A 112,074-nucleotide genomic window follows, 5' to 3' on the forward strand; every position below is an offset into this window, starting at 1 on the left:
CTGGGAACTGGCCCGCTGGATCGGCGGCTCACTGCCTGACGTGTTCGAGGCGCGCGAGACGTACGACGCCGCGCACGGAACACGGTGACGCGCTGACGTTGCCCTCAACGACGATGCCCGCACGGGGAGCTTCCCGTGCGGGCATCGGTGCCGTCGTGCCGTCGTGCGGGCGTCAGCCGACGACCGTCCAGGTGTCCTGGCCGGCGAGCAGTGCGGCGAGGTCGCCCTTGCCTTTCTCCTCGACGGCGCGTTCCAGTTGGTCGGACATGTCGGCGTCGTAGACCGGGCGTTCGACGCTGCGCAGCACCCCGATGGGGGTGTGGTGCAGGGTGTCGGCGTCGGCGATACGGGACAGGGCGAACGCGGTGGTGGGCGACGCGGCGTGGGAGTCGTGGACGAGCACCCCTGCCGTCCCTTGCACGGTCACGTCGATCACCTTGAGTTCGCCGGTGGCCGCGTCCCTGATGACGCCCTTGGAGCCCAGTCCGTCCTCGGCCGGGGCTCCGAACCGGATCGGCTGACCGTGTTCGAGGCGGATCAGGGCGTCCTGGGCGGTCTGTTGGTCCTTGAGCGCGTCGAAGGCGCCGTCGTTGAAGATGTTGCAGTTCTGGTAGATCTCCACCAGTGCGGTGCCCGGGTGGGCGGCGGCCTCGCGCAGCACGGACTGCAGGTGCTTGCGGTCGGAGTCGATGGTGCGCGCCACGAAGCTCGCCTCGGCGCCGATGGCGAGCGAGACGGGGTTGAACGGTGCGTCCAGCGAGCCCATCGGGGTCGACTTGGTGATCTTGCCGACCTCGGAGGTGGGCGAGTACTGACCTTTCGTCAGGCCGTAGATCCGGTTGTTGAACAGCAGGATCTTGAGGTTGACGTTGCGGCGCAGCGCGTGGATGAGGTGGTTGCCCCCGATGGAGAGCGCGTCCCCGTCGCCGGTGACCACCCAGACGCTCAAGTCCCGCCGGGAGGAGGCGAGTCCGGTGGCGATGGCCGGGGCGCGGCCGTGGATGGAGTGCATTCCGTAGGTGTTCATGTAGTACGGGAAGCGCGACGAGCAGCCGATGCCCGAGACGAACACCACGTTCTCGCGTGCGATGCCCAACTCGGGCATGAAGGACTGGACGGCGGCCAGGACCGCGTAGTCACCGCATCCCGGGCACCAGCGCACCTCCTGGTCCGTCTTGAAGTCCTTCATCGACTGCTTGGTCTCGGACTTGGGGACCAATGACAGCGCCGGAAGCCCCGGCGTGGGGTGGTCGGTGATGGTTGCCTCAGACATCTGCGCCCTCCTCCATGATGGCGTGAGCGAGCTGTTCGGCCTTGAACGGCAGACCGGTGACCTGGTTGTACGAGCGGGCGTCCACCAGGTACTTCGCCCGCAGCAGGTGGGCGAGCTGTCCGAGGTTCATCTCGGGGACCACCACCTTGTCGTAACGCCGCAGAACCTCTCCGAGATTCCTCGGGAACGGGTTGAGGTGGCGCAGATGGGCCTGCGCGACCCGGCCGCCGCCGGCCCGGATCCGCCGTACCGCGGCGGCGATCGGGCCGTACGTCGAGCCCCAGCCGATGACGAGGGTGCGGGCGTGCGGCTCTCCGTCGACGACGCTCGGGTCGTCGACCTCCAGGTCCGGTACGTCGATCCCGTCGATCTTGGCCTGGCGGGTGCGGACCATGAGGTCGTGGTTGGCCGGGTCGTAGGAGATGTGGCCCGTGCCGTCCTGCTTCTCGATGCCGCCGATGCGGTGTTCGAGACCGGGTGTGCCGGGTACCGCCCAGGGGCGGGCCAGCGTCTGCGGATCGCGCTTGTACGGCCAGAACACCTCGTCGCCGTTGTCCAGCGTGTGGTTCGGCCCGGTGGCGAACTGCACCCGCAGGTCGGGGAGTTCGTCGATCTCGGGGATCCGCCACGGCTCGCTGCCGTTGGCCAGGTAGCCGTCGGACAGCAGAAACACCGGGGTCCGGTAGGCCAAAGCGATCCGGGCCGCCTCGATCGCGGCGTCGAAGCAGTCGGCGGCGGTGGCCGGCGCCACGATCGGTACCGGCGCCTCACCGTTGCGCCCGTACATCGCCTGCAGCAGGTCCGCCTGCTCGGTCTTGGTCGGCAGGCCCGTCGACGGGCCACCGCGCTGAATCGCCACCACCAGCAGCGGCAACTCCAACGACACCGCCAGCCCGATCGTCTCCGACTTCAACGCCACACCCGGCCCCGACGTCGTCGTCACCGCCAGCGCCCCACCGAACGCCGCACCCAGAGCGGCCCCGATCGCCGCGATCTCATCCTCGGCCTGGAACGTGCGCACACCGAAGTTCTTGTGCCGGCTCAGTTCATGCAGGATGTCGGAGGCCGGCGTGATCGGGTACGAGCCCAGGTACAGCGGCAGATCGGCCTGCCGGCTCGCGGCGACCAGACCGTACGACAACGCCAGATTCCCCGAGATGTTGCGGTACGTGCCCGCCCGGAAAGCGGCGGACGCCGGGGCGATCTCATAGGAGACCGCGAAGTCCTCGGTGGTCTCCCCGAAGTTCCACCCCGCCCGAAAGGCCGTGATGTTCGCCTCGGCGATGTCCGGCTTCTTCGCGAACTTCGTGCGCAGGAACTTCTCGGTGCCCTCGGTCGGCCGGTGGTACATCCACGACAGCAGGCCCAGCGCGAACATGTTCTTCGCCCGCTCCGCGTCCTTGCGCGCCAGCCCCGAGTCCTTCAAGGCCTCCACCGTCAAGCTCGTCAGCGGCACCGGATGGACCGCGTACGCCTCCAGCGACCCGTCCTCCAGCGGGCTGGCCGCGTAACCGACCTTCGTCATCGCCCGCTTGGTGAACTCGTCCGTATTGACGATGACCTCCGCACCGCGCGGCAGATCGGCGATATTCGCCTTCAGCGCGGCCGGGTTCATCGCGACGAGCACGTTAGGGGCGTCACCCGGAGTGAGGATGTCGTGGTCGGCGAAGTGCAGCTGAAAACTCGACACCCCCGGCAGGGTCCCCGCGGGCGCCCGGATCTCGGCCGGGAAATTCGGCAACGTCGAGAGGTCGTTGCCGAACGACGCCGTCTCCGAAGTGAAGCGGTCCCCGGTGAGCTGCATACCGTCACCCGAGTCCCCGGCGAACCGGATGATCACCCGGTCCAGCCGTTGCACCTCTTTGGCCGGTCTGCGCTGCTCACCGAGCAGCGGCGGTTGTCCTAGGGCTGGGCTGCTGACCTGGCTGGTCACTGAATCGGACCTCCTTCGAGGCGGCGGCTCACGGACACGGTCATGACCGTTGATCCCACGTACATCGTACGGAGGCAAGGGTCACGTTCCCGGGGTTTGGGCGCATCCTGAACGTCGCGCTGAGCTTCCTGTTTGCCGTGTTTCATCACGGTTCAATCGCCCCCCGAAGCCCTCACTCGTATGACGCTGTCGTGTGGTATCTCAGTTCTACGACCGCGCGCATGAGTGGGACTCAATGCCAGTGCGTGCTGCTCCGTATCGGTGTGTGGTGCGTCCTGCCGGTGTGTGGTGCGCCAGGTCGCGTAGGTGGGGGGTCCCGCGTGATGCGTGGTGCGTTCGCAACCTCCAATGACACACTGTCAGAGGATTACGAGTTCAGGTAGGTGAGCACGGCCAGCACCCGGCGGTGGTCCCCGCCGCTCGGCGCCAGCCCGAGCTTCAGGAAGATGTTGCTCACGTGCTTCTCCACCGCGCCGTCGCTCACCACGAGCTGGGCGGCGACCGCGGAGTTCGTCCTGCCCTCGGCCATCAGGCCCAGTACCTCGCGCTCGCGCGGAGTGAGCCCCGCCAGGACGTCCTGCTTCCGGCTCCGGCCCAGCAGCTGCGCCACGACCTCGGGGTCCAGGGCCGTACCGCCCTGGGCCACCCGGACCACGGCGTCCACGAACTCGCGGACCTCCGCCACCCGGTCCTTGAGCAGATAGCCGACCCCGCGGCTACTGCCCGCCAGCAGTTCCGTCGCGTACTGCTCCTCGACGTACTGCGACAGCACCAGGACGCCGACCCCCGGATGCTCCCGGCGCAGCTGAACGGCGGCCCGGACGCCTTCGTCCGTATGGGTGGGCGGCATCCTGACGTCCGCCACCACCACGTCGGGGAGTTCGCCCTCGTCCGCCATCTCCTTGATGACCTTGATCAACGCGACCGCGTCGCCCACTCCCGCGACGACGTCATGGCCCCGGTCGGTCAGCAACCGGGTCAGGCCCTCCCGAAGCAGTACCGAATCCTCGGCGATGACGACCCGCACCCTGTCTCCCACGTTTTCCAGCCCCCCACGTTCGATGTGACACCCCAGCATTCCAGCAACCGGACCCGGGATGGGGAGCCGACCGCACCCAATCGCCGGACCGACCCGATTTTCGGGCCGGTCCGGCGATCGGGTGCGTGGGTGGTCGCTGGTTGTCAGAGGGGTGGGTGCGGCTCACACCCGCCAGGGCAGTTCGGCCGTGATGCGGGTCGGCCCGCCGGCCGGGGAGTCGACGGCCAGCACCCCGTCGACGGCGTCGAGCCGCTCCATCAGCCCCGCCAGCCCGGAGCCGGCCGTGGTGTCGACACCGCCGACGCCGTTGTCGAAGACGTAGAGCATCATCCGGTCCGCGGAGCGCCAGATGTCGACCTGGGCCTTGGACGCCCCGCTGTGCTTGCTGATGTTCTGCAGCAGCTCGGAGACGGTGAAGTACGCGATGCCCTCGATCGCGGGCACCGGGCGGGCCGGTAGGTCCACGGTCACGCTCACCGGCACCGTGCAGCGCGCGGCCACCGCCGACAGGGCCGGGCCGAGACCGCGGTCGGTGAGGATCGCGGGGTGGATGCCGCGGGCCAGGTCGCGCAGCTCCTGCAGCGCGATCTTCACCTCGCCGTGCGCCTCGCCCACCATGACCGCCGCGGCCTGCGGGTCCTCCAGCAGCTTCTCCTTGGCCAGGCCGAGGTCCATCGCCAGGGCGACGAGCCGGGCCTGCGCCCCGTCGTGCAGATCGCGTTCGATGCGCCGCAGGTCGGCGGCCGCATGGTCCACGACCACCCCGCGGTCGGACTCCAGCTCGGTGACGCGGGTCGCCAGCTTCGACGGGCCGAGCAGCCCCGACACCAGCGCACGGTCGACGTGCGCCATGCCGCGGATCGCCCAGGGGGTGACGATGACGAAGACCAGGCCGACGGAGGAGGCGAGCACCATGTCGCCCGCGGTGTGCAGGTACCAGCCGCCGCCGTGCTCGTCGCCGTACAGCTGCAGTCCCGACTGGCCGAGGTAGGCGGGGAAGATCCAGCGCCACAGCGGATAGGTCAGGAAGCCCCAGCCGTAGAAGAAGAACGTCAACGCGATGGAGAAGCTGAAGACCGCCCAGGGGAAGTGCAGGAAGCAGTAGAGGGCGTGCCGCCAGGCGACACCGCTCTTGAGCTGGGCGCCGAGCCACGGCATGAAGCCCTTCTTGGCGGCCCGGACGGGACCCGGCTCCGGCACGTCGTGACGCAGCAGCCCGCGGGCCCGTGCGCGCTCGATGACACCGATGCCCCGGCAGCCCGCCAGACCCGCCGCGAGTACCGGCAGGCCGAGGAAGGTGATGAGGAGGCCGGCACCCAGGGACAGCATGGTCACCACGTAGGTGAAGGCGAGGATGCCCATGGGCAGGTTCAGCAACAGGTAGCCGAACTCACGCCAGGTCCTCGCCTCGAACGGCGCGCGCAGCACCGCTGGGAAACGGTGTTCGCGCGTTGCCGGCGAAAAATCGTAGGCCATGATTCCGTCCGTCCTCTGGTTTTTGCTCCCTTATGACATACAGCCTGGTCGAACGGCGCTCCCCCGCCCATGGTGCGGATCGGCGTGTTCGGGAGGGGGATATCCCTACCTCGCGAGGGGGCTCTACCTTGCGAGGGGTTGTCTCGCGAGGGGGCTCTACCTCGTGAGGTGGGCCCTGGCGGGGGTTCCCGGACCGCGGTGGCGCCTGTTCGCGGTCGCGCCAGGGGAGTTCGGCGGTGATGGTCGTCGGGCCGCCCTCGGGGGAGTCCACGACGAGCAGGCCGTCGACGGAGTCGAGGCGCTCGGTGAGCCCGGCCAGCCCCGTACCGCCCGAGGTACCGGCGCCGCCGTTCCCGTCGTCCCTGACCTGGATCATCAGCCGCTCCTGCGAACGCCACAGGTCGACACTGGCGGTGCGCGCCCCGCTGTGCTTGCTGATGTTCTGCAGCAGCTCGGAGACGGTGAAGTAGGCGATGCCCTCGATCGCCGCCGCGGGCCGGGCCGTCAGGTCGACACCGACCTGGACCGGCACCGTGCAGCGCGCGGCGACCGACGACAGCGCGGCGTTCAGGCCGCGGTCGGTGAGGATCGCGGGATGGATGCCGCGGGCGAGATCACGCAGCTCCTGCAGCGCGATCTTCACCTCACCGTGCGCCTCGCCCACCATCTTGGCCGCCGCCTCCGGGTCCTCCAGCAGCTTCTCCTTGGCCAGGCCGAGGTCCATCGCCAGGGCGACGAGCCGGGCTTGCGCCCCGTCGTGCAGATCGCGTTCGATGCGTCGCAGGTCGGCCGCCGCGTGGTCCACGACGACCCCGCGGTCGGACTCCAGCTCGGCGATCCGCCGCTCCAGCTCGTCCGAGGGCTGCAGCAGCCCCCGCACCATCAGCCGGTCCACGGTGCTGAGCCCGCGCGCGATGTAGCCGAGCGCGGGCCAGGCGACGAAGAGCGAGACGAGGGTGAGGGTGAAGGTGAGGATGCCCCAGGGCAGCCGGATGGCGAAGTACAGCGCGTGCCGCCAGGCGACCGGGTCCTTCAGCGTCGCCCACAGCCACGGCAGGAAGCCGAAGGTGCTCGGCCGCATCGGCCGGGGGTCGTCGATCACCACACCCAGCAGCTCCCGGGCGCGCGCCCGCTCGAGCCTGCCGAGCAGCCGGCAGCCGACGAGGCCGCCCGCGAGCAGCGGCAGTCCGATCACTGTGACCGACAGCCCGAGGCCGATCGCCAGCATCGTGACGACGAACACGAAGCCGATGATCACGATCGGCAGATTCAGCAGCAGATACCCGACTTCCTTCCAGGTCGCAGCGCCGTACGCGAGCCGCGGTGGCGGCAGCGGGGCGGGTTCGGCGGAGGTCGGGACGGCAGGACTCGGGCTCATGGTCCCAGCCTGCCGGTACGGGCGGCCGGAGCGCCATGGGGTTCGTGGGGCAGGACAAGGTGGGGTTAACCCCCCTGACGAGTGCACGCCCGCTTCCCAGGCTCAAGCCAGGGCCTAGACTCCCTCCGTATAGATCAGTTAAAGATCCACAGATCCGCTGGGATAGCTGGACTACGAGGGAACGAGGGGCGGACAGACGTGGACTACTTCCACGGCTACTCGGTCGTCGGCCTGGTCGCGGTGGTCGGGGTGCTCTTCGTGGCCGTGGCCTTCGGCGCCGGGCGGCTTTTGCGGCCGGTCGTGCCGACGCAGGAAAAAATGCTCACGTACGAATGCGGGGTCGACCCCGTCGGCGAGGGCTGGGCGCACACCCAGATCCGTTACTACGTGTACTCGTTCCTTTATGTGATCTTCGCGGTGGACGCGATCTTCCTGTTCCCGTGGGCGACCGTCTTCGCCGCACCCGGGTTCGGCGCCGCCACGCTGGTGGAGATGTTCGTCTTCATCGGCTTCCTGGCCGTCGGCCTGCTCTACGCCTGGAAGAAGGGCGTCCTCGAATGGACGTGACCCCTGCGGTGCCCGCTGCGAATGCCCCGGACGTTTCCGGGCCGGACGGGAGCGAGGTCCAGTACCTGCCGGAGCCACGCCGGCTGGGCACGCTCGCCCGGCTCGCGCCGGAGCCGATGAAGGTGATCCTGAACTGGGGCCGCCGCTACAGCCTGTGGGTCTTCAACTTCGGGCTCGCGTGCTGCGCGATCGAGTTCATCGCCGCGTCGATGGCCCGGCACGACTTCATCCGGCTCGGCGTCATCCCGTTCGCGCCCGGCCCCCGGCAGGCGGACCTGATGATCGTCTCCGGCACCGTCACGGACAAGATGGCCCCGGCCGTCCGGCGGCTCTACGAGCAGATGCCCGAGCCGAAGTACGTCATCTCCTTCGGCGCCTGCTCCAACTGCGGGGGCCCGTACTGGGACTCGTACTCCGTCACCAAGGGCGTCGACCAGATCATTCCCGTCGACGTCTACGTCCCCGGTTGCCCGCCGCGGCCCGAGGCGCTGCTCCAGGGGATCCTCAAGCTCCAGGAGAAGATCGCCCGCGAGTCGCTCGCCGACCGCTACGCCACCGGTTCCGCGGCCCGCCCGAGTGCGGCGGCCCTGAGCAGCAAACTGATCGCCGCGCCGCCGACGCCGGGGGAGGACCCGCGATGACGACTCCGGAACCGGATGGGGAGCCGGGCGCGGACGCCGGCGCTGGGCCGAACGCCGTCGAGCCGGGCCCCGTCGCCGCCGAGCCGGCCGTCGGGTGGCTGCCGGCTGCCGCGTCGGAGGTCTTCGGGGCCGAGGCGACGGCGACGGAGGCCTTCGGCCTGCTGACCGTGGACGTTCCGGTCGGGTCGTGGATCGCCGCGCTGGAGATCGCCAGGGACAAGCTCGGCTGCACCTACTTCGACTGGCTGAGCGCCGTCGACGAGGCCGCCGCCGGCTTCCGGGTGTGCGCGCACCTCGTGTCGCTGCCCGGCGCCGCGGCCGACGGCCGTGGGGTGCGGCGCCTGCTCGTACGCACCACCGTCCCGCACGCGGCCGCCGCGCTGCCCACCGCCACGGACGTCTTCGCGGGCGCCGGCTGGCACGAGCGCGAGACCCACGAAATGTTCGGCATCGACTTCACCGGCCACCCGCATCTGGTGCCGCTACTGCTCCCCGACGAGTTCGAGGGCCACCCGCTGCGCAAGGACTTCGTCCTCGCCGCCCGCGTCGCCAAGGCGTGGCCCGGCGCCAAGGAGCCGGGCGAGTCGGAGCACGGCGGCCCCAAGCGCCGGACGATGCTCCCGCCGGGCGTCCCGGACCCGAACGAATGGGGCCCCCTCAAGGGCCAACTCCCCCCGGCCCCGGTCCGTGCGGCCCGCACCCCCCGCCCGGCGGGTGCCGCGGGCGCTGCGCGCGGTGCGGGTGCCGGGGCGGCCGCGGGTGCCGGGGCGGCCGCCGAGCGCCCCGCCCGCCGCGCCCGCCCGACAACCGGCCGGCCCGACGCTCCCTGGCAGCAGCCAGAAGCAACGGGCGCCCCGGCGGTGGAGCGGGCGCCCGCGGAACCCGCGCCTCCCGCGGAAGCGACGGAACCCGCTGGACCGGTTGAACCCACGGAACCCGCGCCTCCCGTGGCAGCGACGGAACCCGCTGAACCGGTTGAACCCACGGAACCCGCGCCTCCCGTGGCAGCGACGGAACCGGCTGAACCCACGGAACCTGCTGAACCCGCGGAACCGGCTGAACCCGCTGAACCGGTTGAACCCACGGAACCCGCGCCTCCCGTGGCAGCGACGGAACCGGCTGAACCCGCGGAACCGGCTGAACCCGCTGAACCCGCGGAACCCGCTGAACCCGCGGAACCGGCTGAACCGGCTGAACCCGCTGAACCGGCTGAACCCGCGGAACCGGCTGAACCCGCGGAACCCGCCCCGAAGAACCCCGAGAACCCCGACCCCGAGGGAGGCCAGACCCGGTGAACGACATCCTCGATGTCGCGCTGCGGCTCGTCGCCGTTCTCGTCGTCTTCCTTACTTTTCCGCTGATCATCGGGCAGGCCGAGCACAAGGTGATGGCCCACATGCAGGGCCGTCTCGGGCCGATGTACGCGGGCGGCTTCCACGGGTGGGCCCAGTTGGTCGCCGACGGGGTGAAGTTCGCGCAGAAGGAGGACATCGTCCCGGCCGACGCCGACCGGCGGATCTTCCAGTTGGCGCCCGCGGTCGCGCTGCTGCCGTACCTCCTGGTGCTGATCGCCATCCCGGTCGGCCCGAACGGCTTCGTGGGACAGGCCGTCGACGCGGGCCTGTTCTTCGTGCTCGCGGTGATGGGCGTCGGGGTCCTGGGGTCGCTGATGGCCGGCTGGGCGTCGGCCAACAAGTTCTCGCTGCTCGGCGGGTTGCGTACCGCCGCCCAGCTGATGGCCTACGAACTGCCGATGCTGCTGGCCGCGGCCTCCGTCGCGATGGCGGCGGGCACGCTCTCGCTGCCCGGGATCGTCGACGCGTACCAGTGGTGGTGGACGCCGTGGCAGATCGTCGGCGCGCTCGTCTTCTTCATCGCGGGGCTGGCCGAACTGCAGCGTCCACCGTTCGACATGCCGGTCGCCGACTCGGAGATCATCTTCGGCGCGTACACCGAGTACACGGGCCTGCGCTTCGCGCTCTTCCTGCTCGCGGAGTACGCCGGCATCGTCGTCCTGTGCGGGCTCACCACCGTGCTGTTCCTCGGCGGCTGGCACGGTCCGTGGGCCGACAGCGTCGGCTGGGTGTGGACGCTGCTCAAGACCGCGGTGCTCGCCTTCGTCGTCATCTGGCTCCGGGTCACCTACCCGCGCCTGCGCGAGGACCAGCTGCAGAAACTCGCCTGGACTGTCCTCATTCCGCTCGCCTTGGCGCAGATCGCGCTCACCGGCGTCGTCAAGGTGGTGATCTCCTAGTGGCCCGCCCGTCTCCCACCCCCGCCCCTCCCACGCCTCCCTCCGGGAGCACCTCTCGATTTCCCGGGCACGGCCTGGCCAAGGGCCTCGCCGTCACCCTCAAGGCGATGACGCGCCGTTCCGTCACCGCGCAGTACCCCGACGTGCAGCCCGACCTGCCGCCGCGCAGCCGCGGCGTCATCGCGCTGTTCGAGGAGAACTGCACGGTCTGCATGCTGTGCGCGCGCGAATGCCCCGACTGGTGCATCTACATCGACTCCCACAAGGAGACGACTCCCGCCGCCACGCCCGGCGGGCGCGAGCGCAGCCGCAACGTGCTGGACCGCTTCGCCATCGACTTCTCGCTCTGCATGTACTGCGGGATCTGCATCGAGGTGTGTCCCTTCGACGCGCTCTTCTGGACGCCGGAGTTCGAGTACGCCGAGACCGACATCCTCGAACTGACCCATGAGCGCGACAAGCTCCGCGACTGGATGTGGACGGTGCCGGCCCCGCCCGCGCTGGACCCCGGCGCCGAGGAGCCCAAGGAGATCGCCGCCGCCCGCAAGGCGGCGGACAAGCTCATCGCCGCGCAGCAGGCCGAGCAGTCACCCCCGGAGAGCAGCGCATGAGCCTCGCAGCCGCCGCCGCGGCCCCTTCCGGGTTCCTCTCCCCGACCGGGGTCGAGATCGCCTTCGTTCTCGTCGGGATCGCCACCCTCGGCGCCGCCCTGGTCTCCGTCATCACCAAGCAGCTGGTGCACGCCGCGCTGTGGCTGGTGGTCGCGCTCGGCGGGATCGCCGTCGAGTACCTGCTGCTGACGGCGGAGTTCATCGCGTGGGTGCAGGTGCTGATCTACGTCGGTTCCGTCGTCGTCCTGATCCTGTTCGGGCTGATGCTGACCCGCGCTCCCATCGGCCGCTCGCCGGACGCGGATTCCGACAACCGCTGGGTGGCCGTCATCGTGGCGGCCGCCTCGGCGATCACCCTGGTCTGGGTGGTGGTCGACGCCTTCCGCACCACGTGGATCAATCTGGACGGGCCGGTCCAGGGTTCCACGAAGGTCACCGGGCAGACCCTCTTCCAGCACTGGGTGCTGCCGTTCGAGGCGCTCTCGGTGCTGCTGCTCGCCGCTCTGGTCGGTGCCATCGTGCTGTCGCGCAAGAACCAGGACCGCGACGAGACCCCAGAGCAGGACCAGGGCCGGACCCAGAGCCAGGGCCGGACCCAGAGCCAGAGCCGGAGCCAGAACCAGAACCAGTACAGCCCGGACAAGGAGAGCTGATGCACCTCGCTTATCCCGCTGTGCTCGCGGTCCTCCTCTTCTCCATCGGGCTGTACGGGGTGCTGGCCCGCCGCAACGCGATCCTCGTCCTGATGTCCGTCGAGCTGATGCTGAACGCGGTGAACCTCAACCTCGTCGCGTTCGACGTCTGGCTCCGCGACACCCTGCACGCCGGCCAGGCGCTGACGCTCTTCACGATCACCATCGCCGCCGCCGAGATCGGCATCGGCCTGGCGATCGTGCTGCTCGTCTACCGCAACCGCGGCAGTTCCGACGTCGACAAGCTCACCGACCTCGCCGAGACCGGACCCGCCGGACCCGGCCCGGCCGGCACGCCGGACGCGGCGGCAGACGAGAAGGCAGAGGCCACCGCGTGACCCTCACGACCCTTGCCGCGCTGGTCCCGCTGCTGCCGTTCCTCGGCGCCGCCGCCGGACTGCTGCTGGGCCGGCGCGCCCCCGGATTCGTCCGGCCGCTCGCCGTGCTGCCGACCGCCGCGGCCTTCGCGCTGGCCGCGATCGTCGCCGTGCGGCAGGGCAGCGGCGCGCCCACCGACGCGGCGACCCGGCTCACCCCGACCGGCTCGGTCCCCATCGACCTCGCCCTGCACCTGGACGGCTTCGCCGTCCTGATCGCGGTCCTCGTCGGCCTCGTCGCGACCTGCGTCCAGCTCTACTCGACGGCGTACCTGCGTGACGATCCCCGTTACCCCTCCTACGCCGCCCTGGTCTCCCTCTTCACCGCCGCCATGTTCCTGGTCGTCTACTCCGGCGACCTCATGGTGCTGCTGGTGGGCTGGGAGATCATGGGCATCTGCTCGTACTTCCTGGTCGGCCACTACTGGGAGACCGAGGTCGCCCGCGCCGCGTCCATGAAGGCGTTCCTCGTCACCAAGCTCGGCGACGTCCCCTTCATCATCGGCGTCTTCGCCCTCGCCACCGACGCGGGCACCTTCCGCATCAACGGGATCCTCACCGCCGCCACCCACGGCCAGCTGCAGCACCCGACGCTCATCGCCCTGCTGCTTCTGGCCGGAGTCGCGGGCAAGTCCGCCCAGTTCCCGCTGCACACCTGGCTGCCCGACGCGATGGCCGGCCCGACGCCGGTCTCCGCGCTGATCCATGCCGCGACCATGGTCGCGGCCGGCATCTACCTCGTCGCCCGGCTGCTGCCCGTCTTCACCGCCAGCGCGGCCGCGCTCACGGTCCTGGCGGTGATGGCCGCCGTCACCATGATCGGCTCGGGTCTCGCGGCCCTCGCCCAGGACGACATCAAGCGGGTGCTGGCCTACTCGACCATCGGTCAGCTCGGCTACATGGCCGGCGCGCTCGCCGTAGGCGACCGCAGCGCCGCCGTCTTCCACCTCCTGTCCCACGGCGCCTTCAAGGCGCTGCTCTTCCTCGGCGCGGGCGTGGTCATCCACGCCGCCGGCACCAACTCGCTGTCGGCGATGTCCCGCATGGGCGACCTCGGCAAGCGCGCCCCTGACGCCATGTGGACCATGGGCATCGCCCTGGCGGCGCTCGCCGCCCTGCCCCCCTTCTCCGGTTTCTTCTCCAAGGAATCGGTGCTGCGCGCCGCCGAGCACGCCTCCGGCGGCCACGCCGACGGCGTGCCGTCGGCGGTCGGCTGGACGGTGCTGGCCGCCGGTCTGATCACCGCCGTGCTCACCGCCGGCTATGCCACCCGGCTCTTCCTGCTCGCCTTCCGCGGCCGCGGCCCCCGAGCCGCCGACCACGGGCGCGAGCCCGTGATCATGAACGCCGTCCTGTGGGTGCTCGCCGTCCCCAGCGTCGCGTTCGGCATGGTCTCCCTCGTTCCGACGGTCTTCGACCTCCCGCAGTGGCTCGACGGCAACGAGCTGAAACCGACCCTCCTCACCTCCGTCCTCGGCATCGGCCTGGCCCTCGTCGGCGTCCTCGTCACCTACGGCGCCTGGACGGCCGGTGCCGCCCGCCGGTCCGCCGCCCCGATCGGCGCGATCGGGGCCGACGCGGACGCGGAGCCGGCCGAGGCGGAGGCGACGGCCATCGCCGCCCACACCGCCGTCTACGGCGACATCGCCGCGTCCGACGACCCGGCCGACCCGGGCAGGCTGCTCCTCGGCCGCCTGCACCGCCACGCCGCGCGCGGCTTCCACCTCGACGCCGTCTACACGGCGCTCTTCGTCCGACCGGTGCTGGCCGCCGCCACCCTCGTCCGCTTCCTCGACCGCGAGGTCGTCGAGACGTACGTACGGGGAGCGGGCGCGGTGCCGCGCCTGCTCGGCGCGGCCGTCCGGCGCGCCCAGACCGGAAATGTCCAGACCTATCTCAGCGCGCTGCTGGCCGGTGCCGTCGTACTCGCCGTCCTCGTCGCCGTCGGAGCGTGAGCCGTGAACGACACCGCCCTCCAGTACGTGCTCGCAGGCATCGTCGTCCTGCCCCTGCTCGGCGCCGTGGGAGCCCTGCTCCCGCCGCCGCCCGGCCTCAAGGGGCGCGACCCGGACCAGGCCGTGCTCCGCCACGGCGTCACGGTCACCGGCGCCGTACTGATCCTCGCGATCGTCCTCGCGGCCGGCTTCGACCACGACCACCCGGCGACGATGCAGGCCACCACCGACCTCAGCTGGATCCCCGCCCTCAACATCCACATCCATCTCGGCGTCGACGGCATCTCGCTCCCCCTGCTCGTCCTGACCGCGCTGCTGACCTTCCTCTGCGCGCTCTACAGCTACTTCAAGTTGCCCGCCGGCCCTTCTCCCAAGGCCTTCGTCGGTCTCCTCCTGCTCCTCGAGGCGGGCACGCTCAGCACCTTCGCCGTGCTGGACCTGATGCTCTTCTTCCTGGCCTTCGAGACCGTCCTCATCCCGATGTACTTCCTCATCGCCCGCTGGGGCGGCGCCGGCCGCGAGGCCGCCTCGCTGCGCTTCATCGTCTACACCCTCCTCGGTTCCGTGATCATGCTGCTGGGCCTGCTGCTCATCGGGGTGAAAGCGGGCACATTCGACATGGTGGCACTCGCCACTGACAACGGGTCATCGCTCGGTCACACCACGCAGTTGCTCGCGGTCCTCGCCATCGGCATCGGCTTCGCGATCAAGGCTCCGATGTGGCCGCTCCACAGCTGGCTCCCGGACGCCCATACCGCCGCCCCCACCGTCGGCTCCGTGCTGCTGGCCGGAGTCATGCTCAAGATGGGCACCTACGGGTTCGTCCGCATCGCGCTGCCCGCCGCCCCGGGCGGCATGCACACCTTCGCGCCCTACCTGGCCGCGTTCGCCGTCGTCGGCATCGTCTACGGGTCCCTCGCCTGCCTCGCACTGGCCCGCAAGGGAGCGGGCGGCGACCTCAAGCGCCTCATCGCCTACTCCTCCGTCGGCCACATGGGCTTCGTGCTGCTCGGCATCGCGTCCCTCACCCCGACCGGCGTGAACGGCGCGCTCTTCGCCAACGTCGCCCACGGCCTCATCACCGGCCTGCTCTTCTTCCTGGTGGGCGCCATCAAGGACCGCTACGGGACGAGCGACCTCGACCGCCTCACCGGGGAGAACGGCGCGGCCCTGTACGGCAGGGCGCCCCGCCTCGGCGGGCTGCTGGCCTTCGCCGCCGTCGCCTCGCTCGGCCTGCCGGGGCTGGCCGGCTTCTGGGGCGAGATGCTCGCCATGTTCGGCGCCTTCAAACCCGCCGACGGGCTCAGCCGCCCCACCTACCTGGTGTTCACGGCGGTCGCCGCGTTCGGCACGCTGCTCACCGCCGCGTACCTGCTGACCGTCGTGCGCCGCGTCTGCATGGGGGACAAGAGCACCGCCGAGTCCGGCCAGCCGGTCCTGTCCGACGTCCACGGCTACGAGTTCGCCGCCTGGACCCCGCTCGCCGCCCTCACCGTCCTCGCCGGCCTCTGGCCCGCGGCCCTCCTCGGCCTCACCGACCCGGCCGTGCGCTCGCTCCTCGGAGGCAGCTGATGAGCATCCCCGTCATTGCCTTCCCCGCGACCGGCACCCACGCGGCGGACAGTCTCGCCGCCGACCCCGTCACCTCCCTCGTGCAGTCCGTGGACTGGGTCGCCATCGCCCCTGCGGCGATCCCCGCGGCCGTCGCGCTCGTCATCCTGGTCGCCGACCTGTTCCTTCCCAAGGAGCGGAAAGCGCTGCTGGGCTGGGTCGCCGTCGTCGGCCTCACCCTGGCCGCGCTCGCCCTCGGCCCGCTGCGGGCCGGCCACCGCAGAACGTTCTGCCTCACCGTCGACGCCGGTGAGTGCTCCTACGTGGCCGACCACTTCACGGTCGTCGTCCAGCTCCTCGTCATCGGCGGCGCGCTGCTGACGGCGCTGCTCTCCCTGCACGACATGGAGAAGTACCCGGCCGGCGAGTACTGGTTCCTGCTGCTGTCCTCGGCCGCCGGAGCAGCCCTGCTGCCCGCCTCCCGGGATCTCGCGACCCTGGTCGTCGCCCTCGAGGTCACGACGCTGCCCGCCTTCGCGCTCGTCGGCATCAAACGCGGCGACCGGCTGTCCTCCGAGGCCGCGCTCAAGTTCTTCCTCTCCTCCGTGGCGGCGACCGCCGTCACGCTGCTCGGCGTCAGCTTCGTGTACGCCGCCACCGGCACCCTCCATCTGGCGTCCATCGCGGACGGCCTGGGCGACGTACAGCCGCAGCTCGCGACGCTCGCGAAGGTCGGCGCGATCCTCACCCTCGTGGGCTTCGCCTTCAAGCTCGCCGCCGCGCCCTTCCACTTCTGGGTCCCCGACACCTACGTGGGCGCGCCGCTGCCGATCGCCGCGTACCTGTCCGTCGTCGGGAAGGCCGCCGGATTCTCCGGCCTCATCCTCGTCACCGTGATCGCGTTCGAACCGTACGCCGACGTCTGGGGCCCGGTCGTCGCCGTACTGGCCGCCCTGACGATGACGGTCGGCAACGTGGCCGCCCTGCGCCAGCGGGCCGGGTACGCGCACAGCGCGGTGCGGCTGCTGGCCTGGTCCTCCATCGGCCAGGCGGGCTACCTGCTGGTGCCGATCGCGGCCGCCGCGTACTCCGACGACCCGGAGCACCAGATCGGCACCACCGTCGCGTACGCCCTGATGTACGCGGCCGTGAACCTCGGTGCCTTCGCCGTGGCCGCCGTGGTCGCCGGAACGGCCCCCGCCAACCGCCTGACCGACTACCGGGGGCTGTACGCCCGCCGCCCGCTGACGGCTCTCGCGCTGGCGTTCTTCCTGCTCTGCCTGGCCGGGCTGCCGCCCGGCGTCATCGGGCTCTTCGCCAAGGTCGCCGTCTTCTCGTCGATCGTCGGCACGGGACCGGCCTGGCTGGCCGTCGTCATGGCCGTCAACGTGGTCATCGCGCTCGTCTACTACCTGCGCTGGACCGCGATCCTGTTCGCGAAGCCGGAACCGGCGGCGGAGCCGGGGTCGGAGACGGGGCCGAGGGCGGCCCCCGCCACCCGGACGCCCGCCCCGCTCATCGCGGCGATCGCCCTCACCGCGATCCTCGGCGTCGTGCTCTCCGGCGTCCCCCAGCTGGTCCTGCGCTACGCCTCGGGGGCGCTGCTCTGACCCCGCCCGGGGCTTGTGCACAAGGGAACCAGCGGTCCTCCGGTGGCGTTGACCAGTACAGGAGGTTCTCCTAAGAGGGGAGAAGGTTCCCCTGCCGCACACCTTGGAGGGCGCACCGTGCACCGCCGGCACAATGGGCTGAAGACCGCCGTACTCCTCGGCGGCCTGTCCGCACTCATCCTCGTCATCGGCAGTTTCTTCGGCCGTACGGGGCTCATTGTCGCGCTCGTCATCGCGATCGGCACGAACGCCTACGCGTACTGGAACAGCGACAAGCTGGCTCTACGCGCGATGCGCGCCCGGCCCGTCAGCGAGTTCGAGGCGCCCGCGCTCTACCGCATGGTCCGCGAGCTCTCCACCGCCGCGCGACAGCCCATGCCGCGGCTGTACATCTCGCCCACCGAAGCGCCCAACGCCTTCGCCACCGGACGCAATCCGCGCAATGCGGCGGTCTGCTGCACCGACGGAATCCTGCGGATCCTGGACGAGCGCGAGCTGCGCGGCGTGATCGGCCACGAGCTGAGCCATGTCTACAACCGCGACATCCTCATCTCGTCCGTCGCCGGCGCGCTCGCCTCCGTCGTCATGTTCCTCGTCAACTTCGCCTGGCTGATCCCGGTCGGCCGGTCCAACGACGACGACGGCCCCGGCATCCTCGGCATGCTGCTGCTGATGATCCTCGGCCCGCTGGCCGCCTCCGTCATCCAGCTCGCCGTCAGCCGCTCCCGCGAGTACGAGGCCGACGCCTCCGGCGCCCGCCTCACCGGCGACCCGCTCGCCCTGGCCAGCGCGCTGCGCAAGCTGGACGCGGGCACCAAGCAGCTGCCGCTGCCGCCTGAGCCGCGCCTCGAGACCGCCAGCCATATGATGATCGCGAACCCGTTCCGGCCCGGCACCACGTCGAAACTGTTCTCCACCCACCCCCCGATGGCCGAGCGCATCGCGCGCCTCGAACAGATGGCAGGACACCGCCCATGAAGACGATCCTGAACATCATCTGGCTGGTGCTCTGCGGCGTCTGGATGGCGCTCGCCTACGCCGTCGCGGGCGTGATCTGCTGCATCCTGATCATCACGTTCCCGTGGGGCGTGGCGTCCTTCCGCATCGCCAACTACGCCCTGTGGCCCTTCGGCCGCACCACCGTGGAGCGCCGCGACGCGGGAGCGGGCTCGCTCCTCGGCAACATCGTCTGGATCGTGTTCGCCGGCTGGTGGCTGGCGCTGGGCCACATCGTGACCGGGATCGCCCTGTGCCTGACGATTATCGGCATCCCGTTCGGCATCGCGAACTTCAAGATGATCCCGCTCTCGCTGCTCCCGCTGGGCCGGGAGATCGTCCCGACGGACCGGCCGTTCGCGACGCGCTGAGCCGCACCGGGCGGCGGCTCAGCGCGTGACGAACCGCGTCGGACACCGCGTGACGAACCGCGTGACGGACACCGCGTGACGGGCTAACCCGCGGCGTCGACGAGCCGCTCGAAGAGGAACTCGTGCTGCAGGAACGACGTGTCGTACTCGTGCCCGGGATACGGCGGGATCAGCTGCGCCGCCTGGATCAGCCGCCAGCCGTCGCACAGCGCGGCCACCCCCGTCTCGTACGGCGGCTCGTCGCTGTCCCCGGTGGTCGGCGACGTGGCCCCGGTCCCGTCGTAGGCGGACCACCCCACCACCCGGGAGTCCAGCGCCGAGGTGGCCAGGTACAGCACGAGGACCCGCTGCCGCAGTGTGCTCATCTCGCTCATGCTCCGTTCTTCACGTGCTGGGGGACGACGCGCCGCGGCCGGTTGGCGACCCGCGTCATCCAGTGGTCCATGTCGTACGCGTTGTCGCCGGTCAGCGCCCGCCACAGCTTGATCCGGTTGTGGAACTCCAGCCGCGCGGCGGCCGCTTCGTACCAGGGGAAGTGCGTGCCGAGCTCGGCGGCGACCGCCGGGTCGGCGAGGTCGCCGGTGTCCCACAGCCGCAGCTGCCGCACCGTCGGGTTGAACCGGATCTTGAACATGTAGCGCGCGACGTCACTGTCGTTGCGCCGTCCGCCGTGCCAGATGCCGTGGTGCAGGAAGACCACGGTCCCGGCCGGGCACACCAGCCGCGTCTGCCCGCGCAGGTTCTGGTAGCGGCCGGTGTCGCTCTCGTTCGTGCGCCGCAGATGGCTGCCCGGCACGCTCAGCGTGCCGCCCATCTCCAGCGTCACCGCCTGCGGGTAGTACATGAGCTGCACGTCGAACGCGTCGGGCCGTACGTCGATGATCGCGTCGGCGTGCAGCGGCTGCGCGTGCCCGTCCCGGGGCTGCCGGATGTGCACCGCGTGATGGTCGACGGTCGGCCCGGGGCCCACGAGGCTGCGCAACGCGCCCGCCACCGCCGGAAGTTCGACGAGGTCGCGGGCGAACGACCCCCGCTCGTACGCCTCCGCAAGCGGTGTCCCGTACGGCACGTCCGGTACCCCGGCGGACAGGACGTCCATGGCCCGCGCGTTCATCTCCTCGGGCACCACAGCGTCCATGCGCAGCGAGCCGTGCGCCACGAAGTGCGCCATCTGAGGGGAGCTCAACAGGTGACTGGTTTCCGTGCTGGTTTCCGTGCTGGTTTCCATGCGCCAACGGTAGGGAGAAGAACCCAGTCGGCGCGTGGGTAGCATTCCCCACTACTGGTACGTTTTCACCATGGACGCCGTCGCCCTCCACCTCGACGAGCCGCCCCGGGTGGTGAACCTCGGGGTCGGCGTCCACGGCCCCGCCGGCCACACCGACGTCTTCCGGCTCCCCGACCTGTGGCAGCTGCACCTCTACCGGTACACGGCGGACCTCACCGTCGACGGCACCCCGCACGCCATCCGGCCCGGCCGCGTCAGCCTCGTACCGCCCGGCGCGACCGTCAGGTACCGCTACCGGGGCCGCTCAGAACACCTCTACGCCCATCTGCGCATCGCGGACGCGGGCGAGCCCCTCAGCGTCCCCGTCGTCCAGGACGCGGGCGCGCAACTACCCATGCTCTCCGCGCTGATGCTGCAGGCCGTGGCCGCCCAGCCCGGCCCCGCCCGCGCGGACGGCGGCCGAGATATGGGCCGTCCTGTGGCGCGTGGCCCACCTCACGGCCCCGCCCGCGTCCGACGGCCCGCACCCCGCCGTGGCCGCCGCCATCGCGCACATCGAGTCGCACCTCGCCGACCCGCTGACCGTCCCCGGCATCGCCCGCGCGGCCGGCGTCTCGCACAACCACCTCACGCGGCTCTTCCGCGCCGCGACCGGGGACACCGTCGTCGCCCACATCCGGCGCCGCCGCCTGGAACGGGCCCGGCACCTGCTGGTCGAGTCCACGCTCTCCATCGCGGCCGTCGCCGCCTCGGTCGGTATCGCGGACCTCCAGGCCTTCAACAAGGCCTGCCGCCGGGAACTGGGCGCCTCCCCGCGCGCCGTCCGGGAACGCCCCCGAACGCGGTGAGGGCGGCAACTGGGGATTTCCCCAATTGCCGCCCTCATCCACCCCACCGCTTCCCCCGACGGGTCAGCGGTAGTTCACGTACTGCAGCGCGAAGTCGAAGTCCTTGCCCTTCAGCAGCGCCTGTACGGCCTGCAGATCGTCCCGGCTCTTCGAGCTGACCCGCAGCTCGTCGCCCTGGACCTGCGCCTTGATGCCCTTCGGGCCCTCATCGCGGATGATCTTCGCGACCTTCTTGGCGTTGTCCTGCGAAATCCCCTCCTCGATCGAGGCGAAGATCTTGTACTCCTTGCCGGAGAGCTGCGGCTCACCGGCGTCCAGCGACTTGAGCGAGATCCCGCGCTTGACCAGCTTGGTCTCGAAAACGTCGAGAATCGCCTTGACGCGCTCCTCCGAGTTCGCCTGCATCAGGATCTTCTCGCCCGACCAGTCGATCGAGGCCCCGACGTTCTTGAAGTCGTAGCGCTGCGAGATTTCCTTCGCGGCCTGGTTGAGGGCGTTGTCGACCTCCTGCCGCTCGACCTTCGAGACGATGTCGAAACTGGAGTCGGCCATCTTCAGTTGGCTCCTTGGCTGTGATCCGTCAGTACCGCGACCCGTCCCCGGACCGCCCTCCCAGCCTAGCCACCGCACCCGCCCCGGACACCGATCAATGAGGTGGCGAACCACCCCCGCGCATCGGGTATCGTTTACGTCGTTGCCACAGACCACGATCAAAAGTGAGCTGCGGCGGCTTCCCTGGCGGTGTGCCCGAGTGGCCAAAGGGAGCAGACTGTAAATCTGCCGGCTCAGCCTACCCAGGTTCGAACCCTGGCGCCGCCACGGTATTGGAACGGCCCCTGATCTGCGGAAACGCGGATCAGGGGCCGTTTTTTTGCGTTGTTCTCGCGTGACCGCTCCGTGGGGCTCGCATGTGACGCACGGCCTGTTCACAGCACCGCGTCCGCATGCGCTGGGGTGGTGCTTAGCTGTCCACCCAGACCGGTGAGCCGGCCGGCCGCCTCAGTCGCCCGAGACGCCGAAGACACCCAGGTGGGTGGGCACGCCCTCGGTGTGGAGGACGACATAGCAGCCCGTCCAGCGCTCTTCGCACTCGCCGAGCAGGCTCTGCTCGTAGGCCTGGTGGCTCATCGCGTCGTTGGCGGCGGCGACGAGCTCCGCGTACCGCTGGACCGTCGGGAGGTCCGTGCCGAAGTGGTGGGTGACGCGGTCCGCTGCCAGGGGGCGCAGGGCGCCGTCCTGGTCGGCGTCGGCGGTGAGAACGGTCCTGGGGATGTCGAGCACCGTGTGCGTGCCCTCCGTTCCCATGAACTCCTCGTCCTCATACAGCTCCGCCAGGCTCCCGTAGCTGTCGCCGTCGCCGTACTCCTCCTCGAACACCCTGGCCTTCAAGGCGACTACCGCCGCCTTGACGTCCCCGTCGTACGCGGTGACGTAGTTCCATCCGCTGGCACCCATGACGCCGTTCCCTCCCAGAAGATCCGTGAACGGCGTCACGCTAGCGGTGGGGTCCGACAACGCCCGGGGGTCAGTTGCCGGCGATGTCCTTCACCGCGACGGGGATCGGGGTGGGTCCGGTGACGGCTTCCAGGGTGAGGCCGGCCGTGGACGGGGTGTCCAGGAGTTCGGCGAGGACGGCTGCCACGTCGTCGCGGGGGATGGGGCCCCGACCGGTCTTCGCCGCCAGCCGGACGCGGCCGGTGCCGGGGTCGTCGGTGAGGGCCCCGGGGCGCAGGATCGTCCAGTCGAGGCCCTGGCGGGCACTCACATCGGCGTCGGCCGCCGTCTTGGCGCGCAGGTACTCGGCGAAGACGGGGTCGGTGCCGGGGGCCGGGTCGGCTCCCGCTCCCATCGACGAGACGATGACGTAGCGACGGCACCCGGCCCGCTCGGCCGCGTCCGCGAAGAGCACGGCCGCGGCGTGGTCGACGGAGTTCTTGCGCTCCGGGCCGCTGCCCGGCCCCGCGCCCGCCGCGAAGACGGCCGCGTCCGCGCCGCGCAGGGCCGCCGCGACGTCGTCGACGGAGGCCGACTCCAGGTCGCAGACGATCGGCTCGGCGCCCGCGGCCCGCAGGTCGTCAGCCTGCTCGGGTTTGCGGATGATGCCCGCCACGTCGTCTCCGCGCGCGGCGAGCAGTCGCTCCAGCCGCAACGCGATCTGTCCATGTCCACCTGCGATCACAATGCGCATGGTGGCGACGCTACGCCCGCTGGGCATCTCGCGCGCGGGACCGGCGCGAACGGATCACCATCGGGTGACTTCCCGGCCGGTCGCCCGGAGGGGACACAGTGGCGGACACGCCGTCAGGGGGCTTCAGGCCAGCCCGTCGTCGCTGCGCGACTGGCGGGGCAGGTCGAGGGCGGCGGTGGTCGCCGAGTCGCAGTACTCGCGGACGGCGCTGGTGCGGGAGACCACCCGGCCGCGGTGGATGACGATGCGGCTGTAGGCGAGGGAGAGCACTCCTTCGATGCGCTCCCCGCGCACGGCGAGCAGTTCGGCGGGAAAGCCCGCCTCCACCCGGACCTCGGGCAGCCCCAGGACCGCCCGCGCCTGGCCGCTGACCGCGTCGTAGGCGTCCGCCGCACCGCATTCGCCGTAGGAGGTGAGGAGGAAGGCGGCCTCCAGGGGGTCGCCGCGTCCCACGGGGTTGGCCAGGTCGCGCAGCGACCCGCTGCCCGCCGCCACGCGCACGCCGGCCGCGCGCAGTTCGCGCACCGGGGTGAGCAGGCCCGAGGCGCCGCGCCGGGAGGACTCCAGCGCTCCGCAGCCGCCCTGCGGCAGGCAGACGACGCTGACGCCGGCCGCGGAGAGCTGGCTCGCGGCACGGGTGGCGGCAGCCTGCGGGAGGCGGGCGAGGCCGTTGCAGGGGCCGATGACGACGCCGGGGCGCAGTCCGCCGGCCATGGCGGTGAGCCGGGCCAGCCGGGCCGGATCGTCGCCTTGCGTGTGCAGGTCCACGGGGAGGCCGAACTCGGCCGCGACGGCGAGGACGGCCTCGGCGTAGCCGCTCGGGTCAGGGTCGAGGTCCGGGCAGCCGCCGACGACGCCGGCGCCCATCTTGAGCGCGTCGCGCAGCGCGGCGAGCCCGTCCGCGCCGGCCACGCCGGTGAGCAGCCGCGGGACGGCGACGGCGTGCAGATCGACGAGCCCGCGCAGCGCGCGGCGGGCCTGGAGCACGGCGGCGAGGGTGCCGAGGCCCTGGATGTCACCGATCCTGACGTGGGTGCGGACGGCCGTGGCGCCGTGCCCGAGTTGGAGCAGCGCGGCCTCGGTGACGCGCCGTTGCACGTCCTCGGGCTCGTACGAGGGCGGCCCCGAGGCGACGCTCGCGTCGGCCGTGAGCGCGGCGTCGAGGTGTGCGTGCGGTTCGGCGGGCGCGGGGAGCAGGAGGTAGCCGCGCAGGTCGATGCGGGCCCCGTCGGAGTCTTTGAGCTCGGTGGCGGCGGTGAGGCTGCCCGCGGTGCCGACGGCCTCGATACGGGCCCCGCTCAGCCGCACGTCGACCGTGCGGCCGTCGGTGAGATGGGCACCGCACAGCAGCAGCGTGGTGGTCTCGGCGGCGGTGCCGCGCTGGTTCTCGGTCATCGCGCTCCTCCGGTACTGCGGCTCTCGGGCGGGAGGCAAGATCACGCAGGGACGGAACGAGCCTATGGGGCAGCTCACGCAGGGTCCGGGAGGAGGTCAATAGTCGTACTGGCGTGGTCGATCGGGGGTGTGCCGAGGGGTGCTCACGAGGTGTCGCCGTCCGTGTGGAGGGCTGCGGAACGTCGGCTCGCGGGACCTCGGAACGTCGGCTCACCGGGCCCCGGAACGGGCTCCTGGAGGGCCCCGGAACGGGCTCCCGACGGGGTCCGAACGGGCTACGGAAGCGCCCGAAGTGTGTCGTGAGATATGGATTTCACCTTCGGCTGCGGACCGTGTAATGTCTTCCTCGCTCGCCCCAATAGCTCAGTCGGTAGAGCGTCTCCATGGTAAGGAGAAGGTCTGCGGTTCGATTCCGCATTGGGGCTCTGATGGATCGACCACCCACCGCTTGGTGGGGGTCAGTTCATCGCAGCGGTGTAGCTCAGTTGGTAGAGCAAGCGGCTCATAATCGCTGTGTCACCGGTTCAAGTCCGGTCACCGCTACCCTGCGTAGTCGTAGTCGATTGTGGGTTTAGACCTTCAATCGGCTACTCTCGTTGTGTTCATATACCCATCCGTTCGTCAAGGAGCACTCACGTGGCCGCCACCGACGTCCGCCCGAAGATCACGCTGGCCTGCGTGGAGTGCAAGGAGCGGAACTACATCACCAAGAAGAACCGGCGTAACGACCCGGACCGTCTTGAGATGAAGAAGCACTGCCCGCGCTGCAACGCGCACACCGCGCACCGCGAAACGCGCTGACAACAGGCCGTAATACACTGCGAGGCCGTCCCCATTCTTGGGGGCGGCCTCGTGGCGTTGCGCCGCCCTTTCGCCGGAAGCGGCATGATCAACTCGAACGTCACCCCGAACGCCAGCGTCAACACGGCGACCGGCATCATGATGACCATCGCGATGTCCACCATTCCGATGGCCACCGTCCTGATCAGCATCCCGTAGCCGGAGGTACCGATGGCACTGGACCAGTCCTTCGTCGGGCGGAGCTATCCGCCCACCGCCCCCTATGAGGTGGGCCGGGAGAAGATCCGCGAGTTCGCCGAGGCGGTGGGCGATCTCAATCCCGCGTACACCGATCCCGACGCCGCCAGGGCGCTCGGGCATCCGGATGTGATCGCGCCGCCGACGTTCGCGTTCTCGATCACGTTCAAGGCCGCCGGCATGGTCGTCCAGGACCCCGAGTTGGGCCTGGACTACAGCCGGGTTGTCCACGGTGACCAGCGCTTCGTCCACTCGCGCCCGGTGCGCGCGGGGGACCGGCTCACCGTCGTCTCGCACATCGACTCGATCAAGTCCCTCGCGGGGAACGACGTCCTGTCGGTCCGCGGCGAGGTGCACGACGAGAACGGCGAGCACGTGGTGACGGCGTACACGATGCTCGTGGCCCGCGCCCAGGAAGGGGTGTGACCGGGATGACGGCGAAGGTCTCCTACGACGAGGTCGAGGTCGGCACCGAGCTTCCGGCGCAGACGTTTCCTGTGAGTCGCGCCACGCTCGTGCGCTACGCGGGTGCGTCCGGTGACTTCAACCCGATCCACTGGAACGAGCGGTTCGCGAAGGAGGTCGGGCTGCCCGACGTCATCGCGCACGGCATGTTCACGATGGCCTCCGCGATCCGCGTGGTCACCGACTGGGTCGGCGACCCGGGCGCGGTCGCCGAGTACGGCGTGCGGTTCACGAAGCCCGTCGTCGTCCCGGACGACGACAAGGGCGCGGTGATCGAGGTCTCGGCCAAGGTCGCCGCCAAGCTGGACGACGAGGCGCGCACGGTCCGGGTGGACCTGGTGGCCACCTCGGCCGGCCAGAAGGTGCTGGGCCTGTCCCGCGCCGTGGTCCGGCTGGCCTGAGGGCGCACATGCTGAGCGCGGCCCGCTGAGCGCGACCTGTGTTGCACAGAGCCCGCTGAACGGTGGGGGAAGGACTTCTCCGGAAGTCCTTCCCCACTGCTTGACGAAGTTAGTTAGTAGTCACTACCTTAAGGACATGGCGAAGACGAGCATGCGGATGAGTGCGGAGGACCGGCGCGAGAGCGTCATCCGTGCCGCGGTGACCGAGTTCGCCAAAGGTGGCTACTTCGGGACGTCCACGGAAGCGATCGCCCGCCGCGTCGGGGTCTCGCAGCCGTATCTGTTCCGACTGTTCCCCACCAAGGTGGACCTCTTCAAGGCGGCCGCGAACCGCTGTTTCGACCGTACCCTCGCCACCTTCGAGCAGGCCGCGGAGGGCCTGGAGGGGGAGGCCGCGCTGGCGGCCATGGGGCAGTCCTACGGCGAGATGATCGAGGAGGACCGCGATGTCCTTCTCCTGCAGATGCAGGTCTACGTCGCCGCCGCGGCGTCGGGTGACGGCGAGGTGGCCGAGCTGGTCCGCGGCCGATGGCTCGCGATGTGGGACATGGTGCGCGCCCGCACCGGTCTCGACGACGAGTGGATGAACAAGTTCTTCTCGACCGGGATGCTGATCAACACGCTGGTGTCGCTGGGGATCCCCTCGGACGACCGCTGCTGGCTGGGCTTCCCGTTCGAAGAGCCGACCGCCTGACGTACCGGACCTGACGTACCAAACGTGACGTACCGAACGTGACGTACCGAACGTGACGCGCCAAACCTGACGCACCGGACCTGACGCACCGGAACGGCCCTGGGGCCGGGCTCGATAGAGGATCGGCACGCATTCGTGTATCCGCAGAAATTAGTGACTGATAACTAATCCCCGGGAGGGGTCATGCAGGAGCACCAGCAGCAGGAGACAGGACAGGAGACGGGCGTCCGACGCGGCACCGCCGTGTGGGCCCTGATCATCACCAGCCTCGCCGGGTTCATGGCGAGCCTGGACAACCTCGTCGTCACCACCGCACTGCCCTCCATCCGCAAGGACCTCGGCGGAGCGCTCGAGGACCTCGAATGGACGGTGAGCGCCTACACCCTCACGTTCGCGGTCCTCCTGATGTTCGGCGCGGCGCTCGGCGACCGGTTCGGCCGCCGCAGGCTCTTCACCGTCGGCCTCGGCCTGTTCACCGCGGCCTCCGCCGCCGCCGCGCTCGCCCCCGGCATGGGCGAGCTGATCGCCGCGCGCGCCGCCCAGGGCGTCGGCGCCGCGATCATGATGCCGCTGACCCTCACCCTGCTCTCCGCCACCGTCGCTCCGGAGCGCCGCGGCATGGCGTTCGGCATCTGGAGCGCGGTCAACGGTCTCGCGGTGGCCACGGGGCCGCTCATCGGCGGCACCCTCACCGAGCACTTCTCCTGGCAGTGGATCTTCTGGCTGAACGTGCCGATCGGACTGCTCCTGCTGCCCCTCGCCCGGCTCCGCCTGAACGAGAGCCATGGCCCGAACTCCCGCCTCGACGTCCCCGGCACCGCGCTCGCCAGCGCCGGTCTCTTCGGTATCGTCTACGCCCTCATCCGTGGCAACGCCGACGGCTGGACCAGCCCCTCCGTCCTGACCGGGATGATCGCCGGCGCCGCGCTCATCGTGGCCTTCGTCGCCTACGAGAACCGTGCCGCGCACCCCATCCTGCCGATGCGGCTCTTCCGCAACCGCGCCTTCAGCGCGGTGAACGCGGCCAGCCTGCTGATGTTCCTGGGTATGTTCGGCTCGATCTTCCTGCTCAGCCAGTTCCTGCAGAACGTGTCCGGCTACTCGCCCATGGAAGCCGGCGTCCGGATGCTCCCCTGGACGGCCATGCCGATGATCGTCTCGCCCATCGCGGGCATCCTCTCCGACCGCATCGGCGGCCGCCCGATCATCGCCGCCGGGCTGGCGCTCCAGGCCGTGGGCCTCGCGCTCTTCGCCCTCGTCGTCACGACGGACGTCTCCTACTCGGCCCAGCTGCCCGCGCTGATCGTCAGCGGCATCGGGATGGCGATGTACTTCGGGCCCACCGCCAACGTCGTGATGTCCAGCGTGCGTCCCGAGGAACAGGGCATAGCCTCCGGCGCCAACAACGCGTTCCGTGAGCTCGGCGGCGCCCTCGGCGTCGCGATCCTCGCCTCCGTCTTCTCCTCCCAGGGCGGCTACGAGTCCGCCACCCGCTACGTCGACGGCCTGGTGCCCGCACTGTGGGTCGGCGCGGTCGCCGTCGGCGCCGCGGCGGTCGCCGCGGTGCTCATCCCGAGGCGGCGCAAGGCGACGGCCGCGGCCGACGCCGAGCCGCAGCGGATCCTGGAGCCGGTCGCCTGACCGGCGACGGACGTACGCCGAGGGGGGACCGGTCCGCCGGTCCCCCCTCGGCGTCCCCGTAGGGTGGACGGCGTGCACGTTACCCACGACACCCCCCTCGCCCCCCTGACGACCTTCCGGCTCGGCGGCCCCGCCGCCCGCCTCGTGACGGCCACCACCGACGCGGAGGTCGTCGAGGCGGTCCGCGAGGCCGACCGCGCCGGCACGCCGCTCCTGGTGATCGGCGGCGGCAGCAACCTCGTCATCGGCGACGCCGGATTCGACGGCACCGCGCTGCGCATCGCCACCACCGGCTTCACCCTCGACGGCACCGCGCTGGAACTGGCGGCCGGCGAGGTGTGGAGCGACGCGGTGGCCAGGACCGTCGAGGCGGGCCTGGCCGGCGTCGAGTGCCTGGCGGGCATCCCCGGATCCGCGGGGGCGACGCCGATCCAGAACGTCGGGGCGTACGGGCAGGACGTGTCGGCGACGGTCACCGAGGTCGTCGCCTACGACCGGCGCGAGGACGAGACGGTGACCATCGCCGCCGCCGACTGCGGCTTCGCCTACCGCGACAGCCGCTTCAAGGCCGACCCCGAGCGGTACGTCGTGCTGCGGGTGCGGTTCGGTCTCGAGGACGCGGGCGGTCTGTCGGCGCCGGTGAAGTACGCGGAGGTGGCCCGCGCCCTGGGCGTGGAGGCGGGGGACCGGGTTCCGGTGGCCACCGCCAGGAAGACGGTGCTGGAGCTGCGCGCCGGCAAGGGGATGGTGCTGGACCCGGCCGACCACGACACCTGGTCAGCGGGTTCGTTCTTCACCAACCCGATCCTGACGGAACAGGAGTTCGCGGCGTTCGTCAGCCGAGTGCACGACCGGCTCGGCGCCGACACCGAACCGCCCGCCTACCCGGCGGGCGACGGGCTGCGGAAGACGTCGGCGGCCTGGCTGATCGACCGCGCAGGCTTCGCCAAGGGGTACGGGGACGGCCCGGCCCGCATCTCCGGCAAGCACACCCTGGCGCTGACCAACCGGGGTCAGGCGAAGACGGACGATCTACTGGCCCTCGCCCGCGAGGTCCGCGACGGAGTGCGGTCCGCCTTCGGCGTCACGCTCGTCAACGAACCGGTGATGGTCGGCGCCCGCCTGTGAGACCGGGCGGTGCCGTCGGAAAGACCATCGCTACAGGGAGCCGGCCCGCCGCACCCGCTCCCACTCGACGGTGTTCAGCGTGGCTATGAGCAGCGCGAGCAGCCCCAGCGCCCCCACCGCGGGCAGTCTCGCCGCGAGTGGGGGAGCAGGGCGAGGACGACGGCGGAGGCCGCCAGCCGGGTCGTCGACCACAGGCGGAACATCCGCCACCGGGTGTAGCCGAAGACGGCCAGGAAGAGTGCGCAGCCCCCGAAGAGCAGCCCGGCCACTCCCGTTCCGAGCCGGGCCGCCGGGTGCGCGACCGCGTCGTGCATGCCGACCGCCACCGCGATCACCCCGCCGAGGAAGCCGAGGTGGGCGTAGGACAGCACCTCGCGGATGGTGTCGACCTGCCGGTCGGAGGTGGCCAGCGCGTGCTGGATGGCGCTCGCCGCGAACGCGAAGTACACCCACCACAGGCCGGCCGCCAGGGCGAAGGCCGCGGCGACGGCGGTGAGCTCGGCCGCGTCCAGGTGCGCGGCGGCGGACGCCGGGGCGCCGATCGCCACGATCGACTCGCCGAGCGCGATGATCAGGAACAGTCCGAAGCGCTCCGGCAGGTGTCCGGCGTGGAACCGCACCCGGGAGAGCCGGTGGCGCAGCAGGAACGGCATCGACAGGTCGATCAGCGCCGCCGACCCCCACAGCGCGGTGCGGGCCGGGCCGTCGAGGAAGCCGCCCGCCAGCAGCATCGGGCCGGTCAGGCAGGCACCGACGGCGAAGGCGCTGAACCGTACGTCCTGCCAGCGCAGCACCAGCAGGTGGAGCACCACCCGGGCGGCCCAGTACGAGGCCCCGTAGAGCACCCCGCGCCCGTCGTACGCCAGCGGCAGCGCCAGCCCCATGAACAGGGCGCTGAGTCCGACGGCGAAGATCCCGATCCGGTCCACCGGATTGTCGACGTCCTGCCGGTTGGCGTGCAGGGACATCCCCACCCACGCCCAGTAGGGCGGCACGAACGCGATGAGCGCCCGGCCGACCCCCGCCCACGAGTGGTCCTCGTGCAGCAGCGCGCTCACCTGCGTGATCGCGAACACGAACACCAGGTCGAAGAACAACTCCGCCCAGGTGACCCGCTTTTCGTCCTCGGCCATCCCCGCCCCCGTACCCCCGGAGCTCCCACGGCTCCAACGGCGGCCGACTGTACTGCGGCGGCCCGAGCGCCGGAGCAGCGGTCAGGCCGGCAGAGCCAGCCAGTCCTCGATGCCGGCCAGCAGCCGATCCCGCACGTCCGCGGGGGCCGCCGAGCCGCGTACCGACTGCCGGGCCAGCTCCGCCAGCTCCTCGTCGGTGAAGGCGTGCGCGTCACGGGCGATGTCGTACTGCGCGGCGAGGCGGGAGCCGAAGAGCAGCGGGTCGTCGGCGCCCAGCGCCATCGGTACGCCCGCGTCGAAGAGCGTGCGCAGCGGCACGTCCTCCGGCTTCTCGTAGACGCCCAGCGCGACATTGGACGCCGGGCAGACCTCGCAGGTGATCTGCCGCTCTGCGAGCTTCCTCAGCAGCCGCGGGTCCTCCGCGGCCCGGACGCCGTGCCCCACACGGCCGGCGTGCAGGTCGTCCAGGCAGTCGCGGACGCTGCTGGGCCCGGCGAGCTCACCGCCGTGCGGCGCCGCGAGGAGGCCGCCGTCGCGGGCGATGGCGAAGGCGCGGTCGAAGTCGCGGGCGAACCCGCGGCGCTCGTCGTTGGACAGGCCGAAGCCGACGACGCCCCGGTCGGCGTAGCGCACCGCGAGCCGGGCCAGGGTGCGGGCGTCGAGCGGGTGCTTCATGCGGTTGGCGGCGACGATGACGGCCATGCCGACGCCGGTGTCCCTGGAGGCGGTGTGCACCGCGTCCAGGATGACCTCCATGGTCGGGATGAGGCCGCCGAGCCGGGGCGCGTACGACGTCGGGTCGACCTGGATCTCCAGCCATCCGGAGCCGTCCCGGGCGTCCTCCTCGGCGGCCTCGCGGACCAGCCGCTGGATGTCCTCGGCGGTGCGCAGGCATGAGCGCGCGCTGTCGTAGAGCCGCTGGAAGCGGAACCAGCCCCGCTCGTCGGTGGCCCGTAGCTTCGGCGGCTCGCCCGAGGTGAGCGCGTCGGGGAGGTGCACACCGTGCAGATCCGCGAGCTCCAGCAGGGTCTCGGACCGCATGGAGCCGGTGAAGTGCAGATGGAGATGGGCCTTGGGGAGCAGACGGACATCACGTGCCATCCCAAGATCCTGCCGTACGGGTGACGCTGTCCGGTACCGCTTTCACCGAACGGGGGCTTGCCCGAACGCGGGAACGGGCCCCCGGCAGCAGCCGGGGGCCCGTCTCAGGAGAGCGATCGGAGAGCGGTCAGTCGCGGGCCTCGCCGAACAGCTTCTGGATCCGGGAGACGCCCTCGACGAGGTCCTCGTCGCCCAGGGCGTAGGAAAGCCGCAGGTAGCCGGGGGTACCGAAGGCCTCACCCGGAACGACGGCGACCTCGACCTCGTCCAGGACGAGGGCCGCCAGCTCGACCGAGGTCTGCGGGCGCTTGCCGCGGATCTCCTTGCCGAGCAGCTGCTTCACCGACGGGTAGACGTAGAACGCGCCCTCGGGAGTGGGGCACACCACACCGTCGATCTCGTTCAGCATCCGCACGATGGTCTGCCGCCGCCGGTCGAAGGCGGTGCGCATCTCGGCGACCGCGTCCAGGTTCCCGGAGACCGCGGCCAGCGCGGCCGCCTGGGCGACGTTGCTGACGTTGGAGGTGGCGTGCGACTGCAGGTTCGTCGCGGCCTTGATGACGTCCTTGGGGGCGATCATCCACCCGACGCGCCAGCCGGTCATGGCGTACGTCTTGGCGACGCCGTTGACGACGATGCACTTGTCGCGCAGCTCGGGGAGGATCGCCGGCAGCGAGGTGAACGCCGCGTCGCCGTACACGAGGTGCTCGTAGATCTCGTCGGTGAGCACCCACAGGCCGTGCTCGACGGCCCAGCGGCCGATCGCCTCGGCGTCGGCCTCGTTGTAGACGGCGCCCGTCGGGTTGGACGGCGAGACGAAGAGGACGACCTTGGTGCGCGCGGTACGGGCCGCCTCCAGCTGCTCGACCGAGACCCGGTAGCCGGTCGTCTCGTCCGCGACGACGTCGACGGGCACGCCGCCCGCGAGCCGGATCGACTCCGGGTACGTGGTCCAGTACGGCGCCGGGACGATGACCTCGTCGCCCGGGTCGAGGATCGCGGCGAAGGCCTCGTAGATGGCCTGCTTGCCGCCGTTGGTGACCAGCACCTGGGAGGCGTCGACCTCGTAGCCCGAGTCGCGCAGCGTCTTGGCGGCGATGGCGGCCTTGAGCTCCGGCAGCCCGCCGGCCGGGGTGTAGCGGTGGAACTTGGGGTTGCGGCACGCCTCCACCGCGGCCTCGACGATGTAGTCGGGGGTCGGGAAGTCCGGCTCGCCGGCACCGAAGCCGATGACCGGACGCCCGGCGGCCTTGAGGGCCTTCGCCTTGGCGTCCACGGCGAGTGTCGCGGACTCGGAGATCGACCCGACGCGGGCCGACACCCGACGGTCGGAGGGGGACTGTTCGGGGGGAGTGGCAGCGGTCATGACTGCATGCTCCCAGACGGCGTACCGGCCCGGCACCGCGGTTTGCGGAGTGGACACCCCGGTGTTCGCGCAGTGGACGGCGGGGCCGCGGCGGAGGCGTTCGACGCCCGGCCTGTGAACACGTACACTCATCCGTCGATGGCCCTCTCGCGAACTGCGGTACGTTGAGGGGCGTCTTCAAAGGGTCGTAGCTCAATTGGTAGAGCACTGGTCTCCAAAACCAGCGGTTGGGGGTTCAAGTCCCTCCGGCCCTGCTACACGCGTCCTCACCAGGATGCGGGCAGGTAATTGCACTCGCCGTACCGCGCGACGGGCGCGGTATGGCCACGACCCGGAGTCAGGTGAAGACGAGTGACTGAAATCACGGACTCCATCGAGGTCCCTGAGCCTGACGCATCCCAGGACAAGAAGGCCCGCCGTGGCGGTAAGCGCGGCAAGAAGGGCCCCCTGGCCCGTCTCGGCCTCTTCTACCGGCAGATCGTCGCCGAGCTCCGCAAGGTCGTCTGGCCTTCGCGTGGAGACCTCACGACGTACACGAGCGTCGTAATTGTCTTCGTTGTCGTCGTCATCGGGCTGGTGTCCGTGATTGACTTTGGCTTCGCGAAGCTCGTCTCGTACGTCTTCGGATGATCCTGCGGGAGACGCCCCCCGGGCGCCTTTCCGCATGTTCCACCCCTTGAAGTCAGGAAGAAGCAGTCACCGTGTCTGACCCGAACGTGTACGACGCCGACGAGTCCGTCGAGGGCGACGACACTGCGCTCGACATCGTCGAGGCAGCCGACGGCGACATCGACCAGGCCGAAGCTGCCGATGAAGCCGCGGGCGAAGCCGCCGAGCAGGCCGCCGTCCACGCCATCGACGAGACCGATGACGCGGTCGCCGAGGACGCCGAGGGCGAGCCCGAAGCAGACGCCCCCGTCGACGAAGAGGCCGACGCCGTACTCGCCGAGGCCGACGCCGAGCTGGCCGAGGACGACGCCGCCGACGCCGAGCCCGCCGAGGAGCCCGAGCCGGTCGACCCCGTCGCCGCCTTCCGCGAGGAACTCCGCACCCTGCCGGGCGAGTGGTACGTCATCCACACGTACGCCGGCTACGAGAACCGCGTGAAGTCCAACCTGGAGCAGCGCGCCGTCTCGCTCAACGTCGAGGACTACATCTACCAGGCAGAAGTGCCGCAGGAAGAAGTAGCCCAGATCAAGAACGGCGAGCGCAAGACGGTGAAGCAGAACAAGCTTCCCGGCTACGTCCTCGTCCGGATGGACCTGACGAACGAGTCGTGGGGCGTCGTCCGCAACACGCCCGGCGTCACGGGCTTCGTGGGCAACGCGTACGACCCGTACCCGCTGACGCTGGACGAGATCCTCAAGATGCTCGCTCCCGAGGTCGAGGCGGCCGCCGAGGCCGCCGCCGCCGCGGACGGCACGGGTCCGGCCCGCAAGATCGAGGTCCAGGTGCTGGACTTCGAGGTCGGCGACTCGGTCACCGTCACCGACGGCCCGTTCGCGACGCTGCAGGCGACGATCAACGAGATCAACCCGGATTCGAAGAAGATCAAGGGCCTCGTCGAGATCTTCGGCCGCGAGACTCCGGTCGAGCTCAGCTTCGACCAGATCCAGAAGAACTGAGTTTTTTACACGTCCGACCAGGTCAGACCGGCTTTTTCAGCTGGTCTGACCTGTTTGGTTTCAGGCCGGGCCCCGATACCCGTTATCGTGGTGCGGTATGCCTGTTAGCAGGCGAAACAACTCTCACTAGGACCCGGAGAGAGCAATGCCTCCCAAGAAGAAGAAGATCACGGGGCTTATCAAGCTCCAGATCAACGCGGGCGCGGCCAACCCCGCCCCGCCCGTCGGCCCCGCACTGGGCCAGCACGGCGTCAACATCATGGAGTTCTGCAAGGCCTACAACGCCGCGACCGAGTCGCAGCGTGGCATGGTCGTGCCGGTGGAGATCACGGTCTACGACGACCGCTCCTTCACCTTCATCACCAAGACTCCGCCGGCCGCGAAGCTGATCCTCAAGGCCGCGGGTGTGGAGAAGGGCTCCGGCGAGCCCCACACCAAGAAGGTCGCGAAGCTCACCGCCGCCCAGGTGCGTGACATCGCCACCCTCAAGATGCCGGACCTGAACGCCAACGACCTGGACGCCGCGTCGAAGATCATCGCCGGCACCGCCCGTTCCATGGGCATCACGGTCGAGGGCTGACACCCACCCCGAAGCACGTCTGTGGAAGGACCGCGCGCGGTCCGCACCACGACTCCACTCACCATTGAGGAGCAGCAGTGAAGCGCAGCAAGACTCTCCGCGCTGCGGACGCGAAGATCGACCGGGAGAAGCTCTACGCCCCGCTCGAGGCCGTCCGTCTCGCCAAGGACACCGCAGCGACGAAGTTCGACTCGACCGTCGAGGTCGCCATGCGTCTGGGTGTCGACCCGCGCAAGGCCGACCAGATGGTCCGCGGCACCGTCAACCTTCCGCACGGCACCGGCAAGACCGCCCGGGTCCTGGTCTTCGCGACCGGTGACCGTGCAGCGGCCGCGGAAGCCGCGGGCGCCGACATCGTCGGCTCCGACGAACTCATCGAAGAGGTGGCCAAGGGCCGCCTGGACTTCGACGCCGTCGTCGCCACCCCGGACCTCATGGGCAAGGTCGGCCGCCTCGGCCGCGTGCTCGGTCCCCGTGGCCTGATGCCGAACCCGAAGACCGGCACCGTGACCCCGGACGTGGCCAAGGCCGTGACCGAGATCAAGGGCGGCAAGATCGAGTTCCGCGTCGACAAGCACTCGAACCTGCACTTCATCATCGGCAAGGTGTCGTTCGATGACGCGCAGCTGGTCGAGAACTACGGCGCGGCCCTGGACGAGATCCTCCGTCTGAAGCCGTCGGCCGCCAAGGGCCGGTACATCCGGAAGGCCGCCATCAGCACCACGATGGGCCCGGGCATCCTGGTGGACCAGAACCGCACCCGCAACCTCCTCGTCGAGGAGGACCCGGCCGCCGTCTGATCCTGACGACGACGCCGCGTACGCGACTCGGGCCGGGGGCCCCGCTCCCTCTGGGGAGTGGGGCCCGGCCTGTCGGCTCTCCCGGCCCCTGGAGGGGCGCTGAGCAGCCCGTTGAGGCGATTTGCCGGATCGCGACCCGTTCGCGTACGCTATCGAAGAAGCCAAAGACCGCTGGTCGCTGCTGTGCCCTCGTTGAGGAGCGCGGCGGCCGAAGGATCCGCTAGCTGCGGACGTCCCGCTCAGGTTGCTGTGGAAGAACTCCTGGAATTCATTCTGGTTGAGTAACGCCCCGTGCGCCTGCGCCGGGGCGTTCGTGTTGCCCAGCCCCTTCCGTGCGGTCCGAATCACCCGGAAGGAGGCCGAGACTCATGGCGAGGCCCGATAAGGCTGCTGCGGTTGCCGAGCTGACGGACAAGTTCCGCAGCTCCAATGCCGCAATGCTGACCGAGTACCGCGGTCTCACCGTGGCGCAGCTCAAGACGCTGCGCCGTTCGCTCGGTGAGAACGCCCAGTACGCCGTGGTGAAGAACACGCTGACCAAGATCGCGGCCAACGAGGCCGGGATCAGCACGCTGGACGACCTGTTCGCAGGTCCGACGGCGGTTGCCTTCGTCACCGGTGACCCGGTGGAGTCGGCGAAGAGTCTGCGTGACTTCGCCAAGGACAACCCCAACCTCATCATCAAGGGCGGTGTCCTTGACGGTAAGGCGCTGTCCGCAGATGAGATCAAGAAGCTCGCGGACCTCGAGTCCCGCGAGGTTCTGCTCGCCAAGGTGGCCGGTGGCATCAAGGCGTCGATGGCCAAGGCCGCGGCGACTTTCCAGGCCCCGCTCACGGAGTTCGTCCGCACCGCGGACGCGCTTCGCGCCAAGGTCGAGCAGGGCGGTGCCGGTACGCCGGCTCCCGCCGAGGCCGAGGTGGCGGAGTAACCCTCCGCCTCTGGTCGCAGCGGGCGCCTCACGCCCGCCTTCATGTACACCCGGCACCTGCCGAATAGTGGAAGGACGCCATCATGGCGAAGCTGTCCCAGGAAGAGCTGCTCGCGCAGTTCGAGACCCTGACCCTCATCGAGCTCTCCGAGTTCGTCAAGGCGTTCGAAGAGAAGTTCGACGTCAAGGCTGCCGCCCCGGTCGCCGTCGCGGGCCCCGCCGCCGCTGCCGCTGAGGCTCCCGAGGAGCAGGACGAGTTCGACGTCGTCCTCACCGGCGCCGGCGAGAAGAAGATCCAGGTCATCAAGGTTGTGCGTGAGCTCACCTCGCTGGGTCTGAAGGAGGCCAAGGACCTCGTCGACGGCGCTCCGAAGCCGGTCCTCGAGAAGGTCGCCAAGGAGGCCGCCGAGAAGGCTGCCGAGTCCCTCAAGGCCGCTGGCGCGTCCGTCGAGGTCAAGTAGTTCCCGGCCCCTCCAGTAGGGGCTGAACAGCCGCAGGGCGGCCACCCGTAAGGGTGGCCGCCCTCGGTCGTTCCCGGGGTCCTCCAGGGGCCTTCCAGTCGCTCGGGGGTATGGTGATCGTCCCCGTCGAGCGGGGGGCGCCGTACGGATCTCCGGGGGGCTGAGGCCTTGACGAACCGCACGCGGCGCGCAATTCTCAGGACGCGTCGTAAGTTCGATCCGGGGTCCGAGGCATGGATCGAGCGCGATGCGGGAATGCCTAGCGTCAAGCACAGATCCGGTGCCGAGACCGGGTCGACAACAGTGGCGAGGGGGCAATGATTCGGTACTCCGAATCTCTGCCTGGACATCAGTGTGCCGAGTGGCTACACTGACCCTTTGCGCTGCCTGTTAGCTGTAGCCTGGCCCGTCACCAGGGACAGCCCCAAGCCTGAGCACGGAATGAAGAGATGTCCCCTCTGTGGACATCCCCGTGTGCTCGGGGGCGGACACCGGTATGCGCGTAGTGAGTCCGAGCCCTCGGAAGGACCCCCTCTTGGCCGCCTCGCGCAACGCCTCGACTGCCAATACGAACAACGGTGCCAGCACCTCACCGCTGCGCATCTCTTTTGCGAAGATCAAGGAACCCCTCGAGGTACCGAACCTCCTCGCGCTGCAGACCGAGAGCTTTGACTGGCTGCTCGGCAACGCCGCGTGGAAGGCTCGTGTCGAGGCGGCTCTGGAAAGTGGCCAGGACGTCCCCAGGAAGTCGGGTCTGGAAGAGATCTTCGAGGAGATCTCTCCGATCGAAGACTTCTCCGGGTCGATGTCGCTCACCTTCCGCGACCACCGTTTTGAGCCTCCGAAGAACTCGATCGACGAGTGCAAGGAGCGCGACTTCACGTACGGCGCTCCGCTCTTCGTCACCGCCGAGTTCACCAACAACGAGACCGGCGAGATCAAGTCGCAGACGGTCTTCATGGGCGACTTCCCGCTCATGACCAACAAGGGCACCTTCTGCATCAACGGCACCGAGCGTGTCGTCGTGTCGCAGCTGGTCCGCTCGCCCGGCGTCTACTTCGACTCCTCGATCGACAAGACGTCCGACAAGGACATCTTCTCGGCGAAGGTCATCCCGTCCCGCGGTGCCTGGCTCGAGCTCGAGATCGACAAGCGCGACATGGTCGGTGTCCGCATCGACCGCAAGCGCAAGCAGTCGGTCACCGTGCTCCTCAAGGCCCTCGGTTGGACGACCGAGCAGATCCTCGAGGAGTTCGGCGAGTACGAGTCGATGCGCGCCACCCTGGAGAAGGACCACACCCAGGGCCAGGACGACGCGCTGCTCGACATCTACCGCAAGCTGCGTCCGGGCGAACCGCCGACCCGCGAGGCCGCGCAGACGCTGCTCGAGAACCTCTACTTCAACCCGAAGCGCTACGACCTCGCGAAGGTCGGCCGCTACAAGGTGAACAAGAAGCTCGGCAGCGACAAGCCGCTCGACGCCGGCGTGCTGACCACGGCCGACGTTCTCGCGACCATCAAGTACCTGGTCAAGCTGCACGCCGGTGAGACCGAGACCGTGGGCGAGGACGGCCGCAACATCGTCGTCGAGACCGACGACATCGACCACTTCGGCAACCGTCGTCTGCGCAACGTCGGCGAGCTCATCCAGAACCAGGTCCGTACCGGCCTGGCTCGTATGGAGCGCGTCGTCCGCGAGCGGATGACCACCCAGGACGTCGAGGCGATCACGCCGCAGACCCTGATCAACATCCGGCCGGTCGTCGCCTCCATCAAGGAGTTCTTCGGCACCAGCCAGCTGTCCCAGTTCATGGACCAGACGAACCCGCTGTCGGGCCTGACCCACAAGCGCCGTCTGTCCGCGCTGGGCCCGGGTGGTCTGTCCCGTGAGCGCGCCGGCTTCGAGGTCCGTGACGTTCACCCGTCGCACTACGGCCGCATGTGTCCGATCGAGACCCCCGAAGGCCCGAACATCGGCCTGATCGGCTCGCTCGCCTCCTACGGCCGGGTCAACGCCTTCGGCTTCGTGGAGACCCCGTACCGCAAGGTCGTCGAGGGCATCGTCACCGATGACGTCGACTACCTGACGGCCGACGAGGAGGACCGCTTCGTCATCGCGCAGGCCAACGCGCCGCTGACGGACGACAACCACTTCGAAGAGGCCCGTGTCCTGGTCCGCCGCCGTGGCGGCGAGATCGACTACATCCCCGGCGCCGACGTCGACTACATGGACGTCTCGCCGCGCCAGATGGTGTCGGTCGCGACCGCGATGATCCCGTTCCTCGAGCACGACGACGCCAACCGCGCGCTCATGGGCTCGAACATGATGCGCCAGGCGGTGCCGCTCATCAAGAGCGAGGCCCCGCTGGTCGGCACCGGCATGGAGTACCGCTGCGCGGTCGACGCCGGTGACGTCATCAAGGCCGAGAAGGACGGTGTGGTCCAGGAGGTATCCGCGGACTACGTCACGGTCGCCAACGACGACGGCACCTACACCACGTACCGCGTGGCGAAGTTCAGCCGCTCGAACCAGGGCACGTCCTTCAACCAGAAGGTCGTCGTCGACGAGGGCGCTCGCGTCGTCGCCAACCAGGTCCTGGCCGACGGCCCCTCCACCGACGAGGGCGAGATGGCCCTCGGCAAGAACCTCCTCGTGGCATTCATGCCGTGGGAGGGCCACAACTACGAAGACGCGATCATCCTCAGCCAGCGGCTGGTCCAGGACGACGTCCTCTCCTCGATCCACATCGAGGAGCACGAGGTCGACGCCCGTGACACCAAGCTCGGCCCCGAGGAGATCACCCGGGACATCCCGAACGTCTCCGAGGAGGTCCTCGCGGACCTCGACGAGCGCGGGATCATCCGCATCGGTGCCGACGTCGTCGCCGGCGACATCCTGGTCGGAAAGGTCACGCCCAAGGGCGAGACCGAGCTGACCCCGGAGGAGCGCCTGCTCCGCGCGATCTTCGGCGAGAAGGCGCGCGAAGTGCGCGACACCTCGCTGAAGGTGCCGCACGGCGAGACCGGCAAGGTCATCGGCGTCCGCGTCTTCGACCGCGAAGAGGGCGACGAGCTGCCGCCGGGCGTGAACCAGCTGGTCCGCGTCTACGTCGCGCAGAAGCGCAAGATCAACAACGGTGACAAGCTTGCCGGCCGTCACGGCAACAAGGGCGTCATCTCGAAGATCCTGCCGGTCGAGGACATGCCGTTCCTGGAGGACGGCACCCCGGTCGACATCATCCTCAACCCGCTGGGTGTCCCGTCCCGAATGAACCCGGGACAGGTCCTGGAGATCCACCTCGGCTGGCTCGCCCAGCAGGGTTGGGACACCTCCGGGATCAGCACCGAGTGGGCCCGCCGGCTGGAGTCCATCGGCGCCGACAAGGTGCCGGCCGGCTCCAACGTCGCCACCCCGGTGTTCGACGGTGCGCGCGAGGACGAGATCACCGGCCTCTTCGAGGCCACGATCCCGAACCGCGACGGCGACCGGATGGTGCTGCCCTCGGGTAAGGCCCGGATGTTCGACGGCCGCTCCGGCGAGCCGTTCCCGGACCCGATCTCGGTCGGCTACATGTACATCCTGAAGCTCCACCACCTGGTGGACGACAAGCTCCACGCCCGCTCCACCGGTCCGTACTCCATGATCACGCAGCAGCCGCTGGGTGGTAAGGCGCAGTTCGGTGGCCAGCGATTCGGCGAAATGGAGGTGTGGGCCCTTGAGGCATACGGTGCCGCCTACGCCCTCCAGGAGCTGCTGACGATCAAGTCCGACGACGTGCTCGGCCGCGTGAAGGTCTACGAGGCCATCGTCAAGGGCGAGAACATCCCCGAACCCGGCATTCCCGAGTCCTTCAAGGTGCTCATCAAGGAAATGCAGTCGCTGTGTCTCAACGTGGAGGTGCTGTCCTCGGACGGTATGTCCATCGAGATGCGCGACACGGACGAGGACGTCTTCCGTGCCGCGGAAGAGCTCGGAATCGACCTGTCCCGGCGTGAGCCGAGCAGCGTCGAAGAGGTCTGACGGGCCGGCCGGGAAGTCGCACTCGCGGCTTCCCGGCCGCTCCGGGCGTCGGTAACACGGCCCCGGAGTGACCCCACGGACTGTTCAGACCATGTTTGACACTCGACCCCGGCAGTGTCACTAGTCGGGTAAAACCCGAAGGCGGGATTGACGACAAGTGCTCGACGTCAACTTCTTCGACGAGCTGCGGATCGGCCTTGCCACCGCGGACGACATTCGTACCTGGTCGCACGGCGAAGTGAAGAAGCCGGAGACCATCAACTACCGCACCCTCAAGCCGGAAAAGGACGGGCTCTTCTGCGAGAAGATCTTCGGCCCTACCCGGGACTGGGAGTGCTACTGCGGTAAGTACAAGCGTGTCCGCTTCAAGGGCATCATCTGCGAGCGCTGCGGCGTCGAGGTAACTCGCGCCAAGGTGCGTCGTGAGCGGATGGGCCACATCGAGCTGGCCGCTCCCGTGACCCACATCTGGTACTTCAAGGGCGTTCCGTCGCGGCTGGGCTACCTGCTCGACCTCGCCCCGAAGGACCTCGAGAAGGTCATCTACTTCGCCGCCTACATGATCACGTGGGTCGACGACGAGCGCCGTACGCGTGATCTGCCCTCCCTCGAGGCGCAGGTCTCCGTCGAACGCCAGCAGGTCGAGAACCGTCGGGACTCCGATGTCGAGAACCGGCAGAAGAAGCTCGAAGCGGACCTCGGCGAGCTGGAGGCCGAAGGCGCCAAGGCCGACGTGCGCCGCAAGGTGCGCGAAGGTGCCGAGCGTGAGATGAAGCAGCTCCGTGACCGCGCCCAGCGCGAGATCGACCGCCTCGACGAGGTGTGGGCCCGCTTCAAGAACCTCAAGGTCCAGGACCTCGAGGGCGACGAGCTGCTCTACCGCGAGCTGCGCGAGCGCTTCGGTACGTACTTCTCGGGCTCGATGGGTGCCGCGGCGCTGCAGAAGCGCCTGGAGACCTTCGACCTCGAAGAAGAGGCCGAGCGTCTGCGCGAGATCATCCGTACCGGCAAGGGCCAGAAGAAGACCCGTGCGCTCAAGCGCCTCAAGGTCGTCTCGGCGTTCCTGCAGACCACCAACAAGCCCAACGGCATGGTGCTGGACTGCGTCCCGGTCATCCCGCCGGACCTGCGTCCGATGGTGCAGCTGGACGGTGGCCGCTTCGCGACCTCCGACCTGAACGACCTGTACCGCCGTGTGATCAACCGCAACAACCGCCTCAAGCGTCTCCTTGACCTCGGTGCCCCCGAGATCATCGTGAACAACGAGAAGCGGATGCTGCAGGAGGCCGTCGACGCGCTGTTCGACAACGGCCGCCGTGGTCGCCCGGTCACCGGTCCCGGCAACCGCCCGCTGAAGTCCCTGAGCGACATGCTCAAGGGCAAGCAGGGTCGTTTCCGTCAGAACCTGCTCGGCAAGCGAGTCGACTACTCGGCCCGTTCGGTCATCGTCGTCGGCCCGCAGCTCAAGCTGCACCAGTGCGGTCTGCCGAAGGCCATGGCGCTGGAGCTCTTCAAGCCGTTCGTGATGAAGCGCCTGGTGGACCTGAACCACGCGCAGAACATCAAGTCGGCCAAGCGCATGGTCGAGCGCGGCCGCACCGTGGTCTACGACGTCCTCGAAGAGGTCATCGCGGAGCACCCGGTGCTGCTGAACCGTGCGCCGACCCTGCACCGCCTCGGCATCCAGGCCTTCGAGCCCCAGCTGGTCGAGGGCAAGGCCATCCAGATCCACCCGCTCGTCTGCACCGCGTTCAACGCGGACTTCGACGGTGACCAGATGGCCGTGCACCTGCCGCTGTCGGCAGAGGCGCAGGCCGAGGCCCGCATCCTGATGCTGTCCTCGAACAACATCCTGAAGCCGGCCGACGGTCGTCCCGTCACCATGCCGACCCAGGACATGGTGCTGGGTCTGTTCTTCCTCACCACCGAGCCGGAAGAGCGCGTGCTCATCGGCGAGGGCCGGGCGTTCGGTTCCACCGCCGAAGCGATCATGGCGTTCGACAACCGCGAGCTCTCGCTGCAGTCGAAGGTCGACATCCGCTTCCCGGTCGGCACCGTCCCGCCGCGCGGCTGGACCCCGCCCGCCGAGGAAGAGGGCGAGCAGGGCTACCAGGTCGGCGACACGTTCCGGCTGCGGACGTCCCTGGGACGCGCGCTCTTCAACGAGCTGCTGCCCGAGGACTACCCGTTCGTGGACTACGCGGTCGGCAAGAAGCAGCTCTCCGAGATCGTCAACGACCTCGCCGAGCGGTACCCGAAGGTCATCGTGGCGGCGACGCTCGACAACCTGAAGGCGGCCGGCTTCCACTGGGCCACCCGTTCCGGTGTCACCGTGGCCGTCACGGACATCGTCGTCCCCGAGGCCAAGAAGGCCATCGTCAAGGGGTACGAGGACCAGGACGAGAAGGTCCAGAAGCAGTACGAGCGCGGCCTGATCACCAAGGACGAGCGCACGCAGGAGCTCATCGCGATCTGGACCAAGGCGACCAACGAGGTTGCCGAGGCGATGAACGCGAACTTCCCCAAGACGAACCCCATCTTCATGATGGTTGACTCGGGTGCCCGAGGAAACATGATGCAGATGCGTCAGATCGCCGGTATGCGTGGTCTGGTGTCGAACGCGAAGAACGAGACCATCCCGCGTCCCATCAAGGCCTCGTTCCGTGAGGGCCTGTCCGTGCTGGAGTACTTCATCTCCACCCACGGTGCCCGTAAGGGTCTCGCGGACACCGCCCTGCGTACCGCCGACTCGGGTTACCTCACCCGTCGTCTGGTGGACGTCTCGCAGGACGTCATCATCCGCGAGGAGGACTGCGGTACCGAGCGCGGCCTCAAGCTGCAGATCGGTGCGCGCGGCGAGGACGGCGTCCTTCGTAAGACGGACGACGTCGAGACCAGCGTCTACGCCCGCATGCTCGCCGAGGACGTCGTCATCGACGGCAAGGTGATCGCGCCGGCCAACGTGGACCTGGGCGACGTGCTCATCGACCAGCTGATCCAGCACGGTGTCGAGCAGGTCAAGACCCGCTCGATCCTCACCTGCGAGTCCACGGTCGGCACCTGTGCCTTCTGCTACGGACGCTCGCTGGCCACCGGCAAGCTGGTGGACATCGGTGAGGCCGTCGGTATCATCGCGGCCCAGTCGATCGGTGAGCCCGGTACCCAGCTGACGATGCGTACCTTCCACACCGGTGGTGTGGCGGGTGACGACATCACGCAGGGTCTGCCGCGTGTCGTCGAGCTCTTCGAGGCCCGTGTCCCCAAGGGTGTCGCCCCGATCTCCGAGGCTGTCGGTCGGGTCCGCATCGAGGAGACCGAGAAGACGAAGAAGCTCGTCGTCACCCCGGACGACGGCAGCGAGGAGATCGCTTACCCGATCTCCAAGCGGTCCCGTCTGCTGGTGGGCGAGGGCGACCACGTCGAGGTCGGCCAGAAGCTGACCGTGGGTGCCACCAACCCGCACGACGTGCTGCGCATCCTCGGCCAGCGCCAGGTTCAGATCCACCTGGTGGCCGAAGTGCAGAAGGTCTACAACAACCAGGGCGTGTCGATCCACGACAAGCACATCGAGATCATCATCCGGCAGATGCTCCGCCGGGTGACGATCATCGAGTCCGGCGACGCCGAGCTGCTGCCCGGCGAGCTGGTCGAGCGCGGCCGCTTCGAGACCGAGAACCGTCGTGTGGTCTCCGAGGGCGGTCACCCCGCCTCCGGTCGTCCGCAGCTGATGGGTATCACCAAGGCCTCGCTGGCGACGGAGTCCTGGCTGTCGGCCGCCTCCTTCCAGGAGACGACCCGAGTGCTGACCGACGCGGCGATCCACGCCAAGTCGGACTCGCTGCTCGGCCTGAAGGAGAACGTCATCATCGGCAAGCTCATCCCGGCCGGTACGGGCCTCGCCCGCTACCGCAACATCCGGGTGGAGCCCACCGAGGAGGCGAAGGCAGCGATGTACTCGGCCGTCGGTTACGACGACATCGACTACTCGCCCTTCGGCACCGGCTCCGGCCAGGCCGTTCCCCTGGAGGACTACGACTACGGCCCCTACAACGGCTGAGTCGTGTCCCGCAGAGTCTGATCCGCAAGGCGGCCGTCCCCTCCCGGGATGGCCGCCTTGCGGCTTTTCGCGGAACTTCGCACGGTCGCCGTGCGTCCGTCAGTATGGAGAGACGAGTCCTAGGCGGGGGAGGTGTCGCACGTGTCGCTCGATCCGTGGGGCAACGGGCGGCTGCCACAGTCCGGCCAGGTGCCCGGCATGCTGGCGGCCGACGCCGACCGTGAGCGCACGGTGGACGTGCTGAAGGCCGCGTTCGCGGAGGGCCGCCTGCAGCAGCAGGAGTACGAGCACCGGATGTCCACCGCCTACCAGGCGCGTACCTACGGTGAGTTGCAGCTGCTGGTGCGCGACCTCCCACAGGGGCCCTCACCGATGTCCGTGCAGTCGTCCCAGCCGATGGGCTACGTGCCGCGGACATTCCTGCCGGCCCCGCCGCGCACCAACACCTCCGCCGTCGCCGCGTTCGTCTGCGGGCTGGCGGGCACCTTCACCCTCGTGACGGCGATCCCCGCGGTGATCCTGGGCCACAAGGCCCGCAAGGAGATCAGCAGAACGGGCGAGGGCGGCGACGGCTTCGCGGTCGCCGGACTGGTGCTGGGCTGGATCGTCTCCGGTTTCCTGGGGCTGTTCCTGCTCTTCGTGATGCTCGCCGCGGTCGCCGGAAGCGGCGGATAGCGCGTCCCGGGCGGGCGGCGTGTCCTGCGCTGATGCATTTGTTTTGACCGGAGCCGATGCGATAGGTACGATCTGACCTTGTGCCTGGGGTGTGCCCGGGTCCTTGCGCGTGCCCCCAGTCTCGACTGGGAGGTTACCGATATCGCACGGGGACACCGAGGCCGCGGCACCCGACATACGTGTGTTCTCTGCTCCACGAGGACGTGCGGGGTCCGCGACACACCCGACCGCGTGGGTCGGTACCCCAGGTTAGTTTTATCGAGATCGGCACACAGAAACCGGAGAAACGGTGCCTACGATCCAGCAGCTGGTCCGGAACGGCCGGCAGGACAAGGTCAAGAAGAATATGACACCCGCGCTGAAGGGTTCCCCTCAGCGTCGCGGTGTTTGCACGCGTGTGTACACGACCACCCCGAAGAAGCCGAACTCGGCGCTTCGCAAGGTGGCCCGTGTGCGTCTGACCAGTGGGATTGAGGTCACCGCCTACATTCCGGGCGAGGGCCACAACCTCCAGGAGCACTCCATCGTGCTCGTGCGTGGCGGTCGTGTGAAGGACCTGCCGGGTGTTCGCTACAAGATCATCCGCGGCTCCCTGGACACCCAGGGCGTCAAGAACCGCAAGCAGGCCCGCAGCCGCTACGGCGCCAAGAAGGAGAAGTAAGCATGCCTCGTAAGGGTCCTGCCCCGAAGCGCCCGGTCATCATCGACCCGGTCTACGGATCTCCTCTGGTGACCTCGCTGGTCAACAAGATCCTCCTGCACGGCAAGCGTTCCACCGCCGAGCGGATCGTTTACGGCGCTCTCGAGGGCCTCAAGGAGAAGACCGGTACCGACCCGGTCATCACCCTGAAGCGCGCTCTGGAGAACATCAAGCCGACTCTGGAGGTCAAGTCCCGCCGCGTCGGCGGTGCGACCTACCAGGTGCCGGTCGAGGTTCGCCCCGCCCGTGCCTCCACGCTCGCGCTGCGCTGGCTCGTGGGTTACTCCCGCGCCCGCCGTGAGAAGACCATGACCGAGCGCCTGATGAACGAGCTGCTGGACGCCAGCAACGGTCTCGGTGCCTCGGTCAAGCGTCGCGAAGACACGCACAAGATGGCCGAGTCGAACAAGGCCTTCGCGCACTACCGCTGGTAGTCACCACCCACATCGAAACCGAGAGAAGACTGAGCCTAATGGCCACCACTTCGCTTGACCTGGCCAAGGTCCGCAACATTGGGATCATGGCCCACATCGACGCGGGCAAGACGACGACCACCGAGCGGATCCTGTTCTACACCGGCGTCTCGTACAAGATCGGTGAAGTCCACGATGGCGCAGCCACCATGGACTGGATGGAGCAGGAGCAGGAGCGCGGCATCACGATCACGTCGGCCGCGACGACCTGCCACTGGCCGCTGAACGATGTCGATCACACGATCAACATCATCGACACCCCGGGGCACGTCGACTTCACGGTCGAGGTGGAGCGTTCGCTCCGCGTCCTCGACGGTGCCGTCACGGTGTTCGACGGTGTTGCCGGTGTTGAGCCGCAGTCCGAGACCGTTTGGCGTCAGGCGGACCGCTACGGCGTCCCGCGCATCTGCTTCGTCAACAAGCTCGACCGGACCGGTGCCGAGTTCCACCGCTGCGTCGACATGATCGTGGACCGCCTCGGTGCGGTTCCGCTCGTCATGCAGCTGCCCATCGGCACCGAGATGGACTTCAAGGGCGTTGTCGACCTCGTCGCCATGAAGGCCCTCGTGTGGTCCGCCGAGGCCACCAAGGGCGAGATGTACGACACCGTCGACATCCCCGCCACTCACGTCGAAGCCGCCCAGGAATGGCGTGGCAAGCTCCTCGAGACCATCGCGGAGCACGACGACGAGATGATGGAGCTGTTCCTCGAGGGCGAAGAGCCCTCCGAGGAGGCCCTGATGGCCGCGATCCGTCGCGCCACCATCGCCTCGACCGACTCCGAGCACCAGGGCAAGCCGACCTTCACGCCCGTGTTCTGTGGTTCCGCGTTCAAGAACAAGGGCGTTCAGCCCCTGCTCGACGCCGTGGTCCGCTACCTGCCGTCGCCCCTGGACATCGAGGCCATCGAAGGCCACGACGTCAAGGACCCGTCGGTGGTCGTGAAGCGTCAGCCGTCCGAGGACGAGCCGTTCTCCGGTCTTGCGTTCAAGATCATGAGCGACCCGCACCTCGGCAAGCTCACCTTCGTCCGGGTCTACTCGGGCCGCCTCGAGACCGGCACCTCGGTGCTGAACTCGGTCAAGGGCAAGAAGGAGCGCATCGGCAAGATCTACCGCATGCACGCGAACAAGCGTGAGGAGATCGCGGCGGTGGGCGCCGGCGACATCATCGCCGTCATGGGCCTGAAGCAGACCACCACCGGTGAGACGCTGTGCGACGAGAAGAACCCGGTCATCCTGGAGTCCATGGACTTCCCGGCCCCGGTCATTCAGGTCGCGATCGAGCCCAAGTCCAAGGGTGACCAGGAGCGTCTGGGCGTCGCCATTCAGCGTCTCGCTGAAGAGGACCCCTCGTTCCAGGTCCACTCCGACGAGGAGACCGGCCAGACCATCATCGGTGGTATGGGCGAGCTTCACCTCGAGGTGCTGGTCGACCGCATGAAGCGCGAGTTCCGCGTCGAGGCGAACGTCGGCAAGCCCCAGGTCGCATACCGCGAGACGATCCGCAAGACTGTCGACCGGATCGACTACACGCACAAGAAGCAGACTGGTGGCACCGGCCAGTTCGCGAAGGTACAGATCTCGATGGAGCCCATCGAGGGCGGCGACGCCTCGTACGAATTCGTGAACAAGGTCACCGGTGGCCGCATCCCCCGTGAGTACATCCCCTCGGTGGACGCGGGCGCGCAGGAAGCCATGAAGTTCGGCATCCTGGCCGGTTACGAGATGGTGGGTGTTCGCATCACCCTTCTCGACGGTGGTTACCACGAGGTTGACTCCTCCGAGCTCGCCTTCAAGATCGCCGGTTCGCAGGCGTTCAAGGAGGGTGCCCGTAGGGCGAGCCCCGTACTGCTCGAGCCGATGATGGCCGTTGAGGTCACCACGCCCGAGGACTACATGGGCGACGTCATCGGCGACCTGAACTCCCGCCGTGGCCAGATTCAGGCCATGGAGGAGCGCAGCGGCGCCCGTGTCGTCAAGGGTCTCGTGCCCCTGTCGGAGATGTTCGGCTACGTCGGAGACCTCCGTAGCAAGACTTCGGGTCGCGCAAGCTACTCGATGCAGTTCGACTCCTACGCCGAGGTTCCGCGGAACGTCGCTGAGGAGATCATCGCGAAGGCCAAGGGCGAGTAGCGCTCAATTCGCAGTGTTGCCCAACCCTTAGGCTTGACAGCAGGCATCGGGGCATTCGACACAATCCACAGGGGCTTCGGCCCTGAGAAGCGTGGCGGATGCCCCGGCAGCCCGCATTCCAGCAAAGATCACCTGGCGCCGATGAAGCAAGGCGTACAGAACCACTCCCAGGAGGACCCCAGTGGCGAAGGCGAAGTTCGAGCGGACTAAGCCGCACGTCAACATCGGCACCATCGGTCACATCGACCACGGTAAGACGACGCTGACCGCGGCGATTACCAAGGTGCTGCATGACGCGTACCCGGACCTGAACGAGGCCTCGGCCTTCGACCAGATCGACAAGGCTCCTGAGGAGCGCCAGCGCGGTATCACGATCTCGATCGCGCACGTCGAGTACCAGACGGAGTCGCGTCACTACGCGCACGTCGACTGCCCCGGTCACGCGGACTACATCAAGAACATGATCACGGGTGCGGCGCAGATGGACGGCGCCATCCTCGTTGTCGCCGCGACCGACGGCCCGATGCCGCAGACCAAGGAGCACGTGCTCCTGGCCCGCCAGGTCGGCGTTCCGTACATCGTCGTCGCCCTGAACAAGGCCGACATGGTGGACGACGAGGAGATCCTGGAGCTCGTTGAGCTCGAGGTCCGTGAGCTCCTCTCCGAGTACGAGTTCCCGGGCGACGACCTTCCGGTCGTGCGCGTCTCGGCGCTCAAGGCCCTCGAGGGCGACAAGGAGTGGGGCGAGAAGCTCCTCGGCCTCATGGAGGCCGTGGACACCGCGATCCCGACTCCGGCTCGTGACGTCGAGAAGCCGTTCCTGATGCCGATCGAGGACGTCTTCACGATCACCGGTCGTGGCACCGTCGTCACCGGTCGTATCGAGCGCGGTGTGCTCAAGGTCAACGAGACTGTCGACATCATCGGCATCAAGGAGACCAAGACCACCACCACGGTCACCGGCATCGAGATGTTCCGCAAGCTGCTTGACGAGGGTCAGGCGGGCGAGAACGTCGGTCTGCTCCTCCGTGGCATCAAGCGCGAGGACGTCGAGCGCGGCCAGGTCATCATCAAGCCGGGTACGGTCACGCCGCACACCGAGTTTGAGGCCCAGGCCTACATCCTGTCGAAGGACGAGGGTGGCCGTCACACCCCCTTCTTCAACAACTACCGTCCGCAGTTCTACTTCCGGACGACCGACGTGACCGGCGTCGTCACCCTCCCCGAGGGCACCGAGATGGTCATGCCGGGCGACAACACCGCCATGACGGTCGCGCTGATCCAGCCGATCGCCATGGAAGAGGGCCTGAAGTTCGCCATCCGCGAGGGTGGCCGTACCGTGGGCGCCGGCCAGGTCGTCAAGATCACCAAGTGATCTGATTCTGGCAAGCAACACACCGAGGGCCCTGTCCCCACCGTTCGCGGTGGGGGCAGGGCCCTCGGCTTGTTGGGGGGGGTCCGGTTGTTCGGGGGGCGATCCGGCCGGCCTACGCCGTGGACTGCGTCTCCGGCCGCCATACCCAGGGGGTCGCGGCGAAGTCCAGGCCGACCACGTACGGCCGCCCGTCGGGGCCCTGCAGCAGCGTGGGCGTGCCGACCGGGAGCGCGAACGGCGGCCGCTCGAGCGGCCGTCCCGGCCGCGCGGTGTCCACGAGCTGGACGGTGCCGTCCAGTGCCTTGCCGAGCAGCAGCAGGCCGCCGCGCCCGCTGTGGGCCGGGGCCGCGCCCACCGCGACGTCGGCGTAGCCGCCGTAGCCGCTCAGCTGTGCGGGCGTCAGCGCGCCGTTCCGGGACGAGGTGCCGTCGACCGTCCGCAGGACCAGCTCCCCGGTGACCGGCCGCCGGTAGGCCACCGTGAGGGAGCCGTCGGGGGCGAGTGCCGCGGAGGGCGGCTCGCCCGGCTGCGGCAGGCCGCGCACGGGCTGGAAGGCCATCGGCTGCCCGGGGGAGGGTTGCGTCCAGTGGTGCACGGTGTCGCGGCCGGCGGCGAAGACGTGGATCCGCGCCCGGCCGTCGAGCACCACCGCCAGGCCGTCCTGCACCTCGTCCCCGCCGAGGTCCCGCCAGTCGCCCCACGTTCCGCCGGGCTCCCTGACCCTGGTCCAGACGCCCTTGGCGGCGCTGCGGACGAAGAGGTGGACCCGCCCGTCCGGAGTGGACACCGCGGCCGGGCACCCTATCCGGCGGCCGTGGTCCTCGGTCCGCTCCGGGTTGCCCAGGCCGGTCCAAGCGCGGAACGGGCCCTCGGAGGAGCTCTGCTCCAGCAGGACGATCTCGCGGGCGTTGTGCCCGCCCTGGCCCTGCAGGGAGGAGAACCGCAGGGCGAACAGCAGCCGACGGCCCGTGGAGTCCTTCACCGCGGCCAGCGCGGGGGCCAGCGGCCCGCCGCCGAGGTCCTGCGGATCGCTCCACTGACCGCTGCCGGGCGCGCTCTCCTGCCAGCGCACGGCCCGGGTGCCGAGCACGCTGAACGCCTCCAGCCGGCCGTCCTGCCCGGCGAACGTCGCGGGCCGGGCGCCGGGGTAGCGGTAGTGGGTGGAGCGGACCCAGCCCTTCGGGTTGGTCAGCGGGGTGTTCTGGCCGACCCCGTAGTCGCCGCAGCCCGCGGCGTTGCCGCAGTCCCACTCCGGATCCCCGCCGTAGGGGAGGAGGTACTGGTTCTTCTCGCGGACCACGGACTGCGGGAGATTGCGGGGCCAGCGCTGGTTGTAGTAGCCGCGGTACGCGGTGGTGACGAACCGCGGCACGTCGCCGTCCCCCTCGGCGCTCTCGGCGACCCACTGGGCGAGCGCCTTCCAGGCGAAGAGCGCGGCGGGCGTGTGGTCGCGGTGGTCGGAGTACCCGTTCTGGTCGCTGTTCTGGTGGTGGGCCGCGTCGTGCACCTGGATGTCGGGATCGGGGTCCAGGGTCTGCACCAGCGTCGGCTGGTAGCGCTCCAGCAGCGCGGCCAGCGAGTCCACCAGGGTCTGGTGACCGACCTTGCTGGACTTCCGCACGGGGGAGCCGGTGGCCACCACGGTGTCCAGGGTGATGCCGGGGACCGCCCACAGGTGGGGGAGGCCCACCATGTTCCGGTTCCCCTCGCCCATCGACAGGTTGACGAAGACCAGATCGGCGCGGCGCTCGCCGTTCGCCAGCTGGTCCAGCTCCACGGTGAGGCCGCCGGTCAGCCGCAGCGCGGAATGGCGCCACGGGGTGAACTTGTCGAGGCCGAGCATGGTCGCGTAGGCCTGGCGCAGCCCCTGGTGGCGGGCGGAGGAGTACGCCTGCCGGTCGGCCTTGGGCTTGGGGGTGCGCGGCGCGTGGTTCACGCCCACGGACTCGCCGGCCGTCACGTAGACCGAGACCACCGGCACGCCGCCGCGCACGGCGTGCAGGGTGTCGGGGTTCATGAAGTACAGGTCGTCGTCCGGGTGCGCGAGGACCTGCAGGAGCAGCGGTTTCGCACCGGCCCGGTACGCCTGGACGGCGCTCGGCCCGGAACCGGCGGACGGTTTCGCGGCGGACCGTGTGCTGGTGCAGCCGACGGCGACGGCCGTCGTGGTCATGGCGGTGGCGACAAGGAGTTCCCTGCGGGACAACCTTCGCCTCGTAGAGACGCTCACAACAGGTAGGAGCGAGAAGTCGGCCCCGAGGTTGCGTGCGGGAACCTGTACAGCGACTGTCCTAGGGTGGTCCGGCGGGTAGCCGGGGCGTGAAGGGAACGATGCGTGTATCTGTCCGAGACCCGGACGGGCGACAAGGCCCGGCCCGAGGCCGAACGGCCGGGCCGGCGCCGGGGCCTGCGCGGCCTGGTGTCGGCGAACGTGGTCGCACTGGGGATGACGAGCCTGATCACCGACATCTCCTCGGAGATGGTCACCGCGGTCCTCCCGGTGTATCTCGTCACCGGACTCGGCCTGAGCATGCTGCAGTTCGGCTTCCTGGACGGCGTGTACTCGGGGTCGACGGCCCTGCTGCGGATCGTGGGCGGCTACCTCGCCGACAAGTTCACCGCACGCAAGGCCGTGGCGGGCTCCGGCTACCTCGTGTCGGCGGTGACGAAGCTGGGATTCCCCCTGGTGGGCGCCTCGGTGCCGGGCATCGGGATGATGATGGCCGTCGATCGGGCGGGCAAGGGGATCAGGACCGCCCCGCGGGACGCGCTGATCTCGCTCTCCACCCCGGCGGAGTCGCAGGGCCGGGCGTTCGGGGTGCACCGGGCGATGGACACCGTGGGCGCCTTCATCGGCCCGGTCATCGCCTTCGCCCTGATGTCGATGATGAGCACCTCGCTCGGCACCGCGTACGACGCCGTGTTCGTGGTGAGCTTCTGCATCGGCGCGGTCGGCGTGGTGGCCCTCGCGCTGTTCGTACGGGACCCGTTCACGCGGAAGAAGACGGCCAGGGTCGCGGTCTCGCTGCGCGCGGGCCTGGGGATGCTCCGCAACGCGGCGTTCCGGCGGGCCTGCGTGGGGGCCTGCCTGCTGGGCCTGGCGACGGTGTCCGACGCTTTCGTCTACCTGGCGCTGCAGGACCGCACCGACCTGGCGATCTCCTGGTTCCCGCTGCTGCCGCTGGGCACGACCGGCGTGTACCTGCTGGCGGCGGTGCCGCTGGGCGGGCTGGCGGACCGGATCGGCCGCTGGAAGATCTTTCTGGCCGGGCACGCCTGCCTGATCGGCGCCTACCTGCTGGTCGGCGGTGTCCTGGACCTGCGGGGCACGGCCCTGATCCTCGTCGTCCTGGCCCTGCACGGGCTGTTCTACGCGGCGACCGACGGCGTCCTGATGGCGCACGCCGGGCCGTTGATCCCCGAGGAGCTGCGCACCAGCGGGCTGTCCGTGCTGCAGACCACCCAGACCCTGGGGCGTGCGGTCTCCTCGGTGGCGTTCGGCGCCGCCTGGATGCGCTGGGGTCCGGCGCACACCGTCCAGGGATTCACCGTCGCCCTGACGGCCGCCGTGCTGCTCTGCATGGTGATGCTGCGGCCGGGTGCCGCCCACGGTCCCGAGGTGGCCGGCGTATGAGGAACCGGATCATGGTCTTCGTAGTGTGCGTGGCCGTGCTGGCCTCGGTCGCCGTCGGGTACACCGTGTACGCCCTGCAGCGCGACAAGGCCCGCGCCGCGGGCGGCGAGGGCGTGCGCCCGGTCGCCGGCGCGGTCGACCTCGCCCCGGGCAGCGGCGCCCGGCTGATCTTCCGCGACACCGCCAAGGGCCCCGGCTTCGGCCGGCTGGCCCAGGTGCGGGTGGGCGAGCCCCGGAGTGAACGGAAGGTCGACACGCAGGCCTGCGAGCGCGGCTACGCGGCGGCCGGGCGGCTGCTCTGCCTGGCCGGCGTGAGCGGTCTGGTCGTGCACCACTACGCCGAGTTGCGCGACAGCCGGATGAAGCTGCTCAAGCGGATCCAGCTGCCGGGGCTGCCCAGCCGGGCCCGGCTCTCCGCCGACGGCCGGATGGCGGCCTGGACGGCGTTCGTCTACGGGGACTCGTACACCTCGGCGGGGTTCTCCACCCGCACCGGCATCTACGACTCGCGCACCGGCACCGTGGTGCCGACCCTGGAGACGTTCGACGTCCGGCGGGACGACAGGGACTTCAGGCCGCCGGACCGCAACTTCTGGGGGGTGTCGTTCCTGAAGGACGACAACACCTTCTACGCGACGCTGGGCAGCGCCTCCCGCGGCGGCACCTTCCTGGTCCGCGGCGACTTCGGGGCCCGCACGATGACCGTGCTGCGGCAGAACGTGGAATGCCCGTCGCTCTCCCCGGACGGCACCCGGCTGGTCTTCAAGAAGAAGGTCTCCGACGACCCGTCCAAGCCCTGGCGGCTGTATGTGCTGGACCTGGCCTCCATGCGGGAGACGGCGCTCGCCGAGACCCGCAGCGTGGACGACCAGGGCGACTGGCTGGACGACCGCACCATCGCGTACTCCCTGCCGACCGGCGGCAGCGCCTTCGACGTGTGGCGGCAGCCCGCGGACGGCTCGGGCAAGCCGCAGTTGATGGTCTCGGGCGCGTACGGACCCAGCGTGGTGCGCTGAGCGGCACGCATCAGTGCGCGAACGACATCCTGCTGGGCGGGGAGACGTACCGCGCGTAGTTGTCCCGCGCCGGGTACGTACGGCCCGCCGGGCCGGCGGCGAAGGCCCGCAGGACGTTCTCGGAGACCTGGCGGGCGAACTCCCCGGAGGTTTCGGGCACCCGCTGCTCGCCCGACCGGCCCCGGCAGCCGGTGTTGCCGTAGACGCTGCAGGCCCAGCTCATGGTGCCGGTGGCGAAGACCCCGGCGCCCGAAGGCACCGTGTAGTAGGCCGCGTTGGCCCGCGTCCCGGTGCCGCGACAGGTCAGCGGGGAGTCCCCGACGACCTGGATCGGGCGCGGCACCGGGACACCCGCCATCAGCCGGTCCGACTCCACGCCGACCAGCCCGACGTACTTGCTGCCGGCCTTGGCGCCGGTGCCGCGGAACATCCACGCGTCCGGTTCGGTGACGACGAACGGCGCGTAGACCGGGTTGCACTCGTACAGCACGCCGGTCAGGACGCTCTCCGGGCGCGGGTCGGGCGGCAGCCGCCACTGCTGGGTGGCCTGGCTGGGGTCCTTGAGGATCATCGGGTCCTCCGAAGGGTCCTTGTAGACCACCACCACGCGGTCCTTCCCCAGCGCGCTGGGCTCCAGCCGTATGTGCCGGTAGGCGGCGTTGGAGGAGAAGAAGGCGAGGTTCACCCCCGCGTCGCGGATCGCGAGCGTGTTGTCGCGCATGCCCGCCGACCAGTACTCGTCGTGCCCGGGGAAGATCACCGAGCGCGCGCCGCGGAACAGCTCGGCCGAGCCGTCGAGGTCGGTGTCGGTCTCATAGGCGAGCGGGAGGCCCATCCGCTCCGCGATGCCCAACATCGGCAGCTCGTACCAGTCGAAGGGCGAGCCCTCGCCGTCGTAGGGCCGGTCGAAGCTCGCCTTGCGCGAGCGCTTGGCGTAGCCGGGGCCCGTGGTGCCGCGCGCGTCACCGTAGACATTGGTGCCGCCGCCCCACTTGTTGTACGCGGCCCAGGTGGTGACCGCGTTGACGAAGACGGTGCGGCCGACGGTGGACGTCGAGCGGATCGATCGTCAGCGGCACCCAGCGGTCGTGGCCCGCGCTGGAGACGAGCTTGAGCAGGTAGCTGCCCTGCGGCCAGTCCCTGGTGCTCACCGTCAGGGACGGCTTCCAGGGCGCGCTGACCAGGTATATGCCGGGCACCGTCGTTGCAGCGGCCTGCCGCTGACCGTGCTGGGCGATCGACGACCAGATCTTGCGGCCCTGCTTCCCCTGGTACCAGCCCATCCGGAACGCCTCGACGTGGAAGCTCCTGGCGGTGGTGGAGACGAACAGGCGAAACGATTCTCCTGAGGTGACGCCGACCTGGTCGGCGAAGCCCTCGATCGCGTTAGACGGTCCCGGGTCGCGCAGCCGCCAGGCGGTGGTGCCCGGCCGCTCGTTCTCCCGCGCCACCGACCAGCTGTCCATGTCGAGCGGCGGGGCGGCCTTGGGGGTCCTGGCGGGCGGTGTCACCGGGCCGCCGTCGGGGGCGCCGCAGGCGCCGGCGAACAGCGCGAGGACGGCTGTGAGCAGTACCAGACGGCGCAGCCTCTTCAACGGGACCCCGCTCTCGTCCGACGTGTCCCCGTCGGGTCGGGGCGTCCGTTGAGGAGGACGGGCCGGCGAGGCCTTTGGTTGCCCCGCCCGCCCCAGGTGGTTCCGTTCGTTCCAGGTGGTACTGTCGCCGGCTCGATTGGCGTGGAGTGTGCCCCATATGGCACACTAGCCAAGTTGCTCGGTCGAGCGCCGATGCTGCGCGCCTCCCGTCGGGAGGACCGGAAGCGAGTCCCACAGTACTCGTCGTCATGATCCACCTCGGTGGCATGGCGGACGTACGGGAATCTTCCGGGAAGCGTTAGTGCGGTTCCGGCCAGGCACCCGGTGGGAGTCTTCCCCACATCCTGCGGTCAGAGCGCCGCGCTTCCTTCTCCGAGGGATTTCCGCTTGCGGAAATTTATGAGAAGGGGTGCGACACACCCGACCGCGTGGGTCGGCGAAGAGGCGGTACCGACCGGGTTCCAGAGCGTTACGAGACAAAGGACTACGGAGTAGCCATGGCGGGACAGAAGATCCGCATCCGGCTCAAGGCGTACGACCACGAGGTCATCGACTCCTCGGCGAAGAAGATCGTCGAGACGGTGACGCGTACTGGTGCGCACGTCGCAGGCCCGGTGCCGCTGCCCACTGAGAAGAACGTGTACTGCGTCATCAAGTCGCCGCACAAGTACAAGGATGCGCGCGAGCACTTCGAGATGCGCACCCACAAGCGGCTCATCGACATTCTCGACCCCACGCCGAAGACGGTTGACTCGCTGATGCGTCTCGACCTCCCGGCTGGCGTCGACATCGAGATCAAGCTCTGAGGTGACGCGCGAGATGGCTAAGAGCATTAAGGGCGTCCTGGGCGAGAAGCTCGGCATGACGCAGGTCTGGGACGAGAACAACCGCATTGTGCCGGTGACCGTCATCAAGGCCGGCCCGTGTGTCGTGACCCAGGTCCGCACCAACGACGTCGACGGCTACGAGTCGGTTCAGATCGCCTTCGGCGAGATTGACCCGCGCAAGGTGAACAAGCCCCTCAAGGGTCACTTCGCCAAGGCCGACGTAACCCCGCGCCGCCACCTGGTGGAGCTTCGTACCCCTGACGCCGGCGAGTACACGCTGGGCCAGGAGATCACCGCTGCGACCTTCGAGTCCGGTGTCAAGGTCGATGTGACCGGCACCAGCAAGGGCAAGGGTTTCGCCGGTGTCATGAAGCGTCACAACTTCAAGGGTCTCGGCGCCGGTCACGGCGTTCAGCGCAAGCACCGTTCCCCCGGCTCCATCGGTGGCTGTGCCACCCCGGGTCGTGTCTTCAAGGGCATGAAGATGGCCGGCCGGATGGGTGGAGAGCGTGTGACCACACAGAATCTGACCGTCCACGCCGTTGACGCGGAGAAGGGCCTGCTCCTCATCAAGGGAGCGGTACCTGGTCCGAACGGCGGCCTCATCCTGGTCCGTACCGCGGCCAAGGGGGCTTGAGGATATGAGCACCATTGACATCCTGTCGCCCGCGGGCGACAAGACCGGCAGCCTCGAGCTTCCCGCCGAGATCTTCGACGCCAAGGTCAGCATTCCGCTGATCCACCAGGTCGTCGTGGCGCAGCTCGCTGCCGCCCGCCAGGGCACGCACAAGACCAAGACCCGCGCCGAGGTCCGCGGTGGTGGGCGCAAGCCTTACCGCCAGAAGGGCACCGGCCGCGCCCGTCAGGGTTCGACCCGCGCTCCGCAGTTCGCAGGCGGTGGCGTCGTCCACGGCCCGCAGCCGCGTGACTACTCCCAGCGGACCCCGAAGAAGATGATCCGGGCCGCCCTCCGTGGCGCCCTGACCGACCGGGCGCGTCACGACCGCATTCACGTCGTCTCCGGCGTGATCGACGGCGCGACGCCTTCCACCAAGGCCGCCAAGGCACTGCTGGGCAAGATCAGCGAGCGACGTCACGTGCTCCTGGTCGTCGAGCGTGCCGACGAGGCCGCGTGGCTGTCCGCCCGCAACCTGCCCCAGGTCCACATCCTGGAAGCGGGTCAGCTGAACACCTACGACGTGCTCGTCTCCGACGACGTGGTCTTCACGCAGGACGCCTTCGAGCGTTTCGTGGCGGGTCCCGCCGCGTCCGCCAAGGCCGTTGCCTCCGAGGATGAGCTCGAAGGGAACGACGCCTGATGAGTGAGACCAAGACCGCCGCGGTCGTCACCAGCAAGACCTTCACGGACCCCCGTGACATCCTGGTCAAGCCGGTGGTTTCCGAGAAGAGCTACGCGCTCCTGGACGAGAACAAGTACACGTTCATCGTCGCGCCGGGCAGCAACAAGACCCAGATCAAGCAGGCCGTCGAGGCGGTCTTCTCGGTCAAGGTCACCGGGGTCAACACGATCAACCGGCAGGGTAAGCGCAAGCGCACCAAGACCGGTTTCGGCAAGCGCAAGGACACCAAGCGCGCCATCGTGACCCTCGCTGAGGGCGACCGAATCGACATCTTCGGCGGCCCGGTCTCCTAACGGAGTCCGTGTCGTCCGATATCGGACGAGGACTGAGAAATGGGTATCCGCAAGTACAAGCCGACGACGCCGGGCCGTCGTGGCTCCAGCGTCGCCGACTTCGTCGAGATCACGCGGTCCACGCCGGAGAAGTCGCTGGTCCGCCCCTTGCACAGCAAGGGTGGACGTAACAGCTCGGGTCGCATCACTGTCCGCCACCAGGGTGGCGGTCACAAGCGTGCTTACCGAGTCATCGACTTCCGTCGTCATGACAAGGACGGCGTTCCGGCGAAGGTCGCTCACATCGAGTACGACCCGAACCGCACCGCACGCATCGCGCTGCTGCACTACGCAGACGGCGAGAAGCGCTACATCATTGCCCCGGCCAAGCTGAGCCAGGGCGACCGGGTTGAGAACGGCCCCACGGCCGACATCAAGCCGGGCAACAACCTCCCGCTGCGCAACATCCCGGTGGGTACGACCATCCACGCCATCGAGCTGCGTCCCGGCGGCGGCGCGAAGATCTCCCGTTCCGCGGGTGCTTCGGTCCAGCTGCTGGCGAAGGAGGGCTCTATGGCCACCCTTCGTATGCCGTCCGGTGAAGTCCGCCTGGTCGACGTCCGCTGCCGCGCCACTGTTGGCGAGGTCGGCAACGCCGAGCAGTCGAACATCAACTGGGGCAAGGCCGGCCGTATGCGCTGGAAGGGCGTCCGCCCGACCGTCCGCGGTGTCGCGATGAACCCCGTCGACCACCCGCACGGTGGTGGTGAGGGTAAGACCTCCGGTGGTCGCCACCCGGTCTCCCCGTGGGGTCAGAAGGAGGGTCGTACTCGCTCGCCGAAGAAGGCAAGCAGCAAGTACATCGTCCGCCGCCGCAAGACGAACAAGAAGCGCTAGGAGCAGGTTTAGATGCCGCGCAGTCTCAAGAAGGGGCCCTTCGTCGACGACCACCTCATCAAGAAGGTGGACGTACAGAACGAAGCAGGCACCCACAACGTCATCAAGACCTGGTCCCGCCGCTCCATGATCATTCCGGCGATGCTGGGCCACACGATCGCGGTTCACAACGGCAAGATCCACGTCCCGGTGTTCGTCACCGAGTCCATGGTCGGCCACAAGCTCGGCGAGTTCTCGCCGACCCGCACGTTCCGCGGCCACGTCAAGGACGACCGCAAGACGAAGCGTCGCTGATCGGCGGAGTGCGAAGACTATGACTGACACCGAAGGGACAACCATGGAAGCCAGGGCCCAGGCGCGGTACATCCGCGTCACGCCCATGAAGGCCCGCCGCGTGGTGGACCTCATCCGTGGCATGAATGCCACGGAGGCTCAGGCGGTCCTGCGTTTCGCCCCGCAGGCCGCGAGCGTGCCGGTGGGCAAGGTGCTCGACAGCGCCATTGCCAACGCCGCGCACAACTACGACCACTCCGATGCCGAGTCTCTCGTCATCACTGAGGCGTATGTCGACGAAGGCCCGACCCTGAAGCGGTTCCGTCCGCGTGCCCAGGGCCGTGCCTACCGGATCCGCAAGCGGACCAGCCACATCACCGTGGTCGTCAGCAGCAAGGAAGGGACCCGGTAATGGGCCAGAAGGTTAACCCGTACGGGTTCCGGCTCGGAATTACCACGGACTTCAAGTCTCGTTGGTACGCCGACAAGCTGTACAAGGACTACGTCAAGGAAGACGTCGCCATCCGCAAGATGATGACGCAGGGCATGGAGCGCGCCGGCATCTCGAAGGTGGAGATCGAGCGCACCCGTGACCGTGTGCGTGTGGACATCCACACCGCGCGTCCCGGCATCGTCATCGGCCGTCGTGGTGCCGAGGCCGACCGCATCCGCGGCGACCTGGAGAAGCTGACCGGCAAGCAGGTGCAGCTGAACATCCTCGAGGTCAAGAACCCCGAGATGGACGCTCAGCTGGTGGCCCAGGCCGTCGCCGAGCAGCTCTCCTCGCGTGTCTCCTTCCGTCGCGCCATGCGTAAGAGCATGCAGGGCACGATGAAGGCCGGCGCCAAGGGCATCAAGATCCAGTGTGGCGGTCGTCTCGGCGGCGCCGAGATGTCCCGCTCCGAGTTCTACCGCGAAGGCCGTGTGCCGCTGCACACCCTGCGCGCCAATGTGGACTACGGCTTCTTCGAGGCCAAGACCACCTTCGGCCGCATCGGTGTGAAGGTGTGGATCTACAAGGGCAACGTCAAGAACATCGCAGAGGTTCGCGCCGACAACGCCGCGGCCCGTGCGGGCAACCGCCCGTCGCGTGGTCCCGGCGCCGGTGGAACCGACCGTCCGCAGCGCCGCGGTGGCGAGCGCGGCGGCCGTGGCCGTAAGCCTCAGACGGACGGCGGTTCGGCCCCCAAGGCCGAAGCCCCCGCCGCTGTAGAGGCGCCGGCTGCGGACACTCCCGGAACGGAGGCCTGACCCAATGCTGATCCCCCGCAGGGTCAAGCACCGCAAGCAGCACCACCCGAAGCGCTCGGGCATGGCCAAGGGCGGCACCGAACTCGCGTTCGGTGAGTACGGCCTGCAGGCCGTCACCCCGGCCTATGTGACGAACCGGCAGATCGAGTCCGCTCGTATCTCCATCACCCGTCACATCAAGCGCGGCGGCAAGGTCTGGATCAACATCTACCCGGACCGTCCGCTGACCAAGAAGCCTGCCGAGACCCGCATGGGTTCCGGTAAGGGTTCGCCGGAGTGGTGGATCGCGAACGTCAAGCCCGGTCGGGTGATGTTCGAGCTGTCCTTCCCGAACGAGAAGGTTGCCAAGGAGGCGCTCACCCGCGCCGCCCACAAGCTTCCGATGAAGTGCCGCATTGTGCGGCGCGAGGCAGGTGAATCGTGATGGCGGCCGGCACCACTAAGGCCACCGAGCTGCGCACGCTGGGCGACGAGGAACTCCTCGCCAAGCTGAGCGAAGCCAAGGAGGAGCTGTTCAACCTCCGCTTCCAAGCGGCCACGGGACAGCTCGAGAACAACAACCGGCTCAAGGTCGTCCGCAAGGACATCGCCCGGATCTACACCTTGATGCGCGAGCGCGAGCTGGGCATCGAGACGGTGGAGAGCGCCTGATGAGCGAGAAGAATGTGACTGAGACCTCCGAGCAGCGCGGCTTCCGCAAGACCCGTGAGGGCCTTGTGGTCAGCGACAAGATGGACAAGACCGTAGTGGTCGCCGTCGAGGACCGTGTGAAGCACGCCCTGTACGGCAAGGTCATCCGGCGCACCAACAAGCTCAAGGCGCACGACGAGCAGAACGCTGCCGGCATCGGCGACCGTGTCCTCCTCATGGAGACCCGGCCGACCTCTGCCACCAAGCGTTGGCGCGTCGTGGAGATCCTCGAGAAGGCCAAGTAATCCCTGAGGGCCCTCAAAAAATATGGGGCCCTCAGGACCGTTCCGTCAGGCTCGGTAGGGGCGGGGCAACCCGCCCCCACCGGGAACCGACGCGACAACCCAGGAGATAGACGTGATCCAGCAGGAGTCGCGGCTTCGGATCGCCGACAACACGCGGTGCGAAGGAAATCCTTTGCATCCGTGTTCTCGGTGGCTCGGGCCGCCGCTACGCGGGAATCGGTGACGTCATCGTCGCCACCGTCAAGGATGCAATCCCCGGTGGCAACGTGAAGAAGGGCGAGGTCGTCAAGGCGGTCATCGTCCGGACCGTCAAGGAGCGCCGTCGTCCCGACGGCTCGTACATCCGGTTCGACGAGAACGCCGCCGTCATTCTGAAGAACGATGGCGACCCCCGCGGCACCCGTATCTTCGGCCCGGTGGGTCGTGAGCTGCGCGAGAAGAAGTTCATGAAGATCGTTTCTCTCGCGCCGGAGGTGCTGTAACCGATGAAGATCAAGAAGGGCGACCTGGTCCAGGTCATCACCGGTAAGGACCGCGGCAAGCAGGGCAAGGTCATTGTGGCCTACCCCACTGAGAGCCGTGTCCTCGTCGAGGGTGTCAACCGGGTCAAGAAGCACACCAAGGCCGGCCAGTCCGACCGCGGTAGCAAGACCGGCGGGATCATCACGACCGAGGCCCCGATCCACATCAGCAACGTTCAGCTGATCGTGGAGAAGGACGGCAAGAAGGTCGTTACCCGCGTCGGTTACCGCTTCGACGACGAAGGCAACAAGATCCGCGTTGCCAAGCGGACGGGTGAGGACATCTGATGACTGCCACCACCACGCCGCGTCTGAAGACGCGCTACCGCGAGGAAATCTCGGGCAAGCTGCATGAGGAGTTCTCCTTCGAGAACGTCATGCAGATCCCGGGTCTGACCAAGATCGTGGTCAACATGGGTGTGGGCGACGCCGCCCGCGACTCCAAGCTGATCGAGGGCGCGATTCGCGACCTCGCCACGATCACCGGCCAGAAGCCGCAGGTCACCAAGGCCCGCAAGTCCATCGCGCAGTTCAAGCTGCGTGAGGGCCAGCCGATCGGCGCCCACGTCACCCTCCGCGGTGACCGCATGTGGGAGTTCCTGGACCGCGTGCTGTCACTCGCACTGCCGCGCATCCGTGACTTCCGCGGCCTGTCGCCGAAGCAGTTCGACGGCCGGGGCAACTACACCTTCGGTCTCACGGAGCAGGTCATGTTCCACGAGATCGACCAGGACAAGATCGACCGGGTCCGGGGCATGGACATCACCGTGGTTACCACGGCGACCAACGACGACGAGGGTCGTGCCCTGCTTCGTCACCTCGGCTTCCCGTTCAAGGAGATGTGACCGTGGCGAAGAAGGCTCTGATCGCTAAGGCCGCTCGCAAGCCCAAGTTCGCTGTGCGCGGCTACAACCGCTGCCAGCGCTGTGGCCGGCCGCACTCTGTCTACCGCAAGTTCGGCCTCTGCCGCGTGTGCCTTCGTGAGATGGCTCACCGTGGCGAGCTGCCGGGCGTGACCAAGAGCTCCTGGTAGATCCGGTTCCCTTCGGGGAATCCGGTGACCAGGAACTCTCGGTAAGCATCAGGACGGCGGGACGCCCTCCTCTTCTGCCGTAAGGTAGAGGGGTTGGGCGCCTCGCCGCCCATGACCGACTTACTACGCCGTAGGTCCCCGCGCCGCACCCGTCCCGACTTCGTTCGGGGAGAAGGATGGCGCAATGGAAACCCCGGCGAGAGAGGCCTAGGGCCAACTCATGACCATGACCGACCCCATCGCAGACATGCTGACCCGTCTGCGTAATGCGAACTCGGCGTATCACGACGACGTCGTGATGCCGTTCAGCAAGATCAAGTCGCACATCGCGGAGATCCTCCAGCAGGAGGGTTACATCACCGGCTGGAAGGTCGAGGATGCCGAGGTTGGCAAGAACCTCATCCTCGAGCTGAAGTTCGGTCCGAGCCGTGAGCGCTCGATCGCCGGCATCAAGCGCATCAGCAAGCCGGGCCTTCGGGTCTACGCAAAGTCCACCAATCTGCCCAAGGTGCTCGGCGGCCTGGGCGTGGCGATCATCTCCACGTCCCGCGGTCTCCTCACCGGCCAGCAGGCCAGCAAGAAGGGCGTAGGTGGGGAAGTCCTCGCCTACGTCTGGTAATCGGGAACAGGAGGCATTGCAATGTCGCGCATCGGCAAGCTGCCCATCCCGGTTCCCGCCGGCGTGGACGTCACCATCGACGGCCGTACGGTCTCGGTGAAGGGCCCCAAGGGCTCCCTCACCCACACCGTCGCCGCTCCGATCGATGTCGCCAAGGACGAGACCGGCACGCTCATCGTGTCGCGTCCTAACGACGAGCGTGTTTCGAAGGCCCTGCACGGCCTGTCCCGCACGCTGGTGGCGAACATGATCACTGGCGTGACCGCGGGTTACAGCAAGGCGCTCGAGATCAACGGCGTCGGCTACCGCGTCCAGGCGAAGGGCTCCAATCTGGAGTTCGCCCTGGGCTTCAGCCACCCCGTCGTGATCGAGCCGCCGGAGGGCATCTCGTTCAAGGTGGAGTCACCGACCAAGCTGAGTGTCGAGGGAATCGACAAGCAGAAGGTCGGCGAGGTAGCCGCGAACATCCGCAAGCTGCGGAAGCCCGACCCGTACAAGGGCAAGGGTGTCAAGTACGCGGGCGAAGTCATCCGCCGCAAGGTCGGAAAGGCTGGTAAGTAGCCATGGCATACGGTGTGAAGATCGCCAAGGGCAAGGCTTACAAGGGCGCGGCTCTCAAGCGTCGCCACATCCGCGTCCGCAAGCGGATCTCGGGCACGGAGGCGCGTCCGCGTCTCGTCGTGACCAGGTCCAACCGCGGCATCGTGGCGCAGGTCATCGACGACCTCGCGGGGCACACCCTCGCGTCGGCCTCGACCCTCGACCCGTCCATCCGTGGCGGCGAAGGCGACAAGTCCTCCAAGGCGAAGCAGGTCGGCCAGCTCGTGGCCGAGCGTGCCAAGGCCGCGGGTATTGAGACTGTCGTATTCGACCGTGGCGGCAATCAGTACGCAGGGCGCATCGCCGCCCTCGCGGACGCCGCCCGCGAAGCCGGACTCGAGTTCTGAGTTCGTCCCGCAGCTAGCGGATCAACGAAGAGAGGTAATTCCAATGGCTGGACCCCAGCGCCGCGGCAGCGGTGCCGGTGGCGGCGAGCGGCGTGACCGTAAGTCTGGGCGGGACGGCCAGCAGGCCGAGAAGACCGCCTACGTCGAGCGTGTTGTCGCGATCAACCGTGTCGCCAAGGTAGTCAAGGGTGGTCGTCGCTTCAGCTTCACCGCGCTGGTCGTGGTGGGCGATGGTGACGGCACCGTCGGTGTCGGTTATGGCAAGGCCAAGGAAGTTCCGGCCGCCATCGCCAAGGGTGTCGAGGAAGCGAAGAAGAACTTCTTCAAGGTTCCCCGCATCCAGGGCACCATTCCGCACCCGATCCAGGGCGAGAAGGCCGCAGGCGTCGTTCTGCTCAAGCCTGCTTCCCCCGGTACCGGTGTTATCGCCGGTGGCCCGGTGCGCGCGGTTCTCGAGTGCGCCGGTATCCACGACGTTCTGTCCAAGAGCCTCGGCTCGGACAACGCGATCAACATCGTGCACGCCACGGTGGCAGCGCTTCAGGGCCTTCAGCGCCCCGAGGAGATCGCCGCCCGTCGTGGCCTGCCGCTGGAGGACGTCGCGCCCGCAGCTCTGCTGCGTGCACGTGCCGGGGTGGGTGCCTGATGGCTCGCCTCAAGGTCACGCAGATCAAGTCCTACATCGGTAGCAAGCAGAACCACCGTGACACCCTGCGTTCGCTCGGGCTCAAGCGCCTGAACGACGTGGTGGTCAAGGAGGACCGTCCGGAGATTCGCGGAATGGTCCAGACCGTCCGCCACCTCGTCACGGTCGAGGAGGTTGACTGACATGGGTGCTGAGAACCCGCTGAACCCCCTGAAGGTCCACAACCTGCGTCCCGCCCCGGGTGCCAAGACCGCCAAGACCCGCGTGGGTCGTGGCGAGGCGTCCAAGGGTAAGACCGCTGGTCGTGGTACCAAGGGCACCAAGGCCCGTTACCAGGTTCCGGCGCGCTTCGAGGGTGGGCAGATGCCCCTCCACATGCGTCTGCCGAAGCTCAAGGGCTTCAAGAACCCGTTCCGCGTCGAGTTCCAGGTCGTGAACCTGGACAAGCTCACCGCCCTCTACCCCGAGGGTGGAGAGGTCACGGTGGCCGATCTGGTCGCCAAGGGCGCGGTCCGTAAGAACCAGCTCGTCAAGGTGCTCGGCACCGGCGAGATCACCGTGGCAGTGCAGGTTTCGGTTGACGCCGTCTCCGGCTCCGCCAAGGAGAAGATCGCCGCTGCCGGCGGCACCGTCACCGAGCTCATCTGAGTCTCGGCGACTGCTGCTGACAGCGTCTGAATCGGGCCCGTTCCTCCTCGGAGGGACGGGCCCGATTCGGTATGCGCACCCAGGGACAAATCTCGCAAGTACGACTCTGTCGTGTCTCCACCGGCCGGCGAACGCCAACTGGGGGAGACACGTGCTTCATACGGACGGCCACGCGCTGTTAGAGTCCGTTGGGTCGACTGGCGAAACTGCCCGCAGACTGTCCTCGCGCCCCATCCCGGCCGGTGATCCGCCGTCCGTGACAGACCATCTCGACCGACCCTTCCGCCCTGCTGCGCGGAAGGTGCAGGAGGCACCGTGCTCACCGCGTTCGCCCAGGCGTTCAAAACGCCTGACCTGCGCAAGAAGCTGCTGTTCACGCTGGGCATCGTGGTGCTGTTCCGGCTCGGGGCGCACGTCCCGGTGCCAGGGGTGGACTACAAGGTCGTCAACGCGTGCATCAAGGACGCCGGCGGCGGGCAGGGCCTCTTCAGCCTCGTCAACCTCTTCAGCGGTGGTGCTCTGCTCCAGCTGACCATCTTCGCGCTCGGGATCATGCCGTACATCACGGCGAGCATCATCCTGCAGCTGCTGACCGTGGTGATCCCACGCCTCGAAGCCCTCAAGAAGGAGGGCCAGGCGGGCACCGCGAAGATCACGCAGTACACCCGGTACCTGACCGTGGCGCTGGCGATCCTGCAGGGCACCGGCCTGGTGGCCACCGCCCGCGGCGGCAGCCTCTTCTCCAGCTGCACCCAGCGCTACGACATCATCTCCAGCAAGTCGATCTTCACCACCGTCACGATGGTCATCACCATGACCGCCGGCACCGTGATGATCATGTGGCTCGGTGAGCTGATCACCGACCGCGGCATCGGCAACGGCATGTCGATCCTGATGTTCGTCTCCATCGCGGCCGGCTTCCCGGGCGCCCTGTGGTCGATCAAGAGCTCCGGCAAGATCATGGGCGGCTGGTTCGAGTTCTTCATCGTCATTCTGATCGGCCTGGTGATGGTGGCCCTGGTGGTCTTCGTCGAACAGGCACAACGCCGGATCCCCGTGCAGTACGCGAAGCGGATGATCGGCCGGCGCTCCTACGGCGGAACGTCCACGTATATCCCGCTCAAGGTGAACCAGGCGGGTGTGATTCCCGTCATCTTCGCCTCTTCGCTGCTCTACATTCCGGCCCTCGTGGTTCAGTTCAGTGGGTCGACGGCACCGTGGGCCCAGTGGGTCAGCGTCAACCTGACCAAGGGCGATCACCCCGCCTACCTGGCCGCTTACTTCCTGCTGATCGTCTTCTTCGCCTTCTTCTACGTCGCGATCTCGTTCAACCCCGAGGAAGTCGCCGACAATATGAAGAAGTATGGTGGCTTCATCCCGGGCATCCGGGCCGGTCGACCTACTGCTGAATACCTGAGCTACGTGTTGAACAGGATCACGTGGCCGGGATCGCTGTATCTGGGGCTTATCGCACTCGTTCCCACCGTTGCCATCGCATTGTTCAACGGCAGCACCAACTTCCCGTTCGGCGGGACCAGCATCCTGATCATCGTGGGTGTCGGCCTGGAGACCGTGAAGCAGATCGAGAGCCAGCTCCAGCAGCGCAACTACGAAGGGTTCCTCCGCTGATGCGAATCGTCCTCGTCGGGCCGCCTGGGGCCGGCAAGGGTACGCAGGCTGCGTTCCTCGCCAAGAACCTGTCGATCCCGCACATCTCGACGGGTGACCTCTTCCGCGCGAACATCAGCCAGGGCACAGCCCTGGGCAAGCAGGCGAAGTCCTACATGGACGCCGGCAACCTGGTGCCCGACGAGGTCACCATCGGGATGGCGAAGGACCGGCTGGACGAGCCGGACACCGAGGGCGGCTTCCTGCTCGACGGTTTCCCGCGCAACGTCCACCAGGCCGAGGCGCTCGACGCCTTCCTGGTCGAGCGCGGCATCGCGCTCGACGGGGTCCTGGACCTGGAGGTCCCGGAGGACGAGGTCGTCAAGCGCATCGCCGGCCGGCGCACCTGCCGGAAGGACACCGCGCACACGTTCCACATCACGTACAAGAAGCCCGCGGTCGAGGGCGTGTGCGACGAGTGCGGCGGCGAGCTCTACCAGCGGGACGACGACTCCGAGGCGACCGTGCGCAACCGCCTCGCCGTCTACCACCGCGAGACCGAGCCGATCATCGACTACTACCGGCAGCAGGACCTGGTGGCGACGATCTCGGCGCTCGGTCCGGTCGCGGACGTCACCCAGCGGGCGATGGACGCACTGAAGAGCAACAAGAGCGCGTAGTACCCACCCCACGTACACAGGTCGGCCGCGGTGCCCTGATGGCACCGCGGCCGTACTGTTTGAATGACGACTTTTCCAGAGAGGGCCACAGGCATGGTCGAGATCAAGACCCCTGAGCAGATCGCCAAGATGCGCGAGGCGGGGTTGGTCGTCGCGGCCATCCACCGGGCGTGCGGTGAGGCCGCGGTACCGGGCGTGAGCACCAAGGAGCTCGACGAGATCGCCGCGAAGGTGATCGCCGAGCACGGCGCCAAGCCGAACTTCCTCGGGTACGGCGGATTCACCGGCAACATCTGCACGTCGGTCAACGACGTCGTGGTGCACGGCATCCCGGACCGGGAGACCGTCCTGAAGGACGGCGACCTCATCTCCATCGACGCGGGCGCCATCATCGACGGCTGGCACGGTGACGCGGCCTTCACGGCCTTCGTGGGCACCGGTCACGCCCCGGAGCTCATCGAGCTGAGCCGGGTGACCGAGGAGTCCATGTGGGCCGGTATCGCGGCCATGAAGAAGGGCAACCGGCTCTCCGACGTCTCGGCCGCGATCGAGGGGTACATCCGCCGCCAGCCGCGGCCGGCCTCCGGCAAGTACGGCATCGTCGAGGAGTACGGCGGCCACGGCATCGGCTCCGAGATGCACATGGACCCGCACCTGCTGAACTACGTCAACAAGAAGCGCGGCCGGGGCATCAAGCTGGTGCCGGGCGTCTGCCTGGCGATCGAGCCGATGGTGACCCTCGGCACCCCGCGCACCCACGTCCTCGAGGACGACTGGACGGTCAAGAGCGACGACGGGTCCTGGTCCAGCCACTGGGAGCACTCGATCGCGCTGACCGAGCAGGGCCCGCTGGTGCTCACGGCCGTCGACGGCGGCAAGGCGAAGCTGGCCGAGTACGGCATCACGGCGGCGCCCGACCCGCTGGGCTGAGCCCGACGGGGCCCGCCGACGCCGCAGGACCGGGTGGAGTAACGATCACCCATCGTGGGCATCTACCCCGGATTCGTCATTCCGGGGTGCCTGCCGTAGACTGACACGTCGGCTCATGTATACCCGCATGTCTGCGTGGTGTACGCGAGCCGATCAAGGTAGCCGATTCGAAGGGCGAAGCGTGGCCAAGAAGCAAGGTGCCATCGAAATCGAGGGCACCGTGATCGAGTCTCTCCCGAACGCGATGTTCCGGGTGGAGCTCCAGAACGGTCACAAGGTCCTCGCGCACATCAGTGGCAAGATGCGTATGCACTACATCCGCATCCTGCCCGATGACAGGGTCGTTGTGGAGTTGTCTCCCTACGACCTGACGCGCGGACGGATCGTCTACCGCTACAAGTAGATCTCGCTGCTGCCCCGCTCCCGTGGGGCGATGGCACGACCCGGAGAACCTGACATCACATGAAGGTCAAGCCGAGCGTCAAGAAGATCTGCGACAAGTGCAAGGTGATCCGCCGTCACGGTCGGGTCATGGTCATCTGCGACAACCTGCGCCACAAGCAGCGCCAGGGCTGACGCACGACCCGCAACTCGCAGTTCTTCGAGCGACGCACACACGTAATTACGCAGTCACCCGTCCCGGCATGCCGGGACGACACCTTCGGCGGGGGCCGAGGACCCGGAACGTACCTTGTACGGCGGCCGGGAACGGTACTGCGGAAGACCTCCGAATCAACAGGAGCCATGAATGGCACGCCTTTCCGGCGTTGACCTCCCGCGTGAGAAGCGCGTGGAGATCGCCCTCACCTACGTCTTCGGCATCGGTCGCACCCGTGCCCAGGAGACCCTGAAGAACACCGGTGTGAACCCCGACACCCGCGTTCGCGACCTTGCCGAGGAAGACCTCGTCAAGCTCCGCGACTACGTGGATGCCAACTTCAAGACCGAGGGTGACCTCCGTCGCGAGGTGCAGGCCGACATCCGCCGCAAGGTCGAGATCGGCTGCTACCAGGGTCTGCGTCACCGTCGTGGCCTTCCGGTCCACGGTCAGCGCACCCACACCAACGCTCGTACCCGCAAGGGTCCGCGTCGCGCCATCGCCGGTAAGAAGAAGCCGGGCAAGAAGTAGTCCTAGCGGACGCCACTGCGGTGCGCCGGGTTCGCCCCCGGATCTCCGCAGAAGTAAGCGGTTCGCTCAGGACCGACCACCTCCACGGGAGTAATACATGCCTCCGAAGGGCCGTCAGGGCGCAGTCAAGAAGGTGCGCCGCAAGGAAAAGAAGAACGTCGCTCATGGGCACGCCCACATCAAGAGCACGTTCAACAACACGATCGTCTCGATCACGGACCCCTCGGGCAACGTGATCGCTTGGGCCTCTGCCGGCCATGTCGGCTTCAAGGGCTCGCGCAAGTCGACTCCGTTCGCCGCGCAGATGGCCGCCGAATCGGCTGCCCGTCGCGCGCAGGAGCACGGCATGCGCAAGGTCGACGTCTTCGTCAAGGGTCCCGGCTCCGGCCGTGAGACCGCGATCCGCTCCCTCCAGGCCACTGGCCTCGAGGTCGGCTCGATTCAAGACGTCACCCCCACTCCGCACAACGGATGCCGCCCGCCCAAGCGCCGCCGCGTCTGACCACCTGAAGTAGGAGACAAGACAATATGGCGCGTTACACCGGGGCCGACTGCAAGCGATGCCGTCGGGAGAAGCAGAAGCTGTTCCTCAAGGGCAGCAAGTGCGAGAGCGCAAAGTGCCCGATCGAGATCCGTCCTTACCCCCCGGGTGAGCACGGCCGCGGGCGCACCAAGGACAGCGAGTACCTCCTTCAGCTCCGCGAGAAGCAGAAGTGTGCCCGTATCTACGGTGTACTCGAGAAGCAGTTCGTGAACTACTACAAGGAAGCGAACCAGAAGTCCGGCAAGACCGGTGAGAACCTTCTGCGCATCCTTGAGATCCGTCTCGACAACGTGGTCTACCGGGCCGGCTTCGCCAAGTCCCGCGACCACGCCCGTCAGCTGGTTCGTCACGGACACATCACCGTGAACGGCCGCAAGACCGACATCCCGTCGGCTCGCGTGGCTGTGAACGACATCGTCGAGGTTCGTGAGTCCTCGCGTCAGATGACCCCGTTCGTGGTCGCTGCCGCCGAGGCCGGCGAGAAGACCGTGCCCGCGTGGCTCGAGTCGATCCCGTCGAAGCTCCGGATCCTCGTGCACTCCCTGCCCGAGCGGCCTGTCATCGACACGCAGGTCCAGGAGCAGCTGATCGTGGAGCTCTACTCCAAGTAGTAGTGGCTCAGCGATGCGGGCGGTACGACCGGGGGGATCTCCCTTCGGTCGTGCCGCCCGTACCCTTGCAGTACCCCTCGGTATCAAATAGCGGATGCCGATGACTGGAGGAACATCATGCTTATCGCTCAGCGTCCGTCGCTGACCGAAGAGGTCGTCGACGAATTCCGCTCCCGGTTCGTGATCGAGCCGCTGGAGCCGGGCTTCGGCTACACCCTCGGAAACTCCCTTCGCCGCACGCTCCTCTCCTCGATCCCCGGTGCCGCTGTCACCAGCATCCGGGTCGACGGCGTCCTGCACGAGTTCACCACCGTGCCGGGTGTCAAGGAGGACGTGACCGACGTCATCCTCAACATCAAGCAGCTCGTCGTCTCCTCGGAGCACGACGAGCCCGTCGTGATGTACCTGCGCAAGCAGGGCCCGGGTGTCGTCACCGCCGCCGACATCGCGCCCCCGGCCGGTGTCGAGGTGCACAACCCCGACCTGGTTCTGGCCACCCTGAACGCCAAGGGCAAGCTGGAGATGGAGCTGACCGTCGAGCGCGGTCGCGGCTACGTCTCCGCTGTCCAGAACAAGCAGCAGGGCCAGGAGATCGGCCGGATCCCGGTCGACTCCATCTACAGCCCGGTGCTCAAGGTCACGTACAAGGTCGAGGCGACCCGTGTCGAGCAGCGCACCGACTTCGACAAGCTGATCGTCGACGTCGAGACCAAGCAGGCCATGCGCCCGCGCGACGCCATGGCGTCGGCCGGTAAGACCCTGGTCGAGCTGTTCGGCCTGGCCCGCGAGCTCAACGTCGACGCCGAGGGCATCGACATGGGCCCGTCCCCGACGGACGCCGCCCTGGCCGCCGATCTGGCACTGCCGATCGAGGAGCTCGAGCTCACCGTTCGTTCGTACAACTGCCTCAAGCGCGAGGGCATCCACTCCGTGGGTGAGCTCGTCGCCCGCTCCGAGGCCGACCTGCTCGACATCCGCAACTTCGGTGCGAAGTCGATCGACGAGGTCAAGGCGAAGCTGGCCGGCATGGGCCTGGCCCTCAAGGACAGCCCGCCCGGATTCGACCCCACCGCCGCCGCCGACGCCTTCGGCGCCGACGACGACGTGGACGCCGGATTCGTGGAGACCGAGCAGTACTGATCCGACTCCGTCGCGGAGGCGGGACCGACCGCGGTTCATCCCGTGGGTCCCCGCCTCCGCGCGGTTCGGCAGAGACTTCTGGCAGGCACACGCCCGTCGGACACTGACACCGGTACCTGATCCGGCCGGTGCAGAAAAGAAGGAGAAAGACCATGCCTCAGCCCGCCAAGGGTGCTCGTCTGGGCGGCAGCGCCGCCCACGAGCGTCACCTGCTCGCGAACCTTGCGAAGGCGCTGTTCGAGCACGGCCGCATCACCACCACCGAGGCCAAGGCGCGTCGTCTGCGTCCGGTCGCGGAGCGCCTCATCACCAAGGCGAAGAAGGGCGACATCCACAACCGTCGCCAGGTGCTGGCCACCATCACCGACAAGAGCATCGTGCACACGCTCTTCACGGAGATCGGCCCGCGCTACGAGAACCGCCCCGGTGGTTACACGCGTATCACCAAGATCGGCAACCGTCGTGGCGACAACGCCCCGATGGCGGTCATCGAGCTGGTCGAGGCCCTGACCGTGGCCCAGGCCGCCACCGGTGAGGCCGAGGCCGCGACGAAGCGCGCGGTGAAGGAAGACACCCTCAAGAAGGACGACGCCCCGGCGAAGTCCGACGAGGTCGTCGAGGACGCCAAGCCGGCCGAGAAGGCCGACGAGGAGTCGAAGGACGCCTGATCCAGGCGTTCGGCGTACTACGGACGGGCCCGCTCCCAGCTTCTGGGGGCGGGCCCGTTCCGCATTCACGACGCGTGCGACCGCACGCCCGACACGATCCGCAACGGAGGACCGCACGGTGAGCGACGAGGTGGAGCCCGGTTTCGTACGGGTGCGGCTGGACCTGTCGTACGACGGGGCCGAATTCTCCGGCTGGGCGAAGCAGCGGACGCGGCGCACCGTGCAGGGCGACCTGGAGGCGGCGCTGCAGACGGTCATGCGGCTGCGGGAGCCGGTCTCGCTGACGGTGGCCGGCCGGACGGACGCGGGGGTACACGCGCGGGGCCAGGTCGCGCACCTGGACCTGGCGGAGGACGTGTGGGCCGAGCACGGCGAGAAGCTGCTGCGGCGGCTCGCGGGGAAGCTGCCGCACGACGTGCGGGTGTGGAGTGTCGCCGTGGCTCCGCGGGCCTTCAACGCGCGGTTCTCGGCGATCTGGCGGCGTTACGCGTACCGGGTCGGCGACCAGCAGGCCGGGGTCGACCCGCTGCTGCGCGGACACGTGCTGTGGCACGACCGGCCGCTGGACGTGGACCTCATGAACGAGGCGGCCGGCAAGCTGCTCGGCGAGCACGACTTCGCGGCCTACTGCAAGAAGCGCGAGGGCGCGACGACCATCCGCAAGCTGCTGGACCTGCACTGGGAGCGCTCGCCCGACGGGCTGGCCGTCGCGACCGTGCGGGCCGACGCGTTCTGTCACAACATGGTGCGGGCGCTGGTCGGCTCCATGCTGCTGGTCGGCGACGGGCACCGGGCGGCGGAGTTCCCCGGCGAGGTGCTCGCCGGAGGCGTCCGCAACTCGGCGGTCAACGTGGTGCGCCCGCACGGGCTGACCCTCGAAGAGGTCGGCTACCCGGCGGATGACGAGCTCGCGGCCCGCAACCTGCTGGCCCGTAACCTGCGCACGCTGCCGGGCTGTCTCTGACGGTCGTCCCCCCGGCGTCCGGGGGGACGATCGGCCGGCCTAGCTGCCCGCGGCCGTCTCGCGCGCGGCCGCGTCCTTGCCGCGCTGCACGATGCGCTCGAAGGCGAAGTTCGACGCGTCGACCCCGGCCTGCTTGGACGCGGTGTCGGCGTTGGTGGCGCTCGTGCCGTTCTTGGGCCCGGAGATCGTGTAGTAGGCGTAGCGGCCGACCGAGTTGGAGGTCGTCCAGCAGGACACGTTGTGGCAGAACGCGGCGACTCCGCCGCCGTTCAGCGGCAGCAGGAAGTGCAGGGTGGCCTTGGCCTTGGCGGCCGGCGCCTTGCCGTCGAAGACCGCGACGCCGACGGTGACCGCGGAGTTGCCCAGCACGTAGGTCGCCCGGACCACCTGGCGGCAGCCGTTCTGCGGCAGCGCCGTCGCGAGCCCGTCGGTGGCCGCGGCGGCGCAGCTGGTCGTCGAGGTGCCGGCGGTCCTGGTGTAGGTGCGGCCGGCGATCGTCATGAGCTTGCCGGGGAAGAGGGTGTCCGCGCCGATGGGGGCGGTGTCCTTCTTCGCCGTGGAGATGTAGTCCAGCGGGTTCTTCGGCGGCGGCGGGGCGACCGAGGAGAAGGACGGCTCGGGCGGCAGGGGCTGCGAGGGCGCGGTGGTGGTGGGGCCCGCTTTCGGCTTGCCGTCGCTCTTGTTCGACGCCACGACGGCGGCGGCGACGATCCCCGCGACGGCCACCGCGGCGAGCGCTCCGCCGCCGATCATGAACAGCTTGCGGCGCTTGGCCGCGCGCTCGCGCTCCGCGGCGAGCGCTCCCCAGTCGGGGGCGCTGGACTGCGGGGTCTGCGGGAAGGCGCCGGGGCCGGCCGCCGGGCCCTGCGGCTGCTGGGGGAAGGACGGCGGGGCACCGGCGGAGAGGCCGCTCGTCGGCGGGGCCCAGGCGGGCGCCTGCGGCGCGTCGGGGCCGCTCCGCGCGGGCTGCTGGGGCGGTTGCGGGGCCTGCGCGGGCTGCTGGGCGCCGGCGGACGGCCAGCTCTGCGCGCCCTGGCCGTAAGGGTCGGGCTGCTGTGCCTGCGGAGCCGCGCCGTCGGGTATCCGCGGGGCGGGCGCGGCGGGCGGTCCCTGGTAGGGGAGGGGCCGGGACGGGATGACGAGTCCCTCCAGCACCTCGCGCCGGCCCTCGCTCCCGGACTCGGGCGGAGTGGGCGCCGGCGTGCCCTGGCGCGGGTCGTGGGAAGGCGTGGGCCCATCAGTCATGACGCGCATCATATTCGCCGGACGGGCGGGGTGGACGCCCGATCCCGGCGGCCCCGGGCGACGGTGTCCGGCCGCTGGAAATCGGTTTGGGCCGGGGCCCCGGCAGGGGCGAGAATCCAGAGTTATGGGACATGTAGAGGCGGCACACCTGGAGTACTACCTTCCGGATGGACGGGTGCTGCTCGGCGACGTCTCGTTTCGGGTGGGGGAAGGCGCCAAGGTCGCTCTGGTCGGGGCGAACGGCGCGGGCAAGACGACCCTGCTGCGGTTGATCTCGGGAGAGCTCAAACCGGACGGCGGCTCGGTGACCATCAGCGGCGGGCTCGGCGTCATGCCGCAGTTCGTGGGCTCGGTCCGGGACGACCGGACGGTGCGGGACCTGCTGGTCTCCGTGTCGCGGGCGCGGATCAGGGCGGCCGCGAAGGCCGTGGACGCGGCCGAGCTGGCGATCATGGCGCAGGACGACGAACCGGCCCAGATGGCGTACGCGCACGCGCTCAGCGACTGGGCGGAGGCGCACGGCTACGAGGCCGAGAACATGTGGGACATGTGCACCCTGTCCGCGCTGGGCGTCCCGTACGAGCGGGCGCAGTGGCGCGAGGTCAAGACGCTCTCCGGCGGTGAGCAGAAGCGGCTGGTGCTCGAGGCCCTGCTGCGCGGCACCGACGAGGTGCTGCTGCTGGACGAGCCGGACAACTATCTGGACGTGCCCGGCAAGCGCTGGCTGGAGGAGCAGCTCGCGCAGACCAAGAAGACCGTGCTGTTCGTCTCGCACGACCGGGAGCTGCTGGCCCGTTCCGCCGAGCGCATCGTCAGCGTGGAGCCGGGGCCCGCGGGCTCGGACGTCTGGGTGCACGGCGGCGGCTTCGGCACGTACCACCAGGCGCGCAAGGACCGCTTCGCGCGGTTCGAGGAGCTGCGGCGCCGGTGGGAGGAAGAACACACCAAGATCAAGCAGATGGTCTTCCGGCTGCGCCAGCAGGCCGCCATCAGTCCGGACATGGCGTCGCGCTACCACGCGGCCCAGACCCGGCTGAAGCGCTTCGAGGACGCGGGTGCCCCGCAGGAGCCGCCGCGCGAGCAGGACATCAAGATGCGGTTGCGCGGCGGCCGTACCGGGGTGCGGGCGGTGACCTGCGAGGGGCTGGAGCTCACGGGTCTGATGAAGCCGTTCGACCTGGAGATCTACTACGGCGAGCGGGTCGCGGTGCTCGGCTCCAACGGGTCGGGTAAATCACACTTCCTGCGGCTGCTCGCCGGCCAGGACGTCCGGCACACCGGTTCCTGGAAGCTCGGCGCCCGGGTGGTGCCGGGGCACTTCGCGCAGACCCACGCGCACCCGGAGCTGGAGGGGCGCTCGCTGGTCGACATCCTGTGGACCGAGAACGCGCACGACCGCGGCCGGGCGATGGGCGTGCTGCGCCGCTACGAGCTGGAGCGCCAGGGCGATCAGAACTTCGGCAGCCTCTCCGGCGGCCAGCAGGCCCGCTTCCAGATCCTGCTGATGGAGCTGGCGGGCACCACCGCCCTCCTGCTGGACGAGCCGACGGACAACCTGGACCTGGAGAGCGCCGAGGCCCTCCAGGAGGGCCTGGAGGCCTATGACGGCACGGTGCTCGCGGTGACGCACGACCGCTGGTTCGCCCGGTCCTTCGACCGCTACCTGGTCTTCGGCTCCGACGGTGTCGTCCGCGAGTCGATGGAGCCGGTCTGGGATGAACGACGGGTGGAGCGCAAACGGTGACCGCCGGGTTACGGTGGGATGGCGGCAAGGGCCCTGACCAGGGCATCGGGGCGCGTTTTGACCCGTACGGTCGAAGCCGGGTATTCTGCGAGTTCGTTATGCGTATTGGCTTGCTCGTTCTCACGTGAGAGGCCCTTACGCCGGTCCGCCGGGCCGAACACCAGCGGCAGTACCGGGTTGCGTCCCCGAGTGCTGCCAAGACTGTCGTGATCGTCCGGGTGGCCTTGTCAGGACTCCACTCTCTGAAGAAGCGAAGGCTACGACCGTGCGTACGTTCAGCCCCAAGCCCGGCGATGTAACTCGCCAGTGGCACGTCATCGACGCGCAGGACGTTGTCCTGGGCCGTCTGGCCTCTCAGGCCGCGAACCTTCTCCGGGGCAAGCACAAGCCTGTGTACGCCCCGCACGTTGACACCGGTGACTTCGTCATCATCATCAACGCCGACAAGGTTCACCTTTCCGGCAACAAGAAGTCCCAGAAGATGGCTTACCGCCACTCTGGCTTCCCGGGTGGTCTGCGCTCCGTCCGCTACGACGAGCTGCTCGACAAGAACCCCGAGAAGGCCGTCGAGAAGGCCATCAAGGGCATGATCCCGAAGAACACCCTGGGCCGTCAGATGCTCTCGAAGCTGAAGGTCTACGCGGGCACCGACCACCCGCACGCTGCGCAGCAGCCGGTCCCGTTCGTGATCAGCCAGGTCTCGCAGTAGTCCCGGCCACCAGCTACCAGCAGAAAGCATCTGAGGAGAATCGTGGCTGAGACCACTACCGAGGCCCCCGTCGTCGAGGCTGACGACACCACCGAGACCGTTGAGGCCTTCGGGTCCGAGGAGGCTCCTTCGGAGTACACCTCGGAGTCGGACGCTCCGGAGGAGTACACCTCCGAGTCTCTCGCGGGCCGCTTCGGCGACCCGCAGCCGGCAGCCGGCACCGGCCGCCGCAAGCAGTCCATCGCCCGTGTCCGCATCGTGCCGGGCTCTGGCAAGTGGAAGATCAACGGTCGCACCCTCGAGGGTTACTTCCCGAACAAGGTGCACCAGCAGGAAGTCAACGAGCCGTTCAAGCTCCTTGAGCTGGACAACCGCTACGACGTCATCGCGCGTATCGGTGGCGGCGGCATCTCCGGCCAGGCCGGTGCGCTGCGCCTCGGTGTTGCCCGTGCGCTGAACGAGGCGGACACGGACAACAACCGCGCCGCCCTCAAGAAGGCCGGATTCCTGACGCGTGACGACCGTGCGGTCGAGCGCAAGAAGGCCGGTCTGAAGAAGGCCCGTAAGGCGCCGCAGTTCAGCAAGCGCTAGTCACGGCTTGGCGTTCGCCCCGGAGGCACTTCGTGTGCCTCCGGGGCGTTCGCTATTTACCGCCCAGGGCGTATACCTGTCGGTATCGCCCATGGTTCCCATACTCGGAGGAATAACAGTGGGACGACTCTTCGGCACGGACGGCGTGCGTGGCGTGGCCAACGCGGACCTGACCGCCGAGCTGGCGCTCGGCCTGTCCGTCGCGGCGGCTCATGTGCTCGCTGAGGCAGGCTCGTTCCGGGGGCACCGGCCGGTGGCCGTGGTCGGGCGCGATCCGCGTGCTTCGGGGGAGTTCCTGGAGGCCGCCATCGTGGCGGGCCTCGCGAGCGCCGGCGTGGACGTCCTGCGAGTCGGTGTGCTGCCCACCCCCGCGGTGGCGTATCTCACCGGCGCGCTGGGTGCCGACCTCGGCGTGATGCTCTCCGCCAGCCACAACGCGATGCCGGACAACGGTGTCAAGTTCCTGGCCCGCGGTGGCCACAAGCTCGACGACGCTCTCGAGGACCGCATCGAGCGGATCTACGAGGAGCACCGCGCGGGCGAGCCCTGGGACCGGCCGACCGGTTCCGGCGTCGGCCGGGTGAAGGACTACACCGAGGGCTTCGACCAGTACGTCGCGCACCTCATCGGCGTGCTGCCGAACCGTCTCGACGGACTGAAGATCGTCCTGGACGAGGCGCACGGCGCCGCCGCCTGGGTGTCGCCCGAGGCGTTCTCCCGGGCCGGTGCCGAGATCGTCACGATCGGCGCCCAGCCCGACGGCCTGAACATCAACGACGGCTGCGGCTCCACGCACCTCGAACTGCTCAAGGCCGCCGTCGTCGAGCACGGCGCGGACTTCGGCATCGCCCATGACGGTGACGCGGACCGCTGCCTGGCCATCGACGGCGACGGCAACGAGGTCGACGGCGACCAGATCCTGGCCGTGCTCGCCCTGGACCTGCGCGAGCGGGGCGGGCTGCGGGAGAACACCGTGGTCGGCACCGTCATGTCCAACCTCGGCTTCAAGCTGGCGATGGAGCGCGAGGGCATCAACCTCGTGGAGACGGCGGTCGGCGACCGCTACGTGCTGGAGTCGATGAAGGAGCACGGCTACGCGCTGGGCGGCGAGCAGTCCGGCCACGTCATCGTCCTGGACCACGCCACGACCGGCGACGGCACGCTGACCGGCCTTCTGCTGGCCGCGCGCGTCGCCTCCACCGGCCGCACGCTGGCCGACCTGGCCGGCGTCATGCAGCGCCTCCCGCAGGTGCTGGTGAACGTGCCGGACGTCGACAAGAGCCGCGTCGACACCGCTCCCGAGCTGGCGGCCGCGGTCGCCGAGGCCGAGCGCGAACTGGGCAGCACCGGACGGGTGCTGCTGCGCTCCTCGGGTACCGAGCCGCTGGTGCGCGTCATGGTCGAGGCCGCCGACATCGACCACGCCCGCTCGGTCGCGGGCCGGCTGGCCGACGTCGTGAAGTCCGTCCTGGGCTGAGTCCTGTCCCGTATATGAGAGAGCGCGCCGTCCCGTCCGCGGGTGGCGCGCTCTGTCACGTGTGGCGGCGGTTCAGAGCTTGCGCAGCGACAGCCGCTGGACCTTGTGCTGCGGGCCCTTGCGCAGCACAAGCGTGGCGCGGCTGCGCGTCGGCAGCACGTTCTGCTGCAGGTTGGGCCGGTTGACGGTCCGCCACATCAGCTGGGCGTACTCCAACGCCTCCGCCTCCGAGACCTGCGTGTACTTGCGGAAGTACGAGAACGGGTTCTGGAACGCGGTCTCCCGGAGCTTGCGGAACCGGCCGAGGTACCACTGCTCGATGTCTTCGGTGCGGGCGTCGACGTACACGCTGAAGTCGAAGAAGTCGGCGAGGCCGACGCGGGTGCGGCCGTCCTTGCCGGGCAACGCGGGCTGCAGCACGTTCAGGCCCTCGACGATGAGGATGTCCGGCCGGCGCACCGTCAGCCGCTCACCGGGGACGATGTCGTAGATCAGGTGCGAGTAGACGGGCGCGGTCACCTCGTCCTTGCCCGCCTTCACATCGGCCACGAAGCGGGTCAGCGCCCGCCGGTCGTAGGACTCCGGGAAGCCCTTGCGCGACATCAGGTCGCGGCGGTGCAGTTCGGCGTTGGGCAGCAGGAACCCGTCGGTGGTCACCAGCTCGACCCGCGGGTGCTCGGGCCAGCGGGCCAGCAGCGCCCGCAGGATGCGGGCGGTGGTCGACTTCCCGACCGCGACGCTCCCCGCCACCCCGATGACGAACGGGGTGCCCGGCTGCTCGCCGTGCCCGTTGCCCGCGTCGCCGAGGAAGGTGTTCAGCGCGCCCCGCAGGCCGCTGTGGGCGGCCACGTACAGGTTGAGCAGCCGGGACAGCGGCAGATAGACGTCCACGACCTCGTCCAGGTCGATGACGTCGCCCAGTCCCCGCAGCCGCTCCACCTCGTCGGCGGTCAGCGGCAGTGGCGTCCGCTCCCGCAGCGCGCTCCACTCCGCGCGGCTGAGGTCCACGTACGGGCTGATCTCGGCGCGTCGGCGCTGCTGCTGATCGGTGGTCGGCACACGCCCCATTGTGCTGCCGGGCCGCGCCCCGCTCACCTCGGGGGGCACCGGGGCTGTCCGGCGGCCCGGCGGAGGCGCCTCTGGGACGGCGGGGCGGTGCGGCCATAGGGTGAAGCGCATGTGCGGAATCGTTGGGTATGTGGGCGGCCGGTCCGCTCTCGATGTGGTCGTCGCCGGGTTGCGGCGGCTGGAGTACCGGGGCTATGACTCGGCGGGTACCGCCGTGCTGGCCGACGGTGGTCTGGCCGCTGCCAAGAGGGCCGGCAAGCTCGCCAACCTGGAGGCGCTGCTGGCGGAGCAGCCGCTGCCGGCGGGCGGAACCGGGATCGGGCACACGCGCTGGGCCACCCACGGCGGCCCCACGGATGTGAACGCGCACCCGCACCTGGACAACGCCGGGCGGGTCGCGGTGGTGCACAACGGCATCATCGAGAACTTCGCCGCGCTCCGCTCCGAGCTGGCCGAGCGCGGCCACGCGCTGGAGTCCGAGACCGACACCGAGGTCGTCGCGCACCTGCTCGCCGAGCACTTCTCCTCGTCGGCCGACCTGGCCGAGGCGATGCGGCAGGTCTGCCGGCAGCTGGACGGGGCGTTCACGCTGGTAGCGGTGCACGCGGACGAGCCGGACGTGGTGGTCGGAGCGCGCCGTAACTCACCGCTGGTGGTGGGCGTCGGGGAGGGCGAGAACTTCCTGGCGTCCGATGTCGCCGCGTTCATCGAGTACACCCGTGAGGCGATCGAGCTGGGCCAGGACCAGGTCGTGGAGCTGCGTCGGGAGAGCGTGACCGTCACCGACTTCGAGGGCAAGCCGGCCGAGGTGCGGCCGTACCACGTCGACTGGGACGTCTCCGCCGCCGAGAAGGGCGGCTACGACTACTTCATGCTCAAGGAGATCGCCGAGCAGCCGAAGGCGGTCGCCGACACGCTGCTGGGGCGGATCGGCACGGACGGCCGGCTGACGCTCGACGAGCTGCGGATGCCCGACCGGACGCTGCGGGAGATCGACAAGGTCGTGATCGTCGCGTGCGGGACGGCGTTCCACGCCGGAATGATCGCCAAGTACGCGATCGAGCACTGGACGCGGCTGCCCTGCGAGGTGGAGCTGGCGAGCGAGTTCCGGTACCGGGACCCGATCCTGGACCACCGCACGCTCGTCGTCGCGATCAGCCAGTCGGGCGAGACGATGGACACCCTGATGGCGCTGCGGCACGCCCGTGACCAGGGCGCGAAGGTGCTCGCCATCTGCAACACCAACGGCTCGACGATCCCGCGCGAGTCCGATGCCGTGCTCTACACGCACGCCGGGCCCGAGGTCGCGGTCGCGTCGACGAAGGCGTTCCTGACGCAGGTCGTCGCCTGCTACCTGGTGGCGCTGTACCTGGGGCAGGTGCGCGGCACCAAGTGGGGCGACGAGATCACCGGGGTGATCCGCGAGCTGTCGGAGATCGCCACCCAGGTGGGGGAGGTCCTGCGGACCATGGAGCCGGTGCGGGAGCTCGCGCGCTCGCTGAAGGACAAGAACACCGTGCTGTTCCTGGGCCGGCACGTCGGCTACCCGGTCGCCCTGGAGGGCGCGCTGAAGCTCAAGGAGCTGGCGTACATGCACGCCGAGGGGTTCGCGGCGGGCGAGCTCAAGCACGGGCCGATCGCGCTCATCGAGGAGGACCTGCCGGTGGTCGTGGTGGTGCCGTCGCCGCGCGGGCGGTCGGTGCTGCACGACAAGATCGTCTCCAACATCCAGGAGATCAGGGCCCGCGGCGCCCGCACCATCGTCATCGCCGAGGAGGGCGACGAGGCGGTCGTCCCGTACGCCGACCACATCATCCGCATCCCGCGCACGCCGGTGCTGCTGCAGCCGCTGGTGGCCACCGTTCCGCTGCAGGTCTTCGCGTGCGAACTGGCCACCGCCCGGGGCAACGAGGTCGACCAGCCGCGGAACCTCGCCAAGTCGGTGACGGTCGAATGATCATCGGAGTCGGGATCGACGTCGCCGAGATCGCGCGCTTCGCCGCGTCCTTGGAGCGCACGCCGGGTCTCGCCGACCGGCTCTTCACCCGGAACGAGCGGCTGCTGCCCGGCGGTGAACCCCGCGGCACGGCGTCGCTGGCCGCCCGCTTCGCCGCGAAGGAGGCACTGGCCAAGGCGCTCGGCGCTCCGGCCGGGCTGGTGTGGCTGGACGCCGAGGTGACGACGGAGGACACGGGCCAGCCGAGGCTCACCGTCACGGGCTCCGTGGCCCGGCGGGCGGCGGAGCTGGGGGTGCGGGGGTGGCATGTGTCGCTGAGCCATGACGCGGGGATCGCGTCCGCTGTGGTGATCGCGGAGGGGTAGGCGGGTCGGAGGTGTCGTCGCGGGTACGGGTACCGCGGCGGCCGAGAGGCAGCGGTTCAGCGAGAGAGGACGACGTATGCGGCACGCACACACCGTCGAGACCGTACGGGCGGCGGAGCGCGCTCTCATGGCGCGGCTGCCCGAGGGGGCGCTCATGCAGCGGGCCGCCGCCGGGCTGGCGGCCGCCTGCGCGGGGCTGCTCGGCCGGGTCTACGGTGCCCGCGTCGTCCTGCTCGTCGGCAGCGGCGACAACGGCGGGGACGCGATGTACGCGGGAGCCCGGCTCGCCCGGCGCGGGGCCGCCGTCACGGCTGTGTTGCTCGCGCCGGACCGGACGCACGGCGGCGGGTTGGCTGACCTGCGGGCGGCGGGTGGCCGCACGGTGGCCGCGGACGCGGCGCTGCCCGTCATCGAGCGCGCCGACCTGGTCCTGGACGGGATCATCGGCATCGGAGGGAAGGGCGGGCTGCGGCCGGCGGCCGTTCCCCTCGCGCGGGCCGCGCGCGCATCCCGCGCCACCGTGGTCGCCGTGGACCTGCCGAGCGGGGTCGACGCCGACACCGGCGAGGTCGCCGGGGAGGTCGTGCACGCCGACGTCACTGTCACCTTCGGCACCTACAAGCCGGGCCTGCTCATCGACCCGGCGGCCGGACACGCCGGCGCCCAGCGCCTGATCGACATCGGCCTCGGCCCGGACCTGCCGGCCCCGGCGCTCGAAGCGCTGCAGTTCGCGGACGTCGCCGGGCTGCTGCCGGTGCCGGCCGCCGAGAGCGACAAGTACCGGCGCGGGGTCGTGGGCGTCGTCGCCGGGTCCGCCCGCTACCCGGGCGCGGCCGTCCTCGCCGTGGCGGGCGCGCTGCGCGGCGGCGCGGGCGCCGTGCGGTACGTCGGGCACGGCGCGGAGGCCGTCCTGGCCCGCTTCCCCGAGACGCTGGTCACGACAGGGCCGCCGTCGGAGGCGGGCCGGGTCCAGGCCTGGGTGGTCGGACCGGGCCTCGGCGACGGCACGGAGGCGCGGCGGTCGGTCGACGACGTCCTCGCGTCCGACGTGCCGGTCCTCGTCGACGCGGACGGGCTGCGCCTGCTCTCCCGCGAACAGGTGCGGGAGCGCTCCGCGGCCACCGTCCTCACCCCGCACGCGGGGGAGGCGGCGGCGCTGCTGGGGCGGCCCCGCGAGGAGGTCGAGGCGGCGCGGCTGGCGTCCGTGCGGGAGCTGGCCGAGTCGTACGGTGCCACGGTGCTTCTGAAGGGCTCTACGACGCTGGTGGCCGCCCCCGACCGGTCCGTGCCGGTGCGGGTGAACCCGACCGGCACGTCCTGGCTCGCCACCGCCGGCAGCGGAGACGTCCTGTCCGGCCTCACCGGCTCCCTCCTGGCCGCCGGCCTCGCCCCCCGCGACGCCGCGTCCGTCGGAGCCCACCTCCACGGCCTGTCCGCCCGTCTGGCATCCGGCTCCGCCACCAGCGCGGGCGCCCCCATCGCCGCCGAAGACATCGCGTCGACGTTGCCGGCGGCGTGGCGGCAGGTCACGGGCGGCTGAGCGCCCCGCGTGGGCGCCGCCCGCGCAGGGCGGGGTCTGAGCCTGAGAGACTGGGGCCGATGGACAACGACGTGATGCGTGCCCGGGCGGAGATCGATCTGACCGCGCTTCGGGCGAATGTGAGGGCGCTGCGGGGCCGCGCTCCCGGGGCCGGGTTGATGGCCGTGGTCAAGGCGGACGCCTACGGGCACGGGATGGTGCCGTGTGCGCGGGCGGCGCTGGAGGCCGGGGCGACGTGGCTTGGGGCCGCCACGCCCGAGGAGGCGCTGGCGCTGCGTGCCGCCGGGGTGGGCGGCCGGCTGCTGTGCTGGCTGTGGACGCCCGGCGGGCCGTTCCGGGCCGCGATCGAGGCCGACATCGACGTGACGGTGAGCGCCCCGTGGGCGCTGCGCGAGGTGTGCGCGGCGGCCCGGGCGGCAGGCCGCACCGCCAGGGTGCAGCTGAAGGTCGACACCGGCCTGGGCCGCAACGGCTGCCAGCCGGCCGACTGGCCGGAGCTGACCGCCGCGGCGCGGACCGCCGAGACCGACGGGCTGATCAAGGTCACCGGCGTCTGGTCGCACTTCTCGTGCGCCGACGAGCCGGGACACCCGTCGATCGCCGACGAGCTGGCGGCGTTCCACACCGCCCTGGCGGTCGCGGCGGACGCGGGACTCGACCCCGAGGTGCGGCACCTGGCGAACTCGCCGGGCACCCTGACCCTCCCCGAGGCGCACTTCGATCTGGTGCGCACCGGCGTCGCGATGTACGGGATCTCGCCGGTGCCCCAGGTCGGCGGCCCCGCCGACTTCGGGCTGCGGCCGGTGATGACGCTGGCCGCGCGGCTGGCGTCGGTCAAGCGGGTGCCGGGCGGCCACGGGGTCAGCTACGGCCACCACTACATCACCCCGGGCGAGACGACCCTGGCGCTCGTCCCGCTGGGCTACGCGGACGGCGTCCCGCGCCACGCGTCAGGCTCGGGACCCGTCCTGGTTGCCGGCAAGTGGCGGACGGTCGCCGGCCGGGTCGCGATGGACCAGTTCGTCGTCGACCTCGGGGGTGACGCGGCCGAAGCGGGCGACGAAGCAGTACTGTTCGGGCCGGGTGACCGGGGCGAGCCGACCGCGGAGGACTGGGCGCAGGCCGCGGGCACCATCGCCTACGAGATCGTCACGCGCATCGGGACCCGGGTGCCGCGCGTCTATGTCGACAACGGGAGACGCGTACCAGGGGAGTAGCGGGAACACGATGACCATGGACAGCGGAGCGAAGTGGGAACGGGCCGGCAAGAACGCCGGCTTCCTCGGTGCGGCGATCGGCGTGGTGGCGGCGGGCGCCGCCGCGGGCGTGGCGCTGGAGCGGCTCACCGTCGGCAGGGGCATCCGCCGGAAGGCGCGCCTCGCGCTGGACGCGGCCGGACCGTACGGGGCGTTGCGCGGCGATCCGGGCACGGTGGCCGCGGAGGACGGCACCGAGCTGTACTACGAGGTCGAGGACGTCGTGGAACAGCCGGTGGCGGTGCAGCGGCGCGGTTGGTCGGGGATCTTCAAACGGACCGGCGGAGTCGAGGCGCAGCCGCTCACCGTCGTGTTCTGCCATGGCTACTGCCTCAACCAGGACGCCTGGCACTTCCAGCGCGCGGCACTGCGCGGCAACGTCCGGGCCGTCTACTGGGACCAGCGCAGCCACGGCCGCTCCGAGCGAGGCCGTGACCAGGTCGCGGGCGAGCCGGCCACGATCGACCAGCTCGGCCGTGACCTCAAGGCGGTGCTGGACGTCGCCGCGCCCAGCGGCCCGCTGGTGCTCGTCGGGCACTCGATGGGCGGCATGACGATCATGGCGCTGGCCGACCAGTTCCCCGACCTGGTGACGCGTCGGGTGGCCGGTGTCGCCTTCGTCGGCACCTCGGCCGGCAAGCTGGCGGCGATGACGATGGGGCTGCCGGCCGCCGGGGCCCGGGCGTTCCGGGTGCTGGCGCCGGGCGTGCTGCGCCTCCTCGGTACCCAGGTGGACCTGGTGGAACGCGGACGGCGGGCCACCGCTGACCTCTTCGCGGGCATCGTGAAGCGGTACTCCTTCGCCTCGGAGGTCGACGCGTCGGTGGCCCGGTTCGCCGAGCGGCTGATCGAGGGGACGCCCATCGACGTCGTCGCCGAGTTCTACCCGGCGTTCATCCAGCACGAGAAGGCGGAGGCGCTGGCCGTACTGGACGGCAAGCCCGCGCTCGTCCTGGCCGGGGACAGGGACCTGCTCACACCGAGCGACCACAGCGCCGACATCGCCGAGCGGCTGCCCGCCGCGGAACTGGTGATCGTCGAGAACGCCGGGCACCTGGTGATGCTGGAGTACCCGGAACTGGTGAACGCCCATCTGGCGGCCCTGCTGGCCCGTGCCGCGGACGCGGTCCAGGCCCCGCTGCCGGAGGCGGTGCGGGAGTTGGGCCTCCCCGAGGTGCGGGCGGCGGTGCAGGAGGCGTAGCCCTGACGGGCCGAAGGCCGGACCTGCCTCGGCCACGCCGCGTAACATTTCCGCACATGGAACCGCTGCACGGTCAGTACACCGCTGACGAATCCGTATCCGTCCGCCTCACCGTCCGGACCCCCGACCGTATGCAGGAGTTGGGCCGGGCGCTGGCCGGTCTGCTGCTCCCCGGGGACCTGGTGCTCCTCAGCGGCGAACTGGGCGCGGGCAAGACGACGCTCACCCGCGGCCTGGGGGAGGGCCTCGGGGTGCGGGGGGCGGTGACCTCGCCGACCTTCGTGATCGCCCGGGTGCATCCGTCGCTCAGCGGCGGGCCGGCCCTGGTCCACGTGGACGCGTACCGGCTGGCCGGCGGGCTCGACGAGATGGAGGACCTGGACCTCGACGTCTCGCTGCCGGAGTCGGTGGTCGTCGTCGAGTGGGGCGAGGGCAAGGTCGAGGAGCTGTCGGAGGCCCGGCTGCAGGTCGTCATCTCGCGGACGCTGGGCGCGGCCGACCCCTGTGACGAGACCGGTTCCGACCCCGACGCCAAGCCGGACCCCGACGCCGATGACGTGCGCGAGGTGACGGTCACCGGTATCGGCCGGCGCTGGGTCAACCAGGACCTCTCGCCGCTCGGGGCGTAGCCGGGCGCGGGGCTTCCGACAACGTGTCGGGAAGATGTTGCGCGGGGGCGGCCCGGCGTGGTCGCATGGGGAGTGCAGATGTTGGTCGAGGCTGCCTACATTCCCCCAGGAGGCACGCATGCCGGCTCATGGCACTTCGGGCGCCCCGAAGCCCGCCGCAGTCCCCGCGGTCCCGGCTGCCCCCGTGATGCCCGGGATCCCCGCCATTCCGTCACTGCCGTCGATGAGCGAGCTGCTGGCGGCGGGCGCGGCGGCGACGGCCGTCTCCACCCCGCCGGACGAGAACGCCGGGGACCGCCGCGACGCCGCGTAGTACCCGGCCGCCGTTCACCCGTTCGGTGGAATCAGCGACTCCGACGGCTCGGCCGCCCGCTCAGCGGACGACGACGACCTTCGTGTCGTACACCGCGAGCTTCCACAGCGCGTCTCCGTCGGCGGGTGTCTCCCGAATGCCGCCGGTCTTCTTCGCCGGGTCCGGTTCTGGCATCGATCCGTCGACCGCCGCGCTGAAGCCGATGACGGTGGCGCCGACGCTCGCGAACCGCACGACGTGCTCGATCTTGACCCCGTCACCGCCGGTGCCGCGCCCGGTGCGGGAGACCACCTTGTAGCGGCCGGGCGCGGGGTCGACACTGCCCGGGACGACGACGAAGGTACGCAGCACCTTCTCGGAGTCGCTCACCAGCCAGACCCGGTCGTCCTTCAGCCCGTAGACCACGCGCTTGCCGGTGCCGGACTGGGCGGGCAGCGTCGGCACCTTCGCGACGGGCGGCACCTTGGCCGGGGGCGCGGTGGAGGCCGGGTTGGAGGGGAGGGCCGTCACGGGATGGTCGGCCGCGGAACCGGAGGCCTGGACGGCCAGTACGGCGATGACGGCGAGCGCGGCAGCGGTGAGACCTGTCACGAGGGTCCCCGACCCGATCCTTGGCACGGTTGGTTCGCTCCTCCGGAGGGGTTTGCGGGCTGTGGTCGACGGTAGCAGCCGGGACCCGCCGGACGACCGCGCGGCAGGCCCCGGGCGGCCGGTGTTGCGGCCCCGACGCCCCGCCGCCACGGCCGGGGCGGGGCCGTAGGGTGGCACCGTGCTACTGCTTGCTTTTGATACCGCCACTCCCGCTGTGACCGCCGCGCTCCACGACGGCCGGCGGGTGCTCGCCGAGTCGACGGTCGTCGACGCCCGGCGGCACGGAGAACTGCTCATGCCGGCCGTCGACCGGGTGCTGGCCGAGGCCGGCGCGGCGATCGGCGACGTGACGGGCATCGTCGTCGGGACCGGTCCCGGGCCGTACACGGGGCTGCGGGTCGGCCTGGTGACCGCCGCCGCGTTCGGCGACGCGCTCGGGGTGCCGGTGCACGGCATCTGCACCCTCGACGGGATCGCCTACGCGGCCGGTCTCGCCGGCGTCGACGGCCCCTTCGTGGTGGCCACCGACGCCCGCCGCAAAGAGGTCTACTGGGCCCGCTACGACAGCCCGCGCGAGCGGGTGACCGAGCCGGCCGTCGACCGTCCCGCCGACCTCGAGTCGACGGTCGCGGGGCTGCCCGCCGTCGGCGCCGGAGCCGCCCTGTACCCGGAGGTCTTCACGGACGTCCGGGCGCCGGAGCACCAGTCCGCCGCCGCGCTGGCCGCGCTGGGCGCCGTACGGCTCGCGGAGGGCGCGGAGTTCGCGCCCGCGCTGCCGCTGTACCTGCGGCGGCCCGACGCGCAGGTGCCGGCCGGCTACAAGGCGGTCCTGCCCAAGTGACGGTGACCCTGCGCGAGATGCGCTGGTGGGACCTGGACGCGGTGATGGAGCTGGAACGCGAACTCTTCCCCGAGGACGCCTGGTCGCGCGGCATGTTCTGGTCCGAGCTGGCCGACGCGCGGCACCCGCTGGCGAGCCGGCACTACATCGTGGCCGAGGACGGCGGGGAGGACGGCGCGGGCCGGCTGGTCGGGTACGCGGGGCTCGCGGCGATCGCCGGGACCGGCGACGTGCAGACCATCGCCGCCGCCCGCGACCACTGGGGTTCCGGCCTCGGCGGCCGGCTCCTCGCCGACCTGATGCGGCAGGCCACCGCCTTCGAGTGCCACGAGGTGCTGCTCGAGGTCCGCGTCGACAACCTCCGTGCCCAACGGCTCTACGAGCGCTTCGGCTTCGAGCCGATCGGCTTCCGCAAGGGCTACTACCAACCGGGCAACGTCGACGCCCTCGTGATGCGCATGACCGAACCCTCCTCCGTACAAGGAACCACTACTGATGGCTGACGAGCCGCTTGTCCTCGGTATCGAGACCTCCTGCGACGAGACCGGTGTCGGCATCGTCCGCGGGCACACCCTGCTCGCCGACGCGGTGGCGTCGAGCGTCGACGACCACGCGCGCTACGGCGGAGTGGTCCCCGAGATCGCCAGCCGGGCCCACCTGGAGGCGATGGTCCCCACGATCCAGCGCGCCCTCAAGGAGGCGGGGGTCGCGGCGCGCGACCTCGACGGCATCGCCGTCACCGCCGGCCCCGGGCTCGCGGGCGCGCTGCTGGTGGGCGTGAGCGCCGCCAAGGCGTACGCCTACGCGCTCGGCAAGCCGCTCTACGGGGTCAACCACCTCGCCTCGCACATCTGCGTGGACCAGCTGGAGCACGGTGCGCTGCCCGAGCCGACGATGGCGCTGCTGGTCTCCGGCGGGCACTCGTCGCTGCTGCTCGCGCCCGACATCACCGGTGACGTGCGGCCGCTGGGCTCGACGATCGACGACGCGGCGGGCGAGGCGTTCGACAAGGTCGCCCGGGTGCTGGGCCTCGGCTTCCCCGGCGGCCCGGCCATCGACCGGCACGCCCGCGACGGCGACCCGAAGGCGATCAGGTTCCCGCGCGGCCTGACCGGCCCGCGGGACGCGCCGTACGACTTCTCCTTCTCCGGCCTGAAGACGGCCGTCGCGCGCTGGGTCGAGGCGCGGCGCCGCGAGGGCATGGACGTGCCGGTGGCGGACGTGGCCGCGTCGTTCCAGGAGGCGGTGGTGGACGTGCTGACCCGTAAGGCGCTGCGGGCCTGCAAGGAGAACGGCGTGGACCACCTGATGATCGGCGGCGGCGTCGCGGCCAACTCGCGGCTGCGCTCGCTGGCGCTGGAGCGCTGCGAGGACGCGGGCATCGTGCTGCGGGTGCCGCGGCGCGAGCTGTGCACGGACAACGGCGCGATGGTCGCGGCGCTCGGCGCGGAGATGGTGGCGCGGAACCGTCCGGCGTCGACCTGGGACCTGCCGGCCGATTCCTCGCTGCCCGTCACCGAGGTCTCCGTACCGGGCCACACACACGACCACGCGCACTCCCACCCGCACGACCACGTGCACGAGCTGAGCAAGGACAACCTGTACTGATGACCGTCGCCCTGATGTGGGAGGCGCGGGCCGCCGAGGGGCGCGGCGCCGAGTTGCTGGAATGGGTCCGCGCCCAGGAGCTGGCACCGGCCCCGCTGCGCCGCGAGCACTTCTCGGCGCCCGGTGAGCGGGTGCTCGTCATCACCTGGTGGGACGCGCCCTACGAGGCCGAGTTGCCCGAGCTGGCGGAACCCCCGGCCGCTTTTCTGCATCGTTCAGTACACAGATGGCGTTTTGAACGAACAGCTTAGGGTTTCAATATGCACATAAAAGCGGCGGGGCTGATCGTTACCGGTCTTGTGCTCGTCACCGGATGTTCGGCGGGTTCGTCCTCGCCGAAGGCCGCGCCGACAGCCTCCGGAACGGGTCCCGCCGCCGCCCCGTCGCCGGGCGGGAGCACGGCGCCCGGTGATGACGGAGCCGCCGCCGGCACCGCCGCCGCCTTCCGCAAGTGGAAGATCAAGCCGATGGCGCCCGCCCCGGCCCCGCCGAAGGTGAAGCCGGTCAGGACGGGCTCCGGGGTGCCGCCGGTGGTCAGCGACGTGCCCACCAAGGAGAAGATCGTCTTCGTCACCTTCGACGACGGCGCAGAGAAGGACCCGAAGTTCGTCACCATGATGGGCGAACTGAAGATCCCTTTCACGATGTTCCTGACCGACGACATCATCCGGAGCGACTACGGCTACTTCAAGCCGCTCCAGAAGCTCGGCAATTCGATAATGAACCACACGCTGACGCACCCGAACCTGCGGACCGAGTCGGAATCCGCCCAGCGCCACGAGATATGCACCCAGCAGACGAAGCTGAAGGCCGAGTACGGCAGCACGCCCCGCCTCTTCCGGCCGCCCTACGGCAATCTGAACGAGGCCACCAAGACCGCCGCGAAGTCCTGCGGGCTCCAGGCGCTCATCCTGTGGCGCGAGTCCATGCAGATCAAGGGCATGCAGTACCAGCGCGGCGACAAGAAGCTGCACCCCGGCGACATCATCCTGGCCCACTTCCGCGGCCCGTCGGAGCTCAAGGGCACCTCGATGACGACGATGACCGCCAACATGCTGCGGGAGATATCCGACCAGGGCTTCACCGTGGCCCGCCTGGAGGACTACGTCTGAGCCGGCGGTGCCGCGACCGGCGGAGCCTCCATCGGCCGGCCCAGCAGCATCGACGGCGCGCCCGCCACCCGGGTCAGGAAGACCGTCACGGAGTGCGGACCCTCCAGCTTGAGCTTCCTGCGCAGCTCCTCCGGCTCGATCGCGGAGCCGCGCTTCTTGATGACGGCGACGCCGACGCCGCGCTGCCGCAGCAGCGCCTTCAACTTCTTGAGGCCGAACGGCAGCACGTCGGTGATCTCGTACGCCGTCGCGAACGGCGTCGGGCGCGGCTCGTCCGCGGTGACGTACGCGATCGTCTCGTCGATCAGCCGCCCGCCGACCTGCTCCGCGACCTCCGCGACCAGGTGCGCGCGGATCACCGCGCCATCGGGCTCGTAGAGGTACCGGCCGACCGGGCCGGCCGGCGGGTCGGGGAGCGGGTCACCGGTCCACAGGGTGGTGGCGGCGGGCAGCAGGGTGGCGCTCACCGAGCCGGGGTCCTTCCCGAACCACAGCACGGCCTCCTTCACGTCGCCGCGGTACGAGATCCACTCCGCGGCCGCGTCGTCCGGGACGACCTCGTGCGGGATGCCCGGCGCGACCTTCAGGGCGGCGACGGGCACCGCGCGGGCGGCCCCGATCGCCCAGGACAGCGTCGGCGAGTACGCCTCCGGATCAAAGATCCGCCCACCCGTCGTCGCCCGACCACCGCCCCTCACCGACTCTCCCCCAGACTCCGTCCGGGGGTACTCCCGTCGCGAGGCCCCGCCTGTTCTGCCGCCCCGCCGGGCCGGGTCGACGAAGACGGCGTCGTAGCCGTCGGTGGCGACCTCGGTCACATCGGCGCAGCGCACCTCGATGAGGTCGGCGAGCCCCAGCGACTCCGCGTTGGCCCGCGTGACCGCGCAGGTCAGCGGGTCCCGATCGACCGCCAGCACCTCCACGCCGGCCCGTGCGAGCGCGATGGCGTCCCCGCCGATACCGCAGCACAGATCGGCCAGCCGCCGTACGCCCAGGGCCTTGAAGCGCGCCGCCCGGTACTCCGCCACCTCGGTGCGGGTGGCCTGTTCCACCCCGTCGGGGGTGAAGTACATCCGGTAGGCGTCCGCCCCGAACTTCGCCTCCCCGCGCTGTCGCAGCCGTGCCTGGCCGAGCGCGGCGGACACGAGTTCCGCCGGGTGTTCCCGCCGCAGCCGGGTCGCCTCCGCCAGCTCACGGGCGGGGTCGTAGTCGCGCAAGGACCCCAGCAGGGCCTGCCCGGCGGGGGTCAGCAGCAAGGAGAACGCGTCGAGATCCACCCTCCGATTGTCCCCCGGACCGGAGGTCCCCGAGACCCTGGCGGCGGCGCTCCGTTGGCACTCCGCTTGACCGAGTGCTAAAGCCGTCCTAGTCTCAGTTCTGGCACTCAGCACTGCCGAGTGCCAGCACAACAGCGACGGGCAGGTCCGGCACCCGCGACGACGGGCCTACCAGGTCGCCACCCAGACAGACACTCCCGTTAGCCCTTTGAAGGGGGAGGTCGGAACGTGACGACCGCCAGCAGCAAGGTTGCCATCAAGCCGCTCGAGGACCGCATTGTGGTCCAGGCGCTCGAGGCTGAGCAGACCACGGCCTCCGGCCTGGTCATCCCGGACACCGCCAAGGAGAAGCCCCAGGAGGGCGTCGTCCTGGCCGTGGGCCCGGGCCGCTTCGAGGACGGTAACCGTCTTCCGCTCGACGTTTCCGTCGGCGACGTCGTGCTCTACAGCAAGTACGGCGGCACCGAGGTGAAGTACAACGGCGAGGAGTACCTCGTCCTCTCGGCCCGCGACGTTCTCGCGGTCATCGAGAAGTAGGTCTGCTTCACCACTAGCAGCAGCCGTGACCTTCCCCCGGGTGATCCGTGTCTACTGACCCGGCGCCCGGGGTTTGGTCTTTGACGAGGAAAAGACGAGGTAGGACGTAGTGCCGAAGATCCTGAAGTTTGACGAGGACGCCCGTCGCGCCCTTGAGCGTGGCGTCAACAAGCTTGCCGACACCGTGAAGGTGACGATCGGTCCCAAGGGCCGCAACGTCGTCATCGACAAGAAGTTCGGCGCGCCGACCATCACCAACGACGGTGTCACCATCGCCCGTGAGGTCGAGCTCGACGACCCGTACGAGAACCTCGGCGCCCAGCTCGTGAAGGAGGTGGCGACCAAGACCAACGACATCGCGGGTGACGGCACCACCACCGCCACCGTGCTGGCCCAGGCCCTGGTCCGCGAGGGCCTGCGCAACGTCGCCGCCGGCGCTTCCCCCGCCTCCCTGAAGAAGGGCATCGACGCCGCGGTCAAGGCTGTCTCCGAGGAGCTGCTGAAGACCGCCCGCGCGATCGAGGGCAAGGAAGACATCGCGGCCGTGGCCGGGCTGTCCGCCCAGGACAAGCAGGTCGGCGAGCTCATCGCCGAGGCGATGGACAAGGTCGGCAAGGACGGTGTCATCACCGTCGAGGAGTCCAACACCTTCGGCCTGGAGCTGGACTTCACCGAGGGCATGGCCTTCGACAAGGGCTACCTGTCGCCCTACTTCGTCAGCGACCAGGAGCGTATGGAGGCCGTCCTCGACGACCCGTACATCCTGATCCACCAGGGCAAGATCACCTCGATCCAGGACCTGCTGCCGCTCCTGGAGAAGGTCATCCAGGCCGGCGCGTCCAAGCCGCTGCTGATCATCGCCGAGGACGTCGAGGGCGAGGCGCTCTCCACCCTCGTCGTCAACAAGATCCGCGGCACCTTCAACGCCGTCGCGGTGAAGGCCCCGGGCTTCGGCGACCGCCGCAAGGCCATGCTCGGCGACATCGCCACCCTCACGGGCGCGACCGTCATCGCCGAGGAGGTCGGCCTCAAGCTCGACCAGGCCGGTCTCGACCTGCTGGGCACCGCCCGCCGCGTGACCATCACCAAGGACGACACCACCATCGTCGACGGTGCCGGTGACAAGGCCGAGATCGACGGCCGTGTCGGCCAGATCAAGGCCGAGATCGCCGGAACCGACTCCGACTGGGACCGCGAGAAGCTCCAGGAGCGCCTCGCGAAGCTCGCCGGCGGCGTCTGCGTCATCAAGGTCGGCGCGGCCACCGAGGTGGAGCTCAAGGAGAAGAAGCACCGTCTCGAGGACGCCATCTCGGCGACCCGCGCCGCGGTCGAGGAGGGCATCGTCTCCGGCGGTGGCTCCGCTCTCGTCCACGCCGTCAAGGTCCTCGAGGGCAACCTCGGCCTGTCCGGCGACGAGGCCACGGGTGTCGCGGTCGTCCGCCGCGCCGCTGTCGAGCCGCTCCGCTGGATCGCGGAGAACGCGGGCCTCGAGGGCTACGTCATCACCGCCAAGGTCGCGGAGCTGGAGGCCGGTCACGGCTTCAACGCCGCCACCAACGAGTACGGCGACCTCGTGAAGGCCGGCGTCATCGACCCGGTCAAGGTCACCCGTTCCGCGCTGGAGAACGCCGCTTCCATCGCGGCCCTGCTGCTCACGACCGAGACCCTGGTCGTCGAGAAGCCGGCCGAGGAAGAGGCGGACGCCGGTCACGGCGGCCACGGCCACTCGCACTGACGTCAGCACGTGACGAGGCCCGGCACCCCCTCGGGGATGCCGGGCCTCGCCCGTTCTCAGTTCTTCGGGTCGTACTTCCTGCCGGCCTTCGTGGAGACCCCGCTGAAGACCCGGCTGGGCAGATGCCGCGCCAGCGTGACCGCCGTCTTGTAGCGGATGTCGGGCACGCTCACCGTCTTCCCCCGCGCCAGATCGCGCAGGGCGGCGGCGACCACCTTGTCGGCGTCGAGCCACGCCCAGTCCGGCACGTTGCCGGCGTTCATCCCGGCCCGCTCGTGGAACTCGGTCCGCACGAACCCCGGGCACAGCGCCATGAACCGCACGCCGCTGCCCGCCAGTTCGGCCGCGACCCCCTCCGTGAAGCGCACCACCCACGACTTGCTCGCCGAGTAGGTGCCGCGCGGCATGAAGGCCGCCACCGAGGCGACATTGATCACGAACCCCCGGCCGCGCTCCCGCATCGCCCCCGCCGCCGCGCCCGTCAGCCGCAGCACCGCCTCGCAGTGCAGCTTCAGCATGGCCAGTTCGTCGGCCATCGGAGCATCCAGGAACGTCCCGCGGTTGCCGAACCCCGCGTTGTTGACCAGCACGTCGACCCGGTCCGCGAGCCGGGCCTCGACCGCGGCGATACCGGCCTCGTCGGTCAGGTCCGCGGCCAGCACCTCGACCGCCACCCCGTACCGCCGGCGCAGCTCCGAGGCGTACTCGTCGAGCCGCTTCTCGTCGCGGGCGACGAGGATCAGCGCGTGCCCGTCACTCGCGAGCCGGCGCGCGAAGGCGGCGCCGATCCCTGCCGTCGCGCCGGTGATCAGTGAAGTCGTCATGCCACGAAGTTATCCGAGCCGCTTGCGGATCGACTCCGCGTACGACCTGTTGATCACGTCGATCGCCACCATCGTCCGCGGCAGCAGCGCCCCCTCCGTCGTCAACGCCCGGAACAGGAACTCGACGGTCACCTCGTGATCGGGCCGCGACAGCACGGTTATCCCGTCACCGGCCCGCACGACACCCGGCTCGACGACCCGCAGGAAGGCGCCGGGCCTGGCGTCCTGGGTGAAGCGCCGCACCCAGCCCTTCTCGCCCAGCCACACGGCGAAGGTCCGGCACGGGATTCGCGGCGAGGTCACTTCCAGCACCACCTCACCGACCCGCCACCGTTCCCCGATCAGCGCGGAGTTGACCTCCACTCCGAGCGTCGTGAAGTTCTCCCCGAACACCCCGTTGGGCAACTCCCGCCCGAGCACCCCCTCCCACCGGTCCAGGTCCTCCCGCGCGAACGCGTACACGGCCTGGTCGTCCCCGCCGTGGAACCGCCGGTCGACGACGTCGTCCCCCGCGAGCCCACTCCCCGCCACCCCCTGCGGCCCCGGATCCGCCACCGCAACCGGCCCCACGACGGGCCGCTTGTCGATCCCGCTCCGCCCGGGGTCGGAGTAATCGACGTCCATCGAGCGGCCGATATTGAGCGACAGGAGTTTCGACATGCGGGCACCTTACGTTCGCCATCCCGCCCAGGCACCCTCCCGGTGGGCTCGCCTCCGGCGGGGGTGCGGATACGCCGGCCCTGCGCGGGTCGGCCCTGCGCGGGTCGGCCCTGCGCGGGTCGGTGCGCGCCGGCGGCGGGCTTCCCCCACCCGCCCGGACCGGTCACGCATGCACGCGCGTCGGCACCCGGGCCCGGCCCCCGACCCCGGTCACACCGTCCGCAGGACGGACAACACCCGCTCCACGTCAGCGGACGTGTTGTACAGATGGAAAGCGAACCGCAGGTTCCCCGCCCGCTCCGACAGCACCACCCCCGCCTCCCTCAACCCGGCCGCCGCCGCGTCCGGCAACCCCGGAACCGACACGATCGCCGACCCCGACCCACCCCCACCGATCGGCGCGAAGCCGAGACCCGACACCCCGGCCCGGAACGCCGTCGCCAGAGCCACGTCGTGCGCGTGGATCGACTCCACCCCCACCTCCTCGATCAGCGTCAGCGACGCCGCCGCCGCCACGAACCCGAGATAGGCCGGCGACGCGTCGAACCGGCGGGCCGTCGTCGCCAGGTGGGCGATCGGGCCGTAGCACGCCGCCCAGGGGTCGTCGCCGGCGTACCAGCCGGCGAACGCGGGCGAGAGGCCGTCCTCGGAGCCGGGGCGGACGGTGAGGAAGGAGACGCCGTGCGCGCCGAGGAGCCACTTGAAGGAGCCGCAGACGACGTAGTCGAAGTCGTCGGCGCGGAGCGGCAGCCAGCCGGCCGCCTGGGTGGCGTCGACGAGCGTGCGCGCACCGTACGCGGAGGCCGCGGCGCGGATCGCCGGGAGGTCGGCGACGCGGCCGTCGGCCGACTGGACGGCGCTGACGGCGACGAGCGCGGTACCCGGCCGCACCTCGGCCGCCAGCTCCGCCGGCGGCGCGGAGCGCAGCGTCAGGTCCCCGCGGCCGGCGAACGGGTTCACCAGGGAGCTGAAGTCGCCGTCGGCGACGAGCACTTCGGAGCCCGCCGGCAGCCGCGCGGCGATCTTGCCGACGCTCGTGGAGACGGTCGAGCCGATGGCGACCCGTTCGACGGAGGTGGACAGCAGCCGGGCGAAGGTCGCGCGGGCGGCGCCGACGGCGGCCTCGTACCGGTCGAGGGGCGGCCGCCCGGCGGCGCAGTCGTCGATGGCGCCGCGGAGCGCCTCGGCCGTCCGGGTGGGCGGCAGCCCCATGGTCGCGGTGTCGAGGTACGACGTGCCCGGGGCGATCGCGGAGAACGCACCGCCACCCAGCCCGACCGCCCCGAGCCCGCCATCCGTGTCATCGGTGCCGTTCGTGCCGTCAGGGGAGCCGTCCGCGCTCAGGAGAGGGTTCATACCTTCGAGCCTGCCGCTGGCCGCTCCCAAAGTCTATTGCCAGTAATTTCGAGGTATCCCCAAGCATCGCTTATGGTTGGAGGATGATCGAAGCACGTCACCTCAGGGTGCTCCGCGCCGTGGCCAGGACCGGTTCGTTCTCCGCCGCCGCCCGGGAGCTGGGCTGTACCCAGCCCGCGGTCAGCCAGCAGATGAAGGCGCTGGAGCAGTCCGCCGGGACGACCCTGCTGATCAGGACCGGCCGGGAGATGCGGCTGACCGAGGCCGGCGAGGCGCTGGTCCGGCACGCCGCCGGGATCCTGGCGGGGCTGACGGCCGCCGAGGAGGAGGTCGCGGCCATCGCGGGGCTCCGCGCCGGACGGGTGCGGCTGTCGTCGTTCCCGTCGGGCAGTTCGACGCTGGTGCCGACCGCGGTGGCCGGGATGCGCGCCGCGTACCCCGGTACCAAGATCTCGCTGGTCGAGGCGGAGCCGCCGAAGTCCGTGGAGATGCTCCGGGCGGGGGACTGCGACATCACTCTGGCCTTCCGGTACGTGGATCTGCCGACCCCGGCGGAGGAGCAGTGGGACGACCTCGTCGTCCGGCCGTTGCTGACCGACCGGCTGGTCGGGCTGGTGCCGGCCGGGCACCGGCTCGCGGCCGGGGACCGGCCGGTGCGGATCGAGGAGCTGGCGGAGGAGGAGTGGATCGCGGGCTGCCCGCGCTGCCGCCGCCATCTGGTGGAGGTCTGCGAGCGCGCGGGGTTCACCCCGCGCATCGACTTCGCGACGGACGACTATCCGGCGGTGGTGGGTCTGGTCGCGGCCGGGCTCGGTGTGGCGGTGCTGCCCGAGTTGGCGCTGGAGGCGGTGCGCCCCAAGGGCGTCGCGGTGCTGGAGGTGCTCCCGGCCGTGCAGCGCGAGGTGGTGGCCCTCACGCTGCCCGACCTGGCTCAGGTGCCGGCCGTGGACATGATGCTCGGCCGACTGGCCCGGGCAGGCCTGCGCTAGGCCGTGTCTGACAGATACCGGCGTCCGCCCGGAGGGCGGGGGCCGGGGCGTCTGGTGCGTGCGATCGCACGGCGGAGGGTCGCCCCTGTAGTGGGCGTACTGGGGCGGGCCCGACAACTGGGGGCCCCTCCCAGCGGTAGCTGGGGGAGAGCGCGCGTGCCAGGCGTCCCGGGCCAGGCGGGATGCCTGACACGGCCTAGGCACGGGCAGGCGCACGCACCTCCTCGGCCGCGAGGAACCCCAGAAGAAACGATTCTTCAGTTCGTCGGCTGCATGGTCATCAGCCGATGCCGCGAGCGGCCCATCATCTCTTCGCGCTCGTCCTCCGTCAGCCCGCCCCACACTCCGTAGGGTTCCCGGACGGCCAGTGCGTGCGTCGCGCACTCCGCGCGCACCGGGCATCGCATGCAGACCTCCTTCGCGGAGGCCTCGCGGGCACTTCTGGCGGCGCCGCGCTCACCTTCTGGGTGGAAGAACAGGGAGCTGTCGACGCCGCGGCACGCCGCGACGAGTTGCCAGTCCCATAGATCGGCGTTCGGGCCCGGAAGGCGGGAGAAGTCTGCCATTGCTCATCCCCTCGAAGGGTTTGTTGAGGAGCCAGGGTCCTGCCCGGTCGGTCCCCGGACCGTCCGCGCACTGCCGGCGGGCCCCAGGTGCTCTCGACCGTACATCTACTGTCTAAGTAGATGTAAATATGACTCATCACAAATTTAGCCGCGAACACCGCGCATCGCTCCAAAGAGCATCCGAATAGTTCAAATTCCGACATAGGACCCGTTCGGCGGGAAGTATGTCCGGCACATGGGCGCGCGAAGTGCTTCCACGTCCGCCCGGAGTGCGCCCCGTGGGCCCGCCGTGCGGCTGATCCGTATTCGTTCCCTCACGTAGAGTGCTGGCTACTGCAGCCAAACTCCGTAACTCTTTCGAGTGAGGGTCGTTGAGAGTACGGAAGTGGTTGGCGGACGAACGATTCGGGCACATGCCCGACGCCGTCAGCCCCAACGGTGAAGTTTCGTACAGCCTGGAGGCTCAACGTGACGCGGTTCAGCTGCGGAGGGCGGGCATGACTTCCGTCCTCGTCTGTGACGACTCCCCGCTCGCCCGAGAGGCCCTGCGGCGCGCGGTCGCGACCGTGCCCGGCGTCGAGCGTGTAACGACCGCGGCCAACGGCGAGGAAGTCCTCCGCCGCTGGGGCGCCGACCGCTCGGACCTCATTCTCATGGACGTCCGGATGCCCGGCCTCGGCGGTGTCGAGACCGTGCGCCGGCTGCTCTCCGCGGACCCGGGCGCCCGCATCATCATGCTCACCGTCGCCGAGGACCTGGACGGCGTGGCGCTCGCCGTCGCGGCCGGTGCCCGGGGGTACCTGCACAAGGACGCCTCGCGCGCCGAGCTGCGGGCCACCGTCACCCAGGCCCTCGCCGACCCGACCTGGCGGCTGGCCCCGCGCCGGCTGCGCTCCGCCGAGATGGGCGCCGCGCCGACCCTGACCGCGCGCGAGATCCAGGTGCTCGAAGGCATGAGCCATGGACGGTCCAACGCCGAGATCGGCCGCGAGCTGTTCCTCTCCGAGGACACCGTCAAGACGCACGCCCGGCGGCTGTTCAAGAAACTCGGCGCGTCGGACCGCGCCCACGCGGTGGCCCTCGGCTTCCGCTGGGGCCTGGTCCGCTAGGTGGACATAGGGCCATGCGCGGTGGGCTTTCGGGTGGAGCCGCTCCGCTCGTACCGGTTTTCCGAGCGAGGACGCATGCTTGACGTATGGACTTCCTCGGGGATCGGCGGGCGGGGCAGCGGGGGGACGCCGTGAAGGCGGCCGACGCCCCCGCGCATAACGCTTCGGTGCACAAGGACTCACGCGATGCGGCAGAAAGTCCTGCGGCCATGCACCATGGACCGATGCGAGACGAGGCCAACGGCGACAACGCAGCCTTCGGCGCCCTCGTCCGCCGTGCGGTCGATGGTGACGAGCAGGCGACCCACGACCTGCTGGCACTCGTGCACCCGCTGGCCGAGCGGTACTGCCGCGGCCGGCTGTCCCGATTGCCCGGTGATGCTCGTCACTTCGTGGACGACCTCGCGCAGGAGGTCTGCCTCGCCGTGCTGTGCGCGCTGCCGCGCTATCGCGACCAGGGGCGGCCGTTCGAGGCGTTCGTCTTCGCCATCGCCGCCCACAAAGTCGCGGATCTGCAGCGGGCCGCCATGCGCGGCCCGGGCAGTACCGCCGTGCCCTCCGACGAGATGCCGGAGAAGCCGGACGACTCGCTCGGTCCCGAGGAGCGCGCGCTGCTCAGCAGTGACGCGGCCTGGGCCAAGAAACTGCTCGCCAACCTCCCCGAGCACCAGCGGGAACTGGTGCTGCTCCGGGTCGCGGTCGGCCTCACCGCCGAGGAGACCGGGCAGGTGCTGGGGATGTCGCCCGGGGCTGTCCGGGTTGCCCAGCACCGCGCCCTCAGCAGGTTGCGCGCCATCGCGGAGGAGTCCGCGGAGGCCTCGACCGGCGGCGATTCCCGGGGTCTCAGCGCGTAGAACCGCTACTCAGCCGGTGCTGGTCCCCAGGTCCCGGCTCCGCAGCGGGGAATGCCGGCGGAGTCCACTAGCATTGAACAACTCGCCGGGCAAGACCATTGGGAAGGTGTCATGACTCTGAACGCCGCAGGGGTACCCGAGAAATTCGCGATGCTCGGCCTCACGTACGACGACGTGCTGCTGCTGCCGGGTGCCTCCGAGGTGCTCCCGAACCAGGTCGACACCGCCTCCCGTATCTCGCGCAACGTCCGGGTCAACATCCCGCTGCTCTCCGCCGCCATGGACAAGGTGACCGAGGCCCGGATGGCCATCGCCATGGCCCGGCAGGGCGGCGTGGGCGTGCTGCACCGCAACCTGTCGATCGAGGACCAGGTCAACCAGGTCGACCTCGTCAAGCGCTCCGAGTCCGGCATGGTGACCGACCCGATCACCGTGCACCCGGACGCGACGCTGGCCGAGGCCGACGCGCTCTGCGCCAAGTTCCGCATCAGCGGCGTCCCGGTCACCGACGCGGCGGGCAAGCTGCTCGGCATCGTCACCAACCGCGACATGGCCTTCGAGAGCGACCGCTCGCGCCAGGTGCGCGAGGTCATGACGCCCATGCCGCTGGTCACCGGCAAGGTCGGCATCTCCGGCGTGGACGCGATCGGCCTGCTGCGCCGCCACAAGATCGAGAAGCTTCCGCTGGTCGACGACGAGGGCCGGCTCAAGGGCCTGATCACCGTCAAGGACTTCGTCAAGGCCGAGAAGTACCCGCTCGCCGCCAAGGACGCCGAGGGCCGGCTGCTGGTCGGCGCGGCCGTCGGCGCCAGCCCCGAGGCGCTGGAGCGCGCCCAGGGCCTGGTCGCGGCCGGTGTGGACTTCCTGATCGTGGACACCTCGCACGGCCACAACAGCAACGCGCTGAGCTGGATCTCCAAGATCAAGTCGAGCGTGTCGGTGGACGTCATCGGCGGCAACATCGCCACCCGTGACGGTGCCCAGGCCCTGATCGACGCGGGCGCGGACGGCGTCAAGGTCGGCGTCGGCCCCGGCTCCATCTGCACCACCCGCGTGGTCGCCGGCATCGGCGTCCCGCAGGTCACCGCGATCTACGAGGCGGCCGTGGCCTGTCAGGCCGCGGGTGTCCCCGTCATCGGCGACGGCGGCCTGCAGTACTCCGGCGACATCGGCAAGGCCCTCGCGGCCGGCGCCGACACCGTGATGCTGGGCAGCCTGCTGGCCGGTTGCGAGGAGAGCCCCGGTGAGCTGCTCTTCATCAACGGCAAGCAGTTCAAGTCGTACCGCGGCATGGGTTCGCTCGGGGCGATGCAGTCCCGTGGCCAGGGACTGTCCTACTCCAAGGACCGCTACTTCCAGGCCGAGGTCTCCTCGGACGACAAGCTCGTCCCCGAGGGCATCGAGGGCCAGGTCCCGTACCGCGGCCCGCTCTCCGCGGTGCTGCACCAGCTGGTCGGCGGCCTGCGCCAGACCATGGGCTACGTCGGCGCCGCCAGCATCGACGAGATGGCGACCAAGGGCCGCTTCGTGCGGATCACCTCCGCCGGCCTCAAGGAGAGCCACCCGCACGACATCCAGATGACCGTCGAGGCGCCGAACTACCACGGCCGCTGACCGACGGGCGAACGTCGGCGCAAGCCCGCGGACCGATGGTCTGCGGGCTTCCGCCTGTCCGCTCGGGGATACTGGGCGGGTAGACCAGCGAAGAAGGGCCAACAGTGACTGAGATCGAGATCGGGCGGGGCAAGCGCGGCCGCAGGGCGTACGCATTCGACGACATCGCCGTCGTCCCCAGCCGCCGTACCCGGGACCCGAAGGAGGTCTCGATCGCCTGGCAGATCGACGCCTACCGCTTCGAGCTCCCCTTCCTCGCCGCCCCGATGGACTCCGTGGTCTCCCCCGAGACCGCGATCCGCATCGGCAACCTGGGCGGGGTGGGCGTGCTCAACCTCGAGGGCCTGTGGACCCGGTACGACGACCCGGAGCCGCTGCTCGCCGAGATCGCCGAACTGGACGAGACGGCCGCGACCGCCCGCCTCCAGGAGATCTACGCCGCGCCGATCAGGGAAGAGCTGATCGGGCAGCGCATCAAGGAGGTGCGTGACGCCGGTGTCGTCACCGCCGCCGCGCTCTCCCCGCAGCGCACCGCGCAGTTCTCGAAGGCCGTCGTGGACGCGGGCGTGGACATCTTCGTGATCCGCGGCACCACGGTGTCGGCCGAGCACGTCTCGGGCTCGCACGAGCCGCTCAACCTCAAGCAGTTCATCTACGAGCTGGACGTTCCGGTGATCGTCGGCGGCTGCGCCACCTACACCGCCGCGTTGCACCTCATGCGGACCGGCGCCGCCGGTGTGCTGGTCGGTTTCGGCGGTGGCGCCGCGCACACCACGCGCGCCGTGCTCGGCATCCAGGTCCCGATGGCGACCGCCGTCGCCGACGTCGCGGCCGCCCGCCGCGACTACATGGACGAGTCCGGCGGCCGGTACGTGCACGTCATCGCCGACGGCGGCTTCGGCTCCAGCGGCGACCTGCCGAAGGCGATCGCCTGCGGCGCCGACGCCGTGATGATGGGCTCGCCGCTGGCCCGTGCCACGGACGCGCCGGGGCGTGGCTTCCACTGGGGCATGGAGGCGGTCAACCCGGAACTGCCGCGCGGCAAGCGGATGAACCTCGGCACCGCCGGTACGACGGAGGAGATCCTGCTCGGCCCGTCGCACGCGCCGAACGGCTCGATGAACTTCTTCGGCGCGCTGCGCCGCTCGATGGCGACGACGGGTTACTCGGACCTGAAGGAGTTCCAGCGGGTCGAGGTCACGGTGTCGCCGGCGCACCGGCGCTGACGCGCCGGCATTCTGACGCGAAGGGGTCCGGACCGCGATCGCGGTCCGGACCCCTTCGCGCTGGGGGCGTGCGGGCTCCGTCAGCCCGCTACGCGCTTGGCCCCGCCGAACGCGGCGACGGCGCCGAAGGCGAAGAAGAGGACGCTCAGCACATCGCTGTCCGCTTTCCACGCGTCGAAGACGAGCTTGGTGTGGTCGAAGATGAGGTCCGTCACGGAGAGACCGGACAGCTTGGCGCCGATCAGCGCCTCGCCGAAGTACTGGCCGAGGAAGATACCGGCCAGTGCGAGCACGGCGGCGAACACGGGCAGCGCCGCATTGCGGCCGCCGACCTTGCCGATCACGAGCCCGATGAGCGCGCCGACGCCCACCGCGGCGTAGCCGATCTCGTGCTCGGTCAGCCGGATGATCCCCCCGTAGGCGGCCGCCGCGGCCAGCATGACCACGACGCCGGCCAGGATGCCGAGTCCCATGTTCTCCCGGGCGGGCGGCAGCGGGGCCGGGGGCGGGTAGCCGCCGAAGCCGCCGGGCTGCTGGCCCTGCTGGGGGAACCCGCCCGGCTGGGGCTGGCCGAACGGGTTGCCGCCCTGCGGGGGCTGCTGGCCGTAGGGGTTGGCGCCCTGCTGCGGTGGCGGTGGGTACGACTGGCTCACGGTGGGTCCCCCGGGGATGGAAGGTTTGGATCGCACAGACGTGTTGTGTGCGAACGACGGCCCCGAAGGCTAGCAGTCCGATATGACAGTGCGACAAGCCGTTTCAGCGGGCCGTTACGCGACCGCTACCGGTCCGCTACAAGCGGGCGGCGGCTCCCACGGGGGTCGCTCCGCGGGTGTCGAGGAGCAACTGGGCCTTGACGGCGAGGCCTTGGAGATCGTAGGTGCGGTGGTGCTGCAGCAGGAGCGTCAGATCGGCGTCGGCCGCGGCTTCCCAGAGGGAGTCGGCGCGGGGGATGGGGCGGTCCAGGACGCGCCACTCGGGGACGTAGGGGTCGTGGTAGCAGATCTGGGCGCCCAGTTCGATGAGCCGGGAGCCGATCTCGCGGGCGGGGGCGTTCTCCTGGTCGGCCAGGTCGGCCTTGTACGTGACGCCGAGCAGCAGGACGCGGGCGCCGCGCAGTGACTTGCCGTGCTCGTTCAGCAGGGCGGCGGCGCGCTGGACGACGTAGCGCGGCATACGGCCGTTGACCTCCTGGGCCAGCTCGACGATGCGCAGCGGGTAGCCGGGGGTGCGGGCGCGGGTGGCGACGTGGTTCGGGTCGAGGGCGACGCCCGGTCCGCCGACGCCGGGGCCCGGCCGGAAGGCCTGGAACCCGAACGGCTTGGTCTCCGCGCAGCGGATGACGTCCCACAGGTCGACGCCGACGTCGTGGCAGAAGACCGCCATCTCGTTGGCGAAGGCGATGTTGACGTGCCGGTAGTTGGTCTCCAGCAGCTTGACGGTCTCGGCCTCGCGCAGCCCGCGGGCCCGGACGACGCGTTCGACGAAGCGCCCGTAGAAGGCGGCGGCGGCTTCCGTGCACGCGGGGGTGTAACCACCGATGACTTTGGGGGTGTTGGGGATGTGGTGGTCCCGGCTGCCGGGGTCGACGCGGCTGGGGGAGTAGGCGAGGTGGAAGTCGCGGCCGGCCCGCAGGCCGGACTCCTCCAGGATCGGGAGGAGGACTTCCTCGGTGGTGCCGGGGTAGGCGGTGGATTCCAACACCACGGTGGTGTGGGCCCGCAGATGCGTGGCGAGCGCTCGTGCGGCGGCCGACACTGCGCTGAGGTCGAGGGCGCGGTCGGCGCCGAGCGGGGTGGGTGCGCAGATCACCGCGGTCCTCACCCGGCCGAGTACGGAGGGGTCGGAGGTGGCGCGGAATCCGGTGGCGAGCAGGCGGCGGATGTCGGCGGCGGCGAGGGAGCCGGCCGGGACGCGGCCGGCGTTGATGTCGGCGGCGGTCTTCTCGTCGGCGTCGTATCCGATGACGCCGACTCCGGCGGCGGCGGCCGCTTGGGCGAGGAGGATCCCGGCGCGGCCGAGTCCGATGACGGCGAGGTCTGCGGGCATGGGGGTCAGTCCTCTCCCTAACGCCACGAATGGCTTGAAAACAGGCTAACCAGACATAAGGCTGATATGACTGCACGGCGCGCCGGTATCGCGGGGGTACCGCTCCACCTGCCGCTCCACGGACGAGGCGCCGGTACGGGGGCGCCGGAACCTGCAGAGGTGGCTGTCCGACCTTGTGGCGGTCACTATCGAGTGACGGGGCGCACGCACCTGCTCCACAACAGGAGGCACGAATGCGGACGACAACACTGGGCCCGGCACAGCGCGAGGCGGCTCTCGCCCGGATGGCGGACGAGGAGCTCGACATCCTGGTCGTGGGCGGCGGCGTCGTCGGCGCCGGTACCGCGCTCGACGCGGCGACCCGCGGGCTGTCGACCGGTCTGGTCGAGGCGCGGGACTGGGCGTCCGGCACCTCCAGCCGTTCCAGCAAGCTGATCCACGGTGGTCTGCGCTACCTGGAGATGCTCGACTTCACCCTGGTGCGCGAGGCGCTCAAGGAGCGCGGCCTGCTGCTGGAGCGGCTCGCACCGCACCTGGTGAAGCCCGTGCCGTTCCTCTACCCGCTGCAGCACAAGGGCTGGGAGCGGTTCTACGCCGGCTCCGGTGTCGCCCTGTACGACGCGATGTCGTTCTCGTCGGGACACGGCCGCGGGCTGCCCGTCCACCGCCACCTCACCCGTAAGCACGCGTTGCGGGTCGCCCCCGCCCTCAAGAAGGACGCCCTGGTCGGCGCGTTGCAGTACTACGACGCGCAGATGGACGACGCGCGCTACGTCACGACGCTGGTGAGGACCGCCTCGGCGTACGGCGCCCAGGTCGCCAACCGGGCGCGGGTGATCGGCTTCCTGCGCGAGGGCGAACGCGTGGTCGGCGCCAAGGTGGAGGACGTGGAGGGCGGGGCTGAGTACGAGGTCCGCGCCAAGCAGGTCGTGAACGCGACCGGGGTGTGGACGGACGACACCCAGTCGCTGATCGGCGAGCGCGGGCAGTTCCACGTCAGGGCCTCCAAGGGGATCCACCTGGTCGTGCCGAAGGACCGCATCCACTCCACGACCGGCCTGATCCTGCGGACCGAGAAGAGCGTGCTCTTCGTGATCCCGTGGGGCCGGCACTGGATCGTCGGCACCACCGACACCGACTGGGACCTGGACAAGGCGCACCCGGCCGCGTCCAGCGCCGACATCGACTACCTGCTCGAACACGTCAACTCCGTCCTCCACACCCCCTTGACCAGGGATGACGTGCAGGGCGTGTACGCGGGGCTGCGGCCGCTGTTGGCCGGCGAGTCGGACGCGACGAGCAAGCTCTCGCGCGAGCACACCGTGGCGCACCCGCTGCCGGGCCTGGTGGTCGTCGCGGGCGGGAAGTACACGACGTACCGGGTGATGGCGAAGGACGCGGTGGACGAGGCCGTGCACGGGCTGGACCACCGCGTCGCGGAGTGCATCACCGAGGAAGTGCCGCTGGTCGGCGCCGAGGGCTACCACGCGCTGTGGAACGCGCGGGCCCGGCTGGCCGCCCGCACGGGGCTGCACGTCGCCCGGATCGAACACCTGCTCAACCGGTACGGCGCGCTCACCGAGGAGGTCCTGCAGCTCATCGTGGAGGATCCCTCGCTGGGCGACCCGCTGCCCGCCGCCGAGGACTATCTGCGGGCCGAGATCGTGTACGCGGCGTCGCACGAGAGCGCCCGGCACCTCGACGACGTCCTGACCCGCAGGACCCGTATCTCGATCGAGACCTTCGACCGCGGCGTCCGGAGCGCCCGCGAGGCCGCCGAACTCATGGCACCCGTCCTGGGCTGGGACAAGGGCCAGATCGAGAAGGAGGTCGAGCACTACCAGAAGCGCGTCGAGGCGGAGCGCGAGTCGCAGCGGCAGCCCGACGACACCACCGCGGACGCCGCACGGTTGGGAGCGCCGGATATCGTTCCCCTTTAGACCAGCGGGGGAGCAGAGGGGCGCATGGTGTCTGATCACGCGGAGGCGGGACGGCTCGTGGCCGGCCGGTACCGGCTGGTGGAGCGGATAGGCCGCGGGGGCATGGGCACCGTGTGGCGCGCCGAGGACGAACTGCTCGGCCGCCAGGTGGCGGTGAAGAAGCTGCACCCCCCGCAGCCCCATCTGCACGAGGACGAACTGGCCACCATCTTCGAGCGCACGCGCCGGGAGGCGCGTGCCGCCGCCCGGATCAGCCACCCGAACGTCATCGTCGTGCACGACGTGGTGGACGACGCGGGCCTGCCGTCCATCGTCATGGAGTACGTACCGTCCATGACGCTGGGCGAGGTGCTGAAGAAGGACGGCGCGTTGCCGCCCGTGGAGGCGGCGCGGATCGGCCGCGGCATGGTCGCCGCGCTGCGGGCCGCGCATCGCGCCGGGGTGCTGCACCGCGACGTGAAGCCGGGCAACGTGCTGCTCGGCGAGGACGGCCGGGTGGTGCTGACCGACTTCGGCATCGCGCAGGCGTCCGGCACCTCGACGCTCACCCGCACCGGCGAGCTGATCGGCTCGATCGACTTCCTCTCGCCGGAGCGCATCAAGGGTCAGCAGCCCGGCCCCGCGGGCGACCTGTGGGCGCTGGGGGCGACGCTCTACCAGGCGGTGGAGGGCACTTCGCCGTTCCGCCGGGACACCGCGATCGAGACCGCGTACGCCATCTCCGAGGACCCGGTGCTGCCCGCCGCCAACGCCGGGCCGCTGGAACACGTCATCGCCGGGCTGCTCGCCAAGGACCCGGCCGAGCGGATGTCGGCGGAGGAGGCCGAACAACTGCTGCGGCTGCCGGCCGGCGACGCGGACACCACGCGGTTCGCCCGCGGCCACACCGGGGCGCACACGACCCCGCGCGCCGTCTCCCGGACCGCCCGGCCGCCGGAACCCGTGCGCCAGACCGCCCCGGTGACGGTCCACCACGGCGCGGAGCCGGTCCCTGACGCCTCCACGGCAGCTTCCGGTGCCCCGCCGGCCGCCGCTCCCCGGCCGCGGCGCAGGGGGCGCTGGGTCGTCGCCCTGCTCACCGTCGCCGCCGTCGCCGCCGGCGGGACCGCGGCCTTCGCGTACTTCCGGGACGGGGGCGAGCCCACGGCGTCGAAGAAGCAACCC

At 69.7% G+C, this 112,074-nt stretch carries 116 protein-coding genes, 4 tRNA genes and 3 pseudogenes (2 of these 123 only partly in view); 96 read left to right on the forward strand and 27 right to left on the reverse strand.

Features of this window, described 5'->3' with window-relative positions; genetic code table 11:
* Window positions 1–88: the 3' end of a helix-turn-helix domain-containing protein gene (locus M2266_RS21070; protein WP_277439592.1), read on the forward strand. It extends 338 nt beyond the left edge of the window; 88 of the gene's 426 nt are visible here — the last part of the coding sequence; the start codon falls outside the window, past its left edge; it ends in the stop codon at window positions 86–88.
* 84 nt (window positions 89–172) lie between these two features.
* Here the strand turns inward: M2266_RS21070 and M2266_RS21075 are convergent, their stop codons facing one another.
* From M2266_RS21075 to M2266_RS21095, 5 genes and pseudogenes are all read right to left on the reverse strand, one after another.
* Window positions 173–1,273: a 2-oxoacid:ferredoxin oxidoreductase subunit beta gene (locus M2266_RS21075; protein ID WP_277439593.1), complete on the reverse strand. Its 1,101-nt coding sequence runs from the start codon at window positions 1,271–1,273 to the stop codon at window positions 173–175.
* On the reverse strand, window positions 1,266–3,206 hold the full coding sequence (locus M2266_RS21080) for a 2-oxoacid:acceptor oxidoreductase subunit alpha (RefSeq protein ID WP_277439594.1): 1,941 nt from the start codon (window positions 3,204–3,206) through the stop codon (window positions 1,266–1,268). Before M2266_RS21080 ends, M2266_RS21075 begins: the two co-directional genes overlap by 8 nt.
* A gap of 367 nt (window positions 3,207–3,573) precedes the next feature.
* Window positions 3,574–4,233 (reverse strand): response regulator transcription factor, encoded by a 660-nt coding sequence (locus tag M2266_RS21085; RefSeq protein ID WP_277441288.1) that lies wholly within the window; start codon window positions 4,231–4,233, stop codon window positions 3,574–3,576.
* A gap of 174 nt (window positions 4,234–4,407) precedes the next feature.
* The gene (locus tag M2266_RS21090) at window positions 4,408–5,721 is read right to left on the reverse strand and encodes a sensor histidine kinase (protein WP_277439595.1); all 1,314 of its coding nucleotides are present in this window, start codon (window positions 5,719–5,721) and stop codon (window positions 4,408–4,410) included.
* Window positions 5,722–5,932: 211 nt separating this feature from the next.
* Window positions 5,933–7,099: pseudogene (locus M2266_RS21095) on the reverse strand (sensor domain-containing protein); the annotation flags it as partial.
* A 198-nt stretch (window positions 7,100–7,297) separates the two neighbouring features.
* Between M2266_RS21095 and M2266_RS21100 the strand changes: the two are divergent.
* The 12 genes from M2266_RS21100 (at window position 7,298) to M2266_RS21155 (ending at window position 18,724) form a co-directional block, all read left to right on the forward strand.
* Complete coding sequence (locus M2266_RS21100; RefSeq protein ID WP_269273398.1) at window positions 7,298–7,666, forward strand: NADH-quinone oxidoreductase subunit A; 369 nt, start codon at window positions 7,298–7,300, stop codon at window positions 7,664–7,666.
* Window positions 7,657–8,307: an NADH-quinone oxidoreductase subunit B gene (locus M2266_RS21105; protein WP_277439596.1), complete on the forward strand. Its 651-nt coding sequence runs from the start codon at window positions 7,657–7,659 to the stop codon at window positions 8,305–8,307. The genes M2266_RS21100 and M2266_RS21105 overlap by 10 nt, the downstream gene beginning before the upstream one ends.
* Window positions 8,304–9,602 carry an NADH-quinone oxidoreductase subunit C gene (locus M2266_RS21110; protein WP_277439597.1) on the forward strand — a complete coding sequence of 433 codons (1,299 nt, stop codon included), beginning with the start codon at window positions 8,304–8,306 and terminating at the stop codon, window positions 9,600–9,602. The genes M2266_RS21105 and M2266_RS21110 overlap by 4 nt, the downstream gene beginning before the upstream one ends.
* Window positions 9,599–10,561 carry an NADH-quinone oxidoreductase subunit NuoH gene (nuoH, locus tag M2266_RS21115; RefSeq protein ID WP_277439598.1) on the forward strand — a complete coding sequence of 321 codons (963 nt, stop codon included), beginning with the start codon at window positions 9,599–9,601 and terminating at the stop codon, window positions 10,559–10,561. Before M2266_RS21110 ends, nuoH begins: the two co-directional genes overlap by 4 nt.
* Before the next feature lie 107 nt (window positions 10,562–10,668).
* The gene (locus M2266_RS21120; RefSeq protein WP_277439599.1) at window positions 10,669–11,172 is read left to right on the forward strand and encodes an NADH-quinone oxidoreductase subunit I; all 504 of its coding nucleotides are present in this window, start codon (window positions 10,669–10,671) and stop codon (window positions 11,170–11,172) included.
* Window positions 11,169–11,825, forward strand: a complete 657-nt coding sequence (locus M2266_RS21125; RefSeq protein WP_277439600.1) for an NADH-quinone oxidoreductase subunit J — start codon at window positions 11,169–11,171, stop codon at window positions 11,823–11,825. Before M2266_RS21120 ends, M2266_RS21125 begins: the two co-directional genes overlap by 4 nt.
* Window positions 11,825–12,202 (forward strand): NADH-quinone oxidoreductase subunit NuoK, encoded by a 378-nt coding sequence (nuoK, locus tag M2266_RS21130; protein ID WP_277439601.1) that lies wholly within the window; start codon window positions 11,825–11,827, stop codon window positions 12,200–12,202. The genes M2266_RS21125 and nuoK overlap by 1 nt, the downstream gene beginning before the upstream one ends.
* Window positions 12,199–14,196: an NADH-quinone oxidoreductase subunit L gene (locus M2266_RS21135; protein ID WP_277439602.1), complete on the forward strand. Its 1,998-nt coding sequence runs from the start codon at window positions 12,199–12,201 to the stop codon at window positions 14,194–14,196. Before nuoK ends, M2266_RS21135 begins: the two co-directional genes overlap by 4 nt.
* Before the next feature lie 3 nt (window positions 14,197–14,199).
* Window positions 14,200–15,768: an NADH-quinone oxidoreductase subunit M gene (locus M2266_RS21140; protein ID WP_277439603.1), complete on the forward strand. Its 1,569-nt coding sequence runs from the start codon at window positions 14,200–14,202 to the stop codon at window positions 15,766–15,768.
* On the forward strand, window positions 15,768–17,357 hold the full coding sequence (locus tag M2266_RS21145) for an NADH-quinone oxidoreductase subunit N (protein ID WP_277439604.1): 1,590 nt from the start codon (window positions 15,768–15,770) through the stop codon (window positions 17,355–17,357). The genes M2266_RS21140 and M2266_RS21145 overlap by 1 nt, the downstream gene beginning before the upstream one ends.
* A 117-nt stretch (window positions 17,358–17,474) precedes the next feature.
* A complete protein-coding gene (gene htpX / locus M2266_RS21150) occupies window positions 17,475–18,335 on the forward strand; it encodes a zinc metalloprotease HtpX (RefSeq protein WP_277439605.1) in 861 nt (286 codons plus the stop codon).
* Entirely contained in the window at window positions 18,332–18,724 is a 393-nt protein-coding gene (locus tag M2266_RS21155; RefSeq protein ID WP_277439606.1) for a YccF domain-containing protein, read from the forward strand. The genes htpX and M2266_RS21155 overlap by 4 nt, the downstream gene beginning before the upstream one ends.
* 83 nt (window positions 18,725–18,807) lie before the next feature.
* Here the strand turns inward: M2266_RS21155 and M2266_RS21160 are convergent, their stop codons facing one another.
* Both M2266_RS21160 and M2266_RS21165 read right to left on the reverse strand, forming a co-directional pair.
* Window positions 18,808–19,098: a hypothetical protein gene (locus tag M2266_RS21160; RefSeq protein ID WP_277439607.1), complete on the reverse strand. Its 291-nt coding sequence runs from the start codon at window positions 19,096–19,098 to the stop codon at window positions 18,808–18,810.
* The gene (locus M2266_RS21165; protein WP_277439608.1) at window positions 19,095–19,952 is read right to left on the reverse strand and encodes a phytanoyl-CoA dioxygenase family protein; all 858 of its coding nucleotides are present in this window, start codon (window positions 19,950–19,952) and stop codon (window positions 19,095–19,097) included. Before M2266_RS21165 ends, M2266_RS21160 begins: the two co-directional genes overlap by 4 nt.
* A gap of 70 nt (window positions 19,953–20,022) precedes the next feature.
* On the opposite strand from M2266_RS21165, the pseudogene M2266_RS21170 reads away from it, so the two are divergent.
* Window positions 20,023–20,800: pseudogene (locus M2266_RS21170) on the forward strand (AraC family transcriptional regulator).
* A 63-nt stretch (window positions 20,801–20,863) separates the two neighbouring features.
* On the opposite strand, the gene M2266_RS21175 reads toward M2266_RS21170, so the two are convergent.
* The gene (locus M2266_RS21175; RefSeq protein ID WP_138352869.1) at window positions 20,864–21,352 is read right to left on the reverse strand and encodes a YajQ family cyclic di-GMP-binding protein; all 489 of its coding nucleotides are present in this window, start codon (window positions 21,350–21,352) and stop codon (window positions 20,864–20,866) included.
* A gap of 185 nt (window positions 21,353–21,537) precedes the next feature.
* Here M2266_RS21175 and M2266_RS21180 point away from each other — a divergent pair.
* Window positions 21,538–21,619, forward strand: a tRNA-Tyr gene (locus tag M2266_RS21180).
* A 180-nt stretch (window positions 21,620–21,799) separates the two neighbouring features.
* Here the strand turns inward: M2266_RS21180 and M2266_RS21185 are convergent.
* From M2266_RS21185 to M2266_RS21195, 3 genes are all read right to left on the reverse strand, one after another.
* Window positions 21,800–22,255 (reverse strand): hypothetical protein, encoded by a 456-nt coding sequence (locus M2266_RS21185; protein ID WP_277439609.1) that lies wholly within the window; start codon window positions 22,253–22,255, stop codon window positions 21,800–21,802.
* A gap of 70 nt (window positions 22,256–22,325) precedes the next feature.
* Complete coding sequence (locus tag M2266_RS21190) at window positions 22,326–22,988, reverse strand: NAD(P)H-binding protein (protein ID WP_277439610.1); 663 nt, start codon at window positions 22,986–22,988, stop codon at window positions 22,326–22,328.
* Window positions 22,989–23,111: 123 nt separating this feature from the next.
* Complete coding sequence (locus M2266_RS21195; RefSeq protein ID WP_277439611.1) at window positions 23,112–24,383, reverse strand: amidohydrolase family protein; 1,272 nt, start codon at window positions 24,381–24,383, stop codon at window positions 23,112–23,114.
* Window positions 24,384–24,735: 352 nt separating this feature from the next.
* On the opposite strand from M2266_RS21195, the gene M2266_RS21200 reads away from it, so the two are divergent.
* From M2266_RS21200 to M2266_RS21235, 8 genes are all read left to right on the forward strand, one after another.
* Window positions 24,736–24,808: transfer RNA gene (locus M2266_RS21200), tRNA-Thr, on the forward strand.
* Window positions 24,809–24,853: 45 nt separating this feature from the next.
* Window positions 24,854–24,926: transfer RNA gene (locus M2266_RS21205), tRNA-Met, on the forward strand.
* Between the two features lie 93 nt (window positions 24,927–25,019).
* Window positions 25,020–25,184 carry a 50S ribosomal protein L33 gene (gene rpmG, locus M2266_RS21210; protein WP_004571794.1) on the forward strand — a complete coding sequence of 55 codons (165 nt, stop codon included), beginning with the start codon at window positions 25,020–25,022 and terminating at the stop codon, window positions 25,182–25,184.
* 210 nt (window positions 25,185–25,394) lie between these two features.
* A complete protein-coding gene (locus M2266_RS21215) occupies window positions 25,395–25,847 on the forward strand; it encodes a MaoC family dehydratase N-terminal domain-containing protein (protein ID WP_250977255.1) in 453 nt (150 codons plus the stop codon).
* Window positions 25,848–25,852: 5 nt separating this feature from the next.
* Window positions 25,853–26,287 (forward strand): MaoC family dehydratase, encoded by a 435-nt coding sequence (locus M2266_RS21220; protein WP_277441289.1) that lies wholly within the window; start codon window positions 25,853–25,855, stop codon window positions 26,285–26,287.
* A gap of 136 nt (window positions 26,288–26,423) precedes the next feature.
* On the forward strand, window positions 26,424–26,981 hold the full coding sequence (locus M2266_RS21225; protein WP_277439612.1) for a TetR/AcrR family transcriptional regulator: 558 nt from the start codon (window positions 26,424–26,426) through the stop codon (window positions 26,979–26,981).
* Between the two features lie 183 nt (window positions 26,982–27,164).
* Window positions 27,165–28,622: an MFS transporter gene (locus M2266_RS21230; protein WP_277439613.1), complete on the forward strand. Its 1,458-nt coding sequence runs from the start codon at window positions 27,165–27,167 to the stop codon at window positions 28,620–28,622.
* Between the two features lie 72 nt (window positions 28,623–28,694).
* Complete coding sequence (locus tag M2266_RS21235; RefSeq protein WP_277439614.1) at window positions 28,695–29,750, forward strand: UDP-N-acetylmuramate dehydrogenase; 1,056 nt, start codon at window positions 28,695–28,697, stop codon at window positions 29,748–29,750.
* An 83-nt stretch (window positions 29,751–29,833) separates the two neighbouring features.
* On the opposite strand, the gene M2266_RS21240 is transcribed toward M2266_RS21235, so the two are convergent.
* The 3 genes from M2266_RS21240 to M2266_RS21250 form a co-directional block, all read right to left on the reverse strand.
* Window positions 29,834–30,883: a low temperature requirement protein A gene (locus M2266_RS21240; protein ID WP_277439615.1), complete on the reverse strand. Its 1,050-nt coding sequence runs from the start codon at window positions 30,881–30,883 to the stop codon at window positions 29,834–29,836.
* 81 nt (window positions 30,884–30,964) lie between these two features.
* The gene (locus M2266_RS21245) at window positions 30,965–31,984 is read right to left on the reverse strand and encodes an adenosine deaminase (protein WP_277439616.1); all 1,020 of its coding nucleotides are present in this window, start codon (window positions 31,982–31,984) and stop codon (window positions 30,965–30,967) included.
* Window positions 31,985–32,111: 127 nt separating this feature from the next.
* Entirely contained in the window at window positions 32,112–33,350 is a 1,239-nt protein-coding gene (locus M2266_RS21250; protein ID WP_277439617.1) for a pyridoxal phosphate-dependent aminotransferase, read from the reverse strand.
* 181 nt (window positions 33,351–33,531) lie between these two features.
* Here M2266_RS21250 and M2266_RS21255 point away from each other — a divergent pair.
* From M2266_RS21255 to tuf, 14 genes are all read left to right on the forward strand, one after another.
* A tRNA-Trp gene (locus M2266_RS21255) sits at window positions 33,532–33,604 on the forward strand.
* Between the two features lie 97 nt (window positions 33,605–33,701).
* Complete coding sequence (secE, locus tag M2266_RS21260) at window positions 33,702–33,980, forward strand: preprotein translocase subunit SecE (protein WP_277439618.1); 279 nt, start codon at window positions 33,702–33,704, stop codon at window positions 33,978–33,980.
* Between the two features lie 71 nt (window positions 33,981–34,051).
* Window positions 34,052–34,975: a transcription termination/antitermination protein NusG gene (gene nusG, locus M2266_RS21265; RefSeq protein WP_277439619.1), complete on the forward strand. Its 924-nt coding sequence runs from the start codon at window positions 34,052–34,054 to the stop codon at window positions 34,973–34,975.
* A 145-nt stretch (window positions 34,976–35,120) separates the two neighbouring features.
* Window positions 35,121–35,555: a 50S ribosomal protein L11 gene (gene rplK, locus M2266_RS21270; RefSeq protein WP_277439620.1), complete on the forward strand. Its 435-nt coding sequence runs from the start codon at window positions 35,121–35,123 to the stop codon at window positions 35,553–35,555.
* A gap of 77 nt (window positions 35,556–35,632) precedes the next feature.
* Window positions 35,633–36,355, forward strand: a complete 723-nt coding sequence (rplA, locus tag M2266_RS21275) for a 50S ribosomal protein L1 (RefSeq protein ID WP_277439621.1) — start codon at window positions 35,633–35,635, stop codon at window positions 36,353–36,355.
* A gap of 368 nt (window positions 36,356–36,723) precedes the next feature.
* On the forward strand, window positions 36,724–37,284 hold the full coding sequence (rplJ, locus tag M2266_RS21280; protein WP_277439622.1) for a 50S ribosomal protein L10: 561 nt from the start codon (window positions 36,724–36,726) through the stop codon (window positions 37,282–37,284).
* Window positions 37,285–37,367: 83 nt separating this feature from the next.
* The gene (rplL, locus tag M2266_RS21285) at window positions 37,368–37,745 is read left to right on the forward strand and encodes a 50S ribosomal protein L7/L12 (RefSeq protein ID WP_277439623.1); all 378 of its coding nucleotides are present in this window, start codon (window positions 37,368–37,370) and stop codon (window positions 37,743–37,745) included.
* Between the two features lie 535 nt (window positions 37,746–38,280).
* Window positions 38,281–41,766 (forward strand): DNA-directed RNA polymerase subunit beta, encoded by a 3,486-nt coding sequence (gene rpoB / locus M2266_RS21290; protein ID WP_164297309.1) that lies wholly within the window; start codon window positions 38,281–38,283, stop codon window positions 41,764–41,766.
* Window positions 41,767–41,923: 157 nt separating this feature from the next.
* The gene (locus M2266_RS21295; protein WP_277439624.1) at window positions 41,924–45,823 is read left to right on the forward strand and encodes a DNA-directed RNA polymerase subunit beta'; all 3,900 of its coding nucleotides are present in this window, start codon (window positions 41,924–41,926) and stop codon (window positions 45,821–45,823) included.
* Window positions 45,824–46,021: 198 nt separating this feature from the next.
* On the forward strand, window positions 46,022–46,498 hold the full coding sequence (locus M2266_RS21300; RefSeq protein ID WP_277441290.1) for a DUF1707 and DUF4190 domain-containing protein: 477 nt from the start codon (window positions 46,022–46,024) through the stop codon (window positions 46,496–46,498).
* Between the two features lie 289 nt (window positions 46,499–46,787).
* Window positions 46,788–47,159, forward strand: a complete 372-nt coding sequence (gene rpsL, locus M2266_RS21305; RefSeq protein ID WP_138352888.1) for a 30S ribosomal protein S12 — start codon at window positions 46,788–46,790, stop codon at window positions 47,157–47,159.
* 2 nt (window positions 47,160–47,161) lie between these two features.
* A complete protein-coding gene (gene rpsG / locus M2266_RS21310; protein WP_138352889.1) occupies window positions 47,162–47,632 on the forward strand; it encodes a 30S ribosomal protein S7 in 471 nt (156 codons plus the stop codon).
* A 38-nt stretch (window positions 47,633–47,670) separates the two neighbouring features.
* Complete coding sequence (gene fusA / locus M2266_RS21315) at window positions 47,671–49,806, forward strand: elongation factor G (protein ID WP_277439625.1); 2,136 nt, start codon at window positions 47,671–47,673, stop codon at window positions 49,804–49,806.
* Between the two features lie 181 nt (window positions 49,807–49,987).
* Complete coding sequence (gene tuf / locus M2266_RS21320; RefSeq protein WP_277439626.1) at window positions 49,988–51,181, forward strand: elongation factor Tu; 1,194 nt, start codon at window positions 49,988–49,990, stop codon at window positions 51,179–51,181.
* Window positions 51,182–51,293: 112 nt separating this feature from the next.
* On the opposite strand, the gene M2266_RS21325 is transcribed toward tuf, so the two are convergent.
* On the reverse strand, window positions 51,294–53,387 hold the full coding sequence (locus M2266_RS21325) for a PIG-L family deacetylase (protein WP_277439627.1): 2,094 nt from the start codon (window positions 53,385–53,387) through the stop codon (window positions 51,294–51,296).
* A 129-nt stretch (window positions 53,388–53,516) separates the two neighbouring features.
* On the opposite strand from M2266_RS21325, the gene M2266_RS21330 reads away from it, so the two are divergent.
* Entirely contained in the window at window positions 53,517–54,815 is a 1,299-nt protein-coding gene (locus M2266_RS21330) for an MFS transporter (RefSeq protein WP_277439628.1), read from the forward strand.
* 11 nt (window positions 54,816–54,826) lie between these two features.
* Window positions 54,827–55,831 carry a hypothetical protein gene (locus M2266_RS21335; RefSeq protein WP_277439629.1) on the forward strand — a complete coding sequence of 335 codons (1,005 nt, stop codon included), beginning with the start codon at window positions 54,827–54,829 and terminating at the stop codon, window positions 55,829–55,831.
* Window positions 55,832–55,841: 10 nt separating this feature from the next.
* Here M2266_RS21335 and M2266_RS21340 read toward each other — a convergent pair whose 3' ends face one another.
* Both M2266_RS21340 and M2266_RS21345 read right to left on the reverse strand, forming a co-directional pair.
* Window positions 55,842–56,894, reverse strand: coding sequence for a N,N-dimethylformamidase beta subunit family domain-containing protein (locus M2266_RS21340; RefSeq protein WP_346780950.1), 1,053 nt, complete (start codon window positions 56,892–56,894; stop codon window positions 55,842–55,844).
* Window positions 56,794–57,426 carry a N,N-dimethylformamidase beta subunit family domain-containing protein gene (locus tag M2266_RS21345; protein ID WP_277439631.1) on the reverse strand — a complete coding sequence of 211 codons (633 nt, stop codon included), beginning with the start codon at window positions 57,424–57,426 and terminating at the stop codon, window positions 56,794–56,796. The genes M2266_RS21340 and M2266_RS21345 overlap by 101 nt, the downstream gene beginning before the upstream one ends.
* Before the next feature lie 497 nt (window positions 57,427–57,923).
* On the opposite strand from M2266_RS21345, the gene rpsJ reads away from it, so the two are divergent.
* The 32 genes and pseudogenes from rpsJ (at window position 57,924) to truA (ending at window position 75,930) form a co-directional block, all read left to right on the forward strand.
* Complete coding sequence (gene rpsJ / locus M2266_RS21350; RefSeq protein ID WP_138352895.1) at window positions 57,924–58,232, forward strand: 30S ribosomal protein S10; 309 nt, start codon at window positions 57,924–57,926, stop codon at window positions 58,230–58,232.
* Window positions 58,233–58,245: 13 nt separating this feature from the next.
* Window positions 58,246–58,890, forward strand: a complete 645-nt coding sequence (gene rplC, locus M2266_RS21355; RefSeq protein WP_138352896.1) for a 50S ribosomal protein L3 — start codon at window positions 58,246–58,248, stop codon at window positions 58,888–58,890.
* Window positions 58,891–58,894: 4 nt separating this feature from the next.
* Window positions 58,895–59,572, forward strand: a complete 678-nt coding sequence (rplD, locus tag M2266_RS21360) for a 50S ribosomal protein L4 (protein ID WP_277439632.1) — start codon at window positions 58,895–58,897, stop codon at window positions 59,570–59,572.
* Window positions 59,572–59,907, forward strand: coding sequence for a 50S ribosomal protein L23 (gene rplW, locus M2266_RS21365; protein ID WP_138352898.1), 336 nt, complete (start codon window positions 59,572–59,574; stop codon window positions 59,905–59,907). The genes rplD and rplW overlap by 1 nt, the downstream gene beginning before the upstream one ends.
* Window positions 59,908–59,946: 39 nt before the next feature.
* Window positions 59,947–60,783: a 50S ribosomal protein L2 gene (gene rplB, locus M2266_RS21370; RefSeq protein WP_138352899.1), complete on the forward strand. Its 837-nt coding sequence runs from the start codon at window positions 59,947–59,949 to the stop codon at window positions 60,781–60,783.
* 12 nt (window positions 60,784–60,795) lie between these two features.
* Window positions 60,796–61,077: a 30S ribosomal protein S19 gene (gene rpsS, locus M2266_RS21375; protein WP_138352900.1), complete on the forward strand. Its 282-nt coding sequence runs from the start codon at window positions 60,796–60,798 to the stop codon at window positions 61,075–61,077.
* 43 nt (window positions 61,078–61,120) lie between these two features.
* Window positions 61,121–61,468 (forward strand): 50S ribosomal protein L22, encoded by a 348-nt coding sequence (gene rplV / locus M2266_RS21380; protein WP_138352992.1) that lies wholly within the window; start codon window positions 61,121–61,123, stop codon window positions 61,466–61,468.
* Window positions 61,468–62,307 carry a 30S ribosomal protein S3 gene (gene rpsC / locus M2266_RS21385; RefSeq protein WP_138352901.1) on the forward strand — a complete coding sequence of 280 codons (840 nt, stop codon included), beginning with the start codon at window positions 61,468–61,470 and terminating at the stop codon, window positions 62,305–62,307. Before rplV ends, rpsC begins: the two co-directional genes overlap by 1 nt.
* 4 nt (window positions 62,308–62,311) lie before the next feature.
* Window positions 62,312–62,731 (forward strand): 50S ribosomal protein L16, encoded by a 420-nt coding sequence (gene rplP / locus M2266_RS21390; RefSeq protein WP_138352902.1) that lies wholly within the window; start codon window positions 62,312–62,314, stop codon window positions 62,729–62,731.
* Window positions 62,731–62,958, forward strand: coding sequence for a 50S ribosomal protein L29 (gene rpmC, locus M2266_RS21395; protein ID WP_138352903.1), 228 nt, complete (start codon window positions 62,731–62,733; stop codon window positions 62,956–62,958). The genes rplP and rpmC overlap by 1 nt, the downstream gene beginning before the upstream one ends.
* Entirely contained in the window at window positions 62,958–63,242 is a 285-nt protein-coding gene (gene rpsQ / locus M2266_RS21400) for a 30S ribosomal protein S17 (RefSeq protein WP_138352904.1), read from the forward strand. Before rpmC ends, rpsQ begins: the two co-directional genes overlap by 1 nt.
* A gap of 112 nt (window positions 63,243–63,354) precedes the next feature.
* Window positions 63,355–63,724, forward strand: a pseudogene (rplN, locus tag M2266_RS21405) (50S ribosomal protein L14).
* A gap of 3 nt (window positions 63,725–63,727) precedes the next feature.
* A complete protein-coding gene (rplX, locus tag M2266_RS21410) occupies window positions 63,728–64,051 on the forward strand; it encodes a 50S ribosomal protein L24 (protein WP_138352905.1) in 324 nt (107 codons plus the stop codon).
* On the forward strand, window positions 64,051–64,608 hold the full coding sequence (rplE, locus tag M2266_RS21415; protein ID WP_138352906.1) for a 50S ribosomal protein L5: 558 nt from the start codon (window positions 64,051–64,053) through the stop codon (window positions 64,606–64,608). Before rplX ends, rplE begins: the two co-directional genes overlap by 1 nt.
* A 2-nt stretch (window positions 64,609–64,610) precedes the next feature.
* Window positions 64,611–64,796, forward strand: coding sequence for a type Z 30S ribosomal protein S14 (locus M2266_RS21420; RefSeq protein WP_073492416.1), 186 nt, complete (start codon window positions 64,611–64,613; stop codon window positions 64,794–64,796).
* Between the two features lie 220 nt (window positions 64,797–65,016).
* The gene (rpsH, locus tag M2266_RS21425) at window positions 65,017–65,415 is read left to right on the forward strand and encodes a 30S ribosomal protein S8 (RefSeq protein WP_277439633.1); all 399 of its coding nucleotides are present in this window, start codon (window positions 65,017–65,019) and stop codon (window positions 65,413–65,415) included.
* Between the two features lie 21 nt (window positions 65,416–65,436).
* Complete coding sequence (gene rplF / locus M2266_RS21430; protein ID WP_277439634.1) at window positions 65,437–65,976, forward strand: 50S ribosomal protein L6; 540 nt, start codon at window positions 65,437–65,439, stop codon at window positions 65,974–65,976.
* A gap of 2 nt (window positions 65,977–65,978) precedes the next feature.
* Complete coding sequence (gene rplR, locus M2266_RS21435; RefSeq protein ID WP_138352909.1) at window positions 65,979–66,362, forward strand: 50S ribosomal protein L18; 384 nt, start codon at window positions 65,979–65,981, stop codon at window positions 66,360–66,362.
* A 43-nt stretch (window positions 66,363–66,405) separates the two neighbouring features.
* The gene (gene rpsE / locus M2266_RS21440; RefSeq protein WP_138352910.1) at window positions 66,406–67,008 is read left to right on the forward strand and encodes a 30S ribosomal protein S5; all 603 of its coding nucleotides are present in this window, start codon (window positions 66,406–66,408) and stop codon (window positions 67,006–67,008) included.
* On the forward strand, window positions 67,008–67,190 hold the full coding sequence (rpmD, locus tag M2266_RS21445; RefSeq protein ID WP_138352911.1) for a 50S ribosomal protein L30: 183 nt from the start codon (window positions 67,008–67,010) through the stop codon (window positions 67,188–67,190). Before rpsE ends, rpmD begins: the two co-directional genes overlap by 1 nt.
* A gap of 1 nt (window position 67,191) precedes the next feature.
* Complete coding sequence (gene rplO, locus M2266_RS21450) at window positions 67,192–67,656, forward strand: 50S ribosomal protein L15 (protein ID WP_277439635.1); 465 nt, start codon at window positions 67,192–67,194, stop codon at window positions 67,654–67,656.
* A gap of 315 nt (window positions 67,657–67,971) precedes the next feature.
* Window positions 67,972–69,285 carry a preprotein translocase subunit SecY gene (gene secY, locus M2266_RS21455; RefSeq protein ID WP_277439636.1) on the forward strand — a complete coding sequence of 438 codons (1,314 nt, stop codon included), beginning with the start codon at window positions 67,972–67,974 and terminating at the stop codon, window positions 69,283–69,285.
* The gene (locus M2266_RS21460; RefSeq protein ID WP_277439637.1) at window positions 69,285–69,944 is read left to right on the forward strand and encodes an adenylate kinase; all 660 of its coding nucleotides are present in this window, start codon (window positions 69,285–69,287) and stop codon (window positions 69,942–69,944) included. Before secY ends, M2266_RS21460 begins: the two co-directional genes overlap by 1 nt.
* Before the next feature lie 93 nt (window positions 69,945–70,037).
* Window positions 70,038–70,874 carry a type I methionyl aminopeptidase gene (gene map / locus M2266_RS21465; protein ID WP_277441291.1) on the forward strand — a complete coding sequence of 279 codons (837 nt, stop codon included), beginning with the start codon at window positions 70,038–70,040 and terminating at the stop codon, window positions 70,872–70,874.
* 181 nt (window positions 70,875–71,055) lie between these two features.
* On the forward strand, window positions 71,056–71,277 hold the full coding sequence (infA, locus tag M2266_RS21470) for a translation initiation factor IF-1 (protein ID WP_014047798.1): 222 nt from the start codon (window positions 71,056–71,058) through the stop codon (window positions 71,275–71,277).
* 59 nt (window positions 71,278–71,336) lie between these two features.
* Window positions 71,337–71,450, forward strand: coding sequence for a 50S ribosomal protein L36 (rpmJ, locus tag M2266_RS21475; protein ID WP_003956441.1), 114 nt, complete (start codon window positions 71,337–71,339; stop codon window positions 71,448–71,450).
* 172 nt (window positions 71,451–71,622) lie between these two features.
* Window positions 71,623–72,003 carry a 30S ribosomal protein S13 gene (rpsM, locus tag M2266_RS21480; protein WP_269276299.1) on the forward strand — a complete coding sequence of 127 codons (381 nt, stop codon included), beginning with the start codon at window positions 71,623–71,625 and terminating at the stop codon, window positions 72,001–72,003.
* A 97-nt stretch (window positions 72,004–72,100) separates the two neighbouring features.
* Window positions 72,101–72,505, forward strand: a complete 405-nt coding sequence (rpsK, locus tag M2266_RS21485; protein WP_138352917.1) for a 30S ribosomal protein S11 — start codon at window positions 72,101–72,103, stop codon at window positions 72,503–72,505.
* A gap of 26 nt (window positions 72,506–72,531) precedes the next feature.
* A complete protein-coding gene (rpsD, locus tag M2266_RS21490; protein ID WP_138352918.1) occupies window positions 72,532–73,158 on the forward strand; it encodes a 30S ribosomal protein S4 in 627 nt (208 codons plus the stop codon).
* 117 nt (window positions 73,159–73,275) lie between these two features.
* Window positions 73,276–74,298: a DNA-directed RNA polymerase subunit alpha gene (locus M2266_RS21495; protein WP_033177813.1), complete on the forward strand. Its 1,023-nt coding sequence runs from the start codon at window positions 73,276–73,278 to the stop codon at window positions 74,296–74,298.
* 152 nt (window positions 74,299–74,450) lie between these two features.
* Entirely contained in the window at window positions 74,451–74,966 is a 516-nt protein-coding gene (rplQ, locus tag M2266_RS21500) for a 50S ribosomal protein L17 (RefSeq protein WP_269276294.1), read from the forward strand.
* Window positions 74,967–75,084: 118 nt separating this feature from the next.
* Window positions 75,085–75,930, forward strand: coding sequence for a tRNA pseudouridine(38-40) synthase TruA (gene truA / locus M2266_RS21505; RefSeq protein WP_277439638.1), 846 nt, complete (start codon window positions 75,085–75,087; stop codon window positions 75,928–75,930).
* A 39-nt stretch (window positions 75,931–75,969) separates the two neighbouring features.
* Here truA and M2266_RS21510 read toward each other — a convergent pair whose 3' ends face one another.
* Window positions 75,970–77,175 carry a hypothetical protein gene (locus M2266_RS21510; RefSeq protein WP_277439639.1) on the reverse strand — a complete coding sequence of 402 codons (1,206 nt, stop codon included), beginning with the start codon at window positions 77,173–77,175 and terminating at the stop codon, window positions 75,970–75,972.
* 124 nt (window positions 77,176–77,299) lie between these two features.
* On the opposite strand from M2266_RS21510, the gene M2266_RS21515 reads away from it, so the two are divergent.
* From M2266_RS21515 to glmM, 4 genes are all read left to right on the forward strand, one after another.
* Window positions 77,300–78,919: an ATP-binding cassette domain-containing protein gene (locus M2266_RS21515; protein WP_277439640.1), complete on the forward strand. Its 1,620-nt coding sequence runs from the start codon at window positions 77,300–77,302 to the stop codon at window positions 78,917–78,919.
* Between the two features lie 265 nt (window positions 78,920–79,184).
* Entirely contained in the window at window positions 79,185–79,628 is a 444-nt protein-coding gene (rplM, locus tag M2266_RS21520; protein WP_269276287.1) for a 50S ribosomal protein L13, read from the forward strand.
* Window positions 79,629–79,670: 42 nt separating this feature from the next.
* Window positions 79,671–80,219 carry a 30S ribosomal protein S9 gene (rpsI, locus tag M2266_RS21525; RefSeq protein ID WP_277439641.1) on the forward strand — a complete coding sequence of 183 codons (549 nt, stop codon included), beginning with the start codon at window positions 79,671–79,673 and terminating at the stop codon, window positions 80,217–80,219.
* Window positions 80,220–80,337: 118 nt separating this feature from the next.
* On the forward strand, window positions 80,338–81,696 hold the full coding sequence (gene glmM / locus M2266_RS21530) for a phosphoglucosamine mutase (RefSeq protein ID WP_277439642.1): 1,359 nt from the start codon (window positions 80,338–80,340) through the stop codon (window positions 81,694–81,696).
* Between the two features lie 72 nt (window positions 81,697–81,768).
* On the opposite strand, the gene coaA is transcribed toward glmM, so the two are convergent.
* Window positions 81,769–82,755: a type I pantothenate kinase gene (coaA, locus tag M2266_RS21535; protein ID WP_277439643.1), complete on the reverse strand. Its 987-nt coding sequence runs from the start codon at window positions 82,753–82,755 to the stop codon at window positions 81,769–81,771.
* A gap of 118 nt (window positions 82,756–82,873) precedes the next feature.
* On the opposite strand from coaA, the gene glmS reads away from it, so the two are divergent.
* From glmS to M2266_RS21570, 7 genes are all read left to right on the forward strand, one after another.
* Window positions 82,874–84,721, forward strand: a complete 1,848-nt coding sequence (gene glmS, locus M2266_RS21540) for a glutamine--fructose-6-phosphate transaminase (isomerizing) (protein WP_277439644.1) — start codon at window positions 82,874–82,876, stop codon at window positions 84,719–84,721.
* The gene (locus M2266_RS21545) at window positions 84,718–85,086 is read left to right on the forward strand and encodes a holo-ACP synthase (protein ID WP_277439645.1); all 369 of its coding nucleotides are present in this window, start codon (window positions 84,718–84,720) and stop codon (window positions 85,084–85,086) included. The genes glmS and M2266_RS21545 overlap by 4 nt, the downstream gene beginning before the upstream one ends.
* Before the next feature lie 76 nt (window positions 85,087–85,162).
* The gene (locus M2266_RS21550; protein WP_277439646.1) at window positions 85,163–86,626 is read left to right on the forward strand and encodes an NAD(P)H-hydrate dehydratase; all 1,464 of its coding nucleotides are present in this window, start codon (window positions 85,163–85,165) and stop codon (window positions 86,624–86,626) included.
* A gap of 59 nt (window positions 86,627–86,685) precedes the next feature.
* Window positions 86,686–87,843, forward strand: coding sequence for an alanine racemase (gene alr / locus M2266_RS21555; RefSeq protein WP_277439647.1), 1,158 nt, complete (start codon window positions 86,686–86,688; stop codon window positions 87,841–87,843).
* Window positions 87,844–87,859: 16 nt separating this feature from the next.
* Window positions 87,860–89,083 carry an alpha/beta hydrolase gene (locus M2266_RS21560; RefSeq protein ID WP_277439648.1) on the forward strand — a complete coding sequence of 408 codons (1,224 nt, stop codon included), beginning with the start codon at window positions 87,860–87,862 and terminating at the stop codon, window positions 89,081–89,083.
* 56 nt (window positions 89,084–89,139) lie between these two features.
* Window positions 89,140–89,712, forward strand: a complete 573-nt coding sequence (tsaE, locus tag M2266_RS21565; RefSeq protein ID WP_277439649.1) for a tRNA (adenosine(37)-N6)-threonylcarbamoyltransferase complex ATPase subunit type 1 TsaE — start codon at window positions 89,140–89,142, stop codon at window positions 89,710–89,712.
* Between the two features lie 118 nt (window positions 89,713–89,830).
* The gene (locus M2266_RS21570; RefSeq protein ID WP_277439650.1) at window positions 89,831–90,025 is read left to right on the forward strand and encodes a hypothetical protein; all 195 of its coding nucleotides are present in this window, start codon (window positions 89,831–89,833) and stop codon (window positions 90,023–90,025) included.
* A gap of 60 nt (window positions 90,026–90,085) precedes the next feature.
* Here M2266_RS21570 and M2266_RS21575 read toward each other — a convergent pair whose 3' ends face one another.
* Window positions 90,086–90,643 carry a hypothetical protein gene (locus M2266_RS21575; protein ID WP_277439651.1) on the reverse strand — a complete coding sequence of 186 codons (558 nt, stop codon included), beginning with the start codon at window positions 90,641–90,643 and terminating at the stop codon, window positions 90,086–90,088.
* A gap of 151 nt (window positions 90,644–90,794) precedes the next feature.
* On the opposite strand from M2266_RS21575, the gene tsaB reads away from it, so the two are divergent.
* From tsaB to M2266_RS21600, 5 genes are read left to right on the forward strand one after another with little or no spacing between them, the layout of a single operon-like run.
* Window positions 90,795–91,457 (forward strand): tRNA (adenosine(37)-N6)-threonylcarbamoyltransferase complex dimerization subunit type 1 TsaB, encoded by a 663-nt coding sequence (gene tsaB / locus M2266_RS21580; protein ID WP_277439652.1) that lies wholly within the window; start codon window positions 90,795–90,797, stop codon window positions 91,455–91,457.
* 17 nt (window positions 91,458–91,474) lie between these two features.
* Window positions 91,475–91,960: a ribosomal protein S18-alanine N-acetyltransferase gene (gene rimI, locus M2266_RS21585; protein WP_277441292.1), complete on the forward strand. Its 486-nt coding sequence runs from the start codon at window positions 91,475–91,477 to the stop codon at window positions 91,958–91,960.
* Entirely contained in the window at window positions 91,953–93,065 is a 1,113-nt protein-coding gene (gene tsaD, locus M2266_RS21590; protein ID WP_277439653.1) for a tRNA (adenosine(37)-N6)-threonylcarbamoyltransferase complex transferase subunit TsaD, read from the forward strand. Before rimI ends, tsaD begins: the two co-directional genes overlap by 8 nt.
* Entirely contained in the window at window positions 93,065–93,316 is a 252-nt protein-coding gene (locus M2266_RS21595; RefSeq protein ID WP_277439654.1) for a hypothetical protein, read from the forward strand. Before tsaD ends, M2266_RS21595 begins: the two co-directional genes overlap by 1 nt.
* A 9-nt stretch (window positions 93,317–93,325) precedes the next feature.
* Window positions 93,326–94,177 (forward strand): polysaccharide deacetylase family protein, encoded by an 852-nt coding sequence (locus M2266_RS21600; protein ID WP_277439655.1) that lies wholly within the window; start codon window positions 93,326–93,328, stop codon window positions 94,175–94,177.
* Here the strand turns inward: M2266_RS21600 and M2266_RS21605 are convergent.
* Window positions 94,168–95,454, reverse strand: a complete 1,287-nt coding sequence (locus M2266_RS21605) for a class I SAM-dependent methyltransferase (RefSeq protein ID WP_277439656.1) — start codon at window positions 95,452–95,454, stop codon at window positions 94,168–94,170. The genes M2266_RS21600 and M2266_RS21605 overlap by 10 nt on opposite strands.
* Before the next feature lie 228 nt (window positions 95,455–95,682).
* On the opposite strand from M2266_RS21605, the gene groES reads away from it, so the two are divergent.
* A complete protein-coding gene (gene groES, locus M2266_RS21610; protein WP_138352939.1) occupies window positions 95,683–95,991 on the forward strand; it encodes a co-chaperone GroES in 309 nt (102 codons plus the stop codon).
* Between the two features lie 109 nt (window positions 95,992–96,100).
* Window positions 96,101–97,726, forward strand: coding sequence for a chaperonin GroEL (gene groL / locus M2266_RS21615; RefSeq protein ID WP_277439657.1), 1,626 nt, complete (start codon window positions 96,101–96,103; stop codon window positions 97,724–97,726).
* Between the two features lie 56 nt (window positions 97,727–97,782).
* Here groL and M2266_RS21620 read toward each other — a convergent pair whose 3' ends face one another.
* The 3 genes from M2266_RS21620 to M2266_RS21630 form a co-directional block, all read right to left on the reverse strand.
* A complete protein-coding gene (locus M2266_RS21620) occupies window positions 97,783–98,550 on the reverse strand; it encodes an SDR family oxidoreductase (protein ID WP_277439658.1) in 768 nt (255 codons plus the stop codon).
* 9 nt (window positions 98,551–98,559) lie between these two features.
* Window positions 98,560–99,210 (reverse strand): MOSC domain-containing protein, encoded by a 651-nt coding sequence (locus M2266_RS21625; protein WP_277439659.1) that lies wholly within the window; start codon window positions 99,208–99,210, stop codon window positions 98,560–98,562.
* A gap of 210 nt (window positions 99,211–99,420) precedes the next feature.
* On the reverse strand, window positions 99,421–100,566 hold the full coding sequence (locus M2266_RS21630; RefSeq protein WP_277439660.1) for an aminotransferase class V-fold PLP-dependent enzyme: 1,146 nt from the start codon (window positions 100,564–100,566) through the stop codon (window positions 99,421–99,423).
* Window positions 100,567–100,649: 83 nt separating this feature from the next.
* Here M2266_RS21630 and M2266_RS21635 point away from each other — a divergent pair, with 83 nt between their 5' ends.
* The gene (locus M2266_RS21635; RefSeq protein WP_277439661.1) at window positions 100,650–101,555 is read left to right on the forward strand and encodes a LysR family transcriptional regulator; all 906 of its coding nucleotides are present in this window, start codon (window positions 100,650–100,652) and stop codon (window positions 101,553–101,555) included.
* A gap of 257 nt (window positions 101,556–101,812) precedes the next feature.
* Here M2266_RS21635 and M2266_RS21640 read toward each other — a convergent pair whose 3' ends face one another.
* On the reverse strand, window positions 101,813–102,121 hold the full coding sequence (locus tag M2266_RS21640; protein WP_277439662.1) for a WhiB family transcriptional regulator: 309 nt from the start codon (window positions 102,119–102,121) through the stop codon (window positions 101,813–101,815).
* A 497-nt stretch (window positions 102,122–102,618) separates the two neighbouring features.
* Here M2266_RS21640 and M2266_RS21645 point away from each other — a divergent pair, with 497 nt between their 5' ends.
* From M2266_RS21645 to M2266_RS21660, 4 genes are all read left to right on the forward strand, one after another.
* The gene (locus M2266_RS21645) at window positions 102,619–103,230 is read left to right on the forward strand and encodes a response regulator transcription factor (protein WP_003948568.1); all 612 of its coding nucleotides are present in this window, start codon (window positions 102,619–102,621) and stop codon (window positions 103,228–103,230) included.
* A 224-nt stretch (window positions 103,231–103,454) separates the two neighbouring features.
* Window positions 103,455–104,084, forward strand: a complete 630-nt coding sequence (locus M2266_RS21650; RefSeq protein WP_277439663.1) for a sigma-70 family RNA polymerase sigma factor — start codon at window positions 103,455–103,457, stop codon at window positions 104,082–104,084.
* A gap of 111 nt (window positions 104,085–104,195) precedes the next feature.
* Window positions 104,196–105,698, forward strand: a complete 1,503-nt coding sequence (gene guaB / locus M2266_RS21655) for an IMP dehydrogenase (protein WP_250977303.1) — start codon at window positions 104,196–104,198, stop codon at window positions 105,696–105,698.
* Between the two features lie 104 nt (window positions 105,699–105,802).
* The gene (locus M2266_RS21660; RefSeq protein ID WP_277439664.1) at window positions 105,803–106,924 is read left to right on the forward strand and encodes a GuaB3 family IMP dehydrogenase-related protein; all 1,122 of its coding nucleotides are present in this window, start codon (window positions 105,803–105,805) and stop codon (window positions 106,922–106,924) included.
* 80 nt (window positions 106,925–107,004) lie between these two features.
* Here M2266_RS21660 and M2266_RS21665 read toward each other — a convergent pair whose 3' ends face one another.
* Window positions 107,005–107,577, reverse strand: a complete 573-nt coding sequence (locus M2266_RS21665) for a hypothetical protein (protein ID WP_277439665.1) — start codon at window positions 107,575–107,577, stop codon at window positions 107,005–107,007.
* Window positions 107,578–107,713: 136 nt separating this feature from the next.
* Window positions 107,714–108,970, reverse strand: a complete 1,257-nt coding sequence (locus tag M2266_RS21670; RefSeq protein WP_277439666.1) for a nucleotide sugar dehydrogenase — start codon at window positions 108,968–108,970, stop codon at window positions 107,714–107,716.
* A gap of 233 nt (window positions 108,971–109,203) precedes the next feature.
* On the opposite strand from M2266_RS21670, the gene M2266_RS21675 reads away from it, so the two are divergent.
* Complete coding sequence (locus M2266_RS21675; protein ID WP_277439667.1) at window positions 109,204–110,910, forward strand: glycerol-3-phosphate dehydrogenase/oxidase; 1,707 nt, start codon at window positions 109,204–109,206, stop codon at window positions 110,908–110,910.
* Between the two features lie 24 nt (window positions 110,911–110,934).
* On the forward strand, window positions 110,935–112,074 hold the 5' portion of the coding sequence (locus M2266_RS21680; RefSeq protein ID WP_277439668.1) for a serine/threonine-protein kinase. 504 nt of this gene lie beyond the right edge of the window; only the first 1,140 of its 1,644 coding nucleotides appear in the window; its start codon is at window positions 110,935–110,937; the stop codon falls past the right edge of the window.

The organism is Streptomyces sp. SPB162 (assembly GCF_029504575.1).
Classification (GTDB): domain Bacteria; phylum Actinomycetota; class Actinomycetes; order Streptomycetales; family Streptomycetaceae; genus Actinacidiphila.

Coding starts and splice junctions, on each gene's coding strand:
- rpsS (WP_138352900.1), top strand. CDS start 60,796: ATGCCGCGCAGTCTCAAGAAGGGGCCCTTCGTCGACGACCACCTCATC.
- rplQ (WP_269276294.1), top strand. CDS start 74,451: ATGCCTCAGCCCGCCAAGGGTGCTCGTCTGGGCGGCAGCGCCGCCCAC.
- rpsC (WP_138352901.1), top strand. CDS start 61,468: ATGGGCCAGAAGGTTAACCCGTACGGGTTCCGGCTCGGAATTACCACG.
- tsaD (WP_277439653.1), top strand. CDS start 91,953: ATGGCTGACGAGCCGCTTGTCCTCGGTATCGAGACCTCCTGCGACGAG.
- M2266_RS21165 (WP_277439608.1), bottom strand. CDS start 19,952: ATGGAAACCAGCACGGAAACCAGCACGGAAACCAGTCACCTGTTGAGC.
- rplW (WP_138352898.1), top strand. CDS start 59,572: ATGAGTGAGACCAAGACCGCCGCGGTCGTCACCAGCAAGACCTTCACG.
- M2266_RS21105 (WP_277439596.1), top strand. CDS start 7,657: ATGGACGTGACCCCTGCGGTGCCCGCTGCGAATGCCCCGGACGTTTCC.
- rplO (WP_277439635.1), top strand. CDS start 67,192: ATGGGTGCTGAGAACCCGCTGAACCCCCTGAAGGTCCACAACCTGCGT.
- guaB (WP_250977303.1), top strand. CDS start 104,196: ATGACTCTGAACGCCGCAGGGGTACCCGAGAAATTCGCGATGCTCGGC.
- M2266_RS21650 (WP_277439663.1), top strand. CDS start 103,455: ATGCGAGACGAGGCCAACGGCGACAACGCAGCCTTCGGCGCCCTCGTC.
- M2266_RS21595 (WP_277439654.1), top strand. CDS start 93,065: ATGACCGTCGCCCTGATGTGGGAGGCGCGGGCCGCCGAGGGGCGCGGC.
- rimI (WP_277441292.1), top strand. CDS start 91,475: ATGCGCTGGTGGGACCTGGACGCGGTGATGGAGCTGGAACGCGAACTC.
- M2266_RS21145 (WP_277439604.1), top strand. CDS start 15,768: ATGAGCATCCCCGTCATTGCCTTCCCCGCGACCGGCACCCACGCGGCG.
- M2266_RS21495 (WP_033177813.1), top strand. CDS start 73,276: ATGCTTATCGCTCAGCGTCCGTCGCTGACCGAAGAGGTCGTCGACGAA.
- rplL (WP_277439623.1), top strand. CDS start 37,368: ATGGCGAAGCTGTCCCAGGAAGAGCTGCTCGCGCAGTTCGAGACCCTG.
- M2266_RS21570 (WP_277439650.1), top strand. CDS start 89,831: ATGCCGGCTCATGGCACTTCGGGCGCCCCGAAGCCCGCCGCAGTCCCC.
- M2266_RS21515 (WP_277439640.1), top strand. CDS start 77,300: ATGGGACATGTAGAGGCGGCACACCTGGAGTACTACCTTCCGGATGGA.
- rplX (WP_138352905.1), top strand. CDS start 63,728: ATGAAGATCAAGAAGGGCGACCTGGTCCAGGTCATCACCGGTAAGGAC.
- M2266_RS21190 (WP_277439610.1), bottom strand. CDS start 22,988: ATGCGCATTGTGATCGCAGGTGGACATGGACAGATCGCGTTGCGGCTG.
- M2266_RS21175 (WP_138352869.1), bottom strand. CDS start 21,352: ATGGCCGACTCCAGTTTCGACATCGTCTCGAAGGTCGAGCGGCAGGAG.
- rpsJ (WP_138352895.1), top strand. CDS start 57,924: ATGGCGGGACAGAAGATCCGCATCCGGCTCAAGGCGTACGACCACGAG.
- M2266_RS21125 (WP_277439600.1), top strand. CDS start 11,169: ATGAGCCTCGCAGCCGCCGCCGCGGCCCCTTCCGGGTTCCTCTCCCCG.
- rpsM (WP_269276299.1), top strand. CDS start 71,623: ATGGCACGCCTTTCCGGCGTTGACCTCCCGCGTGAGAAGCGCGTGGAG.
- rplF (WP_277439634.1), top strand. CDS start 65,437: ATGTCGCGCATCGGCAAGCTGCCCATCCCGGTTCCCGCCGGCGTGGAC.
- M2266_RS21635 (WP_277439661.1), top strand. CDS start 100,650: ATGATCGAAGCACGTCACCTCAGGGTGCTCCGCGCCGTGGCCAGGACC.
- M2266_RS21215 (WP_250977255.1), top strand. CDS start 25,395: ATGGCACTGGACCAGTCCTTCGTCGGGCGGAGCTATCCGCCCACCGCC.
- M2266_RS21110 (WP_277439597.1), top strand. CDS start 8,304: ATGACGACTCCGGAACCGGATGGGGAGCCGGGCGCGGACGCCGGCGCT.
- rplJ (WP_277439622.1), top strand. CDS start 36,724: ATGGCGAGGCCCGATAAGGCTGCTGCGGTTGCCGAGCTGACGGACAAG.
- fusA (WP_277439625.1), top strand. CDS start 47,671: ATGGCCACCACTTCGCTTGACCTGGCCAAGGTCCGCAACATTGGGATC.
- M2266_RS21600 (WP_277439655.1), top strand. CDS start 93,326: ATGCACATAAAAGCGGCGGGGCTGATCGTTACCGGTCTTGTGCTCGTC.
- rpsQ (WP_138352904.1), top strand. CDS start 62,958: ATGAGCGAGAAGAATGTGACTGAGACCTCCGAGCAGCGCGGCTTCCGC.
- rpmC (WP_138352903.1), top strand. CDS start 62,731: ATGGCGGCCGGCACCACTAAGGCCACCGAGCTGCGCACGCTGGGCGAC.
- M2266_RS21160 (WP_277439607.1), bottom strand. CDS start 19,098: ATGAGCGAGATGAGCACACTGCGGCAGCGGGTCCTCGTGCTGTACCTG.
- rpmJ (WP_003956441.1), top strand. CDS start 71,337: ATGAAGGTCAAGCCGAGCGTCAAGAAGATCTGCGACAAGTGCAAGGTG.
- M2266_RS21220 (WP_277441289.1), top strand. CDS start 25,853: ATGACGGCGAAGGTCTCCTACGACGAGGTCGAGGTCGGCACCGAGCTT.
- M2266_RS21675 (WP_277439667.1), top strand. CDS start 109,204: ATGCGGACGACAACACTGGGCCCGGCACAGCGCGAGGCGGCTCTCGCC.
- M2266_RS21155 (WP_277439606.1), top strand. CDS start 18,332: ATGAAGACGATCCTGAACATCATCTGGCTGGTGCTCTGCGGCGTCTGG.
- M2266_RS21300 (WP_277441290.1), top strand. CDS start 46,022: ATGCTGGCGGCCGACGCCGACCGTGAGCGCACGGTGGACGTGCTGAAG.
- rplD (WP_277439632.1), top strand. CDS start 58,895: ATGAGCACCATTGACATCCTGTCGCCCGCGGGCGACAAGACCGGCAGC.
- M2266_RS21185 (WP_277439609.1), bottom strand. CDS start 22,255: ATGGGTGCCAGCGGATGGAACTACGTCACCGCGTACGACGGGGACGTC.
- glmS (WP_277439644.1), top strand. CDS start 82,874: ATGTGCGGAATCGTTGGGTATGTGGGCGGCCGGTCCGCTCTCGATGTG.
- M2266_RS21560 (WP_277439648.1), top strand. CDS start 87,860: ATGGACAGCGGAGCGAAGTGGGAACGGGCCGGCAAGAACGCCGGCTTC.
- rplE (WP_138352906.1), top strand. CDS start 64,051: ATGACTGCCACCACCACGCCGCGTCTGAAGACGCGCTACCGCGAGGAA.
- M2266_RS21075 (WP_277439593.1), bottom strand. CDS start 1,273: ATGTCTGAGGCAACCATCACCGACCACCCCACGCCGGGGCTTCCGGCG.
- M2266_RS21090 (WP_277439595.1), bottom strand. CDS start 5,721: ATGGCCTACGATTTTTCGCCGGCAACGCGCGAACACCGTTTCCCAGCG.
- M2266_RS21250 (WP_277439617.1), bottom strand. CDS start 33,350: ATGACCGCTGCCACTCCCCCCGAACAGTCCCCCTCCGACCGTCGGGTG.
- rplR (WP_138352909.1), top strand. CDS start 65,979: ATGGCATACGGTGTGAAGATCGCCAAGGGCAAGGCTTACAAGGGCGCG.
- rpmD (WP_138352911.1), top strand. CDS start 67,008: ATGGCTCGCCTCAAGGTCACGCAGATCAAGTCCTACATCGGTAGCAAG.
- rpsD (WP_138352918.1), top strand. CDS start 72,532: ATGGCGCGTTACACCGGGGCCGACTGCAAGCGATGCCGTCGGGAGAAG.
- rpsK (WP_138352917.1), top strand. CDS start 72,101: ATGCCTCCGAAGGGCCGTCAGGGCGCAGTCAAGAAGGTGCGCCGCAAG.
- tsaE (WP_277439649.1), top strand. CDS start 89,140: ATGGAACCGCTGCACGGTCAGTACACCGCTGACGAATCCGTATCCGTC.
- M2266_RS21645 (WP_003948568.1), top strand. CDS start 102,619: ATGACTTCCGTCCTCGTCTGTGACGACTCCCCGCTCGCCCGAGAGGCC.
- M2266_RS21225 (WP_277439612.1), top strand. CDS start 26,424: ATGGCGAAGACGAGCATGCGGATGAGTGCGGAGGACCGGCGCGAGAGC.
- M2266_RS21335 (WP_277439629.1), top strand. CDS start 54,827: ATGGTCTTCGTAGTGTGCGTGGCCGTGCTGGCCTCGGTCGCCGTCGGG.
- M2266_RS21240 (WP_277439615.1), bottom strand. CDS start 30,883: ATGGCCGAGGACGAAAAGCGGGTCACCTGGGCGGAGTTGTTCTTCGAC.
- M2266_RS21195 (WP_277439611.1), bottom strand. CDS start 24,383: ATGACCGAGAACCAGCGCGGCACCGCCGCCGAGACCACCACGCTGCTG.
- M2266_RS21120 (WP_277439599.1), top strand. CDS start 10,669: ATGACGCGCCGTTCCGTCACCGCGCAGTACCCCGACGTGCAGCCCGAC.
- rpsH (WP_277439633.1), top strand. CDS start 65,017: ATGACCATGACCGACCCCATCGCAGACATGCTGACCCGTCTGCGTAAT.
- rplP (WP_138352902.1), top strand. CDS start 62,312: ATGCTGATCCCCCGCAGGGTCAAGCACCGCAAGCAGCACCACCCGAAG.
- rplK (WP_277439620.1), top strand. CDS start 35,121: ATGCCTCCCAAGAAGAAGAAGATCACGGGGCTTATCAAGCTCCAGATC.
- M2266_RS21230 (WP_277439613.1), top strand. CDS start 27,165: ATGCAGGAGCACCAGCAGCAGGAGACAGGACAGGAGACGGGCGTCCGA.
- map (WP_277441291.1), top strand. CDS start 70,038: ATGGTCGAGATCAAGACCCCTGAGCAGATCGCCAAGATGCGCGAGGCG.
- M2266_RS21630 (WP_277439660.1), bottom strand. CDS start 100,566: ATGAACCCTCTCCTGAGCGCGGACGGCTCCCCTGACGGCACGAACGGC.
- M2266_RS21245 (WP_277439616.1), bottom strand. CDS start 31,984: ATGGCACGTGATGTCCGTCTGCTCCCCAAGGCCCATCTCCATCTGCAC.
- M2266_RS21545 (WP_277439645.1), top strand. CDS start 84,718: ATGATCATCGGAGTCGGGATCGACGTCGCCGAGATCGCGCGCTTCGCC.
- M2266_RS21670 (WP_277439666.1), bottom strand. CDS start 108,970: ATGCCCGCAGACCTCGCCGTCATCGGACTCGGCCGCGCCGGGATCCTC.
- M2266_RS21550 (WP_277439646.1), top strand. CDS start 85,163: ATGCGGCACGCACACACCGTCGAGACCGTACGGGCGGCGGAGCGCGCT.
- rplV (WP_138352992.1), top strand. CDS start 61,121: ATGGAAGCCAGGGCCCAGGCGCGGTACATCCGCGTCACGCCCATGAAG.
- M2266_RS21620 (WP_277439658.1), bottom strand. CDS start 98,550: ATGACGACTTCACTGATCACCGGCGCGACGGCAGGGATCGGCGCCGCC.
- M2266_RS21510 (WP_277439639.1), bottom strand. CDS start 77,175: ATGACTGATGGGCCCACGCCTTCCCACGACCCGCGCCAGGGCACGCCG.
- rpsG (WP_138352889.1), top strand. CDS start 47,162: ATGCCTCGTAAGGGTCCTGCCCCGAAGCGCCCGGTCATCATCGACCCG.
- rpsE (WP_138352910.1), top strand. CDS start 66,406: ATGGCTGGACCCCAGCGCCGCGGCAGCGGTGCCGGTGGCGGCGAGCGG.
- rplB (WP_138352899.1), top strand. CDS start 59,947: ATGGGTATCCGCAAGTACAAGCCGACGACGCCGGGCCGTCGTGGCTCC.
- M2266_RS21460 (WP_277439637.1), top strand. CDS start 69,285: ATGCGAATCGTCCTCGTCGGGCCGCCTGGGGCCGGCAAGGGTACGCAG.
- rplC (WP_138352896.1), top strand. CDS start 58,246: ATGGCTAAGAGCATTAAGGGCGTCCTGGGCGAGAAGCTCGGCATGACG.
- nuoK (WP_277439601.1), top strand. CDS start 11,825: ATGCACCTCGCTTATCCCGCTGTGCTCGCGGTCCTCCTCTTCTCCATC.
- M2266_RS21625 (WP_277439659.1), bottom strand. CDS start 99,210: ATGTCGAAACTCCTGTCGCTCAATATCGGCCGCTCGATGGACGTCGAT.
- M2266_RS21640 (WP_277439662.1), bottom strand. CDS start 102,121: ATGGCAGACTTCTCCCGCCTTCCGGGCCCGAACGCCGATCTATGGGAC.
- alr (WP_277439647.1), top strand. CDS start 86,686: ATGGACAACGACGTGATGCGTGCCCGGGCGGAGATCGATCTGACCGCG.